The sequence below is a fragment of the Citrobacter sp. MGH103 genome, from assembly GCF_001034475.2.
GTDB classification, from domain to species: domain Bacteria; phylum Pseudomonadota; class Gammaproteobacteria; order Enterobacterales; family Enterobacteriaceae; genus Citrobacter; species Citrobacter freundii.
The window spans coordinates 57,672-171,333 of the sequence record NZ_CP073044.1 but is presented as its reverse complement, the minus strand read 5'-3'; the positions used below and the strand labels follow the sequence as shown (position 1 = coordinate 171,333).

Annotated in this window: 114 protein-coding genes and 2 pseudogenes (3 of these 116 cut by a window edge); 65 read left to right on the top strand and 51 right to left on the bottom strand. The window is 55.4% G+C overall.

The features are described from left to right. Positions 1-114 carry the final stretch of a hypothetical protein gene (locus SK33_RS24530; RefSeq protein ID WP_032610453.1) on the top strand. The gene continues 537 nt to the left of window position 1, outside the view, so the window shows 114 of its 651 coding nt (coding positions 538-651); its start codon lies beyond the left edge, outside the window; the stop codon is at positions 112-114. Between the two features lie 15 nt (positions 115-129). Next, a complete protein-coding gene (locus tag SK33_RS24525) occupies positions 130-1,371 on the top strand; it encodes a vWA domain-containing protein (RefSeq protein WP_032610451.1) in 1,242 nt (413 codons plus the stop codon). A gap of 147 nt (positions 1,372-1,518) precedes the next feature. Here SK33_RS24525 and SK33_RS24520 read toward each other — a convergent pair whose 3' ends face one another. Continuing rightward, entirely contained in the window at positions 1,519-2,199 is a 681-nt protein-coding gene (locus SK33_RS24520; RefSeq protein ID WP_032610522.1) for an HAD family hydrolase, read from the bottom strand. A gap of 313 nt (positions 2,200-2,512) precedes the next feature. Between SK33_RS24520 and SK33_RS24515 the strand changes: the two genes are divergently transcribed. The 4 genes from SK33_RS24515 to SK33_RS24500 all read left to right on the top strand — a co-directional run bounded on the left by SK33_RS24515 (position 2,513) and on the right by SK33_RS24500 (position 7,790). After that, a complete protein-coding gene (locus SK33_RS24515; RefSeq protein WP_032610449.1) occupies positions 2,513-3,142 on the top strand; it encodes a hypothetical protein in 630 nt (209 codons plus the stop codon). An 82-nt stretch (positions 3,143-3,224) separates the two neighbouring features. Further along, positions 3,225-3,644, top strand: a complete 420-nt coding sequence (locus SK33_RS24510; protein ID WP_015062971.1) for a hypothetical protein — start codon at positions 3,225-3,227, stop codon at positions 3,642-3,644. A gap of 273 nt (positions 3,645-3,917) precedes the next feature. Continuing rightward, on the top strand, positions 3,918-7,259 hold the full coding sequence (locus SK33_RS24505) for a hypothetical protein (RefSeq protein WP_032610447.1): 3,342 nt from the start codon (positions 3,918-3,920) through the stop codon (positions 7,257-7,259). A gap of 309 nt (positions 7,260-7,568) precedes the next feature. Next, a complete protein-coding gene (locus SK33_RS24500) occupies positions 7,569-7,790 on the top strand; it encodes a hypothetical protein (protein WP_032610446.1) in 222 nt (73 codons plus the stop codon). Positions 7,791-7,996: 206 nt separating this feature from the next. On the opposite strand, the gene SK33_RS24495 is transcribed toward SK33_RS24500, so the two are convergent. Next, positions 7,997-8,596 carry a hypothetical protein gene (locus SK33_RS24495; protein WP_015062969.1) on the bottom strand — a complete coding sequence of 200 codons (600 nt, stop codon included), beginning with the start codon at positions 8,594-8,596 and terminating at the stop codon, positions 7,997-7,999. Positions 8,597-8,857: 261 nt separating this feature from the next. Between SK33_RS24495 and SK33_RS24490 the strand changes: the two genes are divergently transcribed. Further along, complete coding sequence (locus tag SK33_RS24490) at positions 8,858-9,388, top strand: hypothetical protein (protein WP_032610444.1); 531 nt, start codon at positions 8,858-8,860, stop codon at positions 9,386-9,388. A gap of 220 nt (positions 9,389-9,608) precedes the next feature. Here the strand turns inward: SK33_RS24490 and SK33_RS24485 are convergent, their stop codons facing one another. Next, complete coding sequence (locus tag SK33_RS24485) at positions 9,609-10,070, bottom strand: hypothetical protein (protein ID WP_015062966.1); 462 nt, start codon at positions 10,068-10,070, stop codon at positions 9,609-9,611. Positions 10,071-10,078: 8 nt separating this feature from the next. Beyond that, positions 10,079-11,719 (bottom strand): hypothetical protein, encoded by a 1,641-nt coding sequence (locus SK33_RS24480; RefSeq protein WP_032610443.1) that lies wholly within the window; start codon positions 11,717-11,719, stop codon positions 10,079-10,081. A 314-nt stretch (positions 11,720-12,033) separates the two neighbouring features. Between SK33_RS24480 and SK33_RS24475 the strand changes: the two genes are divergently transcribed. Further along, on the top strand, positions 12,034-12,291 hold the full coding sequence (locus SK33_RS24475) for a hypothetical protein (protein ID WP_103216141.1): 258 nt from the start codon (positions 12,034-12,036) through the stop codon (positions 12,289-12,291). Positions 12,292-12,668: 377 nt separating this feature from the next. Here SK33_RS24475 and SK33_RS24470 read toward each other — a convergent pair whose 3' ends face one another. The 5 genes from SK33_RS24470 to SK33_RS24450 all read right to left on the bottom strand — a co-directional run bounded on the left by SK33_RS24470 (position 12,669) and on the right by SK33_RS24450 (position 17,669). Then, positions 12,669-13,475 (bottom strand): hypothetical protein, encoded by an 807-nt coding sequence (locus tag SK33_RS24470; protein ID WP_016239971.1) that lies wholly within the window; start codon positions 13,473-13,475, stop codon positions 12,669-12,671. 17 nt (positions 13,476-13,492) lie between these two features. Then, a complete protein-coding gene (locus SK33_RS24465) occupies positions 13,493-13,933 on the bottom strand; it encodes a hypothetical protein (protein ID WP_016239970.1) in 441 nt (146 codons plus the stop codon). A gap of 152 nt (positions 13,934-14,085) precedes the next feature. Then, positions 14,086-15,447, bottom strand: coding sequence for an FRG domain-containing protein (locus SK33_RS24460; RefSeq protein WP_000482601.1), 1,362 nt, complete (start codon positions 15,445-15,447; stop codon positions 14,086-14,088). A gap of 13 nt (positions 15,448-15,460) precedes the next feature. Further along, entirely contained in the window at positions 15,461-16,264 is an 804-nt protein-coding gene (locus SK33_RS24455) for a hypothetical protein (protein WP_000589340.1), read from the bottom strand. Between the two features lie 58 nt (positions 16,265-16,322). After that, positions 16,323-17,669, bottom strand: a complete 1,347-nt coding sequence (locus SK33_RS24450) for an ISNCY-like element ISLad2 family transposase (RefSeq protein ID WP_076611902.1) — start codon at positions 17,667-17,669, stop codon at positions 16,323-16,325. A 185-nt stretch (positions 17,670-17,854) separates the two neighbouring features. On the opposite strand from SK33_RS24450, the gene SK33_RS24445 reads away from it, so the two are divergent. Further along, the gene (locus SK33_RS24445) at positions 17,855-19,258 is read left to right on the top strand and encodes an ISNCY family transposase (protein WP_011152984.1); all 1,404 of its coding nucleotides are present in this window, start codon (positions 17,855-17,857) and stop codon (positions 19,256-19,258) included. 32 nt (positions 19,259-19,290) lie between these two features. Here the strand turns inward: SK33_RS24445 and arsH are convergent, their stop codons facing one another. Further along, a complete protein-coding gene (arsH, locus tag SK33_RS24440) occupies positions 19,291-19,995 on the bottom strand; it encodes an arsenical resistance protein ArsH (RefSeq protein WP_000130816.1) in 705 nt (234 codons plus the stop codon). Between the two features lie 86 nt (positions 19,996-20,081). On the opposite strand from arsH, the gene SK33_RS24435 reads away from it, so the two are divergent. The 3 genes from SK33_RS24435 to arsC are packed head-to-tail and all read left to right on the top strand — an operon-like array spanning position 20,082 to position 22,175. After that, complete coding sequence (locus tag SK33_RS24435; protein WP_000941305.1) at positions 20,082-20,402, top strand: transcriptional regulator; 321 nt, start codon at positions 20,082-20,084, stop codon at positions 20,400-20,402. A 45-nt stretch (positions 20,403-20,447) separates the two neighbouring features. After that, positions 20,448-21,737 carry an arsenic transporter gene (locus SK33_RS24430; protein ID WP_000922628.1) on the top strand — a complete coding sequence of 430 codons (1,290 nt, stop codon included), beginning with the start codon at positions 20,448-20,450 and terminating at the stop codon, positions 21,735-21,737. Positions 21,738-21,749: 12 nt separating this feature from the next. Continuing rightward, entirely contained in the window at positions 21,750-22,175 is a 426-nt protein-coding gene (gene arsC / locus SK33_RS24425) for a glutaredoxin-dependent arsenate reductase (protein WP_000065802.1), read from the top strand. Positions 22,176-22,234: 59 nt separating this feature from the next. Here the strand turns inward: arsC and SK33_RS24420 are convergent, their stop codons facing one another. From SK33_RS24420 to SK33_RS24395, 6 genes are all read right to left on the bottom strand, one after another. Further along, on the bottom strand, positions 22,235-23,062 hold the full coding sequence (locus SK33_RS24420; RefSeq protein WP_001066652.1) for a universal stress protein: 828 nt from the start codon (positions 23,060-23,062) through the stop codon (positions 22,235-22,237). 18 nt (positions 23,063-23,080) lie between these two features. Continuing rightward, the gene (locus SK33_RS24415; RefSeq protein WP_000927306.1) at positions 23,081-24,559 is read right to left on the bottom strand and encodes a SulP family inorganic anion transporter; all 1,479 of its coding nucleotides are present in this window, start codon (positions 24,557-24,559) and stop codon (positions 23,081-23,083) included. Positions 24,560-25,205: 646 nt separating this feature from the next. Then, the gene (locus SK33_RS24410; RefSeq protein ID WP_016246546.1) at positions 25,206-25,499 is read right to left on the bottom strand and encodes a hypothetical protein; all 294 of its coding nucleotides are present in this window, start codon (positions 25,497-25,499) and stop codon (positions 25,206-25,208) included. 20 nt (positions 25,500-25,519) lie between these two features. Continuing rightward, positions 25,520-25,819 carry a hypothetical protein gene (locus SK33_RS24405; RefSeq protein ID WP_016246547.1) on the bottom strand — a complete coding sequence of 100 codons (300 nt, stop codon included), beginning with the start codon at positions 25,817-25,819 and terminating at the stop codon, positions 25,520-25,522. A 315-nt stretch (positions 25,820-26,134) separates the two neighbouring features. Next, positions 26,135-27,073, bottom strand: coding sequence for a hypothetical protein (locus tag SK33_RS24400; RefSeq protein ID WP_032610440.1), 939 nt, complete (start codon positions 27,071-27,073; stop codon positions 26,135-26,137). A gap of 5 nt (positions 27,074-27,078) precedes the next feature. Continuing rightward, entirely contained in the window at positions 27,079-27,594 is a 516-nt protein-coding gene (locus SK33_RS24395) for a thermonuclease family protein (protein ID WP_015062960.1), read from the bottom strand. 222 nt (positions 27,595-27,816) lie between these two features. On the opposite strand from SK33_RS24395, the gene SK33_RS24390 reads away from it, so the two are divergent. The 4 genes from SK33_RS24390 to SK33_RS24375 all read left to right on the top strand — a co-directional run bounded on the left by SK33_RS24390 (position 27,817) and on the right by SK33_RS24375 (position 31,100). Next, entirely contained in the window at positions 27,817-29,244 is a 1,428-nt protein-coding gene (locus SK33_RS24390; protein WP_015062959.1) for a DNA cytosine methyltransferase, read from the top strand. A 128-nt stretch (positions 29,245-29,372) separates the two neighbouring features. After that, positions 29,373-29,540: a hypothetical protein gene (locus SK33_RS24385; RefSeq protein ID WP_016246550.1), complete on the top strand. Its 168-nt coding sequence runs from the start codon at positions 29,373-29,375 to the stop codon at positions 29,538-29,540. 23 nt (positions 29,541-29,563) lie between these two features. Beyond that, the gene (locus tag SK33_RS24380) at positions 29,564-30,883 is read left to right on the top strand and encodes a DUF1173 family protein (protein ID WP_032610439.1); all 1,320 of its coding nucleotides are present in this window, start codon (positions 29,564-29,566) and stop codon (positions 30,881-30,883) included. A gap of 13 nt (positions 30,884-30,896) precedes the next feature. After that, on the top strand, positions 30,897-31,100 hold the full coding sequence (locus SK33_RS24375) for a hypothetical protein (RefSeq protein ID WP_024191726.1): 204 nt from the start codon (positions 30,897-30,899) through the stop codon (positions 31,098-31,100). A gap of 54 nt (positions 31,101-31,154) precedes the next feature. Here the strand turns inward: SK33_RS24375 and SK33_RS24370 are convergent, their stop codons facing one another. Together SK33_RS24370 and SK33_RS24365 are read right to left on the bottom strand one after the other, a co-directional pair. Continuing rightward, positions 31,155-32,375, bottom strand: a complete 1,221-nt coding sequence (locus SK33_RS24370; protein ID WP_032610436.1) for a hypothetical protein — start codon at positions 32,373-32,375, stop codon at positions 31,155-31,157. A 2-nt stretch (positions 32,376-32,377) separates the two neighbouring features. Then, positions 32,378-33,190 (bottom strand): DUF4942 domain-containing protein, encoded by an 813-nt coding sequence (locus tag SK33_RS24365; RefSeq protein WP_015062955.1) that lies wholly within the window; start codon positions 33,188-33,190, stop codon positions 32,378-32,380. A 614-nt stretch (positions 33,191-33,804) separates the two neighbouring features. On the opposite strand from SK33_RS24365, the gene SK33_RS24360 reads away from it, so the two are divergent. Further along, on the top strand, positions 33,805-34,194 hold the full coding sequence (locus tag SK33_RS24360) for a DUF6884 domain-containing protein (RefSeq protein ID WP_251363595.1): 390 nt from the start codon (positions 33,805-33,807) through the stop codon (positions 34,192-34,194). A gap of 24 nt (positions 34,195-34,218) precedes the next feature. Here SK33_RS24360 and SK33_RS24355 read toward each other — a convergent pair whose 3' ends face one another. After that, complete coding sequence (locus SK33_RS24355; RefSeq protein ID WP_032432540.1) at positions 34,219-37,227, bottom strand: Tn3 family transposase; 3,009 nt, start codon at positions 37,225-37,227, stop codon at positions 34,219-34,221. 158 nt (positions 37,228-37,385) lie between these two features. On the opposite strand from SK33_RS24355, the gene SK33_RS24350 reads away from it, so the two are divergent. Then, a complete protein-coding gene (locus SK33_RS24350) occupies positions 37,386-37,943 on the top strand; it encodes a recombinase family protein (RefSeq protein WP_004118540.1) in 558 nt (185 codons plus the stop codon). A 131-nt stretch (positions 37,944-38,074) separates the two neighbouring features. Beyond that, positions 38,075-38,407, top strand: a complete 333-nt coding sequence (locus tag SK33_RS24345) for a DMT family transporter (protein WP_004118538.1) — start codon at positions 38,075-38,077, stop codon at positions 38,405-38,407. Positions 38,408-38,760: 353 nt separating this feature from the next. Here SK33_RS24345 and nhaA read toward each other — a convergent pair whose 3' ends face one another. Beyond that, positions 38,761-39,909: a Na+/H+ antiporter NhaA gene (gene nhaA / locus SK33_RS24340; protein ID WP_011977829.1), complete on the bottom strand. Its 1,149-nt coding sequence runs from the start codon at positions 39,907-39,909 to the stop codon at positions 38,761-38,763. A gap of 408 nt (positions 39,910-40,317) precedes the next feature. After that, positions 40,318-40,773, bottom strand: coding sequence for an Hg(II)-responsive transcriptional regulator (gene merR, locus SK33_RS24335; RefSeq protein ID WP_001166628.1), 456 nt, complete (start codon positions 40,771-40,773; stop codon positions 40,318-40,320). Between the two features lie 71 nt (positions 40,774-40,844). Here merR and merT point away from each other — a divergent pair, with 71 nt between their 5' ends. The 6 genes from merT to merE are packed head-to-tail and all read left to right on the top strand — an operon-like array spanning position 40,845 to position 44,258. After that, positions 40,845-41,210, top strand: coding sequence for a mercuric ion transporter MerT (merT, locus tag SK33_RS24330; RefSeq protein WP_001294656.1), 366 nt, complete (start codon positions 40,845-40,847; stop codon positions 41,208-41,210). Between the two features lie 15 nt (positions 41,211-41,225). Next, entirely contained in the window at positions 41,226-41,501 is a 276-nt protein-coding gene (gene merP, locus SK33_RS24325; protein WP_000732275.1) for a mercury resistance system periplasmic binding protein MerP, read from the top strand. A 27-nt stretch (positions 41,502-41,528) separates the two neighbouring features. Then, positions 41,529-41,954 (top strand): organomercurial transporter MerC, encoded by a 426-nt coding sequence (gene merC / locus SK33_RS24320; protein ID WP_000522996.1) that lies wholly within the window; start codon positions 41,529-41,531, stop codon positions 41,952-41,954. A 38-nt stretch (positions 41,955-41,992) separates the two neighbouring features. After that, complete coding sequence (merA, locus tag SK33_RS24315; protein WP_000209296.1) at positions 41,993-43,678, top strand: mercury(II) reductase; 1,686 nt, start codon at positions 41,993-41,995, stop codon at positions 43,676-43,678. A gap of 17 nt (positions 43,679-43,695) precedes the next feature. Then, entirely contained in the window at positions 43,696-44,061 is a 366-nt protein-coding gene (merD, locus tag SK33_RS24310; RefSeq protein WP_001277466.1) for a mercury resistance co-regulator MerD, read from the top strand. Then, positions 44,058-44,258, top strand: coding sequence for a broad-spectrum mercury transporter MerE (gene merE, locus SK33_RS24305; protein WP_022652206.1), 201 nt, complete (start codon positions 44,058-44,060; stop codon positions 44,256-44,258). Before merD ends, merE begins: the two co-directional genes overlap by 4 nt. Before the next feature lie 138 nt (positions 44,259-44,396). Here the strand turns inward: merE and SK33_RS24300 are convergent, their stop codons facing one another. The 6 genes and pseudogenes from SK33_RS24300 to SK33_RS24275 all read right to left on the bottom strand — a co-directional run bounded on the left by SK33_RS24300 (position 44,397) and on the right by SK33_RS24275 (position 49,044). Beyond that, the gene (locus tag SK33_RS24300; RefSeq protein ID WP_000027057.1) at positions 44,397-45,257 is read right to left on the bottom strand and encodes a broad-spectrum class A beta-lactamase TEM-1; all 861 of its coding nucleotides are present in this window, start codon (positions 45,255-45,257) and stop codon (positions 44,397-44,399) included. A gap of 182 nt (positions 45,258-45,439) precedes the next feature. Further along, positions 45,440-45,757 (bottom strand): annotated as a pseudogene (locus SK33_RS24295) (recombinase family protein); the annotation flags it as partial. 199 nt (positions 45,758-45,956) lie between these two features. Further along, on the bottom strand, positions 45,957-46,781 hold the full coding sequence (locus SK33_RS24290; protein ID WP_000722315.1) for an oxacillin-hydrolyzing class D beta-lactamase OXA-9: 825 nt from the start codon (positions 46,779-46,781) through the stop codon (positions 45,957-45,959). Between the two features lie 59 nt (positions 46,782-46,840). Further along, a complete protein-coding gene (aadA1, locus tag SK33_RS24285) occupies positions 46,841-47,629 on the bottom strand; it encodes an ANT(3'')-Ia family aminoglycoside nucleotidyltransferase AadA1 (RefSeq protein ID WP_001206315.1) in 789 nt (262 codons plus the stop codon). Between the two features lie 69 nt (positions 47,630-47,698). Beyond that, entirely contained in the window at positions 47,699-48,253 is a 555-nt protein-coding gene (locus tag SK33_RS24280) for an aminoglycoside N-acetyltransferase AAC(6')-Ib' (RefSeq protein ID WP_014454105.1), read from the bottom strand. Between the two features lie 233 nt (positions 48,254-48,486). Further along, positions 48,487-49,044, bottom strand: coding sequence for a recombinase family protein (locus SK33_RS24275; protein ID WP_001217881.1), 558 nt, complete (start codon positions 49,042-49,044; stop codon positions 48,487-48,489). A gap of 163 nt (positions 49,045-49,207) precedes the next feature. On the opposite strand from SK33_RS24275, the pseudogene SK33_RS24270 reads away from it, so the two are divergent. Further along, positions 49,208-50,107, top strand: a pseudogene (locus SK33_RS24270) (DUF4158 domain-containing protein); the annotation flags it as partial. Between the two features lie 51 nt (positions 50,108-50,158). Here the strand turns inward: SK33_RS24270 and tnpR are convergent. Continuing rightward, on the bottom strand, positions 50,159-51,874 hold the full coding sequence (tnpR, locus tag SK33_RS24265) for a Tn3-like element Tn4401 family resolvase TnpR (protein ID WP_004152391.1): 1,716 nt from the start codon (positions 51,872-51,874) through the stop codon (positions 50,159-50,161). Positions 51,875-51,983: 109 nt separating this feature from the next. Between tnpR and tnpA the strand changes: the two genes are divergently transcribed. The 4 genes from tnpA (at position 51,984) to SK33_RS24245 (ending at position 58,189) form a co-directional block, all read left to right on the top strand. Beyond that, complete coding sequence (gene tnpA / locus SK33_RS24260; protein ID WP_004152392.1) at positions 51,984-55,013, top strand: Tn3-like element Tn4401 family transposase; 3,030 nt, start codon at positions 51,984-51,986, stop codon at positions 55,011-55,013. Positions 55,014-55,119: 106 nt separating this feature from the next. Continuing rightward, positions 55,120-56,145 carry an IS21 family transposase gene (istA, locus tag SK33_RS24255; RefSeq protein ID WP_004199214.1) on the top strand — a complete coding sequence of 342 codons (1,026 nt, stop codon included), beginning with the start codon at positions 55,120-55,122 and terminating at the stop codon, positions 56,143-56,145. Then, a complete protein-coding gene (gene istB / locus SK33_RS24250) occupies positions 56,142-56,921 on the top strand; it encodes an IS21-like element ISKpn7 family helper ATPase IstB (protein ID WP_004152394.1) in 780 nt (259 codons plus the stop codon). Before istA ends, istB begins: the two co-directional genes overlap by 4 nt. Before the next feature lie 386 nt (positions 56,922-57,307). Next, positions 57,308-58,189, top strand: a complete 882-nt coding sequence (locus tag SK33_RS24245; protein WP_004152396.1) for a carbapenem-hydrolyzing class A beta-lactamase KPC-3 — start codon at positions 57,308-57,310, stop codon at positions 58,187-58,189. Positions 58,190-58,438: 249 nt separating this feature from the next. Here SK33_RS24245 and SK33_RS24240 read toward each other — a convergent pair whose 3' ends face one another. After that, the gene (locus SK33_RS24240; protein ID WP_004152397.1) at positions 58,439-59,758 is read right to left on the bottom strand and encodes an IS1182-like element ISKpn6 family transposase; all 1,320 of its coding nucleotides are present in this window, start codon (positions 59,756-59,758) and stop codon (positions 58,439-58,441) included. Between the two features lie 147 nt (positions 59,759-59,905). Then, positions 59,906-60,511, bottom strand: coding sequence for a recombinase family protein (locus SK33_RS24235; protein WP_000509966.1), 606 nt, complete (start codon positions 60,509-60,511; stop codon positions 59,906-59,908). Positions 60,512-60,605: 94 nt separating this feature from the next. Between SK33_RS24235 and SK33_RS24230 the strand changes: the two genes are divergently transcribed. Further along, the gene (locus tag SK33_RS24230) at positions 60,606-63,503 is read left to right on the top strand and encodes a Tn3-like element Tn5403 family transposase (RefSeq protein WP_004206881.1); all 2,898 of its coding nucleotides are present in this window, start codon (positions 60,606-60,608) and stop codon (positions 63,501-63,503) included. Here SK33_RS24230 and SK33_RS24225 read toward each other — a convergent pair. The 8 genes from SK33_RS24225 to SK33_RS24190 all read right to left on the bottom strand — a co-directional run bounded on the left by SK33_RS24225 (position 63,500) and on the right by SK33_RS24190 (position 69,558). Then, complete coding sequence (locus tag SK33_RS24225) at positions 63,500-64,000, bottom strand: hypothetical protein (RefSeq protein ID WP_228745493.1); 501 nt, start codon at positions 63,998-64,000, stop codon at positions 63,500-63,502. The genes SK33_RS24230 and SK33_RS24225 overlap by 4 nt on opposite strands. Positions 64,001-64,049: 49 nt before the next feature. Beyond that, entirely contained in the window at positions 64,050-64,229 is a 180-nt protein-coding gene (locus SK33_RS24220) for a hypothetical protein (protein ID WP_032610397.1), read from the bottom strand. A gap of 15 nt (positions 64,230-64,244) precedes the next feature. After that, positions 64,245-65,450: a hypothetical protein gene (locus SK33_RS24215; protein WP_015063155.1), complete on the bottom strand. Its 1,206-nt coding sequence runs from the start codon at positions 65,448-65,450 to the stop codon at positions 64,245-64,247. A gap of 152 nt (positions 65,451-65,602) precedes the next feature. Continuing rightward, the gene (locus tag SK33_RS24210; RefSeq protein WP_022652194.1) at positions 65,603-65,833 is read right to left on the bottom strand and encodes a hypothetical protein; all 231 of its coding nucleotides are present in this window, start codon (positions 65,831-65,833) and stop codon (positions 65,603-65,605) included. 409 nt (positions 65,834-66,242) lie between these two features. Further along, complete coding sequence (locus tag SK33_RS24205; protein WP_022652193.1) at positions 66,243-66,635, bottom strand: hypothetical protein; 393 nt, start codon at positions 66,633-66,635, stop codon at positions 66,243-66,245. 527 nt (positions 66,636-67,162) lie between these two features. Beyond that, on the bottom strand, positions 67,163-68,236 hold the full coding sequence (locus SK33_RS24200) for a competence protein CoiA family protein (protein WP_022652192.1): 1,074 nt from the start codon (positions 68,234-68,236) through the stop codon (positions 67,163-67,165). Between the two features lie 291 nt (positions 68,237-68,527). After that, the gene (locus SK33_RS24195) at positions 68,528-69,169 is read right to left on the bottom strand and encodes a hypothetical protein (RefSeq protein WP_015063153.1); all 642 of its coding nucleotides are present in this window, start codon (positions 69,167-69,169) and stop codon (positions 68,528-68,530) included. 176 nt (positions 69,170-69,345) lie between these two features. After that, entirely contained in the window at positions 69,346-69,558 is a 213-nt protein-coding gene (locus tag SK33_RS24190) for an Hha/YmoA family nucleoid-associated regulatory protein (protein ID WP_022652191.1), read from the bottom strand. Positions 69,559-69,871: 313 nt separating this feature from the next. Between SK33_RS24190 and SK33_RS24185 the strand changes: the two genes are divergently transcribed. From SK33_RS24185 to radC, 3 genes are all read left to right on the top strand, one after another. Beyond that, positions 69,872-71,071 carry a tyrosine-type recombinase/integrase gene (locus SK33_RS24185; protein ID WP_014603550.1) on the top strand — a complete coding sequence of 400 codons (1,200 nt, stop codon included), beginning with the start codon at positions 69,872-69,874 and terminating at the stop codon, positions 71,069-71,071. Next, a complete protein-coding gene (locus SK33_RS24180; protein WP_016487843.1) occupies positions 71,068-72,132 on the top strand; it encodes a PDDEXK nuclease domain-containing protein in 1,065 nt (354 codons plus the stop codon). Before SK33_RS24185 ends, SK33_RS24180 begins: the two co-directional genes overlap by 4 nt. Positions 72,133-72,483: 351 nt before the next feature. Beyond that, positions 72,484-72,993 (top strand): RadC family protein, encoded by a 510-nt coding sequence (gene radC / locus SK33_RS24175; RefSeq protein WP_016487841.1) that lies wholly within the window; start codon positions 72,484-72,486, stop codon positions 72,991-72,993. 66 nt (positions 72,994-73,059) lie between these two features. On the opposite strand, the gene SK33_RS24170 is transcribed toward radC, so the two are convergent. Beyond that, complete coding sequence (locus SK33_RS24170) at positions 73,060-75,516, bottom strand: ATP-binding protein (RefSeq protein ID WP_016487840.1); 2,457 nt, start codon at positions 75,514-75,516, stop codon at positions 73,060-73,062. A gap of 392 nt (positions 75,517-75,908) precedes the next feature. Here SK33_RS24170 and SK33_RS24165 point away from each other — a divergent pair, with 392 nt between their 5' ends. The 4 genes from SK33_RS24165 to SK33_RS24150 all read left to right on the top strand — a co-directional run bounded on the left by SK33_RS24165 (position 75,909) and on the right by SK33_RS24150 (position 80,242). Beyond that, entirely contained in the window at positions 75,909-76,736 is an 828-nt protein-coding gene (locus SK33_RS24165; protein WP_003092327.1) for a DUF932 domain-containing protein, read from the top strand. An 80-nt stretch (positions 76,737-76,816) separates the two neighbouring features. Further along, a complete protein-coding gene (locus tag SK33_RS24160; RefSeq protein WP_006379606.1) occupies positions 76,817-78,886 on the top strand; it encodes a ParB/RepB/Spo0J family partition protein in 2,070 nt (689 codons plus the stop codon). 61 nt (positions 78,887-78,947) lie between these two features. Next, complete coding sequence (locus SK33_RS24155; protein ID WP_016487839.1) at positions 78,948-79,157, top strand: hypothetical protein; 210 nt, start codon at positions 78,948-78,950, stop codon at positions 79,155-79,157. Positions 79,158-79,927: 770 nt separating this feature from the next. After that, positions 79,928-80,242: a DUF736 domain-containing protein gene (locus tag SK33_RS24150; protein ID WP_001273857.1), complete on the top strand. Its 315-nt coding sequence runs from the start codon at positions 79,928-79,930 to the stop codon at positions 80,240-80,242. 312 nt (positions 80,243-80,554) lie between these two features. On the opposite strand, the gene SK33_RS24145 is transcribed toward SK33_RS24150, so the two are convergent. Continuing rightward, on the bottom strand, positions 80,555-80,848 hold the full coding sequence (locus tag SK33_RS24145) for a helix-turn-helix domain-containing protein (protein WP_006379425.1): 294 nt from the start codon (positions 80,846-80,848) through the stop codon (positions 80,555-80,557). Between the two features lie 287 nt (positions 80,849-81,135). Between SK33_RS24145 and SK33_RS24140 the strand changes: the two genes are divergently transcribed. The 9 genes from SK33_RS24140 to SK33_RS24100 all read left to right on the top strand — a co-directional run bounded on the left by SK33_RS24140 (position 81,136) and on the right by SK33_RS24100 (position 88,585). Further along, on the top strand, positions 81,136-81,483 hold the full coding sequence (locus tag SK33_RS24140; protein ID WP_016487838.1) for a DUF2958 domain-containing protein: 348 nt from the start codon (positions 81,136-81,138) through the stop codon (positions 81,481-81,483). A gap of 342 nt (positions 81,484-81,825) precedes the next feature. Then, complete coding sequence (locus SK33_RS24135) at positions 81,826-82,596, top strand: DUF2285 domain-containing protein (protein ID WP_006379424.1); 771 nt, start codon at positions 81,826-81,828, stop codon at positions 82,594-82,596. A 111-nt stretch (positions 82,597-82,707) separates the two neighbouring features. After that, positions 82,708-82,992: a helix-turn-helix transcriptional regulator gene (locus tag SK33_RS24130; protein WP_001247107.1), complete on the top strand. Its 285-nt coding sequence runs from the start codon at positions 82,708-82,710 to the stop codon at positions 82,990-82,992. Positions 82,993-83,006: 14 nt separating this feature from the next. Beyond that, entirely contained in the window at positions 83,007-83,864 is an 858-nt protein-coding gene (locus tag SK33_RS24125) for a replication initiator protein A (protein ID WP_003092315.1), read from the top strand. A gap of 241 nt (positions 83,865-84,105) precedes the next feature. Further along, a complete protein-coding gene (gene parA, locus SK33_RS24120) occupies positions 84,106-84,744 on the top strand; it encodes a ParA family partition ATPase (protein ID WP_003092312.1) in 639 nt (212 codons plus the stop codon). After that, positions 84,741-85,004, top strand: a complete 264-nt coding sequence (locus tag SK33_RS24115; protein WP_022652187.1) for a hypothetical protein — start codon at positions 84,741-84,743, stop codon at positions 85,002-85,004. Before parA ends, SK33_RS24115 begins: the two co-directional genes overlap by 4 nt. Further along, positions 85,001-85,558, top strand: a complete 558-nt coding sequence (locus SK33_RS24110; protein ID WP_006379346.1) for a DUF2840 domain-containing protein — start codon at positions 85,001-85,003, stop codon at positions 85,556-85,558. Before SK33_RS24115 ends, SK33_RS24110 begins: the two co-directional genes overlap by 4 nt. Beyond that, positions 85,555-86,142 carry a S26 family signal peptidase gene (locus SK33_RS24105; RefSeq protein WP_006379345.1) on the top strand — a complete coding sequence of 196 codons (588 nt, stop codon included), beginning with the start codon at positions 85,555-85,557 and terminating at the stop codon, positions 86,140-86,142. Before SK33_RS24110 ends, SK33_RS24105 begins: the two co-directional genes overlap by 4 nt. Before the next feature lie 448 nt (positions 86,143-86,590). Beyond that, the gene (locus tag SK33_RS24100; RefSeq protein ID WP_016487835.1) at positions 86,591-88,585 is read left to right on the top strand and encodes a relaxase/mobilization nuclease and DUF3363 domain-containing protein; all 1,995 of its coding nucleotides are present in this window, start codon (positions 86,591-86,593) and stop codon (positions 88,583-88,585) included. Positions 88,586-88,660: 75 nt separating this feature from the next. Here SK33_RS24100 and SK33_RS24095 read toward each other — a convergent pair whose 3' ends face one another. The 6 genes from SK33_RS24095 to SK33_RS26520 form a co-directional block, all read right to left on the bottom strand. Beyond that, a complete protein-coding gene (locus tag SK33_RS24095) occupies positions 88,661-89,362 on the bottom strand; it encodes an ABC-type transport auxiliary lipoprotein family protein (RefSeq protein WP_016487834.1) in 702 nt (233 codons plus the stop codon). Beyond that, positions 89,359-90,288, bottom strand: a complete 930-nt coding sequence (locus tag SK33_RS24090) for an MlaD family protein (protein ID WP_016487833.1) — start codon at positions 90,286-90,288, stop codon at positions 89,359-89,361. Before SK33_RS24090 ends, SK33_RS24095 begins: the two co-directional genes overlap by 4 nt. 91 nt (positions 90,289-90,379) lie before the next feature. Continuing rightward, the gene (locus SK33_RS24085; protein ID WP_028689679.1) at positions 90,380-91,168 is read right to left on the bottom strand and encodes an ABC transporter ATP-binding protein; all 789 of its coding nucleotides are present in this window, start codon (positions 91,166-91,168) and stop codon (positions 90,380-90,382) included. Between the two features lie 29 nt (positions 91,169-91,197). Further along, complete coding sequence (locus tag SK33_RS24080; RefSeq protein ID WP_016487831.1) at positions 91,198-92,355, bottom strand: MlaE family ABC transporter permease; 1,158 nt, start codon at positions 92,353-92,355, stop codon at positions 91,198-91,200. Then, on the bottom strand, positions 92,352-92,972 hold the full coding sequence (locus SK33_RS24075) for a DUF3313 family protein (RefSeq protein ID WP_016487830.1): 621 nt from the start codon (positions 92,970-92,972) through the stop codon (positions 92,352-92,354). The genes SK33_RS24080 and SK33_RS24075 overlap by 4 nt, the downstream gene beginning before the upstream one ends. A 15-nt stretch (positions 92,973-92,987) precedes the next feature. Continuing rightward, on the bottom strand, positions 92,988-93,476 hold the full coding sequence (locus tag SK33_RS26520; RefSeq protein ID WP_022652185.1) for a TetR family transcriptional regulator: 489 nt from the start codon (positions 93,474-93,476) through the stop codon (positions 92,988-92,990). 101 nt (positions 93,477-93,577) lie between these two features. Between SK33_RS26520 and SK33_RS24065 the strand changes: the two genes are divergently transcribed. From SK33_RS24065 to SK33_RS24050, 4 genes are all read left to right on the top strand, one after another. Next, a complete protein-coding gene (locus tag SK33_RS24065; protein ID WP_016487825.1) occupies positions 93,578-94,981 on the top strand; it encodes an efflux transporter outer membrane subunit in 1,404 nt (467 codons plus the stop codon). Positions 94,982-95,070: 89 nt separating this feature from the next. After that, positions 95,071-95,976: a LysR family transcriptional regulator gene (locus tag SK33_RS24060; RefSeq protein ID WP_006378999.1), complete on the top strand. Its 906-nt coding sequence runs from the start codon at positions 95,071-95,073 to the stop codon at positions 95,974-95,976. Between the two features lie 32 nt (positions 95,977-96,008). Further along, on the top strand, positions 96,009-96,272 hold the full coding sequence (locus SK33_RS24055) for an EexN family lipoprotein (RefSeq protein WP_016487824.1): 264 nt from the start codon (positions 96,009-96,011) through the stop codon (positions 96,270-96,272). A 58-nt stretch (positions 96,273-96,330) separates the two neighbouring features. Then, complete coding sequence (locus tag SK33_RS24050) at positions 96,331-96,648, top strand: DMT family transporter (RefSeq protein ID WP_000539741.1); 318 nt, start codon at positions 96,331-96,333, stop codon at positions 96,646-96,648. A 335-nt stretch (positions 96,649-96,983) separates the two neighbouring features. Here the strand turns inward: SK33_RS24050 and SK33_RS24045 are convergent, their stop codons facing one another. The 3 genes from SK33_RS24045 to SK33_RS24035 form a co-directional block, all read right to left on the bottom strand. After that, positions 96,984-97,490 carry a hypothetical protein gene (locus tag SK33_RS24045; protein ID WP_006378996.1) on the bottom strand — a complete coding sequence of 169 codons (507 nt, stop codon included), beginning with the start codon at positions 97,488-97,490 and terminating at the stop codon, positions 96,984-96,986. 44 nt (positions 97,491-97,534) lie between these two features. Then, positions 97,535-98,065 (bottom strand): polyketide cyclase, encoded by a 531-nt coding sequence (locus SK33_RS24040; protein ID WP_016487823.1) that lies wholly within the window; start codon positions 98,063-98,065, stop codon positions 97,535-97,537. A gap of 280 nt (positions 98,066-98,345) precedes the next feature. Continuing rightward, positions 98,346-99,251 carry a LysR family transcriptional regulator gene (locus SK33_RS24035; protein ID WP_006378991.1) on the bottom strand — a complete coding sequence of 302 codons (906 nt, stop codon included), beginning with the start codon at positions 99,249-99,251 and terminating at the stop codon, positions 98,346-98,348. Between the two features lie 306 nt (positions 99,252-99,557). On the opposite strand from SK33_RS24035, the gene SK33_RS24030 reads away from it, so the two are divergent. The 14 genes from SK33_RS24030 (at position 99,558) to SK33_RS23965 (ending at position 113,343) form a co-directional block, all read left to right on the top strand. Beyond that, complete coding sequence (locus SK33_RS24030; RefSeq protein ID WP_016487822.1) at positions 99,558-101,555, top strand: conjugal transfer protein TraG; 1,998 nt, start codon at positions 99,558-99,560, stop codon at positions 101,553-101,555. Continuing rightward, entirely contained in the window at positions 101,552-102,028 is a 477-nt protein-coding gene (locus SK33_RS24025; RefSeq protein WP_006378865.1) for a CopG family transcriptional regulator, read from the top strand. The genes SK33_RS24030 and SK33_RS24025 overlap by 4 nt, the downstream gene beginning before the upstream one ends. Continuing rightward, complete coding sequence (gene trbB, locus SK33_RS24020) at positions 102,025-103,104, top strand: P-type conjugative transfer ATPase TrbB (protein ID WP_022652184.1); 1,080 nt, start codon at positions 102,025-102,027, stop codon at positions 103,102-103,104. The genes SK33_RS24025 and trbB overlap by 4 nt, the downstream gene beginning before the upstream one ends. Continuing rightward, on the top strand, positions 103,091-103,477 hold the full coding sequence (locus SK33_RS24015; RefSeq protein WP_006378803.1) for a TrbC/VirB2 family protein: 387 nt from the start codon (positions 103,091-103,093) through the stop codon (positions 103,475-103,477). The genes trbB and SK33_RS24015 overlap by 14 nt, the downstream gene beginning before the upstream one ends. Then, positions 103,474-103,743, top strand: a complete 270-nt coding sequence (locus SK33_RS24010) for a VirB3 family type IV secretion system protein (protein ID WP_006378802.1) — start codon at positions 103,474-103,476, stop codon at positions 103,741-103,743. The genes SK33_RS24015 and SK33_RS24010 overlap by 4 nt, the downstream gene beginning before the upstream one ends. A gap of 12 nt (positions 103,744-103,755) precedes the next feature. Further along, the gene (gene trbE, locus SK33_RS24005; protein WP_006378801.1) at positions 103,756-106,206 is read left to right on the top strand and encodes a conjugal transfer protein TrbE; all 2,451 of its coding nucleotides are present in this window, start codon (positions 103,756-103,758) and stop codon (positions 106,204-106,206) included. After that, a complete protein-coding gene (gene trbJ, locus SK33_RS24000; protein ID WP_006378800.1) occupies positions 106,203-106,946 on the top strand; it encodes a P-type conjugative transfer protein TrbJ in 744 nt (247 codons plus the stop codon). The genes trbE and trbJ overlap by 4 nt, the downstream gene beginning before the upstream one ends. Before the next feature lie 12 nt (positions 106,947-106,958). After that, complete coding sequence (locus tag SK33_RS23995; RefSeq protein WP_006378798.1) at positions 106,959-107,285, top strand: hypothetical protein; 327 nt, start codon at positions 106,959-106,961, stop codon at positions 107,283-107,285. Continuing rightward, a complete protein-coding gene (gene trbL, locus SK33_RS23990; RefSeq protein ID WP_022652183.1) occupies positions 107,282-108,547 on the top strand; it encodes a P-type conjugative transfer protein TrbL in 1,266 nt (421 codons plus the stop codon). Before SK33_RS23995 ends, trbL begins: the two co-directional genes overlap by 4 nt. Before the next feature lie 18 nt (positions 108,548-108,565). Beyond that, a complete protein-coding gene (gene trbF, locus SK33_RS23985; protein WP_006378793.1) occupies positions 108,566-109,270 on the top strand; it encodes a conjugal transfer protein TrbF in 705 nt (234 codons plus the stop codon). Beyond that, positions 109,267-110,259 (top strand): P-type conjugative transfer protein TrbG, encoded by a 993-nt coding sequence (gene trbG / locus SK33_RS23980; protein WP_016487821.1) that lies wholly within the window; start codon positions 109,267-109,269, stop codon positions 110,257-110,259. The genes trbF and trbG overlap by 4 nt, the downstream gene beginning before the upstream one ends. A 2-nt stretch (positions 110,260-110,261) precedes the next feature. Further along, on the top strand, positions 110,262-111,545 hold the full coding sequence (locus SK33_RS23975) for a TrbI/VirB10 family protein (protein ID WP_016487820.1): 1,284 nt from the start codon (positions 110,262-110,264) through the stop codon (positions 111,543-111,545). Beyond that, positions 111,542-111,787, top strand: coding sequence for a DUF2274 domain-containing protein (locus SK33_RS23970; protein ID WP_006378741.1), 246 nt, complete (start codon positions 111,542-111,544; stop codon positions 111,785-111,787). Before SK33_RS23975 ends, SK33_RS23970 begins: the two co-directional genes overlap by 4 nt. 374 nt (positions 111,788-112,161) lie before the next feature. Then, complete coding sequence (locus SK33_RS23965) at positions 112,162-113,343, top strand: tyrosine-type recombinase/integrase (protein ID WP_015063151.1); 1,182 nt, start codon at positions 112,162-112,164, stop codon at positions 113,341-113,343. Between the two features lie 24 nt (positions 113,344-113,367). Here SK33_RS23965 and SK33_RS23960 read toward each other — a convergent pair whose 3' ends face one another. After that, positions 113,368-113,662: the 3' portion of a hypothetical protein gene (locus SK33_RS23960; RefSeq protein ID WP_015063150.1), read on the bottom strand. Its footprint extends 50 nt past the window's final position; only the last 295 of its 345 coding nucleotides appear in the window; its start codon lies beyond the right edge, outside the window — the gene reads right to left on this strand; its stop codon occupies positions 113,368-113,370. Beyond that, positions 113,648-113,662, bottom strand: the final stretch of a protein-coding gene (locus SK33_RS23955; protein WP_022652181.1) for a hypothetical protein. 894 nt of this gene lie beyond the right edge of the window; the window shows 15 of its 909 coding nt (coding positions 895-909); the start codon falls outside the window, past its right edge; its stop codon occupies positions 113,648-113,650. Before SK33_RS23955 ends, SK33_RS23960 begins: the two co-directional genes overlap by 65 nt.

Genomic DNA, 113,662 nt, shown 5'->3' with positions numbered 1-113,662 from the left:
GGTGATTTCGGATCCCGACGCATCAACTTTTCGAACAAGCAAAAGCGCGATGAGTGTATTTCAGCACTTCAGGCCAGAACCCGGGTAAAGGGTGGCAGAGACTACGGTTACTAAACAAGGAACAGAGTCATGCAATTACAGTCAGGTCAAAATATCCTTCTATCTTCATCATCAGTCACTCTTAATTTGCGATACCCGGTACGTCCCGGTTTTAACGGCGAACCCGACACCTGCGTTTTCATGCTCAACGCACAAGGTAAGGTGAGCGGTGATAACGATTTCATCTTTTTCAATAACCTGAGTTCACCGGAGGGGGCTTTAAAACTGACGGCAGGGACGCAGCAATCAAGCGTACATATTGATCTTAACCGCGTTTCCTCGGCTGTTCAGAAAATCGCCATAACCCTCGTGATAGACGGAAGCGATACTATTACAGGCTTGCAGAATCTGAATTTGCAGGCCTCCGGTATTGCATCGTTTGATCCCGAAACAGCAGGGCGCAGCGAGAAAGCTATTATCGTGGCGGAGGTGTATCGCCATAACGGCAGTTGGAAGCTACGGGCGCTTGGCCTCGGTTTCAACGGTGGGCTTGAGCCCCTGGCGATGAGTTATGGTGTTGATGTTGCACAGACAGCTCCGCAGCCAGCACAACCTGCTCGTATCAGTCTGGAAAAGAAGCTCGAAACAAAATCTCCGCGACTTATAAGTCTCGCTAAAAAGGCCTCAGTCAGCCTCACTAAAAATAAACTGGAAACCCTGGAGGCAGCAGTTGCGTTTGTTCTTGACGCGTCCGGCTCAATGAGTGGCCAGTTCAGTAAGGGTAACGTTCAGTCCGTGCTGGATCGCATCGCCGTCCTTGCCGCCCAGTTCGATGACGATGGCGAAATGGATGTCTGGGGCTTTGGAGAGAAGCATAAGAAGTATCCAAATGTCACTCTGGATAACCTTGACGATTACATTCAGACCATTCGTGGATCCGGAAAGCGTTCAGCCTGGGAAAATTTGCCGGGGCTTGGTGGGACTAACAATGAACCACCGGTAATGGAAGAAATTGTCGACTACTTCAAAGACTCAAAAATCCCGGTTTACATAGTGTTTATTACCGATGGCGGGATAAGCAAGACCGGAGCAATTAAGAATGCTATCCGGCGCTCAGCCAACTTCCCGATCTTCTGGAAATTTGTCGGCCTCGGTGGATCTAGCTACGGAATCCTGAAAAACCTGGATGATTTTACAGACCGCCGCGTTGATAACACCCATTTCTTTGCAATGGATGACTTCGGCTCTATCAGCGATGAAAAATTATACGATAACTTACTGGAAGAATTTAGACCGTGGATAGATGAAACAAAAAGGTTAAATATCCTTTAGCTTGCTTCCTGATAAAGCTTAATTAGAGGGCTCTGGCGAGAGACCCAGCCAGCTGGGTCTTAAAGGTATCAACGGCCAAACACTGGTCATGGACAACTGTGAAAGCTAGCCCCGGTATATTATTTAAAACGTTCATGTTGTGCGATTTTAGACCCTGAACGACTCCTTTTTTAAGCGGTGTATAAAAGCTTTTTTTCTGTCCCAACGAGGATGGAAGTGCCGCCAGTGGGCATCTTTGGCGGCTGCCAGCAATTCATAATCGCCCCGAGTGTCCCCCCAGGCTCGAAGATGATACTGATCTAATGGTCCGTAAATAGACTCCAGCCGGTTAATTTTCTGTATGCAACGACAATTGTGCCCTGTAATGCGCCCGGTCAGGATACCATTAACGCTTTCCAGCTCTGTACCGATGAGCTTGATCCCCAGTCGTTCAGCAAACGGAGCAAGTACAAGCCTCGGTGAGGCTGAGCAGAGTGTCACCTCAACATTGTTAGAAACTTCCGTTGCCACGGCCAATAGGCCTGATGCTCTCATCAGACGCCCCCAATAAAGGTTGCAATAGGCTTCAGCTTTCTCCTTGACCCACTTTTCCTCGATACCAGTGAGAAACGTTGATATTAAAATTTCTTTGAGTTCATCACGAGTTAGTTTGCGACTCAAACACCGCAGGGTAGGAAGAGCGAGTTTAACCAACCGGCGGGTGAAGACACTGTTACCGAAGGCAAAGCGCAAAAAGGGGATAAAGCTGTCATGTCGGGTAAGAGTTCCATCAAAGTCGAAAACGGAAAGAACCTTTATTTCTGCACGAAATGAATTATCCACAAGCAGCCCTTTTTGAATTAGATAAATTTTCCATATTTTATCATCTGACGAGGGTGACTCAAAGCATGTCAGAATTGGATTGGACCATGAAGATCTCGCAGTCTTACACTGCATCTTGTTATCCATGCCGTGGTCAACTAATTGTGGCCCACAACCTGGCTGTTCGTGGAACAGTTGTTCTGATTCATTTGGCGTTTAGCAACTGTTCTCTCTGGCGCTGCATTTAGGAAAGATATAATGGCGCTAAGCCATATTTTATGTAAGGGTATGATATGGTTCAGCGGATTTTCATTCACGATACTGACAACAGGATTTACCTATGACTATCGATACCGACGATTTCGATCCGGTAGATGTAGATGTAGAGGTTGCAGAGGCGTTAGAGAAGCACATGGCACAGTTACGGGACCTGGAAGCATACTGGCCGTACAGCACGACAGCCGTTATTGATTGTTTTTTTGACCAGGCTACCCGGGCAACTCACGCTGAATTGTGGTTGGCTGCCTGTACAACTTTCCTGAACGGGATTGAAACCTCACTGAGGGTGACGCTTGAACTGATGGAGTCACAGGCGCATTCGCAGCCAGCCGCAACGCTGGTGGATTTAAGTGATATGGCCACACTCAGTAATGCCCTAATGAGAAGGGCGCACATGGCTGGTATGCCGGTGACGCTGCTGGCGTTTCCCGAGGAGCAGGATCTGCTGACCAAGATTGCTGAAGGTGCCCCGAAAAGGCCCTATGCGGAAATCGTGAGGGTTCGTCACAATTTATGTCACGGGAACATCCTGGAGCACATCATCACTGTGAGTGACGATTTGGGGGAGCCAGTCCGGTTATTCACACCTGAATGTATGCGTGTCCTGGCAGAGACGATGTCGGCAATCTCGAAACAATGGGTTGCAGGCATGCATCAATATTGGCGTGATAACAATTTATCTATGCCTTGAAAATTCCGGCCGGATTCTGTTCCCGGCGTCAGTTTAACGCCGGGATGAAATAATTATGATCCACAACCAGAAATAGCTGTTTATGGTTGAGAAAATATTGTGGTATAAAAATTATGTTTTTAACTTGGTGATAGTCATGGAGAAACAAATGAAAATTAAATGCATCGTATTGGCAGGAATATTTTCACTGGTATTTTCTGTTCATGCCAGCGAAACACAGAATAAAAAAAGTGATCCAGTACCTGTCTTTGGGCACGCAACAGCTGTTTCAAAAATGTGTGGTGAACTTCTCGGAGAAACTAATCCAGTTAAGATGAGAGATGGGGCTACTAAGATACTAAACGAGACTCTTAGAAGATTACCTGATGCCGAAGTGTCAGATGAAGGGAAAAATGTAATCGAGGCATTTGTTACTCGATCAAGATCCCCGTCTGACATACCTTCTCGCTGTGAAACCAGTGTTAACGAGAGATACTGGGAAATCGTTCAGTCCAAAAAATGATCTGACGTTGGTTGACTGTAAAAAAACATTTCGCCCGTTAAGCTTCTGTCTCTAAAATATATGACTTAATGGGCTATTCAACTCCTTCCTATGTAATATATGAAGTCATTCCCCGATGATTTAATTAACGAAGGTTTAATCCACATGTTCAAAACTGATAAATTGGACAGGCTCAATTTTAATTATTTTACCTCTTCCCGTACTTCAGGTTATTTGGCTGACAATCCAATCTGGTATGATGCTTATAACAAACAAATTCGGAGGGTATAGTGAATGGGTGGCCTGGTCAGCAAAACTAACATTGATCGCCTTGAACGTTTTCATTCTCTGCTGGCGGGGCAATACTGGTCCGCCCTCGTCGATATTCCGGCAGAGGCGATTGCGGCCGGGGATACACTCCTCATCAACTCGTTGCGGTACGTGGATGACAATCTGCATACCGTCATCCTTCGTGCCCACCCTCGGCACTACGGGGAATGGGTAAACGTTGAAGTCGTTGCTGAGAACGGCTCAAAATCAACGAAAGACAAGAAACTGAATGAACATCGGTTTCTGACGGCCGATTTTCTCGCCTTGTTTGAATATCAGCCCGACCATGAATCGATCCGTCAGTCAGAGCTCAAAGGCATTCAGGACGAGGTTGCTGACCTGCAAATGCGTCTCACCGAAACACTGAAAAATCCCTCAGATCTCCGGGAACTGGCTATGAAAAGGATCGAAGACGAAGAGGCCAGTAAAAGGGGGGGCGAGTCAGACGACAGAATGCTTCCGGTCGTCAGAAATGCAGAAGATGCCGCAGTTACCATGGCGCTGGGTACGGTGCAGAATGCCCTTTCTCAGGGAATTTCCGAAGCTCAGGTTTCTCTGATGGCGAAAGTCGCGGAACGGGAAGGGAAGATTGCCGGTGCCGTAGCTAACATTATTACGTCGCGTACCGGTGCTATTACCCGGGCGCTGGAGAAAATGCATCCGTATTATGCGGAGCTGGCCGCTGCCAAGTTGGCCGGAACGCAGGAGGGCATTGAGCAGGCTAACAAAATTCAGGCCGGTGTTCTCACGCTGGAATTATTCGTCGGCAAAAACGTGACGGTAGTCGATATTGCTGAAGGCGAGCCAGCTGACAGCAGCATTCCGCTGACGCTGTGTCAGAAGAAGCTCGTAGTGGATGAGGAACTTTCAGCCTGGTGTGACATCGACGAACACTTTGATTTCAGGAGTCTTTCCGCATTCCACAAGGCGCTAAAAGATAACCCTGGGCTGGTGGAGCAAATTTTTCCGACTGAGCGATGTGTACTCGTCATGGTAACCACCCGCAGATTTATTGACTATGGTGATACCTGGGCGAATTCAGAATACAATGAAAAGAACAGCATCGTGTTTCTGATGGTCCGCAACGGGCAAAACATCAAACAAATCTATTCCCCGGTGGAAAGCCATCTTGGAGCATCACGGTTATTTCCGTCTGAAGATGAGCAGCAGGGCCACTTTCGTGGGTTTGACGGTACCACCATCAAATTTGAAGATGTGGCCTATACCGATCGTCTCAAATCCCATGACCTGATGGCTCTGCATTACCGACGTCTGCTTATCATGCTGTTTGGTCTTGACCAGCGGCTGGCTCTCTTTGGTCAGTTCTATCCCAAGCATGAAAAGGCTAATTTCCTGAATCTGAGCTTCCAGGAGCGGTACTTCCATTTTCTGCACGATGAAGACGGCACAGGGCTGCTGGCATCACCAGACTCGCAGACGCTCGATGAATTTATTAGTGAAAAAAACTCCTATATGCAACCGGGCTCGCGGCTGCTCTGCAACTGGCGTGAGCTTATGACCCCCAGAACAGCACCTGGTGCCGTCAAAGAGGACAGCAGCTATTCAGGGTACTCCTTCATCGCTGAACCAGAGAATAATGTCTCTGCTGCGGTTGTGTATCGTCAGGGAGATAGTCTGGCAGTTGATGTGGCGGTGAAGCGCTACAGAACAGATAAGATGTTTAACTGTAAGGTAAACGTTTCTGGCTACAGGCCGTGGCGCCGGGGAGAAGCAGAGCTTGCATATCTGTGCCTGGATGCAGTGGGCCCGGAGGAACTGAACCGTTTTATCCAGCAGCGCAAATTCCGGAGTAACCACCTTTTTTACATTCGATTTTTTAAGGCCGCAATCAAATTCCTGGAGCAGGAACGTGAAAGAGAATTGCCGCACCGGCAATATCTGCTGACTGCAATGCAGGATTCGGGGTTGCGCCTGCCGGTGAACATTCATGAACTGATTCATCAGTGCATTGCTTCATGGAAGACCGGTAACCGTGGCGTTTCGCTTGATGATGGAATGCGTTTCGAAAAAGGGCGCCAGGCCCTGCTGAATCAACTTTACAGGCTCACTCAGGGTGCAAGCGAAATGGCATCGGTCATTCAGGAGCAGGTAACTGCGTCCGGATCGCAACTGCTTCGGGCCGGGGTCAACTCGTCAGGGAATTACGTCGCGTTTATCGCGCCTAAACCCTATGAGTGTGATAACAGACTTGAAGCTCATGCGTGGGTCCATCGTGTTGTCTATGCAACCGGAAAACGAAACATTCGGGAAACCAGCAGATCCTGGGTCTCTATGCCGGAGCGTTCGGCATCCGAAATTACCCTTTGGGAAGATGAGGAGCAGTCTAGGAAATGGTACTCCATGAAACCGGTATTCAGTTCGTGGGCCGAAAAACAAAAGCTATTTGAAATGTGCGAAAAAGGTGCGGAATTACTGAAAGGGGCCATGGGCAAGTCGGGACATGAGGAATATAGCGATCTTTTTGAGATGTGGGGAGATGCTTATATTGCATGCAACTCCAACTCTGGCGCGGAATACGTAACAACCCCGGATATGTTCCTCCCGGTTGGCTTGATTAAGTCACGAAACTCATTACAGCTAATTGCATTAGGGACATGCTCAACGGAGCAATGGATGTATGCCCGGGCAGGGGATGATGACACACGGGAGCTGTTGCTGGAGTTGTATACCAGTTGGTATGAATGCCCGGATAAAGCGCGAGCAAGGGTCCTGTCGATGGCAGAGAAAAACTCAGGTCTGAGGTTTGTGTTGCTTGAAGGAAAGGCAAAGAAACTGGAGCGGTTTGTTGTCAAACGGCCAGAAGAGATTGTTAACTGGCATGCCGGTGATTTAAAGGAATTCCCGACAATGCTGAATGATCAATGGGCATGTCACATGGCAATGGTCAGTCGGAATGATAAAGTTTATCTGACGCCGGATTTGCTGGATGATGATGGCCTACCAAATTTTAATGAAGTCACAAGGCAGGAGCCCGGAGACGGTTATCAACCCGTCAATGTCTATGAATTTGAGAGTGATTATTTTAACGCGATCTATGATGCAGACGGTAAGAAAGTGGTACTTTGTCACTGGTATGATGTGACGGGTGATTCATATACTGCTGAAGATCTTACAGGGAATATGCCTCATGACGCATTTAAATTCCTTCAGTATAGGCTGGATAATATCGAGCAGGCTGAGGCATTTATCAAATACAGAAACCGTAATTATCAGTCCCGAGAAAATTCAGATTGGCCCGAACCGCCTGAAGGTGTAAAGCGTTACGTCATCAGAGCCCGAAGCTAAGTGAGCAACATTAAGCTAAAAGTTCAGTATGGAAATAAATAAATCATACTGAACAATAAATATAACTTTATGCATAACACTATGACGGTATCTTATTAGCAGGTGCTTCGGAAAAAAGTAACTTTCCAAAGGTAAGTAAGCGCAGCGGGAGATATGCTAACATGAATACATCACGGGGACAGTGCTGGATACTGGCCAATCCATAATTTGCATATGATTAAAATGTACTTAGATGTTGCAATACTGATGAATTGTGTTAAAAGATAGCCGTCGTTACCTAAGTTAAATTTTATGAAGTATGGTACTGTTATGGCTAAGAAAAATTTATACTCGGAAGAGATTGTGATTGCCAAAAAGCAACTCAATCAGCTATCCACGCTTAAAGATAAAGTCAGCCTGCTAACGCGTCAGTGGGAAGGTGATATTGGCAAAAATCTGCCTGGTTACACTGAGCTATATGCTCACGTGGAAAGAATTGAAAGACAGATTCATGAACAAATTGGTAGCTGGAAGAAAAGTCCTACAATGTAAGATTACGGCGATCCATTCTGAAGCGGTGTATTTGGTTCAAGAATGCATAAATAACATTCCTTTATAACTCAATTACCCGCTTTTAAATCTCTTTATTTTCAATCCCGCTCATCCATTTGAGGAACTTTGCGCGGAAGTTCAGCGGCATCATAAACTGTATGGGACAGTAAGAATTGCACTGACATTAACTGGTACAAAATGCAGGGCTATTGAATCCCTTCAGTGTACGCAAGCCTCACGTGTTCATCTACTGTAGCTTGGTTGCCGGGGATATATCGCGGAAAGTCCGACACGTCATTGGCATTTTTGACAATGAAAGAAGGGTATCCAAACTGCTCGGCAGCAATATCGATATAAAAAGTCATTCCTCCAGCACTCAGCTCACACCAGTAGTGGCCATGTCCTCCATACTCATTGAAAAGACCTCCATTATCTGTACCATTCCCGCCGCGTATACTTGCGACCATGCCTCTGAGTCGTGCAAATTTACAAACCAATATACATGCGAACATGCATGTTCCGGTTGTGTCACTTGTTCCAATTTCCTTAAGGTTCTCTTTTAAGGACTTATGGGCTTCTTCTGCAAGCTCCAGGATTGGCGTAAGAACTAAAATAGATGTCTTGTCAGTCACGAATAATGTCTCCGGTAAACAGAACAATGGTAAGGCTAGAATCCCGTTTAAAATAATTTTAGTATCAGGTAACAAGTACCTTGAACAAAGCACTTGATTCACACAGATCAATAAAAACCTTTCGAATAAGGAAAATACGAAAATTTGTGAAAGTACATTATCGAGTTTTAACATGAATCTATTCTGAGTCGCAAGGGTTTTCAGTTCGGACAGAAGGCTTCTAAAATTTCATGAAGTCGTCCAACCATCTTTAACTACTAGGTAACAAACCATAATTATTGATTTCATGAAAATAATTAAACTCAGAAATTGTGTTGTTGAGGTTATTAGAGATGGATATAGGATGTGGTATATTTGTTTGGAAATAAAAACAAAGGTTAGAACTCAGCTTTCGTACAATCTAGTTCAATCAAATTATGACGCTTAGGAGTATAAATGAGCATTAACGACAAAGATTTTAGTTCTTTAACAGTAGAGCAATATGGCTGGAATTTGGGGGTTTTTAATCATTCAACCCCATTTACATCACACTTTATTTATGTCTACGATTGTTATAAACAGTATGTTGGATTGATTTCCATTTCACAGGAGGATTTTAACACCACTAAAATTTCCACATCGTTAAGCATTCATATGTGTGTGGCAAAGCTAGGTAAAATCCTTAAGAAAATGTCAAATAAAAAGGCTTTGTCACAAACGGAAGAAACTGAATTGGCCCCTCTTATTATTAATTATGTAAAGCAAACGATGACTTTTAGGCAATGGGTAAGTCAATCAGAATTAAATCAACGCATGCATTTTCTAATTAATATCTACGGTTCTAAAGATGATAAAAAAGGGGAGGTGGTTCTACGACCATTAATTTCGAATCCAGATGCCTTAATTTTAACACCGACGGAAGTCATTGAATTGAACACGCAAGTTATTAAAGCTGATCGTATGCGACATCCGGAATGGTTCCGTTAAGCAGATTTACCGCATTCACCATTGGAACCTTCGCCAGTAAGAGCTCGATGGTAAAATTACAATCTGAGATGGTTCAAAACGGCTATAGAGTTTTGAACCTCAAACGGGAATATTTTCACATTCATCCTTTGAAAGAAAGTCGTGGCTAAAAGAACTGAAGTAACCCTATCAAAGCCAATTTTCCTAACGACCGGAGTTATCTACTATTTACCGGATAACATTATTTCATTTGTCCTGTCGAATACCATGCCAACGTAGATTCCGGGATGCAGATTTTTGAGGCGAATCCATCGGTAATTAAATCGAGCAGATTTGGGGCTAGTAGATTACACGGTGCTGGCCTCAGTGGTTCATAATGATGCTTCGGGTAATGAAGGCTGCTGAAAATGCCATGGGGCGCCCCTGAGGCTTTATCTGGGCCACAGAAAAGGTTAATCCACATCCGGAGGCGGTAGTCCACCGTGAAGCCGTCGATTTGCAACCATAAGTGGGGGGAGAGCACAAAATCACATCCCTTAACGGTAACTTTCCCAAGGAAGCGAAGATGTGGGATCTTAGCCTCCATCAAGGCATGGCTGAGCATTAAAGTATGCCCATCGCATTCCAGCTTTGCACTGTCTACCGCTAAAAAGGCATCATTAAGGTCAGAGAGATGTATAGGTGTGTTATTCACTGTTACCATTGTGTCTCTCAATTTTTATCCTTTGTCCTGAGATTTGCTATAGTTAAGTTAATATAAACGACTTTATCCGCAAATATTCCGCCAGACTCTCGCAAGCTAAAGCGTATGGTTTGATGATGGGTGCTGTGCATCATTTCAAGTTTAATATTTCTGTTTTCTTTTTGGTAGTCTTCAAGCGCTGATTCAGTGTGTTTACGAATATTCACAAATTTATGGTCAAAGCAGAATAACACCAGATATAGGTCAGGCGGAACGATAAATGACTGAGCAACAGAGTCTGAATACTTTGTATAAAGTTGAAATATTCCTTTTGTTATTACAGATTTTATTGGCACTTCGGTGGAATGTTCTTGTATTAACTTGGATTCGATAATGCAAACTCTCACACCTGAAGAGAAAATAGAAATATCACTTCGCCCGTTTGCGATCTGATCTTCCTGGACCACCATAAACTTTTTAAGTTCAAGGCTTGCTTTCAACCAGGTTAATAATGATGCTGTAAGGTTATTTTCATAAAACAGAATGTCGTTTTTCACACGATACAAATTACTGTTGCTGGTAATGTTCTGAATGCCAGTGAAAATAGTATTAGGCAGAAGGTCGATTGTCTTGCTTTTAACATCGTAATTATTAAATGAATCAGCTAATACACCTAGTTTAAAAGCGAGCGTCCGTATTTTTTCTGTATTTCCAAACTCAAGATGATTGGCTTGATGTTTAAGTGATCTGATTTTATTATATATATATTGTGTGTTTCTTTCACTTAATCTGACCTGCATAAAACTCTGGCGCATGTATTCTTCAAAAAGGTTCTGGAGCTCAAACAATTCTTCAATAATAGAGGTTAACTTATTTTTAGGTTCAAAGAACATTGAGTCTTTATTTTTAATGTTTGAAGCCAGTGAAATGATTTCATAAAGAGCATCGGTAAGCAGATGAAGTGGTTCAACTGTTTTTATAATGCCTTTTTCATTCCTATAAATCATAATGTAAGGCTGGTGACGTGAAAATAAATCCTGCAAGACATCTTGTGACACTGGCGTTGTAATGAAGAAAATAAGTCCCGGCTTAAGATCTTTGTTTTTCAAATGTTCTAATTTATCAATAAGTAATACTTTCCTAATCCCGTTCGCTAGAATTAGTCCGAATTCAGTTCGATAAAGATTCCAATTTCGCTTTGTTGATGTAATAAGGGATAAATCATAATTAATATTTACGAGGTTTTCATTGATTGTCGTAATTAAGTTATGAATGTAATTGTTGTGATAAGTGGCATAACTCATAATGCCAAACTTACTTTTGAGTTCGTTGATGTGTTCGACAAGTGTTTTCAAGTACGTATAAGTTGTGCTTTGAGGAACTTTTTGGAAATTGTAAGATGACCACTCTTTAGCTATATCATAGATAAAATCGCATTCTTGTGATTCAAGGAACTTAACCAAGCGATTTCTGGAACTTTTATTGCTGTTAAATTCTTCTTCAAATCTTTCGAGCTTTCTGCAAAAAATATGAACCGACAGGCAATGGCGACGTTCCTGCTCTAATAATTGATCATCCAGGAAAATCTCAGTATTTTTGTTACGACTGAAGATAGATATGGGGGCCATTTCCATTAGTTCTAACGCATTGAAATCATAAAATCTGCTCATTTATTTCGCCTGCATAGTAATTTTAATCACTAAAAGCTATTAAGCTTTTTCCTTTTTTAAACATACGAAAGCCTTTAGAAACACGATTTATACTAACGGGGCATCTAAATTCGTGATCTGTTCAATGTATTCAAAAGAGTATTGAACGCCTCATATGATATTTTCGCTCTGAAAGCGATTCCCCTAGCTTCATTAAGAGCCTTTCTTCCGGAAGCAGATTCAGGCGATTTAAGGTACTTTAAAAGTAACTTTTCAATCTCTATAGTTTTGTCATTCTGAAGTAACTGAGAGGCCATGATGGCTCCGAGCCTAAATTGAAGCTGAATATTCACTTCTTTGTGAAACTCCAGGTGCTGACGGTGGCGGTCAGCCAGCTGGCTTCCACGGACCCTGGCACGATACAAACGCATATAGTCGGCCATTTCGGCGGTATGGCGTTGACGATACCGGTTCTTGGCTGCATTGACTACATTGCGGTTATTCAATTTATACAACCGGTTTTCGCCAGCTACGCACTGGCGGCAGCGAGTCTTATGGCCATCCTTACTTTTACGGTCAATTCCGAAGTCTAACAAGCTCTTCAGAGTCTTGCATTTTCGGCACAGCTTACTTTCAACGAGTTCAGTCATGGGTATATTATGAATTGAAGTACTTCCCGAAAGTATACCCAATTCGACTATCCATTACAATTAAACGTTTTTGGGTTAACATAATCCACGTTATACGCACTTATAATGTCAAAGCAAGTTTAAAATGTCACCTCTTTGTGCAAGATAGAAAGGGCACTTTCAGCCTATGTAATCATATTAATGTGACTGCTGCGTTATCCCACTCAACCAATTAATAAAGCAAAAGTTAAATATGAAAGACTGGAATAAAAATATAACGAAAACATCTTAATATGGAAATATCTGTGTCAACGGGATCTTTAGTTATTGAATATCTGGTTCTAAATAGGTTCTACATTCAACGGGAAGGGAAACCAAATATCTATATGTTTTTTATAAATACCATTACGTGGCAAACAACAATCTGCATATTTTTTTAAAGAATCTCCACATGGACAAATATTTTCTGGCGATAATACTCCATCATGTTCTTTCGCCTTAAATCTCCAGGTCGTAATATTGAAAATTTGATGTGGGGATTGTATGTATTTGACAACACTAATTAAAGTTGAATAGTTATAATGATCACCATCATTGGAGAAAAAAACACTACATTTGTTAACGGGATTACTAACTATGTCATAAGTAATTAATTCAAAATCGATCACTTCATCAAAGCAAAGAACTCCATTATAAAGTTTATTTTTAACATGACCACAATCATTAATAAAACTACGGGTTGTATTACATACTGAACATTTCACTTCTTTTATTATTTCACGAGAACTACCGAAGATTTTATATGGGAATAACGCCTGCCAATTACATACCATTCTCGCTAAGAAGTTAACACCATAGAAATTAACCTCAGGCAGAAACTCATTATTTTCTTTAATATGTATTAAATCTATTTCTATCCTTTCAAGTTCTACCCATGCTTCATAAAAATCACCTCTTGTAAGTAAATTAATGACTTGAATATATTTTAAATGGGCTAGTAAAATTGTTTTGTATAAAAACAATCTGTTTGATTCATTATTCAAGCTCAAGGATTGAGCTTTTTTTAACTCAGCATTAAGATAATCAAGAATAGCACTATCTTCTTGAGTAATACACATCCAACGCTTTAACTTTTCGTGAATATTCATAATATCTATATAGATTTTTATTTGATTTTGTTAATTACTTTTAAAACATCGTCTACTTTTCCAGAAACAGTGTATTTCACATGTTTTCCTGATTTATTTTTTTTAATTATAGAGACTTTAACGTCTATATCTCTAGTTCCAAAGTTATCAATTTTTTTCTGAATATAATTTGAAACAAGATTTACTAAAAAAGGTATCATTACTGATGTGGCAAAGAAAGTGCCTAACGCTAACGTTATACTGTTTAATTGCAGGTACGAAACACCATTAGAATCTCCGTACACTTTAACATTAGAATGTGATTGCTTGGTGAACTGGAAAAAATCCAGTGCATTACCTCCAGTAATTTTTGAACTATCAAAAACGATCGCAATCTCATCATCTTGAGGTTCATATGAAGAAATGATTTTTACCTCTTCATCTTCATCACTCATTTCACTCAAAGTAATGGGGTTCATTCTCAACTCCTTGTTTTATATTTTTACATTCAAATTTTACTATACGACTGGTTAATTGCTCCTGTCCAACACACACCAGAGTTCATATGCTTAGCATACAAGGGACCAATGCCAGTAGCGACAGGCTAGTGTGTCAAAAAACCACATGAAGATCAATCTCCTGCGGAAAATTTGGCCGCAATTAGTTTCATTGTCCTTTCCATGCCTTGATAAACTGTCGCATCTGTAATGTTTAACCTTGCGAGTTCCTTAAGTATTCTAGCTTTGTTTCTGATCACTATTTTTTCTACTTTAAACTCTTGCATAGCATCATCAGGGTTTGAAACTAAATCGGGATAAACAGCATTATTCCCAAATAATAAGAATGCACCTGACTGTGATGACATCCTTTCATTATTATTTCTTCCTTTAACGAAAATTAACCTTTCCAAATCTGATGGTATAATTACATCTTTAAAATAAGGTTTTTCATCTTTAATGTAATGTATGAGTTTTTGACAAGCTTCAGTTTTATTGAAAGCCTCCTTGTCCATTTTACAATCCAGCTGATCTTTCAGTGTTTGACTTAGCATTGATATATTTGATATGCAACTTACTGTATCAGAGTCAAAGAATTTTATACGATCCCTTTTTGTTTTGAAAATAATAACATGTCCATCAACCTCATTTGTATTTTCATTATTACTAATGTCGCAACAAGCGAAATACAGAGCGATTAGTGGATTTGATGTTATATCCAACAAACGAGTTGGTAGTCCGTAGTGTTGCATCCTTACTAACTTGTCTAGCATTGTTTTATCATCAACAAACTCAGTTGGCCTTGCTGTTAGGGCTTCACGGACTAAATTTGATTCACTGTGCAAATGCTTGAAGTTACCTTTTTTGTTTTTCCTGAAAACTGATGGAGCCAACTCGTAAGATACATCAGAATGTCCACGATAAAATATTTCTGCATCTTCTTCATGATCTTGTTCTAAAACACGCGCCATGAAACTTTGAACATTATCTATTATTGGGTAGTTATCAACTTCATCAGGAAGTGCTTCAGTAGGAGGAAGTGGTGTACTTCTTGTCGTTATATTTAGAAGTGCTAATGTTTGATTTAAATCACGTGCTTTTATTCCCCAGTGAGTCCGTTTCAGCCCATATGCACCTAATTCTAAAGCTGTTTGATATAACTCTTTGTTTATCACTACGACATCATCTTGTGAGTGAGTGATTCTGAAATCAAACTCAACATTTTTGTTAACTGTTCGTAGATTTGAAATTACACCAAGTCGCAAAGTAATGTATTCAACATTGTCTCGGGAATAAAGTTCTGACATAAAAAGCGTAGGTAATTTCTCAATATAAGATAATGCTTTATCATTCAAAGGCGTTAACTTCAACCGGATGTCATCAGAGGTGCCTTCTAACATACGTGATATAGGAAAATCACAACTCCCACTAACCCGTTCATACATGGGCCAATGTTCAAAATAGTCAGGTTCTCCGCCCATAATTAGATTAAACATTAAAACTAAATCCTTATATTTTACTTAATGAATTATTTACAATCCAATCAATTGCGCCAGAGGTGCGAATCCAAGGCTTTATATTATGATTCACATAATAAATGGCTTCATCCATTCCACCTAACGTGATATATCCACTGTTAGACTTGATCTGTAATCTGCACTTCGATAACAAGCCGGGGATGTGTCTATTAGAATCAATCGCAGCTTTAGCGATATCATCGGCATCCGGGGATGACTGTCGGTAGGCGAGTAGGGCGCGTGTATACTGAAAAAACGAACGCATATCCCCAGGATAATCGTCCAGTAGCAAGGCCAGATCATCCACCATTTCAAGCTCAAGGTAATAGTTCGCTAATAAATGACGAATCCCCTGGTTATCGTTCGGGTTGAGCTTCAGCATTTCGCGGCTATGAGCCATAGCCGGATAAAAATTACCAGACTCCCATAAGGCCTCAGCCAAAGCTGCTTTTGCTCTCATATATGGACGTGTTTCGACAAATCCCCAGAAACGTCCTGCGAACTCCTGAAAATCCTCGCCAAGTGCAATGCTGGCTGCGTACAAAGCAGTCTCCAGCTTCCCGATTTTTGACTCAGGAGGTTCTTGAGATATCTCGCAGTAGAATGAGTATGCGTCAGCACAGAGCGGGGATTTCTTGATAGCTTTTCTGATGAGTTTCAGCACAACTTCCAGGTCATCATTTTCCCAGGCATCGAACATGAACTCCTGAGCCGCAACCAGATCTAGATGTAATTGCTCAGAGCTGACAGCAGTTTTATACAAATCAACGCGCTTTGTAGTCGGGAATTTAATCATCTCAAGTATCCTTTTGGGGACTCACTGTTCCGGTACTTTGCAGCACTGATGGTCGATTCTATCGCTTTGAACTTGCCACAAACAAGCTCGGGTCTGCCAGAACGGGATTGATAGCCCGGAGCTGTTCCTGGATGCGCACCTGAGCCTTACGGCTGGGCGATTTTTTGCTTCGTTCCCGTTTGCCTTCGCTTTCCCGCTCATCCTGTTTTACCTGAGCCAGTCGGAGTACAGTCCCGAGACGTTTGTTATCAACAATCTGCCCCTGGTCGACACAGGCCAGCTTATCAAATGCCTGGCACTTAAGGCTCCGGTGCCCATAGAGGAAGGCGAGGGTGCCATCGGGATAATCCAGTACTTTAATTTTTTCACCGGCAAGACGGCTATTTTCTTCTGTGGTGTCCATGAGATAAAGGATCTTATCGTACTGGAAGGTCAGTGATTTCGACACGGTACGAACATCATGCCAGGCAAAGATGTCTCTTAATTCATCGGGGCTTTCCTGCACCGGACGATGCAAATCTTTGGGGAACTTAGCCGGTCGTGAAAACCGGCTGTTAAAGTCAGCGATGAAAGTGGCAAGCCAGGCATTTGCGGCCTCAATGCCGGTTATACCTTCCAGACGCATTTCTTTGATCAGCCGATCCTGAAGTGTCTGATTCGCACGTTCCACGCGGCCTTTAGCTTCAGAGCTGTTGGCACAAATAAGCTCGATTGCCAGGTCATAAAGCACACGTCCGAACTGGGTAACGGTGGTATTGCGTTTCTCCGGACCACTGACGCGAAATATTGCGTGTTTGTCACTGTACAGCGATACCGGCTTCCCATGCTGCTCGATGTATTCCCGGGTTGCCAGCATGTAGTCAAAGGCTGTTTCTGACTCGCTGAACCGCAAATGCATCAGACGCCCGGTGGCATCATCGATAAAGACCAGCAGGCAGCATTTTGGCGCACGGCCTTCAAACCAGTCATGGTGGGAGCCGTCGATCTGGATAAGTTCACCCAGACAATCACGCCGATGTCGGGGTTGATAAACCCGTGACTTACGGCGAGCATGCGGGACCCAGAGTCCGTCAGACGTCATCCAGTTGCGGACGGTCTCGATTGAAAGCCGGATATTATGGCGCTCTCTGAGTTTTTCTGCGGCCAGTGTGGGCCCAAAGTCACTGTAGTTTTCACGTATCAGCGTGAGTACTCGTAGTTTGAGAGATTCGGTCAACCGGCGGTTGCTGGGCTGGCCGCGTTTGCGGCTGACAAGTCCTTCAGCACCAGAAACTCGGTAACGATTGATAAGTCGTTGCGCCTGACGTTCTGAAATGCCAAGCTGTGATGCTGCATCACGACGGCGTAGACGCTTTTCACAAACTGCCTGTATCACCGGTAGGCGGTGGATCTCTTTATCTGACATGGTCACCAACATGCGTTGAGTCCCTTAGAATTGCATTCAGTTTAGCTTACTCTAAGGTGACGTTTCTATCTGGATAAAAAGTGACATTACTAAATGGTTCTAACATATAATGTAGTAGCAAAGTTGTAATGTCCGATAATGGCTAAGTTAAGATGTCCGGCGTGTATAATCAAGTAAGGATTACCATGACGGCTCTCGCAGCGGAGTTTTTCACATTGGATGAAGTTAACCGACTCAAAATCATTCAGGATGTCATCGACCGGCGTCTGACAACACAAATGGCAGCTCAGCGGCTTGGTATCTCCGACCGTCAGTGCCGTCGTCTGCTTGCGCGTTATCGTGAAGATGGTCCGATTGGCATGACCAGCCGCCGTCGTGGTAAATCCAGTAACAACCAGTTGCCTCAGGGACTGGCCGCATACGCGCTGAACATTATTCGCGAACGCTATAACGATTTCGGTCCGACGCTGGCCTGTGAAAAACTGTCTGAGGTGCACGGTGTTCATCTTTCCAAAGAAACCGTCCGTAAGCTGATGACTCAGGCCAGTCTGTGGGTCCCACGTAAGCAACGTGCGCCAAAAATTCAGCAACCTCGTTACCGCCGTGCCTGTGCCGGTGAACTCATACAAATCGACGGCTGCGACCACCACTGGTTTGAAAATCGGGGACCTAAGTGTACGGCACTGGTTTACGTTGATGACGCAACCAGTCGTTTAATGCAGCTTCTTTTCGTGAAATCTGAGTCTACTTTCACCTATTTTGAAGCGACCCGGGGCTATATTGAAAAACATGGCAAACCGCTTGCGCTGTACAGCGACAAAGCCAGCGTATTCAGGATCAACAATAAAAATGCAACCGGCGGCGACGGCGATACCCAGTTTGGCCGTGCGATGCATGAACTGAACATTCAGACCATTTGTGCAGAAACCAGTGCTGCCAAAGGCCGCGTTGAACGGGCGCACCTGACGCTTCAGGACCGACTGGTCAAGGAGCTCAGGCTCCAGGGCATCAGTTCCATGGAAGCTGCGAACGCATTTGCCGAAGAGTTCATGAACGATTACAACCGTCGTTTCGCAAAAGCGCCTCGCCAGGAGTTTGATGTTCATCGGGAACTGGATGTCGATGACGATCTTGATATGGTATTTAACTGGCGTGAAGCTCGTAAAGTGTCGAAATCACTCACAGTGCAATACGACAAAGTCCTTTATCTGATTGAAGACAGCGAATTCAGTCGTCGGGCGATTGGTAAATACATCGATGTCTGGCATTACCCGGATGGACATAAAGAGCTCCGGCTTAATGGCGTATCACTTCCCTACTCCACCTATGACAAGCTTTCTGAAATCGATCAGGGGGCCATTGTGGATAACAAACGTCTGGGGCGGGCCCTGGAAATGGCGCAGCTGGTCCAGGCCGAGCGGGATAATAACCGGTCGCAATCCGTACCATCCGGAGACGGCCCTTCTCGCAGGCGTAAAGCTCCCACGACGAAGAAATCCCAGCGTTCCCTGGATCAGGACGATATGTTCAATGCCCTGGTGAAACTTCAGTCACGCTCTGAAGAGATATTTGGGAAGAAACCGATTTAAAGCCCGGTAATCCATCCGGGCATGCCTGGCTGTCAGATTTTGGCCTGATTGACCCGTGCCGCGAGCTCCTGATGACTCTCTTTCCTTTCGCTGTAGCGGTCGGACAGGTAGGCTGTGTGCCCTTTCAGGAGTAACGTCATTTTGAACAACTCTTCGGTAACGTCGACAATCCTGTCATACCAGGGTGAGGGTTTCATGCGCCCTTCATCATCAAATTCCTGCCATGCCTTTGGCACTGACGACTGATTGGGGATGGTGAACATCCGCATCCAGCGGCCAAGTATCCGCATCTGATTGACCGTGTTAAACGACTGTGAACCACCACAAACCTGCATGACGGCCAGCGTTTTACCCTGGGAAGGACGAACAGCACCTTCACTCAGGGGTATCCAGTCAATCTGGGCCTTCATCACCGAGCTCATGGCGCCATGTCTTTCCGGAGAACTCCAGACCATTCCGTCACACCACCTGACCAGCTCGCGGAGTTCAAGCACTTTGGGGTGACTTTCGGGCGCATCATCGGGTAACGGCAGACCGGATGGGTTAAATATTTTCACCTCAGCCCCCATCTTTGCCAGCAACCGCCCGGCCTCTTCCGCTGCAAAACGACTGTAGGACCGCTCTCGTACTGAACCGTACAGGATGAGAATTCGCGGCATGGTTTCGTTGTTGCCCGTAAGTTTGCTGGCAAGCGCATCATCAAAATAAGCCGGTTCGATTGCTGGTAAGTCGGTCATAAAAAATCTCCATTTCATAAGCTATGCTTTAAAAGTTATCACATATGAAATACCATATGTATTGTTATTTTTTTACGAGGTTAAGCATGCTACAGCCTGTTCAGCTTTTTAAACTGCTCGCCGACGAGACCCGTTCAACTATCGTGATGCTTCTCAGGGAGTCCGGTGAAATGTGCGTCTGTGACATCTGTGCGGCAACCGCAGAGTCTCAGCCAAAAATTTCTCGCCATATGGCCCTTTTACGTGAAGCCGAGCTGGTCATCGACCGTCGCGAAGGAAAATGGGTGCATTACCGACTGTCGCCACACATGCCAGCATGGGCTGCGGGTATTATTGATACAGCCTGGAACTGTGAACGAGAAAACATACGCAACAAGCTCAGTAGCGTGGCATCTGTCTCCTGCTGATGGCGATATATATATCCGAATAAACAAATGTGAATGGAGTTTCTGATGTTACTGGCTGGTGCTATCTTTTTATTCACGCTCGTCCTGGTTATCTGGCAACCCAGAGGGCTGGGGATTGGCTGGAGTGCCTCACTGGGCGCAATTCTGGCATTGCTGACTGGCGTCGTTCATCTGGGGGATATTCCGGTGGTCTGGCAGATAGTGTGGAATGCGACCGCCACCTTTATCGCCGTGATCATCATCAGTCTTCTGCTCGACGAATCCGGCTTCTTTGAATGGGCCGCGCTGCACGTTGCCCGTTGGGGGAATGGCCGGGGGCGGCTGCTCTTCACCTGGATCGTCCTGCTTGGTGCGATGGTTGCGGCACTGTTTGCCAACGACGGTGCGGCACTGATCCTGACACCTATCGTTATCGCGATGCTGCTGGCGCTGGGATTCAGCCGGGGGGCAACCTTAGCGTTTATCATGGCCGCAGGGTTTATCGCTGACACGGCAAGCCTGCCACTGATTGTCTCAAACCTGGTGAATATCGTCTCGGCGGATTTCTTTAAGCTTGGTTTCTCAGAATATGCCGCCGTGATGGTCCCGGTTAACCTGGCCGCGATTGCGGCTACGCTGGTGATGCTGCATCTGTTTTTCCGTAAGGACATTCCCGCCGTTTACGACGTTTCTCTGTTGAAAGAACCGAAAGACGCTATACGTGATGTGAATACCTTTAAAACCGGCTGGCTGGTTCTGGTGTTGCTTCTGGTGGGATTCTTCGGACTGGAGCCGCTGGGCGTACCGGTCAGTTTGGTCGCAGCCGCTGGTGCATTGCTTCTGTTTGCTGTTGCGAAAAAAGGGCATGCCATTAACACCGGTAAGGTGCTGCGTGGTGCGCCCTGGCAAATCGTTATCTTCTCGCTGGGGATGTACCTGGTGGTCTACGGCTTACGAAATGCCGGTCTGACCCACTATCTCTCTTCCTTGCTGAATCAGCTGGCAGAGCAGGGATTGTGGGCGGCAACGCTGGGTACGGGCTTCCTGACGGCCTTCCTGTCATCAGTGATGAACAATATGCCGACCGTGCTGGTCGGGGCGCTGTCGATTGATGGCAGCACTGCGACCGGTGTTATCAAAGAAGCGATGATTTACGCCAACGTCATCGGCAGCGACCTGGGGCCAAAAATTACCCCTATCGGCAGTCTGGCAACGTTACTGTGGCTGCACGTTCTGTCGCAGAAAAATATCAAAATTACCTGGGGATATTACTTCCGGGTGGGCATTGTCATGACAATCCCCGTGCTGTTTGTCACGCTTGCAGCACTGGCGCTTCGTCTGTCTTTCACTTTGTAATGAGATACTGATATGAGCAACATTACCATTTATCACAACCCGGCCTGCGGCACGTCACGCAATACCCTTGAAATGATCCGCAACAGCGGTACAGAGCCGACCGTTATTCATTATCTTGAAACCCCACCATCACGAGCTGAGCTGGTAAAACTCATTGCGGATATGGGGATCACGGTACGAGCGCTGCTGCGTAAGAATGTCGAACCTTTTGAAGCGTTAGGGCTGGCGGAAGACCGCTTTACTGACGAGCAGTTAATCGATTTTATGTTGCAGCACCCTGTTCTGATCAATCGCCCTATCGTGGTAACGCCGCTGGGTACCCGGCTATGCCGCCCTTCTGAAGTCGTGCTGGATATTCTTCCCGATGCGCAGAAAAGCGCGTTCACGAAAGAGGACGGTGAGAAGGTAGTTGATGAAAAAGGTAACCGGCTGAACTAAACGTGTTCTTGTGACGAAGGGCGAGAGAACTCGCCCTTTTTTATTTAAGATAATCAGTGCTAACGGAGGATAAGAAGCGGTTGTTGCGTCTTTTGCAGCATTTCGGAGGTATGACTACCGATAAAGAACTGCCGCAACCTGGAATGACCGTAGGCCCCCATCACTATCAGATCGACAGCATTTTCCTCGGCGTAACGAATAAGCGCGTCCCCGACTGATTGCCCGGTAAGATGTGTTGTGCTGTTTTCTATATCCGCGTCACGTAAAATTTGCTGTGCGGTCAGCAGCTCTTCCTTCTTACCGTTTACCATGACAAGGTGGCACTCCAGCCCCCTGAGTAAGGGACTCATCGTCAGACGTTCCAGGTTACTCCTGCTTTCTTCACTGCCATCATAAGCCAGCATGACTCTGGAAGGCACTGAGTAGTTCTCCGGAACAACCAGTAGGGGTTTCTTTTGCAGACGAATAACGCTTTCCAGATGAGAGCCTACCGGATGCTGGCTACCCCGACGCCCCAGCACCATGAGACGAAGGTCGCTCAGCTCTGCCAGAACTTCATCCGGTGTACCGTGTTTTTGCATCAAAAGCACATCCGGGCTTCCCTGTTTTTGAAGCAGTTCAGCACAACTTTCCAGTATTGCTTTCCCCTGGGCCATCAGCAGGCGATTACGTTGCCCTTCAATTTCTACCAGCTCATCGGTCAGCAATTGCTGACTGTCTATGCCGAGAGTGCCGGTCAGGTCTGACACTACCGGGGTGCTGTCTTTTTCGATAACGTGCAACAGTGCTAGCTGTGATTGCAAAGTGCGGGCTGCCCACGCCGCATATTCACACACTGACCGCGTTGAAAGTGAACCGTCCACACAAGCTGTAACAGTATTATTCATAGTTTTCCCTCCAGTCTGTTAATGACCGCCCATCAGTTTTTCGACTTCTTCAGGTTTATCGTGAACACCAAACCGGTCAACGATGGTGCGGGTGGCTTCATTCATCCCACGTATTTCAACCCCGGCGCCCTCTCTGCGGAACTTAATGACCACCTTATCCAGGGCGCTGACGGACGTGATGTCCCAGAAATGGGCATGTGAAACGTCTATCACCACATTCTCAATCGCTTCACGGAAATCAAAGTGGCTCGTAAAGCGGTCTGCTGATGCAAAGAATACCTGGCCGGTGACGGTATACGTCCGGCTCGTCCCCTCCAGAACTGAGGTTACACGCATGAACCGGGATACTTTAGTGGCAAAATTGAGCGAAGCAATCAGTACACCGGTCAGCACACCGAAGGCCAGATTATGTGTTGCCACCACAACCGCTACGGTGGCAAGCATGACCACGCTGGTTGAAAGGGGGTGTGTCCGCAGGTTGGCAATGGAGCGCCAGGAGAATGTCCCGATGGAAACCATAATCATCACCGCGACCAGCGCTGCCATCGGAATTTGGGAGACCCAGTTGCGCAGGAACACAATCAGGCAAAGCAGCACCACGCCCGCCGTGAGGGTTGAAAGTCGTCCGCGTCCACCGGATTTTACGTTGATAACAGATTGCCCAATCATCGCGCAGCCTGCCATTCCTCCGATAAAGGATGTGCAGATGTTCGCGATGCCCTGAGCTTTGCACTCCCTGTTTTTGTCGCTTGGCGTGTCGGTCATGTCATCCACGATAGTGGCGGTCATCATCGACTCAAGCAGGCCAACCACCGCAAGCCCCGCAGAATATGGCAGGATGATGAGCAGCGTCTGAAGATTTAAAGGCACGTCCGGGAGCAGGAAGACCGGCAGACTGTCGGGAAGTTTCCCCATATCCCCGACGGTTCGCACATCCAGATGCAGCCACATGGCAATCCCAGTCAGCACCACGATGCACACAAGCGGTGAAGGAATGGTTTTGTTGATATAAGGGAAGAGATAGATGATCCCCAGCCCTGCCGCAGTCATGGCATAAACATGCCATGTCACATTGGTCAGCTCAGGCAACTGGGCCATAAAAATCAGTATTGCCAGTGCATTAACAAACCCCGTGACCACTGAGCGTGAAACAAAACGCATCAGCCCGCCAAGCTTCAGATATCCGGCTATCAGCTGGAATACCCCGGTCAGTATGGAGGCAGCCAGTAAATACTGTAAGCCATGATCTTTCACCAGCGTCACCATCAGGAGAGCCATTGCACCGGTGGAGGACGAAATCATCGCCGGACGTCCGCCAAAGAAGGCCATAACGAGAGGAATACAGAACGCCGAGTAGAGGCCCACCTGGGGATCAACACCGGCGATAATGGAAAAGGCGATCGCTTCTGGAATGAGTGCGAGCGCGACAACAATACCGGCCAGAACGTCACCACGGACGTTACCCAGCCAGTCCTTACGCGTCGAGGACAGCAACATAGTAATTTCTCAGTTTTTAGATACAGTCAGCCCTGGAGGGCTACATTTTTACGTACGGTAAAGCACATCCGCAGACGGGATGTTATTGAGTGCGTGCTGAGGCTTGCTCAGTACGACAGAGGAAGGAAAAACTCAGGGTGGCGTAATACGCATAGCGGTTGTCAGATTCTCCATAGCGGATGTGTATATATTGTCGGCTCTGTTGTCAGGAAGAACTTACAGAACACGTCGCGTTTGAACATGAAACACTTCAAAGCAGCCCAATACTACAAATAAAGCGAATACGGGGTCAACCCAACAAGGTACTCAAACGAAGAGGTTAAGATGCGATTTTTATCCAGGAATTCAATATTATCAAAGGACATTTGAACTTTGCCCCACCCCGGACATCTCTACTTAGCTTTGACATATAAATCAATGGGTTACGTTTTACTTCTTGGATTACGCACTGGCACGGGATTTGGGATTTGGGATTTCCATGATGATTTTCCTGTGGGCAACCTGCATTATCACCATCCAGGACATAGGACGGGCTTACCCCGTTCTTACCTAATCATTTTAGGTCCTTCGTTACTAGAAAAATTTTTTAAACTCATACAGATAGACCGCCATAGGTACCAGCGGAACTATCTGTACCATTACTGAACTAAAAATAGATGAAAAAACATGCAGCCAGTACCGTGACGCTAATAATTGAAAATAAGTTAACTACGATGGAAATAAAGCTTTTTTTCATCATGGTCAAGGTTTCGGCTGGTGTTTCATCGAGTGCTTTGCCAGATTTATGGTCATCATAAATACGCCTTGAAGTTACAAGCTTATCGTGATGTTTATTCACTTGCTTCATCAAGAGGTGAATGACTAAAATCATAAGGGCAATGTAGATATACTTATCTTTACTTAGTGCGTCAATTATTTGATGTGCCTGATTCTCGTGCATAAAAATATCTCCTTGTTTGATTAACTGTGAAGTAGATAAAATAGATACCCAAAAACAATAGTGGATAGTGCTAACACCACACAATTAGCAATGTACCAGATCAATGTTTGGAACTTAAGTCGCCGGATCATTTCAGGTTCTTCACCGCTTGAGAAAGATCCTCTACCTTCACTGACTAACTTATCAGCATTTTTAAAATGCTGATAAGTTGAACCAGCACGGAAAGTAAGCCATGCCATACCTAACATTATGAATCCAAATAAATAAAATGCTTTTTCTAAGTAAAAATCTACCGCTGATACAACATCCAGATTTTCCATTTGGTAATTCTCAATATTGTTGGTGAGTTAAAGATTTTTTTGTTGGCTAACTGTCTGAAAGCCCTAATTATGGTCATTACAATCCAACCAATTAACAGGTTCCCCAAGAAACCGTGTCAATGCTGCTTTAGCGTATTGTGGCTTAGTGTAATATCGAGGGAACCAGCCATCGAAATTTTGTGTTCCATTGCGGCGGTATTCAGGTTCGACAGACAGTCTACATCCCTGACCGTGAGGCGAAATGAAAAAGGTGAACCCGTCAATCGAATCAGAACTCAACCGGCTGCATGTCATTGGAAATCCTTCATGATTTAACTAACCAGGCATTGCACTGGTAATCTGATGCTCCACACTCCGCATTCGAGGATTTTGACGTACAAAGTCTCTGACGCCCGAGATGCAAGCTTTGATGATTATATCAAAGTGAGGCTGCGCCTCCGATACGAAATTTCCCGTATTATCCAGTAGCAATATGACCCCTAGCGATTTTACAAGCTGGTACTCAACTGTCGACCGGTCTAGGGCGATCTGGAGCATGTAAATAGTTTCCCCGGATACATTTCCGTCTATTCCAATCACGGTTGCCGTGCAAGCTGCCTGCTCCTCTGGGTAGTGAGGTGTATAATAGTCATACCAGTAATCGGACTTCACCGATTCTTTCCTCGATTGCAGGTTTTTAACAGGCCATTTCACCCAGACAGATGACATATTCTCTGAAACCAGTGAGTGCTGTAACGCGGTAAGGGGGTTATCAAATTCGCCCATGGACCATAAGGTCTCAAATTCTGCTTGAAAAGTAGATGGGTCTATTACAGCAATAAAATCGAACTGGTCCTTATTAATTTTAGACGCTCGCTCATCCATATAGAAAAGACCAAGTCTGTTCCCTTTATCACTTCTCCAGGTGGCCCCTGCTGGTTGATAGTCCGTATTTATAAATGGTCGAAGTTGCTGGTCTTTGTGCAGAAAGATAAACGATGGGGCCAGTGTTCTATTCGCGTTCTTAACTGGGTTAACATATAGGCGCTCACCTGCGCTGAGGAGTTCAATGATCGACTTTGAAATGACAACATCTACAGATGGCGTGCAGGGGTTAACGCCCTCCTCCACTTGATGTACTAAATCCCCATCCGGACCCGGAATAACGTCTCGCAGACACGTTGGGCAGCGCTGAGTTTGTCCGGGTAAAATTGGCCACGAAAGATGTCCATCGTTATTAAGCGCAATTTTCAATAAAGGATGTTGTCTTGTCATCGCGGTCACCCCCTGCTTTTCGTCTTTTGAGGTTTCTGGTTTTGCTGGCGCCACTCCCAGGGGGCAACGGGATTCGGATCTACCCAGAGGCCTTTAACTGCTTTCTGCGCTGAAGCTTCGAATTTCAGATAGTTTGGGACGATGGCATTACCGTCAAACCGGTATACCCATGCATAGCCACTGTCTACCATTGAGGCGTTTATGTCATAACCATCAAGCCAAATGGTTCCCAGCATCCTGCCGTAAATATCAGGTCCGTGGTCTATTACCGTAATATTCTGTGCAGCAATCGCGGAGCTCAACGCTTGTTTAGCCTTTTGTCCAAAGGCCTGCTTACTTTCGGGGGCATCAATACCGTACAAGCGGATTTTGATGTTTGTATTCTGACCATCGAGCGCGGTGATTGTGTCCCCGTCGATAATTTTTACCACTTTCGCTTCAAATGATGATTGGGTAGCAAGAGTTGCCACCGGGAAAAGGACGATTAATGTCGGCAAAAGTAACTTTTTCAAAAGAGTCATACGTTCTCCCTGAATTAGATGGTTCGTAGTAACAAATAAGTCGTGTGATTTGACGCGCTTATTGTACCAATTAGAAACTCGGCGATTTTCTGTTAACGGAGGCAATTTGAGTGGGTAAAAATTTTAATACAGGAGATGAAAATAAAGGCCTTTAACAAAAAATTGAATTTTCACCGCGTGGTAGTCTGAGAACCTAAATTAATCACATTTCACGGAGTAAGGATGTACAACGATAGAACTGAGCCTGCAATAACAGCATTGCTTAATGATGAGACACCTTCCTCTATCCATAAATTACTGGTGCAGGTTGCAAGCATCTACGACGTGAAGGATTTGGCTGAGCAACTTAATGCTGCAACCGGCAGCGAATGGTCGAGGGGAACGCTTATTCGCCAGATTAAAGGTGCAGTTAATGAATGCCAAATCACCCAGGAAGGATATCGTTATCTTCGAACGTTGCTCCCCTCTCGGCCAGCGGACTATGACCAGAAGTTTTTCCGATTTATTGACTTGTTTGCTGGGATCGGTGGCCTCCGGAGTGGTTTTGACGCCATCGGCGGAAAATGTGTGTTCACCAGTGAGTGGAATCAGTTCTCCCGACGGACTTACAGTGCAAACTGGTACTGTGACGAGACTGAGCACCATTTCAACTCAGATATCCGGGACATTACACTCAGTAATCTTCCCGATGTTTCGGATGACCAGGCCTATGCTTCTATCGATGCATCCATCCCAGACCATGATGTTTTGCTCGCAGGTTTCCCATGCCAGCCGTTCAGTATTGCCGGTGTCAGCAAAAAGAACTCCCTTGGCCGAAAGCACGGCTTTGAATGCGACACCCAGGGGACCCTTTTTTTTGATGTTGCCCGGATCATCCGAGCCAAACAGCCTGCCATTTTCGTTCTGGAGAACGTAAAAAATCTGAAGAGTCACGATAAAGGCAATACGTTCCGCATCATCATGAATGCGCTTGATGAGCTCGGCTACGATGTTGCCGACTCCGATGCTCACGGAGCAAAGGACCCCAAAATAATTGACGGTAAGAACTTCAGACCTCAGCACCGGGAACGTATCGTGCTGGTCGGTTTCCGCCGTGATCTGAAACTCAATGATGGCTTTTCGCTAAGTGGTGTATCCGCTCTTTATCCTTCACGACGGCCAACCCTTAGGGAGCTGCTGGACGCTGAGGTCGATAGCCGTTACATCCTTTCTCCAAAGCTCTGGGAATACCTTTATAACTACGCTAAAAAGCACCAGGCAAAAGGCAATGGATTTGGCTATGGTTTGGTAGATTCATCAATAGAAACAGTGGTTTGCAGAACACTCAGCGCACGCTATTATCGGGATGGATCTGAAATTTTATTAGACCGGGGATGGGATTTTAGCATAGGCGAAAAGCACTTTAATGATCCTGTCAATTTGGCAAGGCGCCCACGCCGTTTAACCCCGCGAGAATGTGCCCGCCTTATGGGGTTCGAGCAACCGGGAAAAGTTACTTTTCGCATTCCAGTCTCTGATACGCAGGCCTATCGCCAGTTCGGGAATTCGGTCATCGTCGACGTATTTGCGGCCGTGGCCAGTTTGCTTCGGAGCCGTATTGAGACTGCCGTTTCGGCTCGGCTCAAGGGAGAGTTTGAAGCGGCATCATAGTCATTCTTCTGTGTGATTTAACAGGGTAACGTAATGGTTTAATTCACAAAATATTAACATTCACGCAGATAAAACCTGGGCAGGAAGAGTAAGCCTGCTTCAGTTATCGCCTTCATCAGGAGGTACTGATGACGTATTTTGATTCAGCTGAAGATCTTACTATTACAAAACAAAGGGCTCTCCAAGAGCTTGCTAAACATGGCGTTGAGGCCAGCGACATCAACGTGTTTTTTTCCGAGTTGGGTGAGAAGGAAGAGTACAACGCGCAGGATGTATTGAGATGGCTGGGCTATTAGTCTTTTAAATTTCAGGAGGTCCCATGGGCCAGAAGTTTGCAGTATTTATTGCTTACGATGACGAACCAAACACGAAACGATACTCGGCTGAATTTCAGACGCAGAACGAGTATGTAAAGGGATGGCAGTCGGCCCTAAAGAAAGCACACCACACGTCCGGGCAGAAATCTGTGATCACCTGCGGATGCCGGGGCAAAGGCGCAAAGCGTCTGTACGTCCGGTCGCTACCAAACAGTGATACCTTCATATTGATTAAGGCTGCAAATACCGGCACTGAGCATGATCCATCGTGCGTGTTTTTCGACCTTGATGCCAGGCATACGGGGTTAAAGGGTTATGCCAGCAATGTTGTACGCATCAACAATGAGGGGACCATGTCAATACGCCTCGGAATAGGCATGACGGAGAAAGATCCGCCGGAAAAGTCAGAGGTTCCTACCCCGCCCCAAATCCAGCGACCTGAAGGTGGACAGGCTTCAATGACCCTGTCCGGACTTCTGAGTCTGTTGTGGACTGAAGCCGGTCTTAATGTCTGGTATCCGAATATGGCCGGGAAGCGAAATGATTCGCTGGTTCGCTACCGGATGTTGGACGCCGCAAAGCAGGTCAAATCAGGTAGAGCGTGTATTGGCGACCATCTCTTTATCGGGGTGGCGGACTCTAAAAGCAAAGTGGCCAGTGAGCAGGTTAAGCTGTTGTCGTCCGCAGAACTGAGCGACAAGCGACTGCTGCTGCTATCAGTACTGCCGCGCTATGACGCAGAAAAGCATGAGAAGCCACTGAAGTTTCTTCCTATGCGTAACTTCGGCGGTATGCCCCTTACCTTCTTTAACTCAGACGGGCACTGGGATAGCGTGAAGCGGCGATTCCCACTGGAATATGCAGCCTGGAAAAATGGTGGCAAAGTTGTTGTTTTTGCACTTACCTCTCCCGTATCTGTGACCACTAGAGGTCTCTCTGCACGAGCTCATCAGATAGTGCTTATGCTGGTGAGTGATAACTGGATACCTCTGGACTCCTCATACGAAGCGATTGTATCCCGTAAACTGGATGCCGAACACCGGCACTATGTTAAGCCTATGCGGTATGACGCAAGTGCGAGCGATGTATTCCCCGATTTTTATTTACTTGATACCCGGAGTGATAAGCCGTTCCCGATGGAGGTTTTCGGAATGTCGACACCAGCCTATCTTGCGCGAAAGGAACTTAAGAAGGCGTATTACAACCAGGAATATGGGGCCTATGGATGGTGGCACTGGGATGCTACGGAGAAGACGGAATCCCAGGATCTCCCTCATTTCCCTGAAGCTAAAAAATACAATTCACCCGAATCACAACCTTAAAATGGGGTTAAAAATGGCGTACATACTTTCGATGAGTGAACAGGTTAAACTGAAAGCGTTTTTGGCGGCAGTACTCGATGACTATAAGCTGGGAGCTATTTCGCAGCAGCAAGCTGTTGGCGGGATCACTAGCCTGGTTGATGCTCTTGAGATCAGTGACTCGGGGAAAATCAGCCAAATGCTATCGGAAGGACGTAAACTCCTCCGGACGGGATAAAGAGCCTACGGGCGCCAGGAATTTAAGTTTATAGCAAATTCCTGGCGGGAGCAGTTATGTCGTCTTTTTGTTTCGCGGTTTTGATGCCCCTGGGGATTTAGGTTTGATAGCAACTACGCCGGTCATAGCTTCGGTAAGCTGCTTGATTGTTCCTCGTAAAGACTCTGCAATGGTCTTTTCCGCATTGAGTGTCGCTTCCATGGACATCATCTGATTCCTGAGCTGCTGAAGCTCTTCTGTCAGATCTGTTTGGACCTTTTTGGACACCAGGTTCTCATCAGCTAAGCGTTGTGCTTCAGCTCGTAGTTGTTCATTCGTCCCTTTAGCTGTTGAGAGCTCCGACCGGACGAGCGTCAGGGCCGTGTCCTTTTCGGCTAAAGATGAGCTCAATTCAGAGGCATGGGATTGTGATGAAGAAAGGTCCTGTTCAAGCTGACTGACACTGGACTTTAAATCAGACACGGTCCGTTGTAAGTTTTCATTCTGGCTGTTGAGGGCGGTCAGCTCTACCTGCTGCGCTTTATTTTCATCATTAAGCTGCTTCTGATACTCCTGCTGCGAGGCCAGTTCCTGTTTGCGCTCACTCAGTTGCTGGTTCAGTGTCCCTACTGTCTGCTGTAAAAGCTGGATCTCGTTTTGGGCATGCTGTAATTCACTTTGAGTTCCTGCCAGAGTTTCTTCTGCTTCCTGAAGTGAATCTTCTAATTTACTGGAGAGTTCACGCTGCTGCTCCAGCAGGTTAATCAGGTTAACTTTTTCGTTATTCAGGACTGTAGCCTGTTCTTTCGACTGTGACAGTTCTTCCAGAATTTCAGCATTCCGGTGCCGTAACTGAGTAATTTCTGCCTTCGCAATTTTCACGCTATCACTCTGGATAGCCGTATAGCTTAAGCGGAAGTACCAGGTGATAAACGCAGTAAAATCACTGAATGCATCTTTAATCTGGTCAGGGATTTCAATCGCGCGTGCTTCTTCGGGCACCTCGTCCACGTATTGCTTGTAGGCCGCCAGCATCTCCTGAGCCCGGGCAAAAGACCCCCCCATTTTATCCCGCAGCCAGTGGGCTTTGAAAAACTGGTCGAGGTTTTCGGTGCTGATGCTCTTATCGAGGCAGATTTGTTCAATCTCGGTGAAATATTTAACCTTAGCTATTGACGAGTAAGGGGAATTCTTCAGTAACTCGGGGCTTAGAGGGGGCGTTTTTGGAGTATCTTCACTTAAACTGGACGCTGTCTGTTCATCCCCGTTCATCAAATTTACATTGTCAGTCATCATTCTTATCCTTTGGCCGGGATCTGGTTGGCAAAATAAATGCTAATCAGGTCATTCAGTGCGTTATGCAGGCTTTCACACTCAACTGAGATATGGACGTTACCATTTTCGAACAATCGGCACTTCCAGCCCTTCGGGTCGGTAATGTCACCCGTAAAATCGGTTTTCCGTAAGACAGCAAGCCGATCGTACATGTTCATTCCACTGCCGACAGGCGGTGTTGCTGCATTGGAGCAGATGCAAACGATATTCTCAAAGTCGTTTAAATAGAAGAGATTATCCTGAGAAAAGCCATTATATCTCATCATGTTCGAGTCGGGAAAAATGCCGCGTAGTACCAGTTTTTTTGGCATCACAAATTGCTGGGCATTAGTTTTATACCGGCGATCAAGCTGGCATAGCAGATCAACAAACCCTTCAGCAAGTGTAATGCTGCGCATGGCAACTGCCTGGCGCAATGTACTGCGGATTACGGTTAACGACGCAATTGGCGGAGCGTTCCGGAGAGACTCACGGAACTCTGCCCGCTGGTTGTGATTCCAGAATCGGTCAATACCCGTTTCTTCAAAAAGATTGTTCCATGTCTTACGGTCTATTTGCTGTCGCCCTTCCTCGATGCTTGCGGCCAGGGACGCAGGAAGGCCAAAAGCATTAGGGGCCATAATTTTGCTGTTAAACAGTGAAAACCCGCAAATTGCTGAGGCTTCGGCAATCAGCGTCATGCCGTCCAGAAATTTTTGCATAGCGGCATCACGACTACTGGCGAGTTGTTCGGTACGGGTACTCAACTTCAGTTCCGGCTGCGAATTCATGCTCATTTCACGATCCTTTTCCCACTGTTTTGGCTGAGAGATTTTCACTGGCCTATCCACCTCTCTCGTTAAAAAAATTCTCGTAGCGTCATATATAGTGAAGCCTTTACTAGTGACTAATGATGAAAAAGATTAACACACAGATGTCGGGTGACCAACAACCCGCAACCCGTTAAGTGGCGATCGCATCCCCTGAATGCACAACCATTGCGTTACATGACTGATTAATAAGGGTTTTAGCCGCAATTACACTATGGGGGGTGCTATTTGAACGATGGGATTTACCGATAATTAAATCCCATAGTACATAAAGTGAGCTAAAAAAGGCCAATAAGCGTGACACCGTCACCTCGCGAGGTTTTTTTGTGGTAACTAGTTATTAGTAAAGGCATGACTAAATGTATAATGGGATAGTTGTTCGGGCCTCCTCTTTGGTCGTTATCACGGATGAGGGGCTGTTACGACTGATAGACAGTGATTGCACACATTGGGCTAAGGGCAACAAAATGACGGCGTCGCGAATTACACACCTAATAACGTCCTGTACCAAAGGTAAGCACTTCCAGTGCGGCTCCCGTGCGGAACTGAGCATCCGGGCCGGAGAGACACCTGAAGAGGCTATGGCCAGTTGGGCAGCGACCATAAGACGGTCGCAAAGTGCATCACCGGTACCCGCCCTATCGCTCTATACTGGGAATCACTGGTCAACGGCAAAAGAGATTTTACGGACGACGGAAAACCTGGAGTTGTGGGTGATCTCTGCCGGGTTGGGTTTTTTGAATAGTCGGGACCTCGTCGACGTATATGAAGCCACCTTTCATAATTTACCGTTCAGTCACCGCCATTGGTGGCGGGAATTAACAAATACATTCGGGAAGGAAAGATCGGAGAATTCCATAGGGACGTTAATGGAAGCCAGGCCTACTGATGATTACGTGATCGCTGCCTCCCCAGTTTATATCGCTGCGGTTGAGGACGATATCCTGGCAGGAGTAGGTAAAGGGGTTTGAGGGCCAATGATGTAAAAAACCACGCTAAGGAGGTAATTCATTGTTTAAATTGAGATTTAACGGCCTCAATTCCCCCTTCATAATATCCTCCGGTAGTGTGAACGTATAATGTCCCAGCATGTTGATATGACCATGCATCAGAGGCGAAAGCCGCGCGATATGTTCATCTTCTGGCCCTTCCCCAGTGCTACGCAGGTGCGACAAGGCTTCCTGCATATAAAGCGTATTCCACAGCACCACTGCGTTTGTCACCAGACCCAGCGCACCCAACTGATCTTCCTGCCCCTCGCGGTAACGTTTTCTGATCTCACCACGCTGACCGTAGCAAATGGCTCTTGCCACGGCATGGCGACCTTCGCCCCGGTTAAGCTGTGTTAGGATCCTGCGGCGATAGTCCTCATCATCAATATAGTTGAGAAGATACAGTGTCTTGTTAACTCTTCCGACCACCATTATTGCCTGAGCAAGCCCTGACGGTCGGGTACTTCTCAATAGCGATCGAATGAGTTCTGACGCATGAATTGTGCCCAGCTTCAGCGAACCTGCAACCCGCATCATCTCATCCCAGTGGCTTTCGATTTTAGAAAGGTCAACACAACCCCGAGCCAGTTCGTCCAACGCCCCGTAATTCGCTGCTTTGTCAGCCCGCCAGAACACCGCCTCACCAGCATCCGCCAGACGAGGTGAAAATTGGTATCCCAGTAGCCAGAACAAGCCAAAGATAATGTCACTGGTACCTGCTGTGTCCGTCATGATTTCAACCGGGTTTAGTCCCGTTTGTTGCTCAAGTAGTCCCTCCAGCACAAAAATGGAATCCCGCAGCGTTCCAGGGATCACTATGCCATGAAAACCCGAATATTGGTCAGAGACAAAGTTGTACCAGGTAATGCCGCGCCCTGAACCAAAGTATTTTCTGTTGGGGCCAGAATTCACCGTTTTCACTGGTGTGACAAAACGCATACCATCAGCGGAGGCCACCTCACCGCCACCCCAGTATCCTGCCAACGCTAACGAGGACTGAAAATCAACCAGCCGCGCATTGGCGCTGACCAGCGTTTCTGCTCGGATGTAGTTCTGTTTCACCCAGCTCAGGCGATGGCGGGTCAGTGCAGGGATATTGTGCTTGATCAGCGGCTCATGTCCGATATTGCAGGCCTCAGCCAGCATCACCGCACACAGGCTTATATGCAGATCCTGCGCGCGGGCACCTGACTCGCTGACATGGCTGAATTCACGGGTGAAACCCGTTCTGGCGTCAATCTCAAGCAACAGTTCTGTCAGGTCAACGGGTGGGAGCAATTGTCTGACTCGGCTGCTCAGTCGTATCAGCGCCGGTGGCTCATCCAATTTATCCAGGCTGCTGATGGTCAGCGAAGGATGTTTACCTTCATTGCAGATGTCTACGGCGGTATTGCGGTCAAAACGTGATGCCACCGTTTTCCAGGTTTCATCCAACCGTGCTGCCAATTGCACCGATGCTTTACTGCCATTGGTGGGGTGACCCAATGCCCGGCACACTGGAACCCGCTGCGCCTGCCATTCCTCCCCCTGAAGAAGTTTTTGGCGCGGATCACCCCAACGATCGCTGTTTTCCAACCAGATGTCACGACGGCGTAGCGCATCCTGAAGTCGCTCCAGCAGACACAACGAGTAACCCGCTCGCTGTATCCGACCTTCAGCATCGTACACCAGGCGTTTCCAAGGGCCTGAAATGATATGCTCAGGTGCATCGTCCAGGATCCGTTTTTTCGAGCCGTTTAGCTCTGCCAGGTAATGGATGGCCGCGAGGGTATGTTCACCGTCTGGGGCCGCCCGGAAGTGCAGATCGCGCAGTAGTGCGGGCAAAAAACGCCTTACCCGTCCGTACTGCTCCACCATTTCATCCTGAAAGTTTGTATCCTGGGGGCGGGCCAGTTCATTCACTTTTTCCACTGACTCTGCCAGTCTGGCGACAGGTACACTGCTGAATATGGTCTTTCGCAGCAAATCATCACCAGTATCTTCATCAAGTAAAAGTGCACATGCCCGCGCCAGCAACAACGCCGCACGGTCAAGATCCTTGAGCGTCCTAAGTCGCTTTTTCTGCCCGGTTTTCTTCGCCTCCCTGGTAATATTGAGGATCAGCATATCCAGCACGTCAACGGCCTCGTCCAGCGCCGAGATTTCTTGCGCTTTCACGAACGCGGTAAGGATAGCCAGCCGCCGTTCTTCTGGCATTCTGCTGATATATTTCACCGATGCCATTCCGGCATAGCGTGCCAGGTTGCGGAGCTGTATGGCAGGCAGCCCAGTGAAATTCAGGCAGGAAAATTCCAGGCTGCGCAGGCGAGTGTAACGTTCAAGTGCTTCAGTGAATGCGGGGCCGCTGATAGTGACAGGGCCTCTTTTTAGGTGCTCCATCACTGAGAGTCGCTGTCCTTCGGGGATTTCAAGTAACCCAGCCAGTTGTGCGGCCTGCCAACGGTTTGGCAGCGCGGCCAATTTTCGCCATAAGCGGCGGGTCGCACGCTCACGGATTTCACCAATGACCCTCGTAAGGGTGGATGCGGCTGGCAACAACACTTTATTTTGAAGCAACCACGCGGTGGCAAAATCGAACATCAGTCCGGGGCGTTCATTACTGAGCCATGCACGAGTATACAGCAATCGCTTCAGTCTGAACGACCACGGGAAATCACCGAAATCATGATAGCTGTAGTGCTGCCTGATAAGCCCGTGGTGCTCCCAACGTGTATTTTCCCTTTGAGCATAGCGGGAGATGATCTCTGGATAGCGGATGTTAAGTTGCCTTGCGACATAAAACTGGACACCGGGCGGTATTTGCATGAGATCGGGCAAGAAGGTTCCCAGAAAGCGGGCGGTTGTGAGTTGAAGGGCAATCCCCAACCGGTTATGCCTGCCCCTACGTAGGTTGATGAAAGTAAGGTCTCGCTCATCAAGATGAAAATACCGTGCCAGTTGGATCTCGTTTGGCTCTGCGGCATAACGCCCGTAGTTCTGTGTCTGTTTGTCGGTCAGAAAATCAGCAGCCATCACGCATCCTTTCATTATTTATTGATCCGTATTATTTTGGCGGTATCAGATATTATAAGTTTTGAGACCTTTTAAAGTGCGTGCTTACATGAGTATCAAAAATCGTGTTTTATGCTTTATGATACTACGCAGTATCAGTATCGATTTGTGAGACCAATATGGCATTACTGGGATATGCAAGGGTATCAACGAGCCATCAGAAACTGACGGCGCAGATCATGGAGCTGAAATCTTCAGGCGTCAGAGATGACCGGATTTTTACTGACATGATGTCGGGCGCCACGGACGAACGTGAAGGGTTACAACGGCTGCTTGCCCGTGCCGAAAAAGATGACATTATCATGTGTACCAAAATGGACCGGCTTGGCCGCAACACAGCGGATATGATCCACATTGTTGATGCCTGCTATAAAAAGGGAATAGCCATCCGGTTTCTGGAGAATGGACTGAGTACTGAAGGCACGATGGGTAAAATGGTCATTCAGATCCTTGCTGCCGTTGCTGAAGCTGAGCGGGAGCGGATCCTGGAGCGCACAAACGAAGGCCGGGTCATCGCCATGGCGGCAGGCGTCAGGTTTGGACGGAAACCTCATCACAAATCGGCCGCCGCACTGGAGCTTATCCGGCACGAAACGCCCATTAAACTGGTGATGGAGAAAACCGGCATATCCAGGGCCACCTATTTCAGGTTAAAAAAACTGGGCCCAGGCAGTTAACCCGACGCAGGCAGCGATTTTTTCCTGTGCCGGAAAGGGTTTCGCGGTTGATGCTGATGATCCCCTGCTTAAAAACAGAGTTAACATTGCCCACAATATTGCTGGTTTTGATGAGCCGTTAAAGGAGTTTTATGAATGGATGGATGTATCTGGTGATTGCCGGCATAGCCGAAGTCTTTTATGCCGCGTCAATGCTCCGGACTGAGGGATTTACCCGGATCTACCCCAGTATTTTTTGCCTGACATTTATCGGTGTGAGCATGTACTTTTTGTCCCTGGCAACACGGACTATTCCTGTAGGAACCGCTTATGCGGTCTGGGTCGGGATTGGTGCTTTAGGGACAGCAGCGTACGGAATAATTTACTTAAATGAAGATAAGGGCCTGTTACGCATTGCCTGTTTCGGACTGATTCTGGCGGGTATCATTGGCCTGAAAATTCTGGCAGGACACAAGCAGCTGTAGGTTCTCATCCATAAACAGAACTCCGGGGGCATTCTGATTTTAGACATCAGCATGCCTCTCCCTTTCCCCTTTTTGAAATGGGACATTACCCGCTACATTAATAACAGGCGAGAGAACCGACATAACCGGGGGCGGCCAGGAAAAGTTGCCATGATTGACAAAAAGACTGCTTTTTGTTTGTACCTGCATGATTAACGGTGCGAATTTTTTCGGCAAACTATAAATGCGGGCACCAGTGTGATGATAAGCACCTGAATAAATGCCGACGGTAATGAAGGTGGCCCTGTTGATTAATAAGTTTGCAGGGAAATAAAAATCCCCGTCATCACGGGGATTTTCCGGACCCGAATGCGTTACCGGGAAGGATGCGAAGGAGAAAAGCGCAGTATCAGCATACCCGCCAGTGCTGCCAGTACAGAGCCGGCAAGTACCCCCACCTTGACCTCGTCCACCAACAGGGGGCTTTCTGCAAACGCCAGGTTGCCGATAAACAGGCTCATGGTAAACCCTATTCCGCACAGGACCGATACGCCGTAAACCTGCAGCCAGGTACTTTTTTCAGGCCGTTTTGCCAGGCCCAGGCTGACGGCCAGCAGCGACAGGCCGAAAATGCCCGCCTGCTTGCCAACAAACAGGCCCAGCGCAACGCCGACCGGTACCGGCGACATCAGGTCATCAGCCGTCATACCGGAGAGCGCGACCCCCGCATTTGCGAAGCCAAACAGCGGCAGTATCAGAAACGTCACCCACGGATTGATGCCGTGCTCCAGCCGGGCAAGAGGGGATTGTTTATCCGGATCGGTTACCCGCAGCGGGATAAAGAGCGCCAGCAGGATACCCGCGATGGTGGCGTGCACCCCGGACTGAAGCATGAAAAACCACAGCACGCCCCCCGCCAGCAGATAGGGAAACAGCCGGGTAATCCCGGCACGGTTCATGATAAACAGCAGAGCAACCGTGACCGCCGCACCGGCCAGCATCAGAAACGAAATATTACTGGTATAGAAGAGCGCAATAATAGCCACTGCGCCCATGTCGTCCAGAATAGCCAGCGCCGACAGGAAAATTTTCAGCGAGGCAGGTACGCGACTGCCCAGCAGTGCCAGTACCCCGAGCGCAAAGGCAATGTCCGTGGCGGCAGGAATTGCCCAGCCAGCGAGGGTTTCATCGCTGCCCGCATTAAACCATACGTAAATGGCCGCAGGCACGGCCATCCCGCCCAGCGCGGCAAATCCCGGCAGCGCGCGCTGGCCCCAGGTGGCAAGCTGACCGGTGAGAAGCTCGCGCTTGATTTCCAGGCCGACCATCATGAAGAACACGGCCATCAGGGCGTCGTTTATCCAGTGCTCAACGGAGAGGCCGGCGGCGTTGTATTTCAGGAATACCTCATATCCCTCCCTGAGCGGAGAGTTAGCCACGATGATAGCGGCTGCTGAGGCGATGATGAGCACGATGCCGCCGGCTGCGGGCGAGCTGAAAAATGCAGATGGCACTTCTGACATCCTCTTTTTATTTCTGTCTGGGATTTCTGACACACTCCCTCCCTTTATTCAAAAAAAACAGGCCTTCCCCTGATATACAACCGCTGGTTATCAGAGGATAAGCCGGCTGAGCTACGCTGAAGATATAAAAAATACGATAATTAATTGCTGATAAATTAACGAATTAGCGTGACGTTAATTTTATCATAACGTCCGGCCCGCTTCAGGCGGAAGAGGTAAAGCCCTGTAAAGCTGCCGCAGGCAGGGGCATTTTTATCCGTCATCAGCCACACGCTCACAGCAGCCATGTGACGACAAAAAAACCCAGGGCAGTCATCAGAATGGAGCCGGTTACGTGTACCAGCAGTGTAAGCGTCGTCTCAGCACCGTCTGGCAGGGGTCGTCTCAGAATTCGGAAAATAAAGCACGCTAAGGCGTAGTCACCCCGTGACTCCCCCGCGCCGATGCAGCGAGCTTCGTTCCGTCTTGCAGTGACGCAATCAGCGGGCAGGAAACGTTCCCTTTCCGCGCATGGCAGGCGCACACCAGTTCAGACAGCACGGCCTCCATGCGTGCCAAGTCGGCCATCTTCTCGCGCACATCCTTGAGCTTGTGCTCGGCCAGGCCGCTGGCTTCCTCGCAATGGGTGCCATCCTCCAGCCGCAGTAGCTCGGCGATTTCGTCCAGGCTAAAGCCCAGCCGCTGGGCCGATTTCACGAACCGCACTCGTGTTACATCCGCCTCGCCATAGCGGCGAATGCTGCCATAGGGCTTGTCTGGCTCCGGCAGCAGGCCCTTGCGCTGGTAGAACCGGATGGTCTCCACATTGACCCCGGCCGCCTTGGCAAAAACGCCAATGGTCAGATTCTCAAAATTAATTTGCATATCGCTTGACTCCGTACATAACTACGGAAGTAAGCTTAAGCTATCCAAACCAAATTTGAAAGGACAAGCGTATGTCTGAACCACAAAAGTCTGAACCACAAAACGGGCGCGGCGCGCTCTTCGCCGGTGGGCTGGCCGCCATTCTTGCGTCGGCCTGCTGCCTGGGGCCGCTGGTTTTGATCGCCTTGGGGTTCAGCGGGGCATGGATCGGCAACCTGACGGTGCTGGAACCCTATCGCCCGATCTTCATCGGCGCAGCGCTGGTCGCGCTGTTTTTCGCCTGGCGGCGCATCTACCGCCCGGCGCAAGCCTGCAAACCGGGTGAGGTCTGCGCGATTCCCCAAGTGCGAGCTACTTACAAGCTCATTTTCTGGATCGTGGCCGCGCTGGTCCTGGTCTCGCTCGGATTTCCCTACGTCATGCCATTTTTCTATTAATCACAGGAGTTCATCATGAAAAAACTGTTTGCCGCCCTCGCCCTCGCTGCCGTTGTTGCCCCCGTGTGGGCCGCCACCCAGACCGTCACGCTGTCCGTGCCTGGCATGACCTGCGCCTCTTGCCCGATCACTGTCAAGCACGCGCTTTCCAAGGTTGAGGGCGTGAGCAAGACCGACGTAAGTTTCGACAAGCGCCAGGCCGTCGTCACCTTCGACGATGCCAAGACCAACGTCCAGAAGTTGACCAAGGCGACCGAGGACGCGGGCTATCCGTCCAGCCTCAAACGCTGATCCGTTAACCGAACTCGGGAGCGACACATGGGACTCATCACGCGCATCGCTGGCAAAACCGGCGCGCTCGGCAGCGTCGTTTCCGCGATGGGCTGCGCCGCCTGTTTTCCTGCCATCGCCAGCTTTGGCGCGGCCATCGGACTGGGCTTCTTGAGCCAGTACGAGGGGCTATTCATTGGCATCCTGCTGCCGATGTTCGCCGGCATCGCGTTACTCGCCAATGCTATCGCTTGGCTCAATCATCGACAGTGGCGACGCACGGCGCTCGGCACGATAGGCCCGATCTTGGTGCTGGCAGCGGTGTTTTTAATGCGGGCTTACGGCTGGCAGAGCGGTGGACTGCTCTATGTCGGCCTGGCCTTGATGGTTGGGGTGTCGGTCTGGGATTTCATCTCGCCAGCACATCGCCGCTGCGGGCCGGACAGCTGTGAATTGCCAGAACAACGTGGCTGACGGCAACAGCCGTAGCCACCACAGAAAAGGAAAAATACATGACCACCCTGAAAATCACCGGGATGACCTGCGACTCGTGCGCGGCTCACGTCAAGGAAGCCTTGGAGAAAGTGCCCGGCGTGCAATCGGCGCTGGTGTCCTATCCGAAGGGCACAGCGCAACTCGCCATTGAGGCGGGCACGTCATCGGATGCGCTGACTACCGCCGTGGCCGGACTGGGCTACGAGGCAACGCTTGCCGATGCGCCACCGACGGACAACCGCGCCGGCCTGCTCGACAAGATGCGCGGCTGGATAGGGGCCGCTGATAAGCCCAGTGGCAACGAACGCCCGTTGCAGGTCGTCGTCATTGGTAGCGGTGGAGCCGCGATGGCGGCAGCACTGAAGGCCGTCGAGCAAGGCGCGCAGGTCACGCTGATTGAGCGCGGCACCATCGGCGGCACCTGCGTCAACGTCGGTTGTGTGCCGTCCAAGATCATGATCCGCGCCGCCCACATCGCCCATCTGCGCCGGGAAAGCCCATTCGACGGCGGCATGCCACCCACACCGCCGACGATCTTGCGCGAGCGGCTGCTGGCCCAGCAGCAGGCCCGTGTCGAAGAACTCCGTCATGCCAAGTACGAAGGCATCCTGGACGGCAATTCAGCCATCACCGTTCTGCACGGTGAAGCGCGTTTCAAGGACGACCAGAGCCTTATCGTTAGTTTGAACGAGGGTGGCGAGCGCGTCGTGATGTTCGACCGCTGCCTGGTCGCCACGGGTGCCAGCCCGGCGGTCCCGCCGATTCCGGGCTTGAAAGAGTCACCCTACTGGACTTCCACCGAGGCCCTGGCGAGCGACACCATTCCCGAACGCCTTGCCGTAATCGGCTCGTCGGTGGTGGCGCTGGAGCTGGCGCAAGCCTTTGCCCGGCTGGGCAGCAAGGTCACGGCCCTGGCGCGCAATACCTTGTTCTTCCGTGAAGACCCGGCCATCGGCGAGGCGGTGACAGCCGCTTTCCGTGCCGAGGGCATCGAGGTGCTGGAGCACACGCAAGCCAGCCAGGTCGCCCATATGGACGGTGAATTCGTGCTGACCACCACGCACGGTGAATTGCGCGCCGACAAGCTGCTGGTCGCCACCGGCCGGACACCGAACACGCGCAGCCTGGCATTGGAAGCGGCGGGGGTAGCCGTCAATGCGCAGGGGGCCATCGTCATCGACAAGGGCATGCGCACCAGTAGCCCGAACATCTACGCGGCCGGCGACTGCACCGACCAGCCGCAGTTCGTCTATGTGGCGGCAGCGGCCGGCACTCGTGCGGCGATCAACATGACTGGCGGCGATGCGGCCCTGGACCTGACCGCAATGCCGGCCGTGGTGTTCACCGACCCGCAGGTCGCCACCGTGGGCTACAGCGAGGCGGAAGCACATCACGACGGGATCGAGACCGACAGTCGCCTGCTAACACTGGATAACGTGCCGCGTGCGCTTGCCAACTTCGACACACGCGGCTTCATCAAGCTGGTCATCGAGGAAGGTAGCGGACGGCTCATCGGCGTGCAAGCGGTGGCCCCGGAAGCGGGTGAACTGATCCAGACGGCGGTGCTCGCCATTCGCAACCGTATGACCGTGCAGGAACTGGCCGACCAATTGTTCCCCTACCTGACCATGGTCGAAGGGCTGAAGCTCGCGGCGCAGACCTTCAGCAAGGACGTGAAGCAGCTTTCGTGCTGCGCCGGATGAGGAAAAGGAGGTGTTCAATGAGCGCCTACACAGTGTCCCGGCTGGCCCTTGATGCCGGGGTGAGCGTGCATATCGTGCGCGACTACCTGCTGCGCGGATTGCTACGGCCGGTCGCGTACACCACGGGCGGCTACGGCTTGTTCGATGACACCGCGTTGCAACGGCTGCGCTTTGTACGGGCTGCCTTCGAAGCGGGTATCGGCCTGGACGCACTGGCGCGGCTGTGCCGGGCGCTGGATGCTGCGGACGGTGACGGTGCGTCTGCGCAGCTTGCCGTGTTGCGGCAACTCGTCGAGCGTCGGCGCGAGGCCCTGGCCAGCCTCGAAATGCAACTGGCCGCCATGCCAACCGAACCGGCACAGCACGCGGAGAGTCTGCCATGAACAGCCCAGAGCACTTGCCGTCTGAGACGCACAAACCGATCACCGGCTACTTGTGGGGCGCGCTGGCCGTGCTCACCTGTCCCTGCCATTTGCCGATTCTCGCCATTGTGCTAGCCGGCACGACGGCCGGCGCGTTCATCGGGGAGCACTGGGGTATTGCAGCCCTCACGCTGACCGGCTTGTTTGTCGGGGTCTGACGCTCAGTGGAACGAAAACTCACGTTAAGGGATTTTGGTCATGAGATTATCAAAAAGGATCTTCACCTAGATCCTTTTAAATTAAAAATGAAGTTTTAAATCAATCTAAAGTATATATGAGTAAACTTGGTCTGACAGTTACCAATGCTTAATCAGTGAGGCACCTATCTCAGCGATCTGTCTATTTCGTTCATCCATAGTTGCCTGACTCCCCGTCGTGTAGATAACTACGATACGGGAGGGCTTACCATCTGGCCCCAGTGCTGCAATGATACCGCGAGACCCACGCTCACCGGCTCCAGATTTATCAGCAATAAACCAGCCAGCCGGAAGGGCCGAGCGCAGAAGTGGTCCTGCAACTTTATCCGCCTCCATCCAGTCTATTAATTGTTGCCGGGAAGCTAGAGTAAGTAGTTCGCCAGTTAATAGTTTGCGCAACGTTGTTGCCATTGCTGCAGGCATCGTGGTGTCACGCTCGTCGTTTGGTATGGCTTCATTCAGCTCCGGTTCCCAACGATCAAGGCGAGTTACATGATCCCCCATGTTGTGCAAAAAAGCGGTTAGCTCCTTCGGTCCTCCGATCGTTGTCAGAAGTAAGTTGGCCGCAGTGTTATCACTCATGGTTATGGCAGCACTGCATAATTCTCTTACTGTCATGCCATCCGTAAGATGCTTTTCTGTGACTGGTGAGTACTCAACCAAGTCATTCTGAGAATAGTGTATGCGGCGACCGAGTTGCTCTTGCCCGGCGTCAACACGGGATAATACCGCGCCACATAGCAGAACTTTAAAAGTGCTCATCATTGGAAAACGTTCTTCGGGGCGAAAACTCTCAAGGATCTTACCGCTGTTGAGATCCAGTTCGATGTAACCCACTCGTGCACCCAACTGATCTTCAGCATCTTTTACTTTCACCAGCGTTTCTGGGTGAGCAAAAACAGGAAGGCAAAATGCCGCAAAAAAGGGAATAAGGGCGACACGGAAATGTTGAATACTCATACTCTTCCTTTTTCAATATTATTGAAGCATTTATCAGGGTTATTGTCTCATGAGCGGATACATATTTGAATGTATTTAGAAAAATAAACAAATAGGGGTTCCGCGCACATTTCCCCGAAAAGTGCCACCTGACGTCTAAGAAACCATTATTATCATGACATTAACCTATAAAAATAGGCGTATCACGAGGCCCTTTCGTCTTCAAGAATTTTATAAACCGTGGAGCGGGCAATACTGAGCTGATGAGCAATTTCCGTTGCACCAGTGCCCTTCTGATGAAGCGTCAGCACGACGTTCCTGTCCACGGTACGCCTGCGGCCAAATTTGATTCCTTTCAGCTTTGCTTCCTGTCGGCCCTCATTCGTGCGCTCTAGGATCCTCCGGCGTTCAGCCTGTGCCACAGCCGACAGGATGGTGACCACCATTTGCCCCATATCACCGTCGGTACTGATCCCGTCGTCAATAAACCGAACCGCTACACCCTGAGCATCAAACTCTTTTCATGATATATCTCCCAATTTGTGTAGGGCTTATTATGCACGCTTAAAAATAATAAAAGCAGACTTGACCTGATAGTTTGGCTGTGAGCAATTATGTGCTTAGTGCATCTAACGTTCAAGGTGAGCGGACTCGCGCGGCTTTATGCGCGAGGTCCGCTCGAGCGCAGGGTTATGCATCTGCTCTCGATGACGCCACATATCATTTGTTACCCATCAACACGGGTAATTCCACGAGAATATCCTCTCGTGCTTTAGACCCGCCGGGAATATCGGACTTTTCCTTTCCTATTTCCAATCGGGCGAAAACAACTTGCCGTCCGTTTTTTTCAGCCCAGCCCACGAACCAGCCCTGCGGACGACTTTCATTTATCTTGCCGTTATTGTCCCGAAGCCAGCCGCTGCCGCTTTTTCCATGTACAGCCCATCCTTCGGCTGCCTGGTACTGCGGGATTGTGGCATACGCCATGTCATAAGCCGCTTCGGATACAGGCAGCTTATGCGCGACAAAGCGTAGAAGAAACTGAATTTGCTCCTTGGGAGATATGGTGAGCGACGACATCAGCCATGACTGGGTCAAGCCGTTATGCTTCCCCGAGTCACCGGAAACATCTTGATTACCGTACTCAAATTTCTTTACGTATTCCGTGAACCGATCAACTCCCAGACGGCTTGTTAATTGCTGCGAGAACCAGACAACAGAGTCGCTTTGCCATAGCGCCGGATAGACTTGTTTGTATGTGCGATCTCTCGGAGACGGGTTGTATTCCGGCTTCAATTCCCACGTAGGTGATTTTGGCGACTGCAAGATTCCACTATCAAACCCCATGATTGCCAATGGAAGTTTAAAAGACGAGCACGGAGACACACGACGGGCACATTCTCCGGTCTCATATAAGGTATTTCCGGTAATGGCGTCTGCGATGATGGTGCATTTAAGCGTTTCAACCTCATCAGAAGCCACGGAACTGATTGGGAGAGTGGCGGAAACGAACACCAACATATGCAGCAGCAAAATTTTTTTCATCAAGGTATCCTTCATTGCTCCGCTGTGCGCTTAATAGGTGCATAACTTTGTTTTAGACATTATTTGCCGACTACCTTGGTGATCTCGCCTTTCACGTAGTGAACAAATTCTTCCAACTGATCTGCGCGCGAGGCCAAGCGATCTTCTTGTCCAAGATAAGCCTGCCTAGCTTCAAGTATGACGGGCTGATACTGGGCCGGCAGGCGCTCCATTGCCCAGTCGGCAGCGACATCCTTCGGCGCGATTTTGCCGGTTACTGCGCTGTACCAAATGCGGGACAACGTAAGCACTACATTTCGCTCATCGCCAGCCCAGTCGGGCGGCGAGTTCCATAGCGTTAAGGTTTCATTTAGCGCCTCAAATAGATCCTGTTCAGGAACCGGATCAAAGAGTTCCTCCGCCGCTGGACCTACCAAGGCAACGCTATGTTCTCTTGCTTTTGTCAGCAAGATAGCCAGATCAATGTCGATCGTGGCTGGCTCGAAGATACCTGCAAGAATGTCATTGCGCTGCCATTCTCCAAATTGCAGTTCGCGCTTAGCTGGATAACGCCACGGAATGATGTCGTCGTGCACAACAATGGTGACTTCTACAGCGCGGAGAATCTCGCTCTCTCCAGGGGAAGCCGAAGTTTCCAAAAGGTCGTTGATCAAAGCTCGCCGCGTTGTTTCATCAAGCCTTACGGTCACCGTAACCAGCAAATCAATATCACTGTGTGGCTTCAGGCCGCCATCCACTGCGGAGCCGTACAAATGTACGGCCAGCAACGTCGGTTCGAGATGGCGCTCGATGACGCCAACTACCTCTGATAGTTGAGTCGATACTTCGGCGATCACCGCTTCCCTCATGATGTTTAACGTTTGACATGAGGGGCGGCCAAGGGCGCCAGCCCTTGGACGTCCCCCTCGATGGAAGGGTTAGGCAACACTGCGTGTTCGCTCGAATGCCTGGCGTGTTTGAACCATGTACACGGCTGGACCATCTGGGGTGGTTACGGTACCTTGCCTCTCAAACCCCGCTTTCTCGTAGCATCGGATCGCTCGCAAGTTGCTCGGCGACGGGTCCGTTTGGATCTTGGTGACCTCGGGATCATTGAACAGCAACTCAACCAGAGCTCGAACCAGCTTGGTTCCCAAGCCTTTGCCCAGTTGTGATGCATTCGCCAGTGACTGGTCTATTCCGCGTACTCCTGGATCGGTTTCTTCTTCCCACCATCCGTCCCCGCTTCCAAGAGCAACGTACGACTGGGCATACCCAATCGGCTCTCCATTCAGCATTGCAATGTATGGAGTGACGGACTCTTGCGCTAAAACGCTTGGCAAGTACTGTTCCTGTACGTCAGCAAGTGTCGGGCGTGCTTCTTCTCCGCCCCACCACTCGACGATATGAGATCGATTTAGCCACTCATAGAGCATCGCAAGGTCATGCTCAGTCATGAGGCGCAGTGTGACGGAATCGTTGCTGTTGGTCACGATGCTGTACTTTGTGATGCCTAACTTTGTTTGGAAATGTTGAATACTCATACTCTTCCTTTTTCAATATTATTGAAGCATTTATCAGGGTTATTGTCTCATGAGCGGATACATATTTGAATGTATTTAGAAAAATAAACAAATAGGGGTTCCGCGCACATTTCCCCGAAAAGTGCCACCTGACGTCTAAGAAACCATTATTATCATGACATTAACCTATAAAAATAGGCGTATCACGAGGCCCTTTCGTCTTCAAGAATTTTATAAACCGTGGAGCGGGCAATACTGAGCTGATGAGCAATTTCCGTTGCACCAGTGCCCTTCTGATGAAGCGTCAGCACGACGTTCCTGTCCACGGTACGCCTGCGGCCAAATTTGATTCCTTTCAGCTTTGCTTCCTGTCGGCCCTCATTCGTGCGCTCTAGGATCCTCCGGCGTTCAGCCTGTGCCACAGCCGACAGGATGGTGACCACCATTTGCCCCATATCACCGTCGGTACTGATCCCGTCGTCAATAAACCGAACCGCTACACCCTGAGCATCAAACTCTTTTATCAGTTGGATCATGTCGGCGGTGTCGCGGCCAAGACGGTCGAGCTTCTTCACCAGAATGACATCACCTTCCTCCACCTTCATCCTCAGCAAATCCAGCCCTTCCCGATCTGTTGAACTGCCGGATGCCTTGTCGGTAAAGATGCGGTTAGCTTTTACCCCTGCATCTTTGAGCGCTCTGATCTGAATATCGAGGGACTGCTGGCTGGTTGAGACCCGCGCATAACCAAAAATTCGCATAAAAATGTACCTTAAATCGAATATCAGACACGATGTGTCTATTATGCCAAAATGACGATTTAATGGACACTCAAACGAAGCCGTTTTACTATGTCTGATAATTTATAACATTTCGTACGGTTGGAAAAATGTTACTAAATGCCCGTCAGGCAGGGAGGCCGATATGCCCGTTGACTTTCTGACCACTGAGCAGACTGAAAGCTATGGCAGATTCACCGGTGAACCGGATGAGCTTCAGCTGGCACGATATTTTCACCTTGATGAAGCAGACAAGGAATTTATCGGAAAAAGCAGAGGTGATCACAACCGTCTGGGCATTGCCCTGCAAATTGGATGTGTCCGTTTTCTGGGCACCTTCCTCACCGATATGAATCATATTCCTTCCGGCGTCCGGCATTTTACCGCCAGACAGCTCGGGATTCGTGATATCACCGTTCTTGCAGAATACGGTCAGAGGGAAAATACCCGCCGTGAGCATGCAGCGCTGATACGTCAGCACTATCAGTATCGTGAATTTGCCTGGCCCTGGACATTTCGCCTTACCCGTCTTTTATATACCCGGAGCTGGATAAGCAACGAACGTCCTGGCCTGCTTTTCGATCTGGCGACAGGGTGGCTTATGCAACATCGTATTATTCTCCCCGGAGCCACTACGCTGACCCGGTTGATTTCAGAGGTAAGGGAAAAGGCGACGTTGCGCCTGTGGAACAAACTGGCACTGATACCGTCAGCCGAACAGCGTTCACAGCTGGAGATGCTGCTGGGGCCAACTGATTGCAGCCGCCTGTCTTTACTGGAATCACTGAAAAAGGGCCCTGTGACCATCAGTGGTCCGGCGTTTAATGAAGCAATTGAACGCTGGAAAACTCTGAACGATTTTGGCCTGCATGCTGAAAACCTGAGTACACTCCCGGCTGTGCGCCTGAAAAATCTCGCACGTTATGCTGGTATGACTTCGGTGTTCAATATTGCCAGGATGTCACCGCAGAAAAGGATGGCGGTTCTGGTTGCCTTTGTCCTTGCATGGGAAACGCTGGCGCTGGATGATGCATTGGACGTTCTGGGGTTCTAAGCGGGAATCCCAGAAAATTCCGTCATTCCGTATGATGAAAATTCAGTCGACTCCTCGCTTGACGTGACGAGCGCCAAAAGCCTGCCGCATCTGCCTGGCGCGCTCGAGCTCATCGCCATGCAAATACATCGACGTCGTGGCGATCGACGCATGGCGTAGGTTGTCGCGCACCGCGGTGAGCTGAGCTCCCCGGGCCAACGCATGGCTGGCATGACTGTGACGCATCCAATGAGGCGTGGCACGGCGCAGCTTTTCGGCGGCGACCGGATGATCGGCCTCAATGGCCTCAGCGGCTTGCGTAAAGAATCTTCGCAACACGCACCAAAGGTGAGGGCCGGTGATGCCGGCATTACCGTCTTCCCCAAGACTGCCCACCAGGGGCGTTTTCGGATTCCACCGTTCCCGGCTGACTGGCAGTTGACGCTGTGCCAAGTATTGGTCCAGCGCCGTATACGCGAGCGGCGGCAAGGCCACCTTACCTGGTTTGCCACCTTTGCCAACCAAATGCAGCCAGTGGTCACCGTGCTCGTCGAGGCGGACATTACCCAGGACGGCGCCGACCAGTTCGCTAGCGCGCAGGCCCGTGGCATAGCCGAAGTCGAGCATGAAGCGCAGGCGTTGTGCTGCCGGCTCGGACCAGCCGTAGGACCATTCCAGGCCGTCTGCAATGGCGCGCAGCAGTAGCCATTCTCCCTCGGTAAAGCCTCGCGCCGTATCCAGTGCGGGCCGCAAGGCGTGACCGCGTACCTTGACGCCGGCGAAAGGGTTGGCCAGCACATAGCGCTGCTCGATGAGCCACCGGAACAGCGCCGAGAGCACCGTCAGCGCATACGCTGCCGAGCGTGCGGACAAGCCGCCCGAGAAGGGGCGCCATTCCACCGAATCGCGTGGTCGAGGTGGCCCCACCCAACGCTCGCGCGGGGTCGGGTGCCGGACAAAGGCCCGGTACGCGATTGCATCGTCCGTGGTCAGGGATGATAGCGCCCGTCCGCGTTCGACGATGGCCCACAGGATTAGCCGCGCAGCCTCCTTGCGATAGGCGCGCTGTGTGGCGACAGTCTCGTGCAGCGCCAGCCAGGCCTGCACGGCCTCGTAGTCGTTGGTCGCATTCAGCGTGCAAGCGTTGCGCGGGGCCCGGAAATTGCCCTGCGAGCCGTCGACTTCGTTCGGCAGACGCAACTGCTCCCACGGCACGATGCCGCTGGGCTGAATAATCGGGATCAGGGCCCGGGCGCGCTCGGTGAGCTGCGGATGTGCGGCAAAGAAAGCCTCGACCTGCCGGGCGCCTGTCATGCCGAGTCCCTCGATGGCTTTCCACCAGCCACGCCGGCGGGGAATGCGCACGGTCAGCGCCGAGAGGGTGTGGATACCGTACGCCTGCAGTGCCCTGACGGTCCTCGGAGACAGCCACTGGTCGATGCTGTCGCTGATCTGGGGCTTCGGCGCCGGCAGCGTGGGCAAGAGCCGGATCGCGCGTTCGACGGCACCCGCGCGCCCCTGTCGCTCTTCGGGGGCGTGCTGGAACACGTCGGCCAGATCCGGCCGGTGGCGGCTGTTGGCGAAAACGATGAGCTGGCGGCGGATATGCCCCAGCATCCCTCGCGCTGATTGACCGGCGGCCTTGCGTGCCGCCAGGTAGTGTTCAACGGCCGCGCGAGAGCTGAGTCCCGCGTACCAGCCGCGCAAGGCAGCCAGCGAATCCGCATCGGGAAAGCCGACTGGGGTAGAACTCGAAGCCGTAGTCTGGCCCGTTTTCATATGGACAGGTTGCGATTCGAAAAGCGAGTAACGCGATAATAACGATTATTTCAGTAGAATCGAAAATGCCCCATGTTTCTACGAAACCTCAAGATAGCAAGAACGGGCCATGAGCAAGAAGAACAAGCTACTCAGCGTCCTATCCGACGCCGAACAGGAGGCCTTGTATGGCCTGCCGGAGTTCGATGATGCGCAGCAGCTGGAATATCTGGCTGTGACAGAAACCGAGTTGGCGCTTGCCAACAGCCGGCCCAGTCTTCATGCCAAGGTCTATTGCCTCTTGCAGATCGGCTACTTCAAGGCCAAGCATGCCTTCTTCAGTTTCGACTGGGACGAAGTCGAGGACGATTGCGCTTTCGTGCTGAGCCGCTATTTCCACGGCGAGGTGTTCGAACCCAAGGCGATCACCAAGCATGAACGCTACACCCAGCGCGAGCAGATCGCCAAACTATTCGGCTACTGGCCGTGGTCGGCCGCCTTCCTGCCGCAGCTCGAGCAGCAGGCCGCACGGACCGTGCGGCGTGACGTAACGCCGGGGTTCGTCGCCGCCGAGCTGATCGTCTGGCTCAATGAGCACAAGATTATCCGGCCCGGCTATACGACCTTGCAAGAGTTGGTCAGCGAAACGCTATCCGCCGAGCGCCGGCGCCTGGGCAATCTGCTGGAGCAAGCGTTGGACGAATCTGCCAAGGCCGCGCTGAGCCAGCTTCTGGTCCGTGATGACACCCTGTCGCAACTGGCGGCGCTCAAGCAGGACGCCAAGAATTTCGGCTGGCGCCAGATGGTCCGCGAGCGCGAAAAGCGCGCCACGCTGGAGCCGCTGCACGCAATCGCCAAGACACTGCTGCCTAAACTCGACGTCTCGCAGCAGAACCTGCTGTACTACGCGAGCCTGGCAAACTTCTACACCGTCCACGACCTGCGCAATCTGAAGGCCGATCAGACCCAACTCTACCTGCTGTGCTATGCCTGGGTACGCTACCGGCAGCTCTCCGACAACCTGGTCGATGCGATGGCGTACCACATGAAGCAGTTGGAGGACGAAAGCAGCGCTGGTGCCAAACAATCCTTTGCCGACGAGCAGGTGCGCCGTCAGCAGGAAACGCCGCGGGTAGGCCGCCTGCTGTCACTCTACGTTGATGATAGCGTGGCCGATCCCACGCCCTTCGGCGAGGTGCGGCAGCGCGCCTACAAGATCATGCCTCGCGATACGCTGCAAACCACGGCGCAGCGTATGAGCGTGAAGCCGGCGAGCAAGCTGGCCTTGCAGTGGCAGGCGGTGGACGGGCTGGCCGACCGCATGCGCCGCCATCTTCGTCCACTGTACGTTGCGCTCGACCTCTCCGGCTCCAATCCAGACAGTCCATGGCTTGCCGCGCTGGCCTGGGCCAAAGGTGTTTTTGCCAAGCAGCAGCGGCTGTCGCAACGGCCACTCGACGAGTGGCCCGCGGCGACACTTCCGAAACGCTTGCGGCCGTACCTGCTGACCTTCGACGCCGACGGTAAACCAACCGGCCTGCACGCTGACCGCTACGAGTTCTGGCTGTACCGCCAGATCAGGAAGCGTCTCCAATCGGGTGAACTCTACCTCGACGACAGCCTGCAACACCGGCACTTCTCAGATGAACTGGTTGAGATGGACAGGAAGATCGATGTGCTCGCAAAAATGGAGATCCCCTTCCTGCAGCAACCCGTCCATGCCCAACTCGATGCGCTGACTGCCGAACTGCGCACGCAGTGGCTGGCGTTCAACCGCGAGCTGAAACAGGGCAAGCTGACGCACCTCGAATACAACAAGGACACGCAGAAACTGACCTGGCGCAAGCCCAAGAGCGAGAATGAGAAAGCGCGCGAAAAGGCATTCTACGAGAAGCTTCCGTTCTGCGACGTGGCCGACGTGTTTCGCTTCGTCAACGACGAGTGCAAGTTTCTGTCGGCGTTCACGCCCATGCAGCCGCGCTACGCGAAGAAGGTCGCCGACGCTGACAGCCTGATGGCGGTCATCATCGCGCAAGCGATGAACCACGGCAACCACGTCATGGCGCGCACCAGCGACATCCCGTACCACGTGCTGGATAGCGGCTACCAGCAGTACCTGCGCCAGGCAACGCTGCACGCGGCCAACGACTGCATCAGCAACGCCATCGCCACGCTACCGATCTTCCCATACTACTCGTTCGACCTCGAAACGCTGTACGGTGCCGTCGACGGGCAGAAATTCAGCGTCGAACGGCCGACCGTGAAGGCGCGCTATTCGCGCAAGTACTTCGGGCGCGGCAAGGGCGTGGTCGCCTACACGCTGCTGTGCAACCACATCCCGCTCAACGGCTACCTGATCGGCGCGCACGACTACGAGGCCCACCACGTGTTCGACATCTGGTATCGCAACACGTCGGACATCATGCCGACCGCGATCACCGGCGACATGCACAGCGTCAACAAGGCCAACTTCGCCATCCTGCATTGGTTTGGCCGGCGGTTCGAGCCGCGCTTCACCGACCTCAACGCGCAATTGAAAGAACTCTACTGCGCTGACGATCCAGCACAGTATCAGGCGTGCCTGATTCGGCCAGTCGGGAAAATCGACTGCGATCTCATCCATCGCGAGAAGCCGAACATCGACCGGATCGTCGCCACACTCGGGCTGAAGGAAATGACGCAGGGCACGCTGATCCGCAAGCTGTGCACCTACACCACGACGAACCCGACGCGGCGCGCGATCTTCGAGTTCGACAAGCTCATCCGCAGCATCTACACGCTTCGCTACCTGCGCGATCCGCAACTGGAACGCAACGTGCACCGCTCGCAAAATCGCCTCGAGTCCTACCATCAGCTACGCTCGGCCATTGCCCAGGTCGGCGGTAAGAAGGAACTGACCGGTCGCACCGACATTGAAATCGAGATCAGCAACCAGTGCGCACGGCTGATCGCCAACACGATCATTTTCTACAACTCGGCAATCTTGTCGCGGCTGGTGACCAAGTACGAGGCGGCCGGCAACAGCAAGGCGCTGGCACTCATCACAAAAATTTCGCCTGCGGCATGGCGGCACATCCTGCTCAACGGGCACTACACCTTTCAAAGCAGCGGCAAGACGATCGATCTCGATGCGATCGTCGCAGGCCTGGAACTGGAGTGACGGAATTTTCAGCGGTTCCGTGTTAGCAGCAGTGTAAAACTGACCCACCCCAGCGAAGTAAAACTGATCCACCTGGGCTAGTTTGGCGGCCTTTTCGAGGCCGTCGATGTTGACCCAGGAGCAAACCGTGGAAATCAGAGTTCTTGCCCGACAGGGCCACTCCATCCGGCACATCGCCCGCACGTTGGGGGTCTCGCGCAATACCGTGCGCCGCTACCTCCGCGATCCGTCGGTAGCGCGATACCAGCCCCGTGAACCACGCCCCACCAAACTGGGGCCATTTGAATCTTATCTGCGGCAACGGGTCGAGCAGGCCCACCCCATCTGGCTGCCTGCCACCGTCCTGAATCGGGAAATCCGCGCTCAAGGGTATGGCGGCGGTCTCTCGTTATTGCGCGCCTTCCTCGCCACGCTCAAGCCCGCCCGCCGCGAAGCAGGTCCGGCCGTCCGTTTCGAGACCGAGCCCGGACGGCAGTTGCAGGCTGATTTCGTGGTCTTGCGCCGGGCCAGATCCCCCATGTCGGCCTTCGTCGCCACGCTGGGATACAGCCGCATGACGTTTGTCACCTTCGTACCGGACGAATCCTTCGAGTCCGTGCGGGACTCCCTGTTGCTGGCTTTTGACTATCTGGGCGGTGTGCCCCGCGAGGTGTTGTTCGACAACATGAAGACCGTGGTGCTGGAACGCGATGCCTACGGTGACGGCAAGCACCGTTTTCACCCCGGCTTGCTTCAACTGGCCGATGACCTGGGGTTCCGGATCCGGCTGTGTCGCCCGTATCGGGCCCAGACCAAAGGCAAGGTCGAGCGCTTCAATCGCTACTTCCGCGAGAGCTTCTACAACCCGTTGCTGACCCGGATGAAGGGCACGGGGCTGCTGCTCGATTGTGCTGCTGCCAACCGACGCGTCCGTGACTGGTTGGCAGACGAGGCGAATGTGCGGGTCCACGCCACCCTGAACGAGCGCCCCATCGACCGTTGGCGGCAGGAGCGGGAACACCTGCAACCCTTGCCATCCCGTGTGCGGCGCGACGAGGCCCCCCTGCTGGATAACAGTCTCCGCCCGGTACCACTGGAATCTCTCCAGCACCCACTGTCTGTCTATGACGCAATTGGGGAGGCCTGCCGATGAACCTCCAGCATGAGCGGATCGACGCCCTGTGCCAGCAACTCAAACTCGAACGGGTGGCAACGCATTACCCCGTCCTGGCGCAGCAGGCGGTGCGCGAGGACTTCAGCTTCACCGACTTCCTGGAACACCTGTTGCGGCATGAAGCGGGGTGTCGCCAGCAGCGCAGCCGCGAACTGCTGACGCGGATGGCTTGCTTCCCGGGCATCAAGACCCTGGAGGACTATGACTTCAGCTTCAACCCCGGCGTGCCCAAGGCACTGGTGCAGGAGCTGGGCAGTCTGGCGTTTGTCGAACGGGCCGAGAACGTGGTGCTGATCGGACCCTCTGGCATCGGCAAGACCCACCTCGCCATCGCCTTGGGTTACAAGGCCGCGCAAGCCGGGGTCAAGACACGCTTCATCACGGCAGCCGACCTGATGCTGCAACTGAGCACGGCGCAGCGACAAGGGCGGCTGAAGGAATACTTCAACCGCGCCATCCTCGGTCCACGGCTGCTGGTGATCGATGAGATCGGCTACCTGCCTTTCGGACGCGAGGAAGCGAACCTGTTCTTTCAGGTGGTGGCGAAGCGCTATGAGAAAGGGGCGATGATCCTGACCTCGAACCTGCCGTTCAGCCAGTGGGCCGACGCGTTTGCCGGCGATACCACCCTGACAGCCGCGATGCTGGATCGGCTGCTGCACCATGCCCATATCCTGACCCTGAGCGGCGAAAGCTACCGCTTGAAGGACAAGAGGAAGGCGGGAGTGGTCAGGAAAAATTCCAAACCCGAATGATCCAGGTGGGTCAGTATTACTTTGGTGATTCAGGGGTAAAGTGGGTCAGTTTTCAGTTGGTGTTGACACCGGCGTACCCTCGGTGCTATCTTCGCGCCCCAATAGTCGGGGCTTGGCCAGGACTTCCTGAGGCCGTCCGTAACGTGGATGCCGAGGTCAGGCGAGGTGGCCGACCCATGAACGCCGACCTGATTCGTTTTTCAATAGCGCTGGACGTTGTGGTGCCAGGGACTTACCAACCCGATGTGTGCCCATCCGGGGCAGTTACAGCCGTTACAGCCTCTGGAGAGGGAGCGGCTTGCCGCTCGGTGATAATCCCAGCTGTAGCGGCCTGATTACATCCGGCCGCTACACCTAGCTCCACCTTCAAACAAGGAATATCGTTGATGTCACTGTATCGCCGTCTAGTTCTGCTGTCTTGTCTCTCATGGCCGCTGGCTGGCTTTTCTGCCACCGCGCTGACCAACCTCGTCGCGGAACCATTCGCTAAACTCGAACAGGACTTTGGCGGCTCCATCGGTGTGTACGCGATGGATACCGGCTCAGGCGCAACTGTAAGTTACCGCGCTGAGGAGCGCTTCCCACTGTGCAGCTCATTCAAGGGCTTTCTTGCTGCCGCTGTGCTGGCTCGCAGCCAGCAGCAGGCCGGCTTGCTGGACACACCCATCCGTTACGGCAAAAATGCGCTGGTTCCGTGGTCACCCATCTCGGAAAAATATCTGACAACAGGCATGACGGTGGCGGAGCTGTCCGCGGCCGCCGTGCAATACAGTGATAACGCCGCCGCCAATTTGTTGCTGAAGGAGTTGGGCGGCCCGGCCGGGCTGACGGCCTTCATGCGCTCTATCGGCGATACCACGTTCCGTCTGGACCGCTGGGAGCTGGAGCTGAACTCCGCCATCCCAGGCGATGCGCGCGATACCTCATCGCCGCGCGCCGTGACGGAAAGCTTACAAAAACTGACACTGGGCTCTGCACTGGCTGCGCCGCAGCGGCAGCAGTTTGTTGATTGGCTAAAGGGAAACACGACCGGCAACCACCGCATCCGCGCGGCGGTGCCGGCAGACTGGGCAGTCGGAGACAAAACCGGAACCTGCGGAGTGTATGGCACGGCAAATGACTATGCCGTCGTCTGGCCCACTGGGCGCGCACCTATTGTGTTGGCCGTCTACACCCGGGCGCCTAACAAGGATGACAAGTACAGCGAGGCCGTCATCGCCGCTGCGGCTAGACTCGCGCTCGAGGGATTGGGCGTCAACGGGCAGTAAGGCTCTGAAAATCATCTATTGGCCCACCACCGCCGCCCTTGCGGGCGGCATGGATTACCAACCACTGTCACATTTAGGCTAGGAGTCTGCGCGGCAGAGCCGTGTGACCGGTTTTCTGTAGAGCACTGACGATGGCGGCGGCGCTCTCTGCAATTGGCAAGGCGTCGGCGCCAAGGATACCAATCTTGCGGCGCGCGGCGTGTTATGACGACTGGGGTGCATTTGAGCCGCCCCATTTAACCTTCGCCCTCACAGATACGCCATTCGCCTCAGATTTAGCGCCATGCAGACGAGCTTCCACTCGGCTTGCACCTTGTCCAGGCCCCTCATGCTGAACTGACGCAATCCCATCACCGCCTTGATCCAACCATTCGGAGCCTCCACGATCGACTTGCGCCGGCGGTAAGCTGCATCGCCTTGCTCCGTTTTCAATTTCGCCGCAATCGCCGCCGTATGCGGATGGGTCTTGGCATTGACCTTGGCATCTTCACGTCCCTCGCGGCCGAGGGCAACGATGACATCGCCGTGGTGATCGGCGACCTTTGCCAGAACAGCCTCACTACGGAATCCCGCATCCGCCAGCGTCTGGGCCGGCATTTCTCCGGTGTTGGCCTGAACTGCTGCCAGCATGCCCAGCAGCGCCTGACTGTCCGCGGCGCAGTTGGTCAACTCCGCCGCCACGATGATCTGGTGCTCGGCATCGACCGCTGTGTACCCGTTGTAGCTCTGCTCGGAGCCACCACCGGCGTGTTTCATGATCCGGCTGTCCGGATCGGTGAAGCTTTCCTGATCACGGTCATCCGGCACACCAAACTCGCGTTTGTACGAGCCACCGCCCTTGTCCGAGCCATCCGGATGGCGAGGCCGGCGGCCATCGTCTTCGCTGCGCCCCCGGGCCTGGTCCGCTTCACGCTGGCGCGCTTCCAGGCGCGCCTTTGCCGCCTGGATCGCCTCCAGGCGCTTCTCGCGGCGAGAAATCTCGGCAGGAATGTCCAGCTCCGGCTCGTTACGCTCCTGGTCGTCGGTAGCCTTGGCGCGATCAAGCAGCGCCTTGATCTCGCAATGCAATTCGTCCTCGGCCGGCTTCATGCGCTTATAGCTCATCGCCTTGTGGCGGCTGGCGTTGGCTTTTACCTTGGTGCCGTCGACCGCGATCGTGCCAAGCTTCACCAGCCCACATTCGCGCGCCAGTTGCACCACCTGAACGAACAAATTCTCAAGCTCGGTCAGGTGTAGGGCACGGAAGTCACTCAGCGTGCGGTGGGCCGGGAAGTTTCCAGCGGCCAGCACACGCAACGCGACATCCTCGTACAGCTTCCTGGCTAGTTTGCGCGAAGAGAAGACGCCGCTCGCGTAACCATAGATCAGCACTTTGACCATCATCGCCGGATGAAACGGCTGATTGCCCGGACCACCGCCGGCATACCGGGCGTGGAATGCGCTCAAGTCCAGCGTATCGACAGTCTCGCTGATGAAGTAGGCAAGATGCCCTTCAGGTAGCCACTCTCCCAGAGAAGGGGGCAGCAGATAGGATTGGTCGGGTCGGTAAGGAAGGTAACTGGCAGCCATCCCCGTATCGTCCTCGATCTTCCGCCGATTTGGCTTCTGCCGCGCAGGCTCCTAGGCCACCGTAGCTAAACATACGAGAAAAACCGCTTCTTGAGCGCTCTCTGAGACCACCTTGGGGTCGGTTCCGGCTGAGGGCGAAATGACACCCTAAGCGTTAGCTCTGTGTCGTTGCACGATGTCAGCGACGGTATTCTTGCTGATACCGAGCTCGCGTGCGATCCAGCGATAGCTGCGTCCCTCGGCCCTCATCGCAACCACCTTAGGCAAAAGTCGGTCTGATTTTGGTCGCACTCCGGCCTGACGACCAAGCCTCTTACCACGTGCCTTCGCAACAGCAAGGCCTGACTTGACCCGCTCGCTGATGAGATCCCGCTCAAACTCCGCAATGCCGGAAAGAAACGTCGCCAGCATTCGTCCATACGGCGACGAAAGATCGAACGCCATTCCATTCATGGCTATCACGGAAACCTTCCAGTTCTCCAGTTCACGTAGCGTATTGAGCAGATCGAGCGTCGAGCGCCCCCACCGGGAAAGCTCAGTGACCAGGATTGCATCAATTTGTCTGGACTGGGCAAGCGCCAGGACTTTCTTTCGCTCGGCCCGGTCGAGTTTAGTTCCTGAACCTGTTTCCTTAAATATTCCCACCACGTCGTAGCCGGCACGGCCGGCGAAGGCTCGCAGATCAAATTCCTGGCGTTCACAAGACTGATCCGCTGTTGAAACCCGGCAGTAAATGGCGGCACGATGTCCCAATTGAACCCTCCTGGATTTTTGTATCGGAACGCCCTGATTTATATGGGCTGGCTGTTGTCCAAAACAGACTATACTTCAAAAGGGACGAATTTGTATGTCACGACGCCATATTTTCACCGAACGGCAGCGAGCAGCGCTGTTCGATCTGCCCACGGACGAACTGTCGCTACTGAAGTTCTACACGCTGGGCGATGATGACCTGGAAAACATTAGGCAGCGCCGCAGACCGGAAAACAGGATTGGCTTTGCCCTGCAACTTTGTGCCTTACGATATCCGGGCCGTGCACTGGCTCCTGGTGAGATGATCCCGCGTGAAATCCTTTCCTTCGTCGGTGCTCAGCTTGGAGTTCCGGCTGATGCGCTTCTCACTTATGCCACACGGCGCCAAACCCGTCAGCAGCACATGGACACGCTGCGCGAAATTTACGGCTACAAGACCTTCACGGGCCGTGGTGCCCGTGATCTGCGGGAGTGGACTTTCGGCCAGGCCGAAGATGCCAGATCAAACGAGGATCTTGCTCATCGTTTTATTGTGCGGTGTCGGGAAACTTCCACCATTCTGCCCGCAGTATCGACAATCGAGCGCTTGTGCGCGGATGCTCTGGTCGCCGCTGAGCGGCGGATTGAAACGCGGATTGTGGAAAATTTAACAGCGGATGTTCGCGATCACCTGGACAAACTTCTGAGTGAAATGCTCGCCGGCAATATCAGTCGTTTCATCTGGCTTCGCAACTTCGAGGTTGGTAACAACTCGGCTGCTGCTAACCGTTTGCTCGACAGGCTCGAATTTCTGCGTACCCTGAATATCAATCATAGTGCTTTGGCCAGCATACCTGCCCATCGCATTGCCCGGCTGCGTCGGCAGGGTGAACGCTACTTCACCGACGGTTTGCGTGACATCACTTCGGACCGCCGCTGGGCGATCCTTGCCGTCTGTGTTGTGGAGTGGGAAGCGGCGATTGCTGATGCCATAGTCGAAACCCATGACAGGATCGTAGGAAAAACCTGGCGGGAAGCGAAGCGCCAGCATGACGAAACAATTTCCGGCTCTAAAGCCACACTCGCGGATACGATCCGTACCTTCACCGCGCTGGGAGCTTCGTTGCTTGAGGCCCGCAGTGACGGAACCCCGCTGGAGATGGCTGTCGCCAGTTCGGTTGCATGGGACCGGCTCGCTCAACTGGTAGCGACAGGGACTCAACTCAGCAACACGCTAGCCGATGAGCCTCTTGCATATGTCGGGCAGGGATACCATCGCTTTCGTCGTTATGCGCCCCGCATGTTGCGCTGTCTGAAGCTCGAAGCCGCGCCGGTCGCCGGACCATTGGTAGCAGCAGCTTTGTCGATCGGAGAGATGAAAGGTGTTGCATCGCCAGAAAGGCGTTTCCTGCGGCCCAGCTCCAAATGGAACCGTCATTTACGAGCTCAGGAAAAAGGAGATACCCGTCTTTGGGAAGTGGCGGTACTCTTTCACCTCCGGGATGCTTTTCGTTCCGGAGATGTCTGGCTCGCTCATTCGCGCCGCTATGGTGACCTCAAGCAGGTACTGGTGCCGATGATCGCGGCGCAGGAAAATGCAAAACTGGCCGTGCCTTCCAACCCACAGGATTGGCTGGCAGACAGAAAGGCGCGACTCACGATCGCTCTTAAGCGGCTGGCCCGGGCTGCCCGTAACGGCACTATTCCGCACGGTAGCATAGAAGATGGAACGTTGCGGATCGACAGGTTGACAGCAGACGTGCCGGATGGTGCCGAGGCACTCATACTGGATCTGTATCGCCGAATGCCGTCCGTTCGGATTACCGACATGCTGCTTGAAGTTGATGCAGCCCTTGGTTTCACAGATGCGTTTACCCATCTGAGAACCGGGGCTCCATGTCGCGACCGGATCGGTCTGCTCAACGTCCTGCTCGCTGAAGGGCTCAATCTGGGCCTGCGTAAGATGGCGGAAGCTACAAACACGCATGATTACTGGCAGCTCTCACGCCTTGCCCGCTGGCATGTTGAAAGCGAAGCCATGAACCAGGCATTGGCAATTGTGGTGGCCGCGCAGGGTAAACTGCCGATGTCACGCGTCTGGGGGATGGGCACGTCAGCATCGAGCGATGGTCAGTTTTTCCCGACAGCGCGGCATGGCGAAGCCATGAACATGGTCAATGCCAAATATGGTTCTGTTCCCGGCCTCAAAGCGTATACTCACGTAAGCGACCAGTTCGCGCCATTCGCTTGTCAGTCGATCCCGGCGACCGTGAGCGAGGCACCGTATATTCTCGATGGACTACTGATGAACGAGGTCGGTCGCCATGTTCGCGAACAGTATGCCGATACAGCAGGATTCACCGACCATTTGTTCGGAGCCAGTAGCCTGCTCGGCTACAATCTCGTTCTGCGAATCAGGGATCTGCCATCGAAGCGGTTGTACGTATTTAATCCCGATACGACCCCCAGGGAGTTACGCAAGTTGGTAGGTGGAAAAGCCCGGGAGGATCTTATCGTTGCGAACTGGCCTGATATTTTCCGTTGTGCCGCGACGATGACCGCTGGCAAAATCAGGCCCAGCCAACTCCTGCGCAAGCTCGCTTCTTACCCACGACAAAACAACCTTGCAGTTGCGCTTCGTGAAGTTGGTCGTATTGAACGGACCCTTTTCATTATTGAGTGGATCCTGGATACGGACATGCAGCGGCGTGCTCAGATCGGTCTTAACAAGGGAGAGGCCCACCATGCGCTCAAAAATGCGCTCCGTATCGGGAGGCAGGGGGAAATTCGCGATCGCACGACAGAGGGGCAGCACTACCGAATCGCTGGGCTCAATTTATTGACTGCGGTGATCATTTACTGGAATACCGTCCATCTTGGTCATGCCGTCACGGAGCGGCGGAACGAAGGGTTGGATGTTCCCCCTGAATTTCTTCCCCACATATCCCCATTGGGCTGGGCGCACATTCTACTGACTGGCGAATATCTTTGGCCCAAGGAACCGAAAGCTTAGGGTGTCATTTCGCCCTCAGCCGGAACCGACCCCAGGATGCCGTTCGAAGGGTTGTAGCGCGTCCCATGCTCGATATGAGCCGCTACCAGCACACCACCATTAACCCATCCCGTGACCGCACACCGACCCGCGAAATTCTCAACAAGGAGATTCTTGAATTTTGTCTGCGCTGCGCCGCTCCGCTGGGTCACAAAGCGCTCGCAAGGCTCTCCCTGAATGTCCACGTCAGGTTTTCGCTTCCGTTCGCTGGTGGCGTTCTCAGAGCGTTTTAACGGGATTCGTGGATAAGCCAGATTGTAGGCAGCGCCTGTGGTCATTTGTTCGATAACGGCCGGTGCATATCCATCCGCTTCGAGCTTACGGTAGGCGGCACGGTAGTCCTGCTGGGTTTTCACCGGAAAAATGTCGCCGCCGGTACCGTTACCGGGCGCGGAGATCTGTCGCACATACCGGAATATCTCCGAGCCAATCATCCACCAGCTGTTGTAGTTGAGCATGCAGCTCAGCGACCGTCATAACTTCAATTTGAGTTGTCATCAGATTTCCCTACTGAGTGATATTTAAGCAGGCAAGAACCATCCCACTGCCGAGCAAAACACAGGCCAGAAAGGTCGTACAAAGTTCCCACGCATCTCTGAGTCCTGAGCTGATGGCATTTATTTCATGATCGTCTGCCTGCTCAATGAGCCAGTCGACGTATTCATCGTGCTTTTTGTTAGAATCCATATTGGTTAGTGCTTATCATTTCCGGCCGTTCTGTGTGGCCGTCAGGAGGGTACTACTTACTTTTCTCATCTGACGGAAGGTATCGGAAAGTGTGCTGATCGGATGGCCTTCATTTCCTGCGGCCGCAGAATCACCGGCAACAAATTTCATGGCCACGGATACCTGATACGCCAGCCCAGAAAGAGCGGTATCGAACTGCTGAGCCTCTGAGCCAAAACGATAGGCATCCTCAACCGAGGCTCCTGTCAGCCATGCGTGTGCGATGAGTCTTCCTGTTTTTTCCGGGTTGTCGCGGGACACATTCGAACTGACGGTACTGCCAATAAGGTGATAAAGAAATCCGTCGCACCTCTCAGGGTATTCCCACATCGATTCACAGTACTCGTCATAGGCTCTCTGGATAGCGGCCGGGGACAACATGGACAGCTCCGGGTATATAGCCTGGAATTGCTGGTGGTATTCCGGATCGAGTTCGTCAACGTCACTGGATTTGAGCTCCAGCTGCTCCAGTCCGAACTCTCCCGCCCGGGGCCACAACGAGGCGAAACACTCCGGATTTCCCATGTACGCGCATGTCGCGGCGATAGCGTGGTTCCATTCCCACTCCGCTGATTTAACCTCGTTAAACAAAGATTCGGAAACCGGCGCGAAGCCACTGACAAAATCCGTGTTCCAGAGATGCGTGTAGGCACCGGGATTTTCATACACCGGCACATCCCATTCAGGCCGTGGGGGAAGACGGTCGAGTGTAAAGGGCTGGCGAAGGATCATGGACTGCCCCCGGTAGACAAAATCCCCCTCACCCTCGACAGGATTACCGAGAAGCAATCTGGTCGCATCCGCATTACAGGCGTCACGGTCAGGATATTTCCGGGGCAAATACGCATTGAAATAAGGGTGGTAGATCGCCTGACTATGGTCGGTATTATTGATCTCACGAGAATATGGCGCCGGGAAGACCGACCACTCCTCAATAGCCTCTGAGGCGGTCATTGTTGCCTGCGGAACGAGGTCTAAGGCTGTTGCCAGGTTATGGCCATTCTGTTTCACCAGTTGGACAAGTTTCTCGAACACGAAAACATTATCGCCATATACCTGATAGCTCACACCGGGGATACCGTCTATTGAGCGGAGCCTTTCGCGAATGACATCATCGTTCATATGATGATTGTGGAACTCATCCATACAAAAAAACCTACCAGCAGGTACTTCACGGCTCATAACGAATTCCTCACGGATTATTGAGACTCTACTTCAGACCGGTCTAAAGAGATGAAAGCGATGTACATCATAACATCAGCCAAGTCGGTGACTAATAGGTTGCATGACCTCATCATCAGTGTGAGATGTGCCCCACAGTCGTCTTACCCGTATCAACCTCCCTTGGTAGTTTGATCGGTCATATTGAAAGTCTGTTTGCGCTCTGTTGTAGGGGAAAAACAATCACGCTTTTTGCTTTCGCGCATCAAATGCACAACGCCTTTGCTGGCGTGCCCCAGATCAAACACAACGACCTGTCCAACCTCTATGCCCTGCCCAACCAGCTCCGGATCAATCATCATGACCTGGCCTAAATGCTCTGACTTTTGCTCAGTTCTAAACATAGTAACCCTCTCTTATTAAAAGCTAACGTTTATGGTGTAACTGAACTGGCGACTGCCATGAGTCAACAGCGTCAGATACATCATGAAGTTGCATGTCCTCATCCAACTAGTGCTTGTTAACTACAAAACATCGTGCCCGACATTAACAATGTGCAGCCATCAGTATCACGTATTTGACAATTGTGCCCTGGCAAGGCCGCCCGCGAATTTCGAGTAAACAGGAAGAAAATAAAAAGAAAACAAAGAGTTATAGCCTGATGTATACGCGCCGATCGGGAATCAGGCGAAGCCTGACCGCACGGAAGGGTCTGGCAGGGGGCATTAGGGATGAGGACATGCAATTGTGTTATCACGTCCGCACCAGCTGTCGTGGAAATCATCCCCGGCCGGTTAACCCGGTTTCGGATGTTCACCAGTTTTCCGGGTAGCAAGGCCAGCTCATCCAGACATCGAGCACCTCGGTATCACTGACCGCCGCAGCGTAAATCCCGGCACCCGGGAAGAAATAGACAGGCAGGCTGGCGGCGGGTGACGTGCTGTCATCCGTCAGGGAGCCGACAACCTCATGCGGCCCCCGGAGTAAATCACCCAGGTAGTCATCCGGCCTGATGCCGTTGCGGGATGCAGCCATCTCCACAAACTCCGCCAGCGGATGGCGGGTCGGATAACCCCTGAACACTTCATACGATGGCGAAACACATTCGCCGCTGGTGGACCGCCCCCAGTACCCGGCCAGTTGTTCCGGACCGAGTCCACAGGCATGTTGGGTGACCTGTGCTTTAAACTGTTCGAACGTATTCATTCCTGAAGTCCCTGTAGGGTATATTTGGCAAACCTCCCTGCCAGCGTCACTACCGGCAGGACACCGCATTGTCAGACGCGACCACCGGCTATGAACCGGCAAGACGTCAGTCGCCCGCCAGCCCGGGTGAGGTGGAATACAGTTTACCAGTTCCGGCCGACTGACTTTGCCGCCAGGAGACGCTAATTACACTATTATTGAATCTTTGCATCTTCGATGACCAATATCGCCCCGACGCTGAACGCTACTGGAATGCATCTCTTGCCACGATTGAAAGGATCAAACACACCTACCGCGCAAAAATCCGGAACTCCTGATCCAGTCTTTCGGCCATAACAGCCCAACGCTAATGTATGTCCATTAGCGTTGGGCTGTTATGATGGCTGTGCCAGTTTATATTACCGGACTGATCATGATAGGTACTCTGAGACCATGTAAGAAATGAACAACCCATTACTGCTTAAGGCGAGCAAGTAGATTTTGTTTACGTTTCCATGCCCGCCAGGCCCGTAACTCCCCAGCCCCCTTCAGAGCAATGAGAAATTTGTTGGTCCTTCAGTTGTTGCCACCTTACTGTCTTCGCAGGCCGTCAGGCAGACACTTTTAAGTCGGTGGTTGTAGAGGCCAATACGGGCGATTTCCTGGAGATAATCCCGTTCCTCCATCGTTAGCGACTGCCCTTCCTGTGATTTTGTGATCATGTCCTGCCAGTTCAGCAATTTCTCGTAATTCACATGCTCACTGGTGTCGAGACAATGCAGACGGAAGTAACGTATAAACAGCGGAAATTCATCAGTCTGGGCTATATTGGATGCTCTGACGGTGAGCCGACACAAACAAACGATGGTGTCCTGCTGCATTCTTATCAGCGTATTCATGCTCTGGGGTAAGATGTCCGGCAGCTTCATGTAGCAGTCGGAAAGACGCTGGAGAAGTGGTCCTGCTTCCGCAGGCTCACGGCCCTGATAAACCTTCAGGGGTTCAGTCCCCAGTTCCTGCATCATGGGATGATACAACCACTCTCGTGACTCCGTCTCATCAATGATAATTTTCTCGATACGTTCGCTGTAGGTTCCATCTCGCCTGCCAAGTTGTACCTGACTGATTTCGTATTCTATATCCGGCAGATCGATACGTAATGCTGCTACCATTTCCGAGGGATGGAGATGGTCGAACGTCAGCTTCCCGGCCACGCTGCGATCGGTATCAAGAAACACGGCGACACAGAGGTCGTTAACCTTCACAAACAGATCTGCCGTGGCGCCGAACATGCTTCCGCTGCCGCTTACCTCATCAAGTGGCACCTTCCCGCCTTCATAACCGGCCAGAAGATGCGGGAAACCGAGAAGATGTCTTTCCCGGACAACTTCAATAATTTTTCCCCGAATCGCCTCCATCAAGCCGTCACAATCACCGAAGAGGTCCGTGGTGTGGCTATAGTGCCAGAGTTTGACCTCACCCTGCCTGGCGATCAAATCCGTACGACACCCGGGGCAGATACAGTTGCATGCACTCCCTCTGCTTACTTCCGTGATGTCCAGATACCGTCCAGTTTCGCGATGGAGTCCGAAAGGAATCCCATAGGTATAGCTCTTTCGCATGTTATTTCCCCCGCAGCATACAGACATTCACTATATCGGACGAAAGCAGTATGACATTTCGATAAGAGGTCTTTTTTCATGAGTTTTTAAGTTGCTTTTATTACTGTGGCAGGGGCAAATGGATAAAGCGATGGCAATTCTATGCTGGTAAAAAGCTACTTTTCCGGTTGCCCGTCCCTCCACCAGCAGTGAGACTTATTAATACGGACGGAACCGGAATTAGTGAGCATTCCAACAGTGGGCTCACTTTCAGGACGAAAGCTGATTTAATATAAATACTGGACCCTACATTCAATGCAGTTTGTGTTGATCAATATAACCCATCATAAATTGCATAAGTTCCGGGTCACTCCGGGCAGAAAAAAGTACAGTCACTACGTTTTTCATCGCACTTGTCGCATTGCTGGCGTCAATAGCATTCTTGTCATTTATAATTGCATTATTCCCAATTTTATTAATCTGATTAATTACTTCATCCTCACTGATGCTTGTACTCCGGATTGAATCAAAAATCGGGTAGGCCTGCGCCGCATATTCAGTGAAGCGGACAGCATCAAGGCTCGATGCCAACGCCGCCTTTTCCTGTCGGGAATATACCGCCAAAGCGGTCTGACTCAGCAACTCCGAAGGCGTCTCGCAGGCCGCAGTACTGGTGTTCCCCTGGATCATGCCCATTCTGAAAAAATTCGAGACAACCTTGTTTATTTCATCATTCATTATCTGGCTGAAACCAACTTTTGGGTCTGAGGTAGTGAAATTTGCCCTGTAGTTCTCAAGCGCCAGAGAGGCAACCTCTGCGTTGCCCGTCTGAGTTGCGTTACAGGCGTAACGGTAACCTTCATCCAGTTTTTGACTGAACTCGTTTAGGCTCGCCGCGTTTAAATAAAAGGAGATGAATGGAAGAGTTAAAATTAATAAAGGTTTAATTCCCATGCGTTTTACCACAACAGAGCAAGTAAAGCATTTTAAGTGAAGTTATTACTTTTCTGATTAAACTAATTCCCAGAGGTGGTAATAAATAATTTAATAAATTTATATGTTCAACAGACGATTTCATAAACCTCTTTTTGTTAAACGTCGGCTGTATAATGGTTCCCGGGATTTTCATTTTACTGACGAACCAGGGTCCATACACTGGCGGGGACTTTATCGTAGAGTTTTTTCATTGTCAGTTCAGCTTTTCGATGGTCATATGCCCCGGAAATTTCTAGTGAAACTATACCAACATTCTTTTCACAGAGTCGTTCAAATACTTTTTCCAGTGTGTCAAATGAAGAGCACTTACGAAATTTCATCAAATACGCCTGTTTAGTTTCGGACATGGTCAACCTTAAGTTATTTTCAGCAAAAGTACAGTATCCCAATCTTATGTGGATTTGTTCCGGGAATCTAATTTTTTTTGCAACTATTTGACGTATAACTCCGGCTCGTTGCTGAACTGGCGGGCCCCCTTTTTTTGTTTCACGATGACTCCAGCCCGGTAGTTCGCTGGACTGCGACGTAGCCCGATACAACAGGTTTATCAATAGCTTACGCGCGTCCATCATATGCCGGTGCTTTCTGAAACTTGACCCGGTTCTCCCTCGCGCCGCTCCTATCTGGCTCCTGGAATCCGGGTCGTTCCAAGGAGTCATCATGGCAAAGATCAAGCTCACCAAGACCGCCGTAGAGTCGGCGCAACCCCAGGCGAAGGACATCGAACTACGGGATACCGTCGTGCCCGGCTTCCTTTGCAAGATTACCCCGACGGGACGCCGGGTGTTCATGCTCCAGTACCGCACGAACTCTGGCCAGCCCCGCAAGCCCTCGCTGGGACTCTACGGGGAGCTAACCGTCGAACAGGCGCGGGTCAAAGCGCAGGACTGGCTGGCCGAGGTTCGCCGGGGTGGTGATCCCGGCGGTGCCAAGGCCGAGGCGCGCAAGGCGCCCACGATGGCCGAGTTGTGCAAAAAGTTCATGGAGGACTACTCCAAGAAGCGCAACAAGGTCAGCACGCAGGACGGCTACCAGGGCGTCATCGACCGCAACATCATCCCGCTGCTGGGCCGCAAGAAGGTGCATGACGTGAAGCGGCCCGACATTGCGGGGCTCATGGAAAAGCTGGCCTACAAGCCGACCGAGGCCAACAAGACCTTCGGCGTGCTGCGCAAGATGTTCAACTTGGCCGAAGTCTGGGGCTTCCGCCCGGACGGTACGAATCCGTGCCGCCACGTCCCGATGTACCCGCCGGGCAAGGAAACCCGGCTCATCGTGGACGAGGAAATGGTGCGGATCTTCCGCCAGTTGGAGAAACTGGAGGCGGAGGGGCTGGAGAACTACGTCATCCCGTTGGCGATCCGGCTGCAATTCGAGTTTGCGGCGCGGCGCTCCGAAATCTGCCCGCTCGAATGGAGCTGGCTGGACTTCGAGAACCGGCGCGTGGTGTGGCCCGACAGCAAGGTTGGCGGCATTTCCAAGCCCATGAGCGAGGAAGCCTATCGGCTGCTTTCGACGGCGCCGCGTCTGGAAGGCTGCCCTTACGTCCTGCCGTCGCCGAACGACCCGGCCAAGCACCTGACCTTTGGCGAGCACTATGGCGGCTGGTGCCGGACGCTCAAGGCCGCCAGCGTGCCGCACGTAGGCACGCACGGCATCCGTCATCGCTCGACCACCGACATTGCCAATTCCGGTGTGCCGACCAAAGTGGGAATGAAGCTGACGGGCCACAAGACCGTGGCGATGTTCATGCACTACGTCCACACCGAGGACAAGCCGGTGCGCGAGGCGGCCGAGCTGGTGGCCAGCCGCCGCCAAGCCATCACGGGCGCGCGGCAGCTTGCGGAGGCGGTGGCATGAACGGGCGCCGGCCATCAGCAGCATCGCTCGCAGCGCCCGCGGCGCTGCTGGGCGACATTCGGGCACTGATCGAGGCGGCGCGCAAGCGCGCCGCCTCGACGGTGAATAGCGAGCTTACGATGCTCTACTGGCGCATCGGCCAACGCATCCACACGCAGGTCTTGGACAGGCGCCGGGGCGCCTACGGCAAGGAAGTTCTGCCCACCTTGGCTGCGCAGTTGGTGGAGGAGTACGGCAGCAGCTTTGCAGAGCAGAACTTGCGCCGCATGGTGCAGTTCGCCGCCACCTTCCCCGACGAGCGAATTCTCGTATCACTGATACGAGAATTGAGCTGGACGCACTTCATCGCCCTGATGCCGCTGAAAGACCCGCTCCAGCGGGACTACTACGCACAGATGGCCAGCACCCAACGCTGGAGCGTGCGGACGCTGCGCGAGCGTATCGACTCGATGCTGTACGAGCGCACGGCGCTTTCCCAAAAGCCGGAAGAAACCATAGCGCAGGAGTTGGCGACCCTGCGCGATGCGCAGCGCATGTCGCCGGCCCTGGTCATGCGCGACCCGTACATCCTCGACTTCCTGGGCCTGCGGGACACTTGGCAGGAAGGCGACTTGGAAGCGGCGATCATCCGTGAAATGGAGTCCTTCCTGCTGGAGCTGGGCGCGGGCTTCTCATTCGTCGCCCGGCAGAAGCGCATTCCGATCGACGACGAGGATTTCCACCTTGACCTTCTGTTCTACAACCGCAAGCTGCGGCGGCTGGTTGCGGTGGAGTTGAAGGTAGGTGACTTCAAGGCGGCCTACAAAGGGCAGATGGAGCTTTACCTTCGGTGGCTAGACAAGCACGAACGGGAGCCGGAGGAAGCCTCGCCGCTCGGGATCATCCTTTGCACCGGCAAGAAGCGCGAGCAGATCGAATTGCTGGAGCTGGACAAGTCCGGCATCCACGTTGCCGAGTATCTGACCGCCTTGCCGCCGAGGGGCGTGCTGGTGGAGCGGCTGCAACAGGCAACGCAACGGGCGCAGTTGCAAATCGAGCAGCGCAAGACGGACAACGAGTAGTCCTGTCCCAAGCAGTCGGGCGTCCCGGCGTGCCGCCGTCGCGCTGTCGTGCTGCGCATCGAGCTTCGCTGCGCGAGTCTCGCCCCTGTCGGGCTTCCATCACTGACGCCTCCGTCCCGGCTCGTTGATCCGGGCCTGCGCGCTCCGCTTGCCAAAAATCGACTCTGTGCAGTGGGCGGGTGTGGGCGGTCTTGCTGTTCCCTTCACCGTATCACGGCGTTCTCGCCGTCAAGGGCGGCGCGCGCCATGCGCGCTTGCGTCCTGGCGGCCGTCTGCGACCCCTGACTGCTTGCGCTGCGCCGTGCTGCCGCCGGTTCCGGGCAATTCCGCCCGAGCAACCGGAGCACGATCATGTCGCAACTGTCCTTTCCCTCGTTCGATTCCTGTCTGCTGGTGCGCGACGCGCACGGGCGCTATCTACCGGCATCGGCCGACGACATTCTGGAAGCTGCGCGCCAGGTCATTGACCGGAAAATGCAGCGCGGAGCAGAGTTCACTTCGCCGGCGGCGGTCAAGGAATACTTGCGTACAAAGTTGGCCAGCTTCGAGCATGAGGTGTTCGTAGTGCTGTTCATGGATACGCGCCATCGTCTGATCGAATACAGGGAGATGTTCCACGGCACTATTGACGGTGCGTCGGTGTATCCGCGCGAAGTGGTCAAGGAGGCGCTGCGGCTCAATGCGGCGGCGGTCGTCGTTTCGCACAACCATCCGAGCGGAAACCCCGAGCCGAGCGCGGCTGACCGGGCGCTGACCCAGCGGCTCAAGGAAGCGTTGGGTCTGGTGGACGTGCGCGTGCTCGATCACATCATCGTTGCGGGCAACGAAACGGCATCGTTCGCCGAGCATGGGCTGATCTAGCCCAAGGGGCTTCGGCCCCTTTTTGCTGCGCCTGGTGGCATAGCTATGGCCCTCGCGGCCTGATGCTCAGGCCGTCGCAACCTGAATCATCTCGTCGTAATGTTTCTTGTCCACCTCTTCCAGCCACTGGAAGATGTTCCCGATGACGCTGTGGCTTTCGCCTGCCAAGTTTTCTGCGGATTCCTCTGTTATCTCAATAACGTCGCTATGTGAATACTTATTGATAAAGCGGTAGATTTTTTCTTTAAGCTCTGGTGTCGTGATGGTGCAATCTTTTAGGCCAGCCTCCATCAATTGACTAATGTCGCTTCGCCGCCTTGGATATTTGAAGGTAAAAAACGATTCAACAAGCTTTCGGGCGAGGTTGGCGGTCAAGAACGCCTCATCTCGATTGAGTGTCGTGTGCGCCCTATATTCGTAAAGCTTCTTGAAGATATAGTGGTACTCGGAACCGTAGTTCTTGAGTGAGTCGTCGGCATCCACAAGTAGGGAGTGACGAGGGGAGCCAGGTGGCGCATCCAGGCGATAAAAGAAGCAATTCTCGGCGTTGCCTTTTTTGACTCGATTCCTATTGGTGCCAGTGAACCAGTCTCTCACTAGCTTAAAGTAAGTGAAGTTGTGAGTCAGCACAAAAAGTTGCTTGGCTTCAGTGCATTGCGTTCTCAAAAACGAGTAGGCGTGAAACAAGTGATTAGAATCAAAGCTTGAGACCGGATCGTCAACGACGACGATCGTATCCTTGATGTTATTTCCATTTTCTTTGAGCTTCGTGATGAAATAGACAAATGCAATCGCAGTCTTCTCACCTTCGCTCAAATTCCCATCGTGCTCACCAACCCCGTTTCTGATGATCTCATAGCCTTTCTTCTTCTGATTGAAGTTCAGGCAAAGCTCAGAGCGGCCAATGAAGCGATGCAGGATGTCATTGAACTCCTTTGCCCCGACCGTTTCATTCGAGAGCGCCGCTTCTATGGCTCCGACCTCTAGACTAATTTTTTCAATTTCCTTATGGTCGTTCTTTGCTTCTGACTCAAGGTCATTGCACTTCTTCTCACTTCCAGCATAGTCAAACTCTTGCACCTCAGCCGCAGCAAAGTGAAGCTCCAGTGCCACCTTGCTTTTTGAGGTCTCAGATTTGAAATTTGAAGTCTTATTGTTGTGCTTTCCAACGAGAGCAACAATCGACTTCAGGATGTCATTGAAATTGGTGACATCGTCTTCAACCACATCCGAGATCTGAATGTCTGTCTTCCCAGGGTCTGTGATCTTGGCCTTCAGGGCTTCCCGCCAGGCGTCCATTTGCTGGTCGATCTTTTCAGCAGCAGTTGCGTAGTCCTTTTGAAGCTTTTCTGCCTCGGCCGATAGTTCTTTATAAAACTCGGTCGATGCGGGAAACTGATTAGCTGGAGCGCCTTGAGATTCAATCCATGTCGCCGCATTCTGAAGTCGGCTCTGAAACTCCGTGAACTCCTTGCTGAAGTGGGCAGCAAGCGCCTCGGCACGAAGCTGGGCGAACGGAGAGCCGCAGAACTCGCAGGATTGCGAGTCGTGGTTTTTATGGATTTCCAAGCCTGCTTGAACCCATTCGCGGATGTCCGGGTTATCGGTAAGCCGCTGGATTGCTTGATTGACCGCCGTAGTCCCAATCAAATCTCTGATGCGGCCCGCCGCTTTCTTAAAGTAGTCCGGCTCAATGGCCGTTGAGGCGAAAGCAATGCTTGGAAGCTGATCTGGCTTGGCGGCATTCGTAAGGTCGATAACCCTCTCATCTGGAAGAACCGACTCCGCCTTGATAATTGTCTCGCCGTTATTCTGTATGAAGTTGGAGAGCTTGCGGCGGTCGTAATTCAAGTAATAACTGTCGCTCGTATCAATCGCCTGAAGTCCAAGCTTCATTTTCTTGGCAGCATTGGTCAGGAACTTCTCTAATGCCTCACGCTGCTTCTTGATATCGCTTTGCTTGTCGTCGTGAGCCTTCTTTTTCGACTGAAGCTCGCTCTTCAGCTTCTCCAGCTTCTGCAAGTCATCAATCTTCTCTTTCGCAATAAGAAGGATGCTCTTTACGGATTTGTCCCAATCAATGTTCTCATGCACGAAGCGTTGATTGAAAACATGAATATTCAATTGGGATGAGTGGAGTGTGGATTCCGTGATCGTTGAGCCATCCTCCAGAACTACTGAAAATTGGCCCGTGCTGAAGCGGGGAACCATCGAGCGAAGCTCAAAGCAAGAGAATAGATTCGATAACGTTGACTTGCCTGTTCCATTCCAACCATAGACCAGGTTGTACCGGCCGAACTTTTGGATCTTCGTTCCATTGAAGTCGCTGAAGATTCCGAACTGTTTGAGGCGGTTGATGCAGACAATCATCTCTAGATCTCCGTGTTCTTGCTTTCCCATCATTAGCTTGCGAAACAAATGGTAAACGAAGAGTCCTCTTGCGTCTCCGCTTCGCGGATCGCGCTGCTCCAGGTTCGCTAGTCGCTCATCCCTGGCGGGACTGGCTTCGCCAGCCTTCCGCATCGCTGACGCCTACGGCCCGGCTTCCAGCTTCGGGCCTGCGCGCTTCGCTTGCGTGCGGTCAGCACAAAGGGATGGCCGTTGCCTTGTCCAGCCGTCTCCCCTGACTTCATCACCTTACCCGCGACCGTAGCCCGCGCCCGTGTGCCGTCAAGGCGCGCAGGGCCGTGTCCTCGGCTGCGCCTGCGGGCCGCACCCACCCTGCGCTTGGCTCCTTGACGGCCCCCGTCCGCGCGCTCCTTTGGCCGCGGGCGATGAACTCAGGAAAGACGGTGGCAACAGGGCCAACCGGGTTCCTCGTGCCGACCGCACCAAACAGCCGAAAGGCTGGGCTCCGAATCTAGAAATCCGGTGTGCGGTGTGAACAGCAAACCTCTTTTGTCAGGAGAAAGACCATGCAACTCGCATCCCGTTTCGCTTTCCGCTCCCCCTCGCTGCGCAGCGATTACCCGCTGTCCGACGACCAGATTCACCGCGTGGCCCCGTCCATCTTCGCGGATGCCCCGCACGAGAGCCGTTCGCAGCGGTACGCCTATATCCCCACCGCCGCCGTGCTGACCGAGCTTCGCAAAGAAGGCTTCCAGCCTTTCATGGTGACGCAAACCCGCGTGCGCGACGAAGGCAAGCGCGAGCACACCAAACACATGATTCGCTTGCGCCATGCCAGCCAGATCAACGGCGCGGAGGCCAACGAAATCGTGCTGCTGAACTCGCACGACGGCACCAGCAGCTATCAGATGCTGGCCGGAATGTTCCGGTTCGTGTGCAGCAATGGCCTTGTTTGCGGCAACACCGTGGCCGATGTGCGAGTGCCCCATAAAGGCGACGTGGCCGGTCTGGTCATTGAGGGCGCTTACGAAGTCTTGAGCGGTTTCGATCGGGTGAAGGAATCGCGCGATGCCATGCGCGGCATCACCTTGGACGATGGCGAATCCGAAGTGTTCGCCCGCGCCGCGCTCGCCCTCAAGTACGACGACCCCGACAAGCCCGCGCCCATCACGGAATCGCAAATCCTGATGCCGCGCCGCTTCGACGACCGCCGCCCCGACCTGTGGAGCGTGTTCAACCGCACCCAAGAAAACCTGACCCAAGGCGGGCTGCGTGGCCGCAGCGCCAACGGGCGCCGACAGCAAACCCGCCCGGTGCAGGGCATCGACCAAAACATCCGACTGAATCGCGCCCTCTGGCTGCTGGCCGATGGCATGCGCCAGTTGAAAGCCTGAATCCCCACGCGGCAGGGGCAGGCAGCAGCCCTTGTCGCTTTCTTCGCTGCTGCATTCCTGAACCGATAGGAGTTATCACCATGAACGCCGTTACCCAAACCGAAGCCCGCGCCATCAACACCGCCGCCGCTATCCCGCTGGAAGCCGCTGACCCGACCAAGAACCTGATTCTGGTTCCGCTGTCGCGGCTGGTGTCGCGCCCCACTGGCCGCAACGTGCGCAAGACCCCGCGCATGTCCATTCCCGAACTCGCCGCCAGCATCCAGCGTGTCGGCCTGCTGCAAAACCTCATCGTGATTGCCGCCGCCGACGGCGAGCATTACGAAGTCGTGGCCGGTGGCCGTCGCCTCGCAGCGTTGAAGCTGCTGGCGAAGAAGCACCGCATCAGCAAGGAATGGGAGGTGCCTTGCCTGCAGGTGGCCGATGGCACCGCACGCACGGCCAGCCTGACCGAGAACGTGCAGCGCGAAGCCATGCACCCCGCCGACCAGTTCGAGGCGTTCGCCGCGCTGGTGGCCGAAGGCCGCAGCATCGAGGATATCGCAGCGGATTTTTCCGTCACGCCGCTGGTGGTGCAGCGCCGCTTGAAACTCGCCAACGTCTCGCCGCGCCTGCTGGCCGACTATCGCGCCGAGGCCGTGAGCCTTGACCAGTTGATGGCCCTTGCCATCACCGACGACCACGCCGCGCAGGAAGCCGCGTTCTACGATGCGCCGACATGGCAGCGCAGCCCGCACAACCTGCGCGACCGTCTGACCGAACGCGAAATCGACGCCTACCGGCATCCGCTGGTGCGCTTTGTCGGGCTGGACGGCTACGAGCAGGAAGGCGGTGGCATCCGCCGCGACCTGTTCGCGGAGGGCGACAAAGGCGTGTATCTGACCGATGCCGCACTGCTGGAACGGCTGGCGCAGGACAAGCTGGCAGGTATCGCCGCCAAGGTGCAGGCCGAGGGCTGGGCGTGGGTGGATGCCACGCCGGGCATGACCCATGCCGATCTGCAAGCCTTCCAGCGTGCGCCAAGGGAACGCCGCAGTCCGAACAAGCGCGACGCGCAGCGCATCGAGAAGCTGCAAACCAAGCTGCACGAACTGGCCGAAGCCGTGGATGCCGCGCTGGACGACGAAGACGAAGAAAAGGCCGATGCCTTGCAGGAAGAAGGCGAACGCCTGGGCGAGCAGTTGCAGGCGCTGGAAGAAGGCTTGCTGGACTATGCGGCCAATGTGAAGGCCGCAGCCGGTGCCATCGTCACCATCGACCGCGACGGGCAGGCCGCGATTCATCGCGGGCTGCTGCGCGAAGCCGAAGCCAAGGCGCTGCGCACGCTGGAACGACTGCGGCAGGGTTTCGGCAGCGAAGGCGAAGCCGCAAACGAGGACGAAGGCGAGGACGACGAGCAGCCCAAGACCGCCACCATGTCCGACCGACTGGCGCAGCGGTTGAGCGCGCACCGTACCGCCGCGCTGCAAATCGAAGTGGCCCGGCATCCGCAAGCCGCGCTGGCCGCCGTGGTGCATGGCATGGTGCAGACCGTCTTGCAGGAAAGCCACTACGGCCACGACCTGCCGCTGGGCGTGCGCCTCACGGTGCAAGACCGGCTGGAAGGCATGGCCCCGGACTGGCCGGAATCACCCGCCGCCGTGGCGCTGCGCGAACTGCAACAGGTGGCAGGCGAAACCTTGCCGGAGGACAGCGCCGAACTGTTCGCCGCGCTGCTGGCGAAATCACAGGATGAACTGGTGCGGCTGCTGGCCGTGTGCTTAGCTTCCACGGTGGACGTGGTGACGCCTCGCGCCACGCCGCACCAGCCCGGCGCGGAACTGGCGCAGGCCGTGGGGCTGGATATGGCCGCGTGGTGGCAGCCCACCAATGAGGGTTACTTCCGGCATGTGCCGAAGGCCGCGATTCTGGAAGCCGTTGGCGGGTTCGCGCCCTCGCACGTCACCCGACTGGCGAAGTTGAAGAAGGGCGACATTGCCAGCGAAGCCGAACGGCTCGCCGCTGGCACCGGCTGGATGCCCGCCATCTTCCGCACCGAAGGCCCGCAGCAGGCCGGGCAGGACGCGCCGGCGGATGGCGAAGCCGAAGCACAGGAAGAAGCGGCCGCCGTGGCGGATGTCCAGCCGCAGGCCGAGGCTTTGGCCGCGTGACTTCGCACCGTAGATAGCGCCCCGGTTCCGGCCGGGGCGCTTCATATTGAGGATGCCTGCCATGACCCACCAACCCGCAAACCGCCCCCGTATGGCTGCGACCTATGCCTCCGGCACGGTGCGCGCCCGCCGCTGGCACGGCGACGGCGACGTGCGCGGCTACCGTCCGCCGCGTGGCTGGACGGCCCGCGCCGACCTGACCGATCTGCATCCCCTCACGGGCCGCGCCTTGCCGCGCGCCGTGTGGTGGATCATCGAAACCAAGAAATAACGAGCCGCACCGGCCCCAAGCCGTGCCGCCTTGGGGCCGGTGGTCGAAAACTCCGGGCGCGGCGGTGGCCGCGCCCGGTTTCACTGCTAAAAAAAAGCCCCATCGCCGCCTTCGGTCGGCGGCGATGGGGCCACGCACAAGGGCGCTCGTGCGCGAAATCCACGAAGCCAGCAAGTGTGGCGGCGCATCGCGCCGCCAACGATTCGACCGAGCCCCGCCGCAATGGGCGGGGCTGGTGTGGCTACGCCCCGGCTTGCTGCGGCAGGTTGCACGAAAGCGTGCCGTCCCCGACGCTGGCGGTTCGTTGTCTGTACGTCACGAAAGACGGTTCACCGACACGCCGCCCAGCCTCGCTTCTATGGAGCTTCCACACCACGCCTCAGTATGTGGCCGTGAGCTGCGGCAGGGGCGCTCTGGCCTTGTCGTCGGGGCATTGACCTGGCCCGCGTCAGGGCGCAAGCCGGTGCAGCCGTCACGCGGGGATGCCGAGTTGGCCACGTCTCCATTCGGGAGCGGGCGGCCTGTGCGTCCTTGTCTTGTTGTGAATCCTGGCGGTGGCGCGGCTGCGCCTTGGGCTTCATGGCCGCAACCTTGCAGCGAAAACAATTTCCCCTGCGCTGCGCGCATTCCTCGCGGGACAAATTCTTTTCGCTTCCAGGTTCTCCACGTTGTTGCGACCGCTGCGCGGTGCGACCAGCCCATCCCCCGCCGGCCGGATCACAACAAGGACGCACTGGCGCGACCTTGTTCAACCCGAAAGGAGAAACATCATGGCTAACATCGGCACCTTCACCGCAGAGAAAGACGGCTTCACCGGCACGCTTCGCACCCTGACGCTCAACGTCAAGGTCAAGCTGGTTCCCAACGACAAGGGCGACACCGAGAACGCCCCCGACTTCCACCTGCAAGCGGCTGGCCACGAAGTCGGCGCAGCGTGGAAGAAGACCAGCGAGGCCGGGCGGGAATACCTGTCCGTATCCATCGACGACCCTTCGTTCCCGGCGACGGTCTATGCCCGCCTGATCGAGAACGAGGACGGCACGCACGACCTGATCTGGTCGCGCAACAAGCCGAAGGCGGCCTGACAGCCGCTTACCGCGTCCCGCCCACTGCGGCGGGGCGCGATGCTGCTGATCGCAGCACCGCACGCGCAGGATTTCTGCTGCTGCCGCGTGCTGGATACGCCCGTCACCGCGGGCCTGCATGCGTGCCTTGTGGCTCGCAATCCGTGTCAACGAGCGGTGTGTGGCGTGTCGGCGCTGTAAGCGCCGCCGGGCTTTCGGGCTTCGCCCCGTGCCGGCAAGCCGTCACGGCCATCCGGCTTCAATCCCTCACGCCTTCGCGCCTGCGGCGCTGCGCGCTCCGCTTGCTGCAATTCAGTACCACACGCCAACGCGCTACGGCGTGTCGGGCTCTTCCAATATCGCCCTGAGTTCCTGGCGCACCTGTGCCAGCAATTCATCAGCTTCGCGGGTGCTGTCACCGGCATAAGCCAATGTGAGCAGCGTGAGCGGATGCACTTCCATGACCTCGCACAGATCGGCCAGCTTCTGGATGGTTGGGCTTTTCAGGTCGCGCTCCAGCGTGCTCATGTAGGTGCGACTGGACACGTTGGAGAACGCTTCCTGGCTCAAACCACGCGCCTTCCTTACCGTCCGAATCGCCGCTGCCAATGAGTTCTTCGCTGCCACCTATGGTTTCCCCAAAAAACCAAGATGACAGCCCATTGCGCCCTATAGGACTACAATCTATAGTGTTCATTTGGTGGTGATGTTTTCCTTTTCCGTGCTTTTACGGAGATCCGCATCTGCGGATTTCCTCAGACCCAGGGAACCGCGTCCGTGTCTTTCCTGACTTCCACCAATACGCCTTCGTGCCTCTCCGCTTTTGCGGCTTCGTGCGCTTGCGCATACGTGCATCCGTCCGCAGGCACAGATGCGCCTCGGCGATTGCGTGTGTTCGTGGAAGGGGCGCGGCCTTGACCACGCTTGTCACCGAGGAAGACCGGGTGCACCTACTGGCCCACGGCCTCACCCGCGCCGCAGGCCAGGAATGTGACCCGCTGCCCGTGGTGCGCCTGTTCACACCGGACGCACATGCGACCTGGCTATTGGCCGCGCTCGATCCGACCGATGGCGATACGGCCTACGGCCTGATCGACCTCGGGATCGGGATGCCTGCCCTGGCGACGGTGAAGCTGTCCGATCTGGCGTCCATCGTCGGGCCGCTCAAGCAGCCCGTGATACGAGATCGGTACTTCCAGCCGACGCGGCCGCTGTCGGAATACGTTCGACTGGCTCAGGAAAACGGTTCGATCACCGATTGACGCATTCCAGCGCGACCAGGCAAAAAGTATCGCATTGTGACTATTTCGGTCTTAGCCAAGACCTGGCAAGTCTTGATCCGCATGCTTGCACCAGGGTGGTGCGCTCCTGACCAAAACAGTCATGATGCCAGGCGCGAGATTCGGCACGGTGTTCAATGCTGCACCCCATTTCCGGGCGGTGCAGTCGTCGCATTTAGACGATTTCGGCAATGCACTGGAGCGAATCTGTCTTGACACCAGCAGTTAAAGCGTAACCCGAGTTTGATGACCACTTGATGGCGATTCGATAGCTCCCGCACAGCGGAATTGTGGCGACGTTCCCAGAAACAGGGAGGTTTCGCCATGACTGACCGCAGCAGCCAACACTGGTATCCCACGGCCGCGTATCTCTACACGCTGCACCTCGATGGCCCAGCGCTGGCTTGGGAGTATTTGCGCAGGAATGCAAGCTACCGGCGCGACTGGCTACGCCGGCGTCGCAAGCCAGATGCGGCGCAGGCCTGGGGCCTGCGCCTGCTGGAAGATCCCGGCCTGGATGCGCGCGATGCACATCCTGCTTGGTTCCCCGATCACGACGGCGTGGTGCAGCTATACCCCGACGCCGACCCACCACCCGATGCGCATACCTTCGAGTTCTGGCGCATTCCTGGGCGCAAGCAACTGACCCACGACGGCAAGCGCCTGGTGCTTGTATCGCATTGGCCAGGCTGCTGCGTTCGGCTCGCACTCGCACCCGACCTAGAAGATGGCTCGGCCTATCTCTACGCCACACGCGCCTGCGCCACGCCCTGTGCGCGCTACCGCACGCTCGCTGCGAAGCTGGATGCGCTATCTGCCGCAACCGTGGCCGCGCCTGTGGCAACAGCCCGCTCTCGCCCCACGCCCGCCGCGCTGCTGGAACTGCATACCTTGCAAGCGCTCGACGCGACCCTCGCGGGAGCCTCTTTGCGCGAAGTGGCCGAAGGTCTGTTCGGCGCGGATGCCGTCGCGGCCGACTGGCACAAAGACAGTGCATTGCGTGCCCGCGTGCGGCGGCTGGTACGCCGCGGCGATGAGCTGATGCACGGCGGCTACCGCCGACTAGCGCAGCTTCCAATGTTCCCGTCGCATTAGGGGGGACGTTTCTCGACCCGTGCGAATCGTCCCTTAGCAAGAAGCCTTGCTTTCTTGAGAGTGCCTCTATCCGGCCGCGTGGTGTGGCCGGGCTTGATGGAGGTACATCCCATGCGACCTGCTCCCTCGCGGCCTGCCGCCGCTGCCGTCACTGCGACCTCGCAGCCTCAACGCTACCTGACAAACGACGAAGCCGCCGACTACCTGCGGCTGTCGCCGCGCACGCTGGAGAAGCAGCGGGTGATCGGCGGCGGCCCCAAGTTCCGCAAGTTCGGCCGCCGCGTCATGTACGCGGTGTCCGACCTCGATGCCTGGGCCGACCAGCGCAGCTACGAGGCCACGTCCGATCCCGAATACGCCGAGCGCCACGCGGGCGACTACCGTGATGGCCGCTGATCGTCGGCGCGTGGGTGGCCTTCGCCATGTCCAGCCCGCCAGGGCAAGCCTTGCCGCAGCGCGAACAGCTCGATCTGTTCCGAGCGCTGCCGGGCGACATGGCGCCACGCGATTCCCAGGACTTGATGGCCTTTCCGTTCTTCTCGCTTGCCAAGTCGCGGCGCACGGCGCCGATCGACTTCCGCAGCGGGAACGTCACCATTCGCGTGGAAGGCACGCAGGAGCACGGCATCGCAACGATATGGGATGCCGACGTGCTGATATGGGCCGCCTCGCAGATCGTGGAGGCGCGCGACGCGGGCCTGCGCCCGTCGCGCTGGATACGCGCCACGCCTTACGAGATTTTGCGCTTCATCGGGCGCGGCACGTCCCTCAACGACTACCAGCGCCTGAAGGCCGCCCTCGACCGGCTGCAATCGACCACGGTGGCCACGTCCATCCGCGAAACCACGGGAAGGCGCTTGCATCGCTTCTCGTGGATCAACGAGTGGAAGGAACTCGCCGACGCCAGCGGCACCCCGCTGGGCATCGAGCTGATCTTGCCGGACTGGTTCTATGCCGGCGTGCTCGACGCCGCCCTGGTGCTGACCATCGACCCGGCCTATTTCCGCTTGAAAGGCGGTATCGAACGCTGGCTGTACCGCCTGGTGCGCAAGCATGGCGGGCGGCAGGAGCACGGCTGGCAATTCGACTTCCGACACCTGTACCGCAAATCCGGCAGCGCGGCCCGCTTCTCGGACTTCGCCTACGACGTGCGCGCCCTGGTGGCGCGGCAGTCGTTGCCCGGCTACGTCCTCGGCATCGAGCGGATGCCGGACGACAACACCGAGCTGCTGACCTTCCGGCCCGTGCCGCACGCGGCACGGGGATAACTGCGGGAGAACCTGTGGACGGCCTCGTGCTATCAGGAGTACCGGGTATCGTGCTATCAGGAGTACGACCCTCGTGCTATCAGGAGTACGAAAACGCCGGAAAGCCAACAACGGCGCGGGTTTGCGTTCCCTCTAACTTACCTAACAAGAAATACATAACTTTTAGTAGAAGCGCGCCGTTTCGGTGGACAACCACGAAATGGCACGCCCAGGCCGGCTTTCCAGCTCGGAGGGCCGCGCCATGATCTTCGCGTTTCTCAACCAGAAAGGCGGCGTCGGCAAGACCACGCTCGCCACGCACATCGCCGGCGAACTGGCGATGCGCGGCCTGCATGTCATCCTGCTGGATGCCGACCCGCAGGGGTCATCGCTCGACTGGACGCAGCGGCGTAGCCAGCAGGGCCTGCCCCGTCTGTTCAGCGCCGTGGGCCTTGCCCGCGAAACGCTGCATCAGGAAGCGCCAGAACTCGCCAGGCGGGCCGATCACATCATCATCGACGGCCCGCCGCGCATCGCCGCCCTCGCGCGCTCCGCGCTGCTGGCGGCCGAGCGCGTGCTGATCCCCGTGCAGCCCAGCCCCTACGACGTATGGGCTTCTGCCGAGATGGTCGCACTGATCCGCGAAGCACAGGTGTTCCGGCCAGCGCTACGCGCGGCCTTCGTCATCAACCGGCGCGTCAGCACCACCATCATCGGCAGGGAGGCACGGCAATCGCTGGCCGAACAGCCGCTGCCCGCGCTGCGCTCGGAGATCCACCAGCGCATCGTCTTTGCCGACAGCGTAGCCGCTGGCCGGCTCGCCCGCGAAACCGCGCCCGACAGCGCCGCTGCCCGCGAGATCGCCGCGCTCACCGACGAACTGCTGCGGTGGCCGACATGACTGGAAAGCCATCACCACGCAGCAAGCGCGTCGGCATCGGTGTACGTCCCCCAGCGAATCCGCACGCCGAAGCGTGGATTCGCCAGGGCGACGCAGATGCCTTGCAGAAAGGCGACCTCTACACCGCTCGACTGACGCTTGACATCACGCCCGCCATGCGGGCGCGCATCAAGGTGTCGGCCTTCACGCGAGGCGTGACCGTAGCCGAACTGCTGCGCAGCCTGCTGGAGCGGGAGTTTCCCCCGGAGGGCACGCCGTGAACGCATCCGCTTCGACCGCCCACACCCCCAAAGCAAGTGCGCCCACGGCTGCACCGCCGCCGGCGCCTTCGACACTCGCCGGCCAGGCCGGCAACGTGCCGCTGACGCGCGTGGCGCTGACCTACATCGAACCCCGCTTCAAGCTCTACCTGCGCTTCGGCGAACCGGCGCGCACGCTCCAGCTCGACCGCTGGCGGCGCTGCGCCGTGTTCCTGCCGAACGCGGTTCTGTGCCGCATCCGTTGGCAGGCCAACGACTACGGCACGATCCGCTGGCAGCTCATGGTGATGCAGACCGCCACGCCGCTGGACGCCGTGCAACGCATCCCCGGCGTGCAGCCGGGCGCGCGTCTGCTGTTGCACGCCGAAGGCGATGCCAACGTTCGCGCCGTGCTGGAACGCATCGACGACATCGAGGCGCTGGGCATCGCAGCCGCAGACACATCGCCCGCGTACTGGCGCACGCTCGCGAACCGGCTCGCAGCGCGCTCGGCGTTACCCACATACACCACAGAACGGCACGCCGCCTGGCTGGCAGGGAGGGCATTGCCATGACCACGATTTCCACGACCGGCCCCGTGCCGCATCCTCGCTCGCGCCTGCGCACTCGCCTCGTGCTGGCAGGCTTCGCCACCGTCGGCCTCGCTGCGCTGGCCTGGGCTGCGTTCGTGCAGCCCCTGCCGCGAATGGCCTACAACCCGTCCGACAGCGTGGCGGTCGGTTGGTATCGCATCGAACCGTTCGACCCGCGCACCGCCTCGCGGCCACGTCCGCTGTCCGTGGACAGCATCGTGCTGGTGCCGCTGCCCGACAGGGCCGCCATGCTGGCTGCGCAGCGCAGTTACCTACCGACCCGCGTTCCGCTGCTCAAACGTGTGGGCGCAGTCGCGCCACAACACGTCTGCATCGTCGCCGGCCAGGTTCGCATCGACGGCGTGCCGGTGGCCGCCGCCCTGCCTGCCGACCGGCAGGGCCGACCGCTGCCATCCTTGCAGCTTTGCCGCCGTCTCGAACCGGGCGAACTGTTCCTCTTGAGCGTGACCAACCCAGCGTCGTTCGACAGCCGCTATTTCGGGCCGGTCAGTGCATCCACCGCGATCGGCGTTGCGCATCCGATCTGGCTGGAGACACGTCCATGATGGCCGCCGATTCGCTGCACTTTGCCGCGCCTCTCATCGTGCCATCGGGCATGTCGTTCTACTGTTCGTCGCCTTGTCATCGCACGTGCAGTGCGGGTGCATTCGCACCGCACTTCGCGCTGCCTTCGGCGCAGCCGTCCAACGTGCAGGCGTCTTGCCTCGAACGCGCCTGGCCTGCGGCCATTGGCGTGTTCGCCGGCGGGCTGGCTGCTGGTGCAGCAGCGCCGCCGGGCCGCCGATGCCCGGAGCGGGAGCGAGGGGCAAAGGCGGAAGGCAAGACAAAAGGACGCGGCACCGGGCCGCGTCGAAGGCCTGTCTGCACATGGGGGTGGCGCGGCACGGAGCGGCTTTGCCGCCGTGCCGCGTGGGGCGCGAGGCCCGCGCCAATGCAGGCATGTCCGCGTGCTTCGCACGCCCGGAGACGCCGGAGCTTGCCAGGGGCGCTGCCATGACCGACCGCCGCGACGACGATTTCCGGGTGCGCCCTGGCGCGCCGAAGAACCGAGGCAAAGGCCAGGGCCAGAGCTTCGTTTCCAAGGTGCTCAAGCGGGCTGGCAAAGCCAGCGGCGGCAAGTCGGCGGTGCGCCGTCCTGTCGCTGGCGGGAGCGGCCAGCACGCGGGCCAGCGGCCCGGCTCACGGCTTGGGCGCGGCCATACGGCAGCGCGCTTCGCAGGTGCAAAGCTGACACCCATGTCACGGCGCGTGACCGTCAAGACGCTGCTGGTCAACCAGCGCAACGCCAGCCCGCAGTCGCTCGCCAAGCACCTGCGCTACATCGAGCGCGACGGTGCCGGCCGGGACGGCGAGCCGGGCCGTGCCTACGGGCCGCAGACCGACCATGCCGACCTCGATGCCTTCAAGGAACGCTGCCAGGACGACCGACACCATTTCCGTTTCATTGTTTCCCCGGAAGACGGAGCCGAGCTGGACGACCTGCGCACCTACACCCGGCACCTGATGAACCGCATGGAGGCCGACCTGGGAACGCGGCTGGATTGGGTGGCGGTCGATCACTGGAACACCGACAACCCGCACACGCACCTGATCGTGCGCGGACGCGACGATACCGGCAGAGACCTCGTCATCGCGGGCGACTACATCGCCCACGGCTTCCGCCATCGCGCCGCCGAGCTGGCGACGGAATGGCTGGGGCCGCGCACCGAACTGGAGATCCAGCAGACCTGGCAGCGCGAGGTGAAGCAAGAGCGGTGGACGAGCCTCGACCGCACGTTGCAGCGCGAGGTCGGCGAGGATGACCGGGTGCGGATCGAACGCTTCAACGAACCGACGTTGCAACGCCAGCGCCTGCTACTGATCGGCCGGCTGCAACGCTTGCAGCGGCTCGGCCTGGCCGACGAGGTGCAGCCCAGCACCTGGGCCATCCATGCCGACGCTGAGAAGACCCTGCGTGCCCTGGGCGAGCGTGGCGACATCATCCGCACCATGCAGCGCGCCATGAGCGGCCAGCCGCGCGAGCTGGCGGTATTCGAGCCGGCCGACGACGGCCGTACCCTCGTCGGCCGCGTGGCCGCCAAGGGGCTGGCCGACGAGCTGCACGACCGCGGCTATCTGGTCATCGACGGCGTGGACGGCAAGGCCCACTACGTCGCTTTGAACGCCCGCGACGAACTGGCGAGCTACCCCACCGGCGCGGTGGTGGAGGTGCGTGGTTCCGCCGAGGTACGGGCGGCGGACAAGAACATCGCCGCACTGGCGAGCGATGGCCTGTACCGTACCGATCATCACCTGGCGATCGAGCAAGGCCGAGCCAAGCCCGGCCGCGACCCGCAGGAAGTCGTCGCGGCCCACGTCCGACGGCTGGAAGCCCTGCGCCGGGCCGGCATCGTGGAGCGCGTGGCGGAAGGGCTATGGAAAGTGCCGGACGACCTATCCGAGCGTGGGCGCCAGTACGATGCGCAGCGACTGGGCGGCGTGGCCGTGGACCTGAAATCTCACCTGCCGATCGAGCGGCAGGCCCGCGTGATCGGCGCCACCTGGCTCGACCAGCAACTGATCGGCGGCGGCCGGGGATTGGGCGACCTGGGCTTTGGTGGCGATGCCAAGCAAGCCTTGCAGCAGCGCGCCGACTTCCTCGAAGAACAGGGGCTGGCCCAGCGGCGTGGGCAGCGGGTGATTCTCTCCCGGAATCTGCTGGAAACGCTGCGCAATCGGGAGCTGGCGCAGGCCGCCCAGCACATTGCCGCCGATAGTGGGTTGGAGCATCGGCACGTCACAGACGGGCAGCGCGTAGCCGGCATCTACCGGCGCTCGGTCATTCTCGCCAGCGGTCGCTATGCGCTGCTCGATGACGGCATGGGGTTCAGTCTGGTGCCTTGGCGGCCGATAATCGAGCCACGACTGGGGCAGCAGATCGCCGCGACTGTACGCGGCGGCGGTGTGTCATGGGAGGTTGGACGGCAACGAGGTCCTGGGATTGGATAGGGGCCGTAGGCTGTCGTACCGAGTTAAGGTGTCGAGCAGCGTTCTGGCCCTAGCTTCTGTGCTCCGTTAAGGCGACTAGTCTGTGCTTATCGCCGACGCTGTGGGTGCATGGTTGCTTGCCGATTCCGGTGCAACTCGCAAACGCGCTGCCCCGACCTGAACTGCCCATTCAACGATCTGCCCGGCCAACACGTCCGTCGCGACACCGAACGCGCTCACCACATCTGCCTCTCGCTTGCTGCCTGTAGCTTGGATTGCTTCGAAGCGTCTACTGGCAATAGCAGTCCGTTTGGCCGGATCGACCAGTTGCACATCGAGCCGAACCCGAACCGCGGCGATCGCTTCAGTGCCGCGGTATTCGAGCTGGAACGCCCGTAGCGTACTGCGCAACTCCATATCGGCGCTCATTGGCGTGCTATCGGTAATCACCGAAGTCGACCGCCCATCGCGCATGAAGGCTTCGACGATTCGGTCGCGTAGCAGCACCGGTGCGGGGTCGGCCCAACGCACTCCTTGCCAAGCCGACAAGCGACCATCGGGCTGCGCAATGAAAAGCCGCTCCGAATCCAGGACGCGACTACTCTCAGGGGCGTAGACGCGCAGCGCCCCAGGTCCAGGAACGGCGCGTGGCGTACTCTCCGCCTGGGCGATGTGATAGTCGGGCAGTTTGTAGGTGACCATTGGAGCTGTTTTGGGAAGCACACTGCACGCGGACAAGCCGAGTACTAGCGTCATAGTCGCGGCAGCGACGGGAATCATCCTGGCGGAAGTGTTCACGGCTTGGTTTCCTCAATGTTCTCTCCACCGAGCAGGTATTGCGCCGGATTGCGATCCAGTCGGCGCAGCACGGTGTTTAGATTGGCCAGCGCCTGCTGGAGTTCGTGCATGGCAGGGCCTGTGGCGGCCATGCCTTGGTTCAGCGATTCCTGATTGTTTTGCAGTAGCGTCTCAACCCTGAAAGCGGCGCGTTCGAGGGATGCCGTTGCATCACGCGTGTTCACCATGATTTGCTTACCATCGTTATTTAGTAGCAGGTTGGCATCGCGAAGAGTGCTATTTGCTTGGCGCACGGCAGCTGTCGATTCTCTGCTTGCTTCGGTCAGATTGCTGATTAACGTCGCGATCTCGGCCCTCTGGTCAGCGACCGCGCCCGTAGTCTGTTCGAGATTCACTAGACTGCGGTGCACAAGAGCCAAATTCTCCTTCGACAGTAACTCCTGCGTGCGCAGCAAGATGCCGTTGAGTGTCGTCATGCTGTTACCCTCGCCGGAGACCAGGGATGCCATCGCCGAACGTGGCGCGAGGATCAACGGTTCCTCGTCCTCTTTCCGATCCAGCAATGGCACGTTTGGCCCACCGTCGCTCAACTCGATCACCGCGTTGCCGGTAATTCCCGTGATGACCAATTCAGCGCGGGTATCCTGCCGGACCGGGATGGTGGCATTGATACGCACGCGCGCTATCGCCCGCCTTGGGTCAGGCGGCGAAAGAGAAAGTGCAACGACTTCGCCAATCGTGATTCCGCTGTACTGAACCTGGCTGCCGGGCGTAAGCCCGGTCACTGGCTCATCGAACATGATCCGGTAATACTGGTAATCGTGGTCGGAACGTGTGTCGCTGAGCCAGAGCGCGAAGCCGATACCAATCGCACCGAGCAGCACGACGAACAGACCAATGAATACATGATGGGCACGTGGCTCCATGATCAGACCACCTCGTTTTCAGAGTGTAAATATTGCGTGCGCCCAGCCCAATGCGTGCGCGACGGAAGAATGATGCAGATGCGGAAGGGTTTCATGGCTGCGTCTCTTGGCTGGAAGCACCAGTGGCCTGTGCGGCCGCACGGCCACGGGGGCCGTGAAAGTATTCCTGTATCCACGGGTGCTTGAATCGCTCGACTGCCTCGATGCCGTCGTTGATGAGTACCTTCTGGTTCGCCAGGACCGCGACACGGTCGCATATGGTGTACAGCGTATCGAGGTCGTGGGTTACCAGAAACACCGTGAGACCCAGTGCATTGCGCAGGGTCAGAATCAATTGGTCGAAAGATGCAGCCCCGATTGGATCCAGTCCTGCGGTGGGTTCGTCAAGAAACAGGATGTTCGCATCAAGCGCCAAGGCTCTCGCCAGTGCTGCTCGTTTCACCATGCCTCCGGACAACGAGGCCGGATATTTGTCTCCCGCTCCGGCAGGCAACCCCACCAAGCCCAGCTTGCTTCTTGCCAAACGCTCGGCAAGAGGCCGCGCCAGACCGACATGCTCGATTAAAGGAAGAGCGACGTTCTCCAAGACGGTCAGCGATGAATACAACGCGCCCTTCTGGAACAGAATGCCGAACCTTCGCTCCATACGCGCGCGTGCAAGCCATTGGGCTCGCAGTAGGTCGCGCCCCCCGATACGGACCACGCCCGAATGCGGCTTCTGCAGCCCGACGATGCTACGCAAGAGCACGGATTTCCCGGTGCCTGATCCTCCCACCACGCCAAGGATTTCCCCGCGTCGCACGTCCAGGTCCAGGTCCTGATGGACCTGCTGGGTTCCAAACCTGTTGTCTAGGCCGCGCACTTCAATAGCGTGTCGCACACCGTTGTCGGTGTCTTCCTTCACCGCGCTCACCAGCCCATCTCCATGAAGAACAGTGCAGCGATGGCATCGATCAGGATCACCATGAAGATTGATTGCACAACACTAGAAGTCGTGTGGTCGCCTACCGACTCAGCGCTACCGGCGACCTTGAACCCTTCATGGCAGCCGATAGCGGCGATCATCACCGCGAAGAGCGGGGACTTGCTCATTCCGACAAGAAAATGGCGCACCTCGATTTTTTCCTGCACGATGGCAAGGAACTGTGCAGGAGGAATCTCCAAGCTCAGTGCGCATACAGTGGCGCCGCCCACAATGCCAGCCAAGATGCCTACTAATGTGAGCAGTGGCAAGGACACAAGAAGCGCCAGCACGCGTGGCAGCACCAGCAACTCGATGGGGTCGAGCGCGTTGGAGCGAAGCGCATCGATCTCTTCATTTGCCTTCATCGAACCGATTTGGGCGGTATACGCGCTTGCGGTACGGCCTGCAATCAATATGGCCGGGAGCAGCACTCCGAACTCGCGCATGAACGAGAAGGCGACCAGATGCACCGAGAAGATGCTCGCACCGAAGTTGGCCAGCACCGTTGCGCCCAGGAACGCCACCACCATTCCTACCATGAAGCTCAGTAGCGCCACGATGGGAATGGCGTCCACCGCTGACCGCTGGATTTGAGCGATCACCGAGGTCGTGCGCCAGCGACGCGGGTGACGAACGGTACGGCTCCATGTTTCGATGATCTGACCCACGAACCCGGCCAGACCAAGACACGCACGACAGCCCTGTTCCACGGTCAGGCCTATGCGTCCCAGACCGCGGAGCAGAGGATTCCCGCTCACCGCTGCTTTGTCCGTCTTCTGCTGAGCGGTAGCAGCGGCGGCAAGCGCTTTCATTAGGGCGAGGCGATCCGGGGACAGATTTGGAGCTGCCTCCGGCCGGTCGAGTATCGAGTCTGGCCCGAGAATTTCCACCAGCAGAGCCGCGCCGGCGGTGTCCAGTCTCTGGACTTGCGTCCAGTCGAGCAAGGGAGTGGCGTACCCCTCGGCATGGCTGATGCGGGCGGCGGACACGGATTTTGCCAGACTGGCGTAGTGCTCTATCGTCCAGTCGCCACCCGCCAGCCATTTGTGATCACCGCCGACCATGGCATCCTGCCGGAGCCAAGCCTGTGAAGCGTTGCTCATGGCTGCGTGTCCCGCCAAGCGCTGTCGATGCGCTCGATGCAGTTCGTGATCGCCGCTTTGGCATGACCCAGCAATGTGTACGAACCGGCGAACTCTTTAATGACGTTGCCGCGCTCGAAGCAACTGGCGGCAGCAACGCGTCGTCCCGTACTTACATCGACTGCTTCGAACTCTAGGCTGGCACCGCCCGTCGTCACGGGTCCAACCAGCAGGGTCGTCATTGCATTGACTGCCCGATTCGGTGTCTGCAGTTCGGTGACCGCTACACGCACCCGAACCTGTCCCGTGCCACCTGGGGTGGCGGGACTTTTGCCTTCCTGGCGTTTCAGTTCGCTCGTCACATGGTCTAGCACTTCACGCTGCTGCGCGTCATCGAGCCCATCGATGCGACCCGAGGCGGTCTTGATCTGCGCATCTTCCACCACGACAGCGGCATAACGCTTGGGCTCGAATCCCGCTGCGCGGTACATCAGTACGTTCTCGTATCGTGTCGGCGATAACTTCTCGTAGTCGCCGAGAAATCCGGAGCGCGTCATGCTGTTGGTCGCGCATCCAGAGAGCGCGGCTGCTACGCAAAAAAAAATGCCGCCGCGGATCAATGCAGTTTTGCTCTTCATAATGGGTCTCCTTGATCAAACGAAACTAAGACAGGCAATGCCTGCTGCGATGAGGGCGGTGCCAGACCAGCGCGTCACTGATGCGAGATCGCCTAGCAAGAGGGCGCCGATACCCAAGTTTCCAAGTAGCCCGATTCCTGCCCAGGCTGCAGAGGCCGCGCTGATCGGAATCCGCTTGAGCGCGAGCCACAAATCTCCGGCAAACCTGCGCTCGTGATTGGCTTGTACCGCGTCGAACGCCCGGATCATCTCGTCGATCAGTGTCACGAACAAATCGCGTTTGGTCTTGAAATGATAGAGAAACGCCCCTTTGCTCAACCCGGCCCGCACGACGACGGCGTCCAGCGTCAGACGACTGGCGCCTTCCTCCAGCACCAGTTCGCGAGCGGCCTGCAGGATGCGCTCGCGAGTTAGCTGGGCTCCTTGCTGGAGAACGGGCTGCGCATCGGTGCTGCTATGGGCGGTGGACGGGGGGGGCAACTTTGTTTTCGCGCGAGGCGGCATGGTCGTGCTCCAAAAAAAGCTTGAGTCATATACAGTCCAGACGGTATAGTAGAAGGCGTAAAACAGTCCGTCAAGACTTTTTCGGAATGCAAGGACCTGCCATGTCTCAAATTCTTGAACGCTATCGCCTCATGGCCATGATTTCGCCGCTAATGCTTCTTGCGGCTTGCAGCCATGCTCCGCACTCTGCCGATCCGCCTCGCCTGGATGTACCGGCCCATTTCTCAAATGAAGAGGGAGGTGAAGGCATCCTGGACAAATCATCCCGCCGTACTCTTCCCGTCGACTGGTGGACGGCCTACGGCGATCCACAGCTCAATGTCCTAGTCCGGGCGGCGCTGGAGCGCAACACCGAACTGTCGATTGCGCGCGCGCGCGTCGACGAGGCCTCGGCCGCCACGCGGCGAGCACGGGCCTCCCTGCTCCCCTCGTTGTCCGCGGGCACGCAGGCAACTCGAGGACGCGACTATTCAGAGAACGTTGCGATCGGCAATGATGGCCGCGCCACGTTGTCTGCATCGTGGGAGGCAGACCTGTCGGGGCGGCTTTCGCAGGCAGCAGAAGGTGCGCGCCTGGATGCGGTGGCAGCCGAACAAGCGTGGGTTGCCACGCGTTGGCAGGTCGCGTTTGAAACAGTGTCGGCGGCTGTGCAGCAGCGCCAAGCCAGTGAACTCGAAGCGCTCGCCACGGCGCGGCTGGCATCCGCCGAGCGACTCGTCTTGCTGACACAACGGAAGTTCGAGGCCGGACAAGCTACCGGCTTCGACATCGAGCGAACCCGCTCCGGCGTCGTCGCACTGCGTGTGGAGCAAGAGCAACTTCGGCGTGCGCGCGGCGAGGCGACGCATGCACTTGATGTACTAGCGGGACAAACGCCCGGAGCGTCTGCAGCTTCTCCGACTCTTGCTTCACTCGCCGCCCCCAATTGGACACCGACACGCATACCTGCGGACCTGCTGAGTGAGCGGCCCGACGTGCGCGCCGCCGAAGCGAAGTTCGCAGCCGAAACCGCGCGCTGGAACGCAGCCGAAGGCGAACGCTTCCCTAAGCTGGTGTTGGACCTGAGCGGCGGACGGCAGCGCGTTGAGAGTGCGGGGACGCGCATTACCGGCAACATTTTTTCACTTGGGGCCGGGGTTTCGTTGCCGATCTTCGATGGTGGCGCGATCCGTGCCGGCATCGAGACCGGAGAGGCGCGCAGCCGAGCTGCGCGCGCGGAGTTCGAGCGCACTTTGTTGAGTGCATTGCAGGACGTAGAGAACGCATACCTCGGTTGGCATACGCAGCACGCCGCACTGGAGCATCAGACCGAGGGGGTCGCAGTCGCGGAGCGTCAGCTCGATCGCAGCCGCCGTCTGTTTGAGGCGGGACAAGTGGACGCCACGGTGGTGGCCGAGGCTGAGGCGGGGGTGATGTCAGCGCAGGCTTCGCTGATCCGCACGCGGGCCGAGACAGCCGTGCAATGGGGTGTGCTGGCAAAAGCACTATCCGGCCCACCTGTTTGATCGGGGAAGCTTGCTGGAGCAGCTTGCGAAGGCTAGATAGCGTGGCGCAAGGCGAAGGTGGTGAGGCCTAAGTGAGGAGGAATGCGAACATGGAAATTCGGCATCTGCGCTACTTTCTAGCGGTGGCAGAGGAACTGCACTTTGCCCGAGCCGCAGAGCGCCTCCACATCGAGACATCGCCGCTGTCGCGCGCCATCAAAGAGCTTGAAGAGGAGTTGGGCGTAGCGCTATTTGCGAGAACCACTCGGAGCACCCGCTTGACTCGTGCAGGCAGACTCTTCTTTGAGAGCGTACCCCGTGTCTTCGCAGCTTTGCAGCAGGCGCGCGACAGTGTGAACGCCGCAGCCAATGGCTTTCATTGCCAGCTCCGTATTGCATTGTCTGATGGAATCACGCCATCGCGCCTGCCTGCGTTGTTGGCGCTCTGCCGGCAGGAAGAGCCGGAAGTGGAAGTTCGCTTCTTCGAAGTGCCTTTGTCACAGCAAATCAAGGGATTGTGTGGCGAACTGTACGATCTCGGCTTCGCTCAATCGGATGAAGTCGGCGAAGGCATCATCGCCGTGCCGGTGTGGAGTGACCCTCTGATGGTAGCTGTGCCCGCACGGCACCCCTTGCTATCCCACAAACAGATTCCCCTGGAAGAGCTGTTGCGGTATCCGCTGGTGCTCTGCGACGCGGTGGCGTGTGAGGGCCATGCTCGGCAAGTTGAACGGGTGCTACGTCGCGTGGACATTGAGCCTCTAATTGCCGAACGCGTGACTTCCAGCGATCTAATGATGGTCCTGGTTTCGGCGGGACTTGCACTAGGCCTCACAGGAGGTGCGCATATTACTGCCAGCAGGGAACAGGGTGTGGTCGCACGGCCGCTGACTGGAGGTTCGCCCATGCTCACGACCTATCTGCTACGACCGGCCAGCGAGCCGTCAGAAATACTGACTCGCTTCATGGAACGCGTTCATTCGATCAAATCTCCAGACGCCAAAAGTCGGCGGTAAACCATCACACAATCTCCCAAGGAAACTTAACCATGAAGAAGATTGCTCTCATATTGCTTTCCTCGACACTGGCAGCCTGCAGCCCATCCGGGAAACCAGATAAAGGCAACCTTCCGACGGTCGATGAATTAGCGCTCAATCCTGAGCGGCTGAAAAAGTTGCGCCAGCAATGCAAGTTGGATCGTCCTATGCTGGGCGACCAACTATGTAACCGGGTTGCCGAGGCTACGCGAAAGCGTTTTTACGAAGATGGCGATGTGCCCTACACCACACCTAAAGAGCCGCCGAAGTTCTAAGCTGGTGGTCACGCTGGAGTATGTATGCCGGATATGAAAAACTTGAAGGAGAATTGCAATGGGCTGGATCTATCTTGTTTTGGCTGGATTGTTTGAAATCGGATGGCCGGTCGGGCTGAAAATGGCGCAAGAGCCAACATCGCGTTGGAGTGGGGTCGCAGTAGCCGTCTCTTTCATGACAATTAGCGGCGCCTTCCTATGGCTTGCTCAGCGTCAGATACCGATTGGGACTGCTTATGCGGTGTGGACGGGTATCGGAGCGGCGGGAACGTTCTTAGTCGGAATTCATTTCTATGGCGACCCAACCTCCCTGATGCGATACCTTGGCGTGGCGCTGATCATCCTGGGCGTTATCACGCTCAAGTTATCGAGTTGAGTACTAGCTCCTTTGATAGCGTAGTCACTGGGACACCCTGCGACACAGACTGGATCGGGTTCTGGGAACTCGCACGGTCACCTCCTCCTAGTCGTTATATGTGGTGAGCTTGCCGCAGCCTCGGGAGAGTTCGAGCCAGTGCGCGTAAGGCGGTGGAGCAGCCATTCCGGGTGCTCCACCTTCAGCTCCTGCAAAGGTGGAGAAAGAGTGTGGGTTGGCTAGCATGGCGCGGCCAAGAATCACCAAACCCATCTACCTGCCAGCGATCACGTGCTCGGCCATTCGCGGATCGTCGATGCCCCAACTCACTGCCACAGGTAGCCCAGTCTCGCGGCTCATGCGTTTGGCAAAGGGGCTGACGCGACGGCCGGCAACCAGCGGCTGGCCATTCGCTTCCTTGACATTAACCAGTCCGGCTCGGCCGTGGCAGGCCGCCGCGACCACCCTGCCGTCAGCCCAAGCGCCCGACAGCAGATTGACGAGCGCCCCGCTCCGGGTAAGTCCCACATGGTGCCATGGCCGCCGGGCAGGAACATCACCGCACCCCCTTCCGGGGCGATGCTGTCGATCTTCAGCGAGCCTTCGAGCTTGTCCATCGACACCTTGTCATCGAGGAAGCATTCCACGCTCGGCGGGTTCATGCCTTCGCTCGCTATGGAATGAGGATCCACCGGAATCTCGCCGCCGGCGATTGACGCAATATCCACATTGGCACCTGCATCGACCAAGGCGTAGTACGGGGTGGACTGTTCCTCGAACCACACGCCGGTCAGGCGCGGGTCGTCGCCCATCGTTGCCTGCGAAGTCAAAACCAGCAGAATCTCGAGGGGAGTTCCCATCATGGTTTTCTCAGTTCAGACGCTTGGGATCAAGCGGCCAGCGACCATTACGCCTGCTTGGCTTTGCGCGCTGTCTCGACCAAGCTGTCGAGCCAGTCCTGATGGCCGTTGATCATCGGGTTGGGTTTGGCGTTGTGCAGCTCCTCGGCCGGCTTGCCCTTCTGCGTTTCCTGCGTGAGGATGCGCACGCGCCCGCCGTCCAGGTTCTCGACCAGCCAGGCGTGATGCACATCCAGGCGCGTATCTGTGCCTTCCTCGCCGGACCAGCCGTGCCAGGCCACGCGGCCGGGTTGCCCATCCGCAGGTGCCACGTACTCGTTGCACTGCCCCTCTACCGGGAAGCCGAAGGTCTCGAAATAAAATCGATCGCCGTCGGCCAGTACCGGGCCTTTGCCGCCATGAAAGCGCACGTTAGCCGAGTTGGCGTAGTAGCTTGGCCACAGCGATGGTGTGACGAGTAGCGGCCATACGTCGGCCGCGCTCAAGCCGGCGGCGATGATCTCATTAGAGGCGAAATTCTCAGTAAAGCCCGGCGTGTAGCCTTCGGGCCAGAGGATGGCGTTCTGTTGCTTGCTCATATCGAAGCTCCTTCACAAAATGTCAATGACGCAACAGGGGTGGCTGCGTCATTCAAGTGGTCATAGAGCAATCATGAGCCTCCCTGTGAAATAAGTGAAATCCTAATTTTTTATTTTTGAAATCATATAATTTGATATCAGCGTCTAGGTTCTGCCATCCGCCGACAAGGCTATCTCGCAGCGGTGCTACGAAAGGGTCCGTCTCCAATTGAGCCGGCTGATTGCATATTTGTAGTGCGAGGCAGAGTTGTGCTGAGCATGACGATGAGAGCCATCTTGCCTACTTGTTGTTAGCACAGGAAGTGAACAGCAGTGCTCGTATCCAGCGATGTGCTGGATCGTGATGGGTGCGTTCGTGCCAAGCAGCCGTCTTGGTGAACCCCGGTATCTTCATCGGCGGCAGGGAGATAGCCAGCTTGTCCATACCGGCGACCAAGCGGCTCGGCAAGATCGCGACCATGTCACTGGCACGCAGGATGTCTGGCAAGATCAGAAAGCTCTTGACCGACAGTGTGACGCTTCGTTGTTTGCCCAACTGTTCTAGCGCATCGTCGGTGACGCCGCGGAAACCTCCACCATCGTAGGAAACAAGCGCATGGTCGAGAGCACAGAACTGCTTAACTGTCAGCTTGCGCCCCATAGCCGCTGGATGGTCTTCCCGCAGGACACACACGTAGTGCTCCTTGAATAGCTCTCGGGCATGCAGATTTGGCGGAGTGATCTCTGGCGTCAGGAGGGCTAGATCGATTTGACCGCGCTCAAGCTGGTTCTGTAGCAGTCCGCTCTCGACTGGCACTAATGAGACTCGAACGCGCGGTGCGTGCTGTTTGAGTGCCGATAGAAATGGGACAGCAATGGCACGCAGCGCATAGTCCGTCGCGGCGATGGAGAAGGTCAGTTGTGCGGTGGCCGGGTCGAAAGAAGGTGGCTGGAGCAGCGCGTCGATTTCCGCTAGCACCTGTTTGACAGATATCCCTATGTCTAGCGCCCGCTGCGTCGGAACGATGCCCCGCTGCGCACGCGCGAACAGCGGGTCGCCGAAGCTTTCACGCAGCCGCGCAAGCATGCCGCTCAAGGCCGGTTGGGTTAGTCCAAGACGTGCTGCCGCCCGTGTCACGTTGCGTTCGTCCAACAATACGTCCAGCGCCTTGAGTAAGTTGAGATCCATGCTCTTGATATCTTTCATTCTTATCCAGATTTCAATAAATAATTCTTTCCCATGATATCTAGATTCTGCTCATGAGGGGAGCGAGACCCAGCGAGAATTTTTTTCTGGGCAACCTCTTGGAAACTCCAAATGCGCCATAGGGTGCTTTAGTTTGCGGCGTTTGTCTTCGACTCGCCCCGCCGCTCATTCTTTCTTTTCCCTCGACCGTTGTGCTCAAAACGGTCTTTGACGGGCACCCACGCGGCACCGATCCTCGCTCTATGCGGCACGTTCCTGTGCCGCTTTTGAACGAGGAATCAGTGCAGGGAAATCGGAGGCCAGTCAATGCAAGCTCAGGGCGTACTGTTCGGGCAGATCGCCGCCGTATTCGGCATCGTGATCGCCGGCGTGTGGGGTGCAACGCAATGGACAGCCGCCGCCCTGGGCTATCAACTACGCCTTGGCTCGCCATGGTTCGACTTCTTTGGAACCCCGGTCTATCACCCTTGGCGGCTGTTCGAGTGGTGGTTCTTCTTTGATGCCTACGCGCCGCACGTCTTCGATATCGGCGGGGCCATCGCGGGTGGAAGTGGTCTGGTGGCCGTGGTGGTCGCCATCGCCATGTCGGTGTGGCGCTCGCGGCAAGCGCGCCTTGTCACCACCTACGGTTCGGCACGCTGGGCCGATGCGGAAGACATACGCAAAGCTGGGCTGATCCAGCCCGACGGGGTTTTCCTCGGGCTGCATCGCGGCCAGTACCTCCGCCATGAAGGCCCGGAACACGTCCTGACCTTCGCACCAACGCGCTCGGGCAAGGGTGTGGGCCTGGTCGTTCCCACCTTGTTGAGTTGGCCCGCATCCGTCGTCGTTCACGACATCAAAGGCGAGAACTGGACGCTCACCGCAGGCTGGCGTTCGCGGTTTAGCCACTGCCTCCTGTTCAACCCCACGGATGCGCAGTCGGCAGCCTACAACCCGCTGCTGGAAGTGAGGCGCGGCGCGCACGAAGTGCGCGACGTGCAGAACGTGGCCGACATTCTTGTCGATCCCGATGGCGCACTCGAACGCCGGAACCATTGGGAAAAGACCAGTCACGCGCTGTTGGTCGGCGCCATCCTGCATGTGCTGTACGCAGGCGAGGACAAGACGCTGCGCGGCGTCGCCAACTTCCTCAGCGACCCGGCGTGTCCGTTCGAGCTGACGCTGCACCGGATGATGACGACGAAGCACCTGGGCGATGCGCCTCACCCGGTTGTCGCATCCGCTGCCCGCGAAGTGCTTAACAAGTCGGACAACGAGCGATCGGGCGTGCTCTCCACCGCCATGTCGTTTCTCGGCCTGTACCGCGACCCGACCGTGGCCGAAGTCACATCGCGCTGCGATTGGCGCATCGCCGACCTGATTTCCGCCGAGCACCCGGTATCGCTCTATCTGGTGGTGCCGCCCTCCGACATAAGCCGCACCAAGCCGCTGATCCGGCTCATCTTGAACCAGATCGGGCGGCGGCTGACCGAATCGCTCGACGGCAGCGATGGCATCGCGCGCCGGCACAAGCTGCTGCTGATGCTGGACGAGTTTCCGGCGCTGGGCCGCCTCGATTTTTTCGAGTCCGCGCTTGCCTTCATGGCCGGGTACGGCATCCGCAGCTTTCTCATCGCTCAAAGCCTGAACCAGATCGACAAGGCGTATGGGCAGAACCATTCCATCCTCGACAACTGCCATGTCCGGGTGACTTTCGCCACCAACGACGAAAGGACGGCGAAAAGGATTTCAGAAACCCTCGGCACCGCCACCGAGCTTCGCGCGCAGCGCAACTACGCCGGCCACCGGCTCGCTCCGTGGCTGGGGCACCTGATGGTGTCGCGTCAGGAAACTGCACGGCCGCTGTTGACGCCCGGCGAGGTGATGCAGCTTCCACCTGATGACGCCGTGGTCATGGTGTCCAGCGTCGCCCCGATCCGCGCGAAGAAGCTGCGCTACTACGCCGACGCCAATTTCAAGAATCGCGTCCTGCCACCGCCCGCGCTCGTAGCCGGGAGGTACGCCGACGCGCCGCCAGCCCGCCCCGACGACTGGAGCGGCTTGGCGATCCCGGCCGTACCTGCGGCGCCGGCCTCGGCATCCGCCGATGGCCTGGGCGGCACCGATGACGGCGGCCCACGCCGCCAGCCCGAACTCTCCGAAACCGTCGCCTACGACCCCGAGCCGGACGCACATGCGAACGACCTGGCGCTGCTCGATGACGACGACCTGGCGCTGCCGCTTCCCGGCCAGCTCGACCCGGCCATGCAGCGCACGGCCCGGCTGGCTTCCCTCGACCCCAACGACGGAATCGACCTATGAGCCAATACCGCCTCAATCTTTTCATCCAGCCCGAGCACGCCCAGCGCCTGGACGAACTGGCCGCCAAGAAAGGCGTGTCCAAGTCGTCCATCGTCGCAGCGGCCTTGGCGTCCTGGCTGTCGCCCGATGCTGGCGACCAGCGCGAGGCCGCCATTGCCAAGCGGTTGGATCGACTGTCGCGGCAGACCGAACGCCTGGAGCGCGACCAGAACATCCAGATCGAAACGCTGGCGCTGTTCATCCGCTACTTCCTGACCGTCAGCACGCCGGTGCCCGAAGCCCATCAGGATGCGGCACGCGCCCAGGGCAAGGTGCGCTTCGAGCAGTTCGTCGAACAGTTGGGTCGCCACCTTCTGCGTGGCCGCAGTCTGGTGCGCGACGTGGTGGAGGAACTGCACCCCGATCCGATGCAGATGGATGACGCAGCAGCGATGGCCTCCGCCCATGAACGAACTGCGGAGCGTGCGTCATGAGTGCCGTTCCACAGATCCAGCCCGAACCTCGCTCATCCGCAGCAGCGTCCCAGGATCGCCGCATCCAGATGCTGCGCACTGCAATGGGGCCGCTGATCGCCGCTGCGCTCGAAGACCCGGATGTGGTGGAAATCATGCTCAACCCCGATCGCACCCTGTGGGTGGATCGGCTGTCGTCGGGTCGCTCGCCGCTGGGCGTGGAGATGCCCGAGGCCGATGGTGAACGCATCATCCGCCTGGTCGCCGCGCATGTCGGCGCGGAGGTGCATCGCGGCCAGCCGCTCTTGACCGCCGAGTTGCCGGAAACCGGCGAGCGTTTCGAGGGCATCCTGCCTCCGGCCGCCCCGGGGCCAGCCTTCGCGCTACGCAAGCGGGCCGTGAGCATCATCGGCCTGGATCGCTACGTGGCCGACGGCATCCTGACCGCCGGGCAGGCCGAGTTCCTGCGCCGCGCCGTGCGCGAGCGGCAGAACATCCTAATCGCCGGCGGCACCAGCACCGGCAAGACCACGCTGGCGAACGCGCTGCTGGCCGAGATCGCCGCCACAGGCGACCGCGTGCTGGTGCTCGAAGACACCATCGAGCTGCAATGCGCGGCCCGCGACCATGTGCCGCTGCGCACCCGCGCCGGCGTCGTCACCATGACCGAGCTGGTGCGGGCCACGATGCGCCTGCGGCCTGACCGCGTGATCGTCGGCGAGGTGCGCGGCGGCGAAGCCCTCGACCTCATCAAAGTGTGGGGCACCGGCCACCCCGGCGGCATTGCGACCATCCATGCCGGCTCCGCGCTGGGCGCGTTGCTGCGCCTCGAACAGTTGATTCTCGAAGTCGCTGTGAATCCGCCGCGGGCGCTGATCGCCGAGGCGGTCAACGTCGTCATCAACATCGCCGGACGCGGCCGCAAGCGCCACGTCGAAACCATCGCCCGTGTCGTCGGCTTCGACGGCACCGGCTATCGCCTGGCGGACGCACTGGAAACGCCGTTTCCCGAGCTGACGCCGGTTCCTCTCGCAGCCGACGCCGCTGCACATTCCCGTCCCCCAACCAACTTGGAGAACTGCCATGACGCACGTTGATTCTTTCCGCTTTTCCGTAAATCCGCTTCCTCGCCTGTCCGGCCTGGCGCGGCTGCGCAGCCTCACCCGCCCTGCGAGGCAGGGGCTGCTGCTGGCCGCGCTGCTGCTGTTGCTGGCCGGAACGGCGCAAGCCGCCGGTTCCTCGATGCCGTGGGAGGGGCCCTTGCAGTCGATTCTGGAGTCGATCCAGGGGCCGGTGGCACGCATCGTCGCGGTCATCATCATCATCGCCACGGGCCTGGCGCTGGCCTTCGGCGACACCAGCGGCGGCTTTCGCAAGCTGATCCAGATCGTGTTCGGGTTGAGCATCGCGTTCGCCGCTTCCTCGTTCTTCCTGTCGTTCTTCTCGTTCTCCGGCGGGGCCGTCGTATGAGTACGGCCAGCGACCTTCCAGGCTTCGAGGTGCCGCTGCATCGCTCGCTGACCGAGCCAATCCTGCTGGGCGGCGCGCCGCGCACCGTGGCAATTGCCAACGGCACGCTGGCCGCCGCCGTCGGGCTGGGCCTGCAACTGTGGATTCCCGGCGTGGTGCTCTGGATCGTCGGCCACTCGCTGGCCGTATGGGGTGCGCGCGTCGATCCGCAGTTCATGCAGGTCTTCGCGCGGCATATCAAACACCGCCCGCTTCTGGACGTGTGAGGGGAGGACGCCATGCTGAACCTTGCCGAATATCGTCAGCGCCCGGCCTTGCTTGCCGACTGGCTGCCCTGGGCCGGGCTGGTCGCGCCGGGCGTTGTGCTGAACAAAGATGGTTCGTTTCAACGCACGTTCCAGTTTCGCGGCCCCGACTTGGACAGTGCGACACAGGGCGAGCTGATTGCCACGTCGGCGCGGCAGAACAACGCGCTTCGCCGTACCGGGTCTGGCTGGGCCTTCTATATCGAGGCCGAGCGGATGCGGGCATCGAGCTATCCGCAATCCTCCTTTCCCGAACCACTGTCCTGGCTGGTGGATGAGGAGCGACGCGCGGCGTTCGAGGAGTCGGATGGCCATTTCGAGAGCGTCTATCACTTCACGTTGCAACACCTACCGCCGCAAGAGTCTCGCGCCCGTGCGGCTGGGATGCTGTACGAGAACCGGCCCACTGAGGGTGTGGACTGGCGTGGTCGGCTTGATTCCTTCGTGGCAGAGACCGATCGCGTGTTCGACCTGCTCGATGGTGTGATGCCGGAGATTGCCTGGCTGGACGATAGCCAGACGCTGACCTACCTGCATGCCACAGTCTCCACCCGGCGCTATCGCGTCGGCGTGCCCGACGTGCCGTTCCATATCGACGCACTGCTTGCCGATGCCGCGCTGGTCGGCGGCCTGGCGCCCATGCTGGGCGATCAGCACCTGCGCGTGGTGTCGGTACGAGGCTTCCCGACCTCGACCTGGCCGGGGATCTTGGACGACCTCAACCGCCTGGGCTTTGCGTATCGCTGGAGTACGCGCTTCCTGTGCCTGGACAAAGCCGAGGCGGAACGGGAATTGGGGCGCTTGCGGCGCCAATGGTTCGCCAAGCGCAAGAACGTCATCGCGCTGCTGCGCGAAACGATCTTTCAGCAGGAAAGCCCGCTGGTCGATACCGATGCCAGCAACAAGGCCGCCGACGCCGATGCCGCCTTGCAGGAGCTGGGCAGCGATCAAGTCGCCTTCGGCTACCTCACCGCCACGGTGACGGTGCTCGACGCCGACCCGGCCGTGGCCGACGAGAAGCTGCGCATGGTGGAGCGCGTCATCCAGGGCCGGGGTTTCGTGACCATCCCCGAAACCCTCAACGCAGTCGATGCCTGGCTGTCGTCCGTCCCCGGCAACGCATACGCGAACGTGCGTCAGCCCATCGTTTCGACGCTGAACCTGGCGCACATGATGCCGATGTCAGCGGTATGGGCTGGGCCGGAGAAGAACGAACACCTCGATGGCCCGCCGCTGATCGTCACCCGCACCGATGGCGCGACGCCGTTCCGGCTGGTGACGCACATCGGCGACGTGGGGCACACCCTTGTCGCCGGGCCGACCGGCATGGGCAAGTCGGTGCTGCTCGCCATCTTGGCCATGCAGTTCCGGCGCTACTTCGGCTCGCGGATCTTCGCCTTCGACATGGGCCGCTCGATGCGCGCCACCATCTTCGGCCTTGGCGGTGAGCACTATGACCTCGGCGCCGATGGCGGCATCGCCTTCCAGCCACTCGCGCGAATTGCCCACGAGGGCTACCGCACCTGGGCCGCCGAATGGGTGGAGGGCCGGCTGCTGCACGAAGGCGTGACGGTCGGCCCGGACGAGAAGGCTGCCATCTGGTCGGCGCTGAGAAGCCTTGCCGGTGCGCCGGTGGAGCAGCGCACCATGACCGGCTTGTCGGTGTTATTGCAGTTTAACGCGCTGCGCCAAGCGCTCGCGCCCTATGTGCTGGGCGGCGCACACGGCAAGCTGCTGGACGCTGACCACGACCGGCTGGGCATGGCCGACGTGCAGGGCTTCGAGATGGAAGAACTGATGCACAGCCCGGCCGCCGTGCAAGCGGTGCTGCGCTACCTGTTCGCCCGCTTCGACGAACGTTTCGACGGCGCGCCCACGCTGTTGATCCTCGATGAAGCGTGGCTGTTCCTCAATGAGCCGTCCTTCGCGGCCCGCATCCGGCAATGGCTCAAGACGCTCAGAAAAAAGAACGTCAGCGTCATCTTCGCCACGCAGTCGCTGGCCGACATCAAGGACTCGACCATCGCGCCAGCCATCATCGAAAGCTGCGCGAGCAGGATCTTCTTACCTAACCCGCAGGCCACCGAGCCGCAGATTCGCACGATCTACGAAGGCTTCGGCTTGAGCAGCCGCCAGATTGAGATCGTGGCGACCGCCCAGCCCAAGCGCGATTACTACTACCAGTCGCGCCTCGGCAATCGCCTGTTCGACCTCGACCTGGGGCCTGTCGCGCTCGCATTCGCGAGCGCATCCACCCCTCAAGACCAACGCGACATTGACCGCGTGCTGACGCAGGCCGGCGCTCCCGGCTTCGCCGGCGCGTGGCTGCGCCATCGCGGCCTCGGCTGGGCCGCCGACCTGCTGCCGTCCGCTCCGGCGGCAGCTTCCTTTCTCGCTTCTCAACCGCTGGAGGTTTCGCCATGATGACCAAGCCCCGTTTGCTCTCTGTCTCACTCGCTGCTGTGCTGTCGGTATCGCTGTTGGCCGTGCAGCCCGCATCCGCGCTGACGGTGTTCGACCCGTCCAACTTCGTGCAGAACACGCTGACCGCCGTGCGCACGCTGGAACAGATCAACAACCAGATCAACCAGCTCCAGAACGAGGCGCAGATGTTGATGAACCAGGCCAGGAACCTGGCAAATCTCGACTTCAACATCGTCAACCGCCTGCGCTCGACGCTCGCCACCACCGAGCGCCTGATCGCCGAGGCGCGCGGCTTGGCCTACGACGTGCAGAGCATGGATGCCACGTTCGCCCGCCTGTACCCGGAACAGTACGCCTCCACCATCAGCGGCGACCGCATGGCACAGGATGCCCGCGAACGCTGGCAGAACACCTTGAACGGCCTGCACACCGCGATGCGGATGCAGGCGCAGGTGTCGCAGAACCTCGCCCAAGACGAAAGCGCGCTGGCCGACCTCGTGAGCCAGAGCCAGTCGGCCACCGGCGCGCTGCAAGCGATGCAGGCGACGAACCAGCTCCTGGCTTTGCAGGCCAAGCAGTCGATCCAGGCGCAGCAGCTCCAGATCACGCAAGACCGGGCCGCTTCGCTGGAACTGGCGCGGCAAGCGGCGGCTATGGAGCGCGCCCGCGAAGTGCGGCGGCGCTTCCTCGGCACCGGCACGCCGTACACGCCGCAGTCCGTCAACTTCTACAACAACTGACCGGAGGCGGCCATGCGATGCGCTTCCGTCCTGCTGGCCGTGCTGCTGACCGCGTGCGGCCAGCAGCCGGCCGAGAACCTGGCCGACGCCCTGGCCGCAGATCCGGTGCGGCTCAAGGCGTTGCGCGGGCAATGCGCGGTCGACCGGCAGGCCATGGGCGAGGATGCCTGCCGCGCCGCCGCCGAAGCCTTCCGGCGGCGCTTCTTCGCCGGCCATACCGGGCCGGATGAATACAACTCGCTGGCTGAACTCCCGCCGATTCCGCCGAGCTTCGATACGCCCGCAGATGAATTGCCAGAGGGCGCCGTTCCGCTCACTCCGCCCGAGGATTCGCCATGAACGACGTGACCATCATCGACCGTTTCCTCGATACGTTCTCGCGCTACATCGACTCGGGCTTCGGCTTATTGCAGGGCGAAGTGGCATTTCTCACCGCCACGCTCATCGTCATCGACATGACGATCGCTGGCCTGTATTGGGCCATGAGCCACGCCACCGGCCAGGGCGACGACGTGATCGCCAAGCTGCTGCGCAAGGTGCTCTATGTCGGCGCGTTCGCCTACATCATCGGCAACTTCAACTGGCTGGCGAGCATCGTGTTCCGCTCGTTCGCCGGCTTGGGAATCACCGCTACCGGCTCGGCCATCACGATGGAGAACTTTCTTCAGCCGGGCCGGCTGGCGAAGACCGGCATCGACGCAGCCGCGCCGATTCTGGAACAGATCGGGGACATGGCTGGGTTCCCCGAGGTGTTCGTGAACATCGACCCTATCGTGGTTCTGTTCATCGCCTGGCTGGTGGTGATCCTCTGCTTCTTCGTGCTGGCCGTACAGCTTTTCATCACGCTGATCGAGTTCAAACTGACTACGCTCGCCGGCTTCGTCTTGATCCCGTTTGCACTCTGGAACAAGACCTCGTTCCTCGCGGAAAAGGTGCTAGGCAACGTGGTGTCGTCAGGCATCAAGGTCTTGGTGCTGGCCGTCATCGTCGGCATTGGTTCCGGGCTGTTTGCCGAGTTCCAGGTACATCCCGACGAACCATCAATCGACCACGCGCTGGTCGTGATGCTGGCCTCGCTCGCGCTGCTGGCGCTGGGCATTTTCGGCCCCGGTATCGCCACCGGCCTGGTGTCCGGTGCGCCACAGCTTGGTGCGGGCGCGATGGCTGGTGCTGCGGTCGGGGCTGTCGGCACCGGCGTTGCCATCGGAGCCGCCGCAACGGGAGTGGGCGGCGCCGTCATGGCTGGGGCACGAATGGCCCCGGCGGCCGCAAAGCTGGCCGGTGCCGGCGCGCGTGCCGCGACTTCGGCGGCCGGCAGTGCCCGATCGGCGTTCCAGGCCGGTTCCGCTGTTGGGCAGAAGGTGGCCGACTCCTTCCGCGCTGGCTGGAACGGCACAGAAGCCGGCAGCGACGGTGCTGGCCGCGGCCAGACCGCAGACGGCACCGCAGGCTCGCAGAAGCAAGAGCAACCGGCCTGGGCCAAGCGGATGCACCGCCGCCAGCAGGCTACCCATGCCGCGACCACTGCCGCCCACACGCTGCGCGGGGGCGACGGCGGCGGCTCCGGGCAAGGCCCGAGCCTGCGGGATTCCGATACCTAACCTTCAAGGAGAACACCCATGCGATTCAAACGACCGCAGGTGCGCTACGCCGATACGCCGCAGCCTGCCACCCCGTATCAAGCCGCCGCCCAGGTGTGGGACGACCGTATCGGCTCCGCCCGCGTGCAGGCGAAGAATTGGCGCCTGATGGCCTTCGGCTGTCTAGTGCTCGCGCTGTTGATGGCCGGCGGCCTGGTGTGGCGCTCGGCGCAGTCCATCGTGACGCCCTATGTCATCGAGGTCGATCAGGCCGGGCAGGTGCGCGCTGTAGGTAAGGCCGCTACGCCGTATCGGCCCGGCGACGCGCAGATCGCGCACCACCTGGCGCGCTTCGTGACGCTGGTTCGCTCGCTGTCCATCGACCCCATCGTGGTGCGGCAGAACTGGCTCGATGCCTACGACTACACCACCGACAAGGGCGCGGCGGTGCTCAACGACTACGCCCGCACCAATGACCCATTCGCCCGCATCGGCAAGGAATCGGTAACGGTGCAAATCACCAGCGTGGTTCGCGCCAGCGACACGTCTTTCAACGTGCGCTGGACAGAGCAGCGCTATGTCAACGGTGCGCCCGCCGGCACCGAACGCTGGAACGCCGTGCTTTCGACCGTCCTGCAAACCCCGCGTACTGAACAGCGCTTGCGCAAGAACCCATTGGGTATCTACGTCAACGGCCTGTCATGGAGCCGCGAACTGGATTCTTCCGAAGGAGCCAAACCATGAAACTTCGTTTCTGCCTTTACGTTTTTCCTTTGACGCTGCTGGCCCTCGCGGGCTGCGCCTCGCAGGGCAAGCCGCCGCCGTCCATCTCGCTCGACGAGCCGGTGCTGGCCCAGCCATTGCCCGAACCGCCCAAGCCCGTCGAAGTCGTCGCCGTCCCTGAACCGCTGGCGCTGCCGGCGCAGTTGAAGCCGCTGCCGGAACTCGATGAGGCCCCCGTTGCGCCGGAGCCGGCCGACGAAAAGGTGCGCGTTTCCCGTGCCAATGCAGAAGCGCGTATCGCGCCTACCCGTGAGGGCTACGTCAACGCGATTCAGGTGTGGCCGTTCACCGATGGCGCGCTTTATCAGGTCTATGCGTCGCCGGGGCGCGTGACGGTGGTTTCGCTTCAACCGGGCGAGGAACTGGTGACGGTCGCCGCCGGCGATACCGTGCGCTGGATCGTGGGCGACACGTCCAGCGGCGGCGGGGCCGATCTGCGCGTCAATGTGCTGGTCAAGCCCATCCGTTCCGGCCTGAAAACCAATCTCGTCATCACCACCAGTCGGCGCACCTACCTGCTGGAGCTGACCTCGACCGAGAAGGCATGGATGGCGTCGGTATCCTGGGACTACCCGAAAGACCGGATGCTCGCGTTGCAGCGCCAGGCGCAGGCTGCGCAGGCGACAACGCCTGTCGATACGGGCCTGTCGCTGGACAAGATCCGCTTCCGCTACGCGGTATCGGGCAGCAACCCGCCGTGGAAGCCGCTACGCGCCTTCGATGATGGAGAGAAGGTCTATATCCAGTTTCCGGCGGGCATCGCCCAGGGCGAGTTGCCGCCGCTGTTTGTCATCGGCGCGCAGGGCGACGGGCAATTGGTGAACTACCGTTTCCGCGCGCCGTACTACGTCGTGGATCGCCTGTTCGGCGCGGCCGAACTGCGGCTGGGCGGCGACGGCGGCGACGTGGTGCGGATCGAGCGCACCGATGGCGTTGCGCGGAGGAACTGACCATGAGCCAGGATGACACTCCCGACCTTGCCGCGCCGCAGGCGGCGGGCAAGATCGCTCCCGAGGCGGTCGCGCTTCGCGCCCAGCCGCGCCCGGTCACGCGCCTGAATCGGCGCACGCTGGCCATCCTCGCCGGCGTCCTGGCGGTGGCCGTGCTCGGCGCGGTGATGTGGTCGCTGCAACCTCAGCGGCGCGGTGCGGGCGAGCAGACCGAGCTTTACAACGTCGATCGTGTCTCGAAGTCTGAAGGACTGGATGCGCTGCCGACGGACTACTCCAAGCTGCCGCCGGCGTTGCCGCCTGCCGTTCCCGAACTGGGGCCGCCGCTGCCGGGCGATCTTGGCCCGGCCATCGTGAAGTCGCAGCAGCCGGCGACGGCCGCCTACGCGGCCCCCGGCCACGACCCGAACGATGCTCTGCGCAAAGAAGCCGAAGCGGCCGCGGCCTCGTCCGTGTTCTTCCGCTCGGGAGGGCAGAATGCGGCGCCGGTGGCGCAGACACAGGTGGCCGCTGCGCCGGGCTTCGCCGCCAATGCGGTGTTTGACCCGCTGGCGGCCGGGCCGGTCTCCACGGCGGCCCAGCCTGCTGACCCGACAGCGGTGCAAAACCGGCAAGACCATAAAGAGGCTTTCTTGAAAGGTGGCTCCACTGAAACCCGTAATTCCGGCAATCTGACCCTGCCAACTTCGCCGTATCAGGTCATGGCCGGAACGGTGGTCGCAGGTGCCTTGGTGACGGGGATTAAGTCGGACTTGCCCGGCGACGTGATCGCCACGGTGACGGAGCCGGTCTATGACACAGCCTCCGGGCGCTTCCTGCTGATTCCGCAGGGTTCGCGCATCCTGGGCAAATACAACAGCCAGGTCAGCTACGGGCAGAGCCGCGTTCAAGTCGTCTGGAACCGGATCATCCTGCCGGACACGTCTTCGCTCACGCTCGACAACCTGGCCGGCACCGACCCAGCCGGCTATGCCGGGCTGGAGGACGATGTGGACTACCACTGGGGCCGCATCTTTGCCGGTGCGGCACTCACCACGCTGCTGGGCGTCGGTGCCGAGCTGGCCGCGCCGGAGAACCGGCAGGATGGTGATCGCGTCATCATCGCTGGGCGCGACAGCGCGCAGGACAGCATCAATCAGGTCGGCCAGGAGATGACCCGGCGCAACCTCAACATCCAGCCGACCTTAACGCAACGGCCGGGCCTGCCGGTTCGCATCATCGTCAACCGGGATCTGGTGCTGCGGCGGTACCAGCCGCTGTTCTTCAACCGGGGGACTTCACGATGAGCACGACCAAGAAGCTGCGGCTCGGCCCGCTGCCGAAGACCGAGAGCACCAAGCTGACTTTCGTTTGCCCGACCAGCTTGAAAGCCGACCTCGACCGCTACGCCGCGCTACACGCGCAGGCGTATGGCGAGGCCGTTGATGCGGCGACGCTGATCCCGCATATGCTGGAAGCGTTCATGGCGGGGGATCGAGGATTCAGGAAGGGCACGGCGACCCGCAGCACACCACCGAAGCCGCCATGATTGCACCGCATGCTATTCAACGGCATCCATCGAACGCGCAGCCCAGGCTGCGCGTTCTTCATTCTGGATGCCGCCGAGCCTGTTGGGCTATGATGATGCGACAGGCCCGCCGTTCCTCGGCAATCCAGCACTACACAGTGCGATGCGGCTTTCTCTCCCAACGCTCCTATGTCGCTCCTAGCCGACAACGCCGCTCTTCTTCTAAGCGGCCCCGAAAGGAGCTAACCTACTGTCCCATATACGGTTTCAAGTCCTTCTTGATTTGCGCGAAAGACTTGACACCGGCACTTTTTTGTTGCCCGGAACCTGTTCATAAGCAGGTACCGCAATGCTAAAATGGCTGTAAATAAAAACAGTGTATTCAGGTGGACACAATGAATAGCCAGCCAGTAACCAGACGGTTTGCAGACAACGATCTCCATCAACAATTGTCTACGGTTAAAGTTAATGACAAGCAACTGATGCGCCTCATCCGCTATTTTTCTCACCTGAAATACCATACGGCTAAGACGTATCTCCATTGGCTGCGTTCCTGGAATGAGTGGTATCAGGCAAATGCAGGAAAGGAGGTGAACGAAGATTGGCCCGCCAGCTCTCTCCCGGTGACTGAAACTCCACTGCTGGCCTATTTAGACCATCTTCAGAAGTCACTGTCACGAAGCAGTATTAAAGGGTGCCTGCATGCCCTGAACAGTATCCAAAGGAAAGCACTCGATCAGCCTGGGATCATCACATCTGAAGTGGGTTATATTCTTGCGGCCCTCGAACAGGCTGAAGCCCGAAAGCAGAAAGTTACCCGCCAGGCTACGCCATTCATGGTGACGGATCTAAAGGCATTGATTAAAGCACACAGTACGACGCAGTCGGTGCGCAAACTCCGCGACCTTTGCCTAATTTGGACAGGGTTTGAAACACTGCTTCGCTCAGCGGAGATCAGGCGAATTCGGATGGAAGACCTTGTGCTGGATGAAAAGACCGGCAGCTTTACCTTGACGGTATACCGGACAAAATCCACTGTCAGTACCCTGCTCACCTATCATCTGACCCCTAACCTCACAGCCACACTGAGAAGGCTGATGGGTATGGTCGGAAGGGATCAATACAGCCATCCGAAGGACTATCTCTTTCAGGCCGTTAACTTTCAGGATAACGGATATATGCCACCTGAATGGGGTTTACGAAGCCAGGGTAACGAAATCAATGCGCTGCTGAGAAACCATAACATGCCCTATCTGCCTACCCGAACCCCGCTCGGGGGAAATGGCGAACCCATTCCCGTCGAGGATGAGGGTATGCTTAGTAAGAACACGCTACTCCGGGCCTTTGAAGCGCTTTGGGAAGAGCTTCATCCGCAGGAAACGGGCACCCGATGCTGGACCGGTCACAGCGTCCGCGTAGGCGGTGCCATCGAACTTGCTCATGCCGGGTATACGCTCTTGCAGATCATGGAGATGGGTAACTGGAGCAACGCGGAGATGGTTTCACGCTATATCCGTAACATTGAAGCTGGTAAAAAAGCGATGACGCAATTCATGCGCGGAGCGCTGGATGAGTAGCGCCCATGCGGGCGCTGCTGAGGGTTATTTCTTACGGAAAGGATTAAACCGGTTCAGATCCTGAAGGGCGTCTTTCGGCGGCAGCATACCTGTGCGTTTCATTTTATAAACGCCGTTAAGCTTCATAGTTTGCACACCCAAGTTTAACAGTGCCACCAGCTTAAGCGTATACAGAAACGTGAATGCCGGGGCCATCTGGATAAAAATAAACAACAAACCGGCACACATCACCCTCAGCCACGCCGCATATTCCATGCTCAGCGGTCGCTTAAAATAATGGATTTCCAGTAATCCCACCGCCTTGTTACTGATCCACACC

Bases quoted from the DNA above. Each gene is read 5' to 3' on its own strand.
- SK33_RS24525 (WP_032610451.1), top strand. From the start codon at position 130: ATGCAATTACAGTCAGGTCAAAATATCCTTCTATCTTCATCATCAGTC.
- SK33_RS24515 (WP_032610449.1), top strand. From the start codon at position 2,513: ATGACTATCGATACCGACGATTTCGATCCGGTAGATGTAGATGTAGAG.
- SK33_RS24510 (WP_015062971.1), top strand. From the start codon at position 3,225: ATGGTTGAGAAAATATTGTGGTATAAAAATTATGTTTTTAACTTGGTG.
- SK33_RS24505 (WP_032610447.1), top strand. From the start codon at position 3,918: ATGGGTGGCCTGGTCAGCAAAACTAACATTGATCGCCTTGAACGTTTT.
- SK33_RS24500 (WP_032610446.1), top strand. From the start codon at position 7,569: ATGGCTAAGAAAAATTTATACTCGGAAGAGATTGTGATTGCCAAAAAG.
- SK33_RS24495 (WP_015062969.1), bottom strand. From the start codon at position 8,596: ATGTTAAAACTCGATAATGTACTTTCACAAATTTTCGTATTTTCCTTA.
- SK33_RS24490 (WP_032610444.1), top strand. From the start codon at position 8,858: ATGAGCATTAACGACAAAGATTTTAGTTCTTTAACAGTAGAGCAATAT.
- SK33_RS24485 (WP_015062966.1), bottom strand. From the start codon at position 10,070: ATGGTAACAGTGAATAACACACCTATACATCTCTCTGACCTTAATGAT.
- SK33_RS24480 (WP_032610443.1), bottom strand. From the start codon at position 11,719: ATGAGCAGATTTTATGATTTCAATGCGTTAGAACTAATGGAAATGGCC.
- SK33_RS24470 (WP_016239971.1), bottom strand. From the start codon at position 13,475: ATGAATATTCACGAAAAGTTAAAGCGTTGGATGTGTATTACTCAAGAA.
- SK33_RS24465 (WP_016239970.1), bottom strand. From the start codon at position 13,933: ATGAACCCCATTACTTTGAGTGAAATGAGTGATGAAGATGAAGAGGTA.
- SK33_RS24460 (WP_000482601.1), bottom strand. From the start codon at position 15,447: ATGTTTAATCTAATTATGGGCGGAGAACCTGACTATTTTGAACATTGG.
- SK33_RS24455 (WP_000589340.1), bottom strand. From the start codon at position 16,264: ATGATTAAATTCCCGACTACAAAGCGCGTTGATTTGTATAAAACTGCT.
- SK33_RS24450 (WP_076611902.1), bottom strand. From the start codon at position 17,669: ATGTCAGATAAAGAGATCCACCGCCTACCGGTGATACAGGCAGTTTGT.
- SK33_RS24445 (WP_011152984.1), top strand. From the start codon at position 17,855: ATGACGGCTCTCGCAGCGGAGTTTTTCACATTGGATGAAGTTAACCGA.
- arsH (WP_000130816.1), bottom strand. From the start codon at position 19,995: ATGACCGACTTACCAGCAATCGAACCGGCTTATTTTGATGATGCGCTT.
- SK33_RS24435 (WP_000941305.1), top strand. From the start codon at position 20,082: ATGCTACAGCCTGTTCAGCTTTTTAAACTGCTCGCCGACGAGACCCGT.
- SK33_RS24430 (WP_000922628.1), top strand. From the start codon at position 20,448: ATGTTACTGGCTGGTGCTATCTTTTTATTCACGCTCGTCCTGGTTATC.
- arsC (WP_000065802.1), top strand. From the start codon at position 21,750: ATGAGCAACATTACCATTTATCACAACCCGGCCTGCGGCACGTCACGC.
- SK33_RS24420 (WP_001066652.1), bottom strand. From the start codon at position 23,062: ATGAATAATACTGTTACAGCTTGTGTGGACGGTTCACTTTCAACGCGG.
- SK33_RS24415 (WP_000927306.1), bottom strand. From the start codon at position 24,559: ATGTTGCTGTCCTCGACGCGTAAGGACTGGCTGGGTAACGTCCGTGGT.
- SK33_RS24410 (WP_016246546.1), bottom strand. From the start codon at position 25,499: ATGCACGAGAATCAGGCACATCAAATAATTGACGCACTAAGTAAAGAT.
- SK33_RS24405 (WP_016246547.1), bottom strand. From the start codon at position 25,819: ATGGAAAATCTGGATGTTGTATCAGCGGTAGATTTTTACTTAGAAAAA.
- SK33_RS24400 (WP_032610440.1), bottom strand. From the start codon at position 27,073: ATGACAAGACAACATCCTTTATTGAAAATTGCGCTTAATAACGATGGA.
- SK33_RS24395 (WP_015062960.1), bottom strand. From the start codon at position 27,594: ATGACTCTTTTGAAAAAGTTACTTTTGCCGACATTAATCGTCCTTTTC.
- SK33_RS24390 (WP_015062959.1), top strand. From the start codon at position 27,817: ATGTACAACGATAGAACTGAGCCTGCAATAACAGCATTGCTTAATGAT.
- SK33_RS24385 (WP_016246550.1), top strand. From the start codon at position 29,373: ATGACGTATTTTGATTCAGCTGAAGATCTTACTATTACAAAACAAAGG.
- SK33_RS24380 (WP_032610439.1), top strand. From the start codon at position 29,564: ATGGGCCAGAAGTTTGCAGTATTTATTGCTTACGATGACGAACCAAAC.
- SK33_RS24375 (WP_024191726.1), top strand. From the start codon at position 30,897: ATGGCGTACATACTTTCGATGAGTGAACAGGTTAAACTGAAAGCGTTT.
- SK33_RS24370 (WP_032610436.1), bottom strand. From the start codon at position 32,375: ATGATGACTGACAATGTAAATTTGATGAACGGGGATGAACAGACAGCG.
- SK33_RS24365 (WP_015062955.1), bottom strand. From the start codon at position 33,190: ATGAGCATGAATTCGCAGCCGGAACTGAAGTTGAGTACCCGTACCGAA.
- SK33_RS24360 (WP_251363595.1), top strand. From the start codon at position 33,805: ATGGCCAGTTGGGCAGCGACCATAAGACGGTCGCAAAGTGCATCACCG.
- SK33_RS24355 (WP_032432540.1), bottom strand. From the start codon at position 37,227: ATGGCTGCTGATTTTCTGACCGACAAACAGACACAGAACTACGGGCGT.
- SK33_RS24350 (WP_004118540.1), top strand. From the start codon at position 37,386: ATGGCATTACTGGGATATGCAAGGGTATCAACGAGCCATCAGAAACTG.
- SK33_RS24345 (WP_004118538.1), top strand. From the start codon at position 38,075: ATGAATGGATGGATGTATCTGGTGATTGCCGGCATAGCCGAAGTCTTT.
- nhaA (WP_011977829.1), bottom strand. From the start codon at position 39,909: ATGTCAGAAGTGCCATCTGCATTTTTCAGCTCGCCCGCAGCCGGCGGC.
- merR (WP_001166628.1), bottom strand. From the start codon at position 40,773: ATGCAAATTAATTTTGAGAATCTGACCATTGGCGTTTTTGCCAAGGCG.
- merT (WP_001294656.1), top strand. From the start codon at position 40,845: ATGTCTGAACCACAAAAGTCTGAACCACAAAACGGGCGCGGCGCGCTC.
- merP (WP_000732275.1), top strand. From the start codon at position 41,226: ATGAAAAAACTGTTTGCCGCCCTCGCCCTCGCTGCCGTTGTTGCCCCC.
- merC (WP_000522996.1), top strand. From the start codon at position 41,529: ATGGGACTCATCACGCGCATCGCTGGCAAAACCGGCGCGCTCGGCAGC.
- merA (WP_000209296.1), top strand. From the start codon at position 41,993: ATGACCACCCTGAAAATCACCGGGATGACCTGCGACTCGTGCGCGGCT.
- merD (WP_001277466.1), top strand. From the start codon at position 43,696: ATGAGCGCCTACACAGTGTCCCGGCTGGCCCTTGATGCCGGGGTGAGC.
- merE (WP_022652206.1), top strand. From the start codon at position 44,058: ATGAACAGCCCAGAGCACTTGCCGTCTGAGACGCACAAACCGATCACC.
- SK33_RS24300 (WP_000027057.1), bottom strand. From the start codon at position 45,257: ATGAGTATTCAACATTTCCGTGTCGCCCTTATTCCCTTTTTTGCGGCA.
- SK33_RS24290 (WP_000722315.1), bottom strand. From the start codon at position 46,781: ATGAAAAAAATTTTGCTGCTGCATATGTTGGTGTTCGTTTCCGCCACT.
- aadA1 (WP_001206315.1), bottom strand. From the start codon at position 47,629: ATGAGGGAAGCGGTGATCGCCGAAGTATCGACTCAACTATCAGAGGTA.
- SK33_RS24275 (WP_001217881.1), bottom strand. From the start codon at position 49,044: ATGCGAATTTTTGGTTATGCGCGGGTCTCAACCAGCCAGCAGTCCCTC.
- tnpR (WP_004152391.1), bottom strand. From the start codon at position 51,874: ATGAAAACGGGCCAGACTACGGCTTCGAGTTCTACCCCAGTCGGCTTT.
- tnpA (WP_004152392.1), top strand. From the start codon at position 51,984: ATGAGCAAGAAGAACAAGCTACTCAGCGTCCTATCCGACGCCGAACAG.
- istA (WP_004199214.1), top strand. From the start codon at position 55,120: ATGTTGACCCAGGAGCAAACCGTGGAAATCAGAGTTCTTGCCCGACAG.
- istB (WP_004152394.1), top strand. From the start codon at position 56,142: ATGAACCTCCAGCATGAGCGGATCGACGCCCTGTGCCAGCAACTCAAA.
- SK33_RS24245 (WP_004152396.1), top strand. From the start codon at position 57,308: ATGTCACTGTATCGCCGTCTAGTTCTGCTGTCTTGTCTCTCATGGCCG.
- SK33_RS24240 (WP_004152397.1), bottom strand. From the start codon at position 59,758: ATGGCTGCCAGTTACCTTCCTTACCGACCCGACCAATCCTATCTGCTG.
- SK33_RS24230 (WP_004206881.1), top strand. From the start codon at position 60,606: ATGTCACGACGCCATATTTTCACCGAACGGCAGCGAGCAGCGCTGTTC.
- SK33_RS24225 (WP_228745493.1), bottom strand. From the start codon at position 64,000: ATGCTCAACTACAACAGCTGGTGGATGATTGGCTCGGAGATATTCCGG.
- SK33_RS24220 (WP_032610397.1), bottom strand. From the start codon at position 64,229: ATGGATTCTAACAAAAAGCACGATGAATACGTCGACTGGCTCATTGAG.
- SK33_RS24215 (WP_015063155.1), bottom strand. From the start codon at position 65,450: ATGAGCCGTGAAGTACCTGCTGGTAGGTTTTTTTGTATGGATGAGTTC.
- SK33_RS24210 (WP_022652194.1), bottom strand. From the start codon at position 65,833: ATGTTTAGAACTGAGCAAAAGTCAGAGCATTTAGGCCAGGTCATGATG.
- SK33_RS24205 (WP_022652193.1), bottom strand. From the start codon at position 66,635: ATGAATACGTTCGAACAGTTTAAAGCACAGGTCACCCAACATGCCTGT.
- SK33_RS24200 (WP_022652192.1), bottom strand. From the start codon at position 68,236: ATGCGAAAGAGCTATACCTATGGGATTCCTTTCGGACTCCATCGCGAA.
- SK33_RS24195 (WP_015063153.1), bottom strand. From the start codon at position 69,169: ATGGGAATTAAACCTTTATTAATTTTAACTCTTCCATTCATCTCCTTT.
- SK33_RS24190 (WP_022652191.1), bottom strand. From the start codon at position 69,558: ATGTCCGAAACTAAACAGGCGTATTTGATGAAATTTCGTAAGTGCTCT.
- SK33_RS24185 (WP_014603550.1), top strand. From the start codon at position 69,872: ATGGCAAAGATCAAGCTCACCAAGACCGCCGTAGAGTCGGCGCAACCC.
- SK33_RS24180 (WP_016487843.1), top strand. From the start codon at position 71,068: ATGAACGGGCGCCGGCCATCAGCAGCATCGCTCGCAGCGCCCGCGGCG.
- radC (WP_016487841.1), top strand. From the start codon at position 72,484: ATGTCGCAACTGTCCTTTCCCTCGTTCGATTCCTGTCTGCTGGTGCGC.
- SK33_RS24170 (WP_016487840.1), bottom strand. From the start codon at position 75,516: ATGCGGAAGGCTGGCGAAGCCAGTCCCGCCAGGGATGAGCGACTAGCG.
- SK33_RS24165 (WP_003092327.1), top strand. From the start codon at position 75,909: ATGCAACTCGCATCCCGTTTCGCTTTCCGCTCCCCCTCGCTGCGCAGC.
- SK33_RS24160 (WP_006379606.1), top strand. From the start codon at position 76,817: ATGAACGCCGTTACCCAAACCGAAGCCCGCGCCATCAACACCGCCGCC.
- SK33_RS24155 (WP_016487839.1), top strand. From the start codon at position 78,948: ATGACCCACCAACCCGCAAACCGCCCCCGTATGGCTGCGACCTATGCC.
- SK33_RS24150 (WP_001273857.1), top strand. From the start codon at position 79,928: ATGGCTAACATCGGCACCTTCACCGCAGAGAAAGACGGCTTCACCGGC.
- SK33_RS24135 (WP_006379424.1), top strand. From the start codon at position 81,826: ATGACTGACCGCAGCAGCCAACACTGGTATCCCACGGCCGCGTATCTC.
- SK33_RS24130 (WP_001247107.1), top strand. From the start codon at position 82,708: ATGCGACCTGCTCCCTCGCGGCCTGCCGCCGCTGCCGTCACTGCGACC.
- parA (WP_003092312.1), top strand. From the start codon at position 84,106: ATGATCTTCGCGTTTCTCAACCAGAAAGGCGGCGTCGGCAAGACCACG.
- SK33_RS24115 (WP_022652187.1), top strand. From the start codon at position 84,741: ATGACTGGAAAGCCATCACCACGCAGCAAGCGCGTCGGCATCGGTGTA.
- SK33_RS24105 (WP_006379345.1), top strand. From the start codon at position 85,555: ATGACCACGATTTCCACGACCGGCCCCGTGCCGCATCCTCGCTCGCGC.
- SK33_RS24100 (WP_016487835.1), top strand. From the start codon at position 86,591: ATGACCGACCGCCGCGACGACGATTTCCGGGTGCGCCCTGGCGCGCCG.
- SK33_RS24090 (WP_016487833.1), bottom strand. From the start codon at position 90,288: ATGGAGCCACGTGCCCATCATGTATTCATTGGTCTGTTCGTCGTGCTG.
- SK33_RS24080 (WP_016487831.1), bottom strand. From the start codon at position 92,355: ATGAGCAACGCTTCACAGGCTTGGCTCCGGCAGGATGCCATGGTCGGC.
- SK33_RS24075 (WP_016487830.1), bottom strand. From the start codon at position 92,972: ATGAAGAGCAAAACTGCATTGATCCGCGGCGGCATTTTTTTTTGCGTA.
- SK33_RS26520 (WP_022652185.1), bottom strand. From the start codon at position 93,476: ATGCCGCCTCGCGCGAAAACAAAGTTGCCCCCCCCGTCCACCGCCCAT.
- SK33_RS24065 (WP_016487825.1), top strand. From the start codon at position 93,578: ATGTCTCAAATTCTTGAACGCTATCGCCTCATGGCCATGATTTCGCCG.
- SK33_RS24060 (WP_006378999.1), top strand. From the start codon at position 95,071: ATGGAAATTCGGCATCTGCGCTACTTTCTAGCGGTGGCAGAGGAACTG.
- SK33_RS24055 (WP_016487824.1), top strand. From the start codon at position 96,009: ATGAAGAAGATTGCTCTCATATTGCTTTCCTCGACACTGGCAGCCTGC.
- SK33_RS24050 (WP_000539741.1), top strand. From the start codon at position 96,331: ATGGGCTGGATCTATCTTGTTTTGGCTGGATTGTTTGAAATCGGATGG.
- SK33_RS24045 (WP_006378996.1), bottom strand. From the start codon at position 97,490: ATGATGGGAACTCCCCTCGAGATTCTGCTGGTTTTGACTTCGCAGGCA.
- SK33_RS24040 (WP_016487823.1), bottom strand. From the start codon at position 98,065: ATGAGCAAGCAACAGAACGCCATCCTCTGGCCCGAAGGCTACACGCCG.
- SK33_RS24035 (WP_006378991.1), bottom strand. From the start codon at position 99,251: ATGAAAGATATCAAGAGCATGGATCTCAACTTACTCAAGGCGCTGGAC.
- SK33_RS24030 (WP_016487822.1), top strand. From the start codon at position 99,558: ATGCAAGCTCAGGGCGTACTGTTCGGGCAGATCGCCGCCGTATTCGGC.
- SK33_RS24025 (WP_006378865.1), top strand. From the start codon at position 101,552: ATGAGCCAATACCGCCTCAATCTTTTCATCCAGCCCGAGCACGCCCAG.
- trbB (WP_022652184.1), top strand. From the start codon at position 102,025: ATGAGTGCCGTTCCACAGATCCAGCCCGAACCTCGCTCATCCGCAGCA.
- SK33_RS24015 (WP_006378803.1), top strand. From the start codon at position 103,091: ATGACGCACGTTGATTCTTTCCGCTTTTCCGTAAATCCGCTTCCTCGC.
- SK33_RS24010 (WP_006378802.1), top strand. From the start codon at position 103,474: ATGAGTACGGCCAGCGACCTTCCAGGCTTCGAGGTGCCGCTGCATCGC.
- trbE (WP_006378801.1), top strand. From the start codon at position 103,756: ATGCTGAACCTTGCCGAATATCGTCAGCGCCCGGCCTTGCTTGCCGAC.
- trbJ (WP_006378800.1), top strand. From the start codon at position 106,203: ATGATGACCAAGCCCCGTTTGCTCTCTGTCTCACTCGCTGCTGTGCTG.
- SK33_RS23995 (WP_006378798.1), top strand. From the start codon at position 106,959: ATGCGATGCGCTTCCGTCCTGCTGGCCGTGCTGCTGACCGCGTGCGGC.
- trbL (WP_022652183.1), top strand. From the start codon at position 107,282: ATGAACGACGTGACCATCATCGACCGTTTCCTCGATACGTTCTCGCGC.
- trbF (WP_006378793.1), top strand. From the start codon at position 108,566: ATGCGATTCAAACGACCGCAGGTGCGCTACGCCGATACGCCGCAGCCT.
- trbG (WP_016487821.1), top strand. From the start codon at position 109,267: ATGAAACTTCGTTTCTGCCTTTACGTTTTTCCTTTGACGCTGCTGGCC.
- SK33_RS23975 (WP_016487820.1), top strand. From the start codon at position 110,262: ATGAGCCAGGATGACACTCCCGACCTTGCCGCGCCGCAGGCGGCGGGC.
- SK33_RS23970 (WP_006378741.1), top strand. From the start codon at position 111,542: ATGAGCACGACCAAGAAGCTGCGGCTCGGCCCGCTGCCGAAGACCGAG.
- SK33_RS23965 (WP_015063151.1), top strand. From the start codon at position 112,162: ATGAATAGCCAGCCAGTAACCAGACGGTTTGCAGACAACGATCTCCAT.